Source organism: Mesorhizobium sp. WSM4820 (assembly GCF_055811075.1).
Genome location: NZ_JBVVQN010000011.1, coordinates 1 through 109,446, shown reverse-complemented (window position 1 = coordinate 109,446; position 109,446 = coordinate 1). Strand labels below are relative to the sequence as shown.

Genomic DNA, 109,446 nt, shown 5'->3' with positions numbered 1-109,446 from the left:
TCTTCCACAATCCCACGGGCGATCTCGCGCTCACCCATGATGACCGTGTCGGCTCCGAGCCCCTTGAGATGCTCGACCTCGGCATCGGAGTGGGCGCGGGCGATGACGTTGATCTTCGGGTTGGCGGCGCGGGCGCGCAGCACGATCTGTCCCGCCTCGAAGGCGTTGGGGATAGCGAGGATCAGCCGCTTCGCGCCCTCGGGATTGGCTGCGGCGAACACCTCGCTATTCGCGGCGTTGCCTGACACGGTTTCGATGCCGTCGTCCCTGAGCTTCGCCAGCGTCTTGTCGGCATCCTCGATGACGAGGAAGGGCAGGGCGGCCTCCTTCAAGGACGCGCCGACGAGGCTGCCGACACGGCCATAGCCGACCAGGATGGAGTGGCCGGTAAGCGCTGTCCTGGGCGGCGGGCCATCCTCTTTCACCGGTGCCGCAACCGAAGCCAACTGGCCTGGCTCCGTGGCGGGGCCGATCGGCTTTGCCCCGTCGAGCGACGCCGCCTTGCCGGCGCGCCTCTCCAGCCATGGTTTCATCCAGTCGACGGCAAGGAACATCAGCGGGTTGAGGACGATCGACAGGATAGCACCGGCGAGGATGAGGTCGCGTCCTTGTTCGGGCAGCAGCTTCAGCCCGACGCCGAGCTCGGCCAGAATGAAGGAGAATTCGCCGATCTGGGCCAGGCTTGCCGAAATCATCAACGCGGTCGCGATCGGATAACGGAAGGCGACGACGATGACGAAGGCCGCCAGCGATTTGCCGATGACGATGATGGCTAGCGTCGCCAAGATCGGCCAGCCATTGCTGGCCAGGCTGAACGGGTCGAACAGCATGCCGACCGAAACGAAGAACAGCACGGAAAAGGCGTCGCGGAGCGGCAGCGATTCCTCGGCCGCCCGATGGCTGAGCTCGGATTCGCTCATGATCATGCCGGCAAAGAATGCGCCCAGCGCGAGCGAGACGCCGAATAGCTTGGCCGCGCCGAAAGCGACCCCGAGCGCGATGGCCAGGACCGCCAGCCGGAACAATTCACGCGACCCGGTATGGGCGACGTAGTGCAGGACCCAGGGGATGACCCGGCGGCCGACCACCAGCATGACAACGACAAAGGCCGCGACCTTGGCCAGCGTGATGCCGACGACACTCCAGACGCCGTAGCTCGCCGGCAGCGACAGCAGGCCGCTGCTGTGGGCCTCCACAGGCTCCTGACCGCCCAGTACGCCGGCCAGCGCCGGCAGCAATACCAGCGCCAGCACCATGGCCAGATCCTCGACAATCAGCCAGCCGACGGCGATGCGGCCGCGCTCGGTCTCGATCAGCCGCCGCTCCTGCAAGGCACGCAGCAGCACAACGGTCGAGGCGACGGAAAGCGCCAGCCCGAACACCAGCCCCGCGCCCATCGACCAGCCGAGCATCCAGGCAAGGCCGGCGCCGAGCGCCGTCGCGAAGCCGATCTGCACGATGGCGCCGGGCACGGCGATGGCGCGGACCGACAACAAGTCCTTCAGCGAGAAATGCAGGCCGACGCCGAACATCAACAGGATCACGCCGATTTCGGCCAGTTCATTGGCGAGGCCTGTATCGGCGACGAAGCCCGGCGTGTTCGGCCCGACTAGGACGCCGGCGACGAGGTAGCCGACCAGCGGCGGGATGCGGAAGCGATTTGCAATTGCGCCGAAGACGAAAGCCAGCCCCAAACCGGCGACGATGGTGGCGATAAGCGGCGTGTCATGCGGCATTGTCTATGGAGCGCCTTTCAAAATTACGATGTCGGATATGCACCGCCCGAAGCAGCCGCACCTGCAATATGGCGGCCCGGATGGCCGCGAGGCAACCGCAAATGCCATGGATCGACGACAAGGGTGGCAGAAGGCGGGCCGCCTCGGGCTGGCAATGGTTGCTGCTAAAAAGAAACCGCCTGCGCCTGATGCCCGATCAGGTGGCCTGCAGCAGGTTTTCGATGTCGACGATGGTGTGGTTGGTCAGCGTCTTGGGAATTTCCACTGTGATTTTCTCGGCGACTTCCTTGTGAAGTTTTCGACGCATGTCGCCCAGCACCTGCGGCGGTGCAATCAGCACCATCTCCTTGAAGGCGCCGCGGTGCGCGAGCTTGTACAGCCGCTCGGCAATTTCGTCTCCTTGCCGAGGCGATGCCAGTCAGTGTCCTCGACTGCGCTGCGGTGGACGGATGGGCCGTCGCTGTAGCGACCCGGGCGGTCCGAACCTTGCTCTCGCGTCGCCGGATTTGCCTGTTCCATCTCCTGCACGACCTGAAGGTCGGGATACTGGGTGTCGCCACGGTTCTCGAGGAACAGTGCCTTCTCGCCGTCGGCGACCACGACCCACAGTCCGCGTTTCAGCTTGAGGTTGTTCACCGGAGCGCTCCTTTTTCTGTTTTTCATGGTTTTCCGGGCCCGTCTCTGGAGCCATTGCCGCAGCTGGACAGCCAGGCTCGGATTCGCAGAGGAGCAAACGCGCGCCGAGGCAGGAATGTTCCGGTGACGACAAGCACGGCGAGCAAGCCAACCAACGGGGATGACGGTGCTCAGCGCATGTCGGCTTTAATCTACTAGATTGGTAGAATTTAGAAAAGAGTTTTGTAATATACTTCGCTTGTCGCTAGAACGGCCGCAGATCAAGGCTCGCAACAGCGGCTTGGATCCGCTCCACTCGTGGGTGTGGAATTTTTTTCTCCTGCCTCTGGTGCTTGCGGAAAAGCGATTGCTTCGCACGAAGCGATGCGCGAGTGCGTTCCTTCTGTTTTTTCGCGCCCGCGCGTAAAACCGACAGCGTATTCAGGATTCCGCTCGTATGCCGCAGGCCCCCGCCAAGCTCAACGCCTTTCCCGTCTTTATGCGGGTCGCTGGCGAAGCCGTGGCCATCGTCGGCGGCGGCGAGGAGGCTCTGGCCAAGGCGCGGCTGATCGGCCAGTCAAGCGCCGTCTTGCGCATCATAGCTGATGCCCCCGAGCATGATTTGCTGGCCTTCATCGCCGCGAATGGCGCCGTCCACATCGCTGCCGCCTATGAGGCCGCGCATCTCGAAGGCGCGGTGATGGTGTTTGCTGCCAGCGGCAACGAGGCGCTTGACCGCCGCGTTGCCGAGGATGCGCGCCGGCTGGGCATTCCGGTCAATGCCGTCGACCGGCCTGAGCTATGCGATTTCTTCACCCCGGCGCTGGTCAACCGCGCGCCGGTCGCCATTGCCATCGGCACGGAAGGGGCCGGACCGGTGCTTGCCCAGATGCTGCGCAGCCGCATCGACCGCATGCTGTCGCCGTCGCTCGGGCCGCTTGCTTCGCTTGCGGCCTCGTTGCGCGGCACTGCTGAGAGATTGCTGCCGAAAGGCAATGCCCGCCGCCGTTTCTGGAGCGAGTTTTTCGGTGGCGCGCCGGCCCGCGCCATGGAGGCTGGCCAGCTTTCGCAGGCGCACGGCTCGGCCGTCGACCTGTTGCTTTCGAATGCGCCGGCCTCGGGCCACATTGCCCTGGTTGGCGCGGGTCCCGGCGCCGAAGACCTGCTGACGCTGCGCGCCCACCGGCTGCTGATGGAAGCCGATGTCATCGTCCATGATGCGCTGGTGCCGGAGGCGATCGTCGCCATGGGCCGTCGCGACGCCGAGCGTCTGCCGGTGGGCAAACGCAAGGGCTGCCACACCAAGAGCCAGGCCGAGATCAATGCGCTGCTGATCGAGCTCGGCCGCGACGGCAAGCGCGTCGTGCGGCTGAAATCCGGCGATCCGCTGGTGTTCGGCCGGGCGGGCGAGGAAATGGCAGCGCTGCGCGATGCCTGCATCGCCTATGAGGTGGTTCCGGGCGTCACCGCGGCCTTCGCCGCCGCCGCCGATTTCGAGCTGCCGCTGACGCTGCGCGGCGTGTCGTCGTCGATGGTGTTCACCACCGGCCACGACCTCAAGGGAAATTCGCTGCCCGACTGGGCAAAGCTCGCCATTTCCGGCGCCACGGTCGCCGTCTATATGGGCCGCTCGGTCGCGGCCGAGGTTGCCGGCCGGCTGATCGAGGCCGGCCTGTCGCCGGATACGGCGGTCGCCGGGGTCGAGAATGCCAGCCTTGCCAACCGGCGCCGTTTCCACGGCACGCTCGCCGACCTGCCGTCGCTGGAGGTTCGCGCCGACCTTACCGGCCCGGTCATGACCATCATCGGCGATGCGGTCGCCGGCGCCAATTTTGAACGTTCCGAGCCGCTGGCGGCACACAGGCATGAAGGCGCGGCCCAAACAGCCGCCGAAGGAGCTGAACGATGAAAGTCCTGACTGCAAACCGCCTCGCCGACGGCGAAGCCGTCTGGTACGCCAATGGCGGCTGGGCCGAGACCATCGACAATGCCGATGTCGCCCATGACAAGGCGGCTGAAGACCGGCTGGAGGCGATCGGCGCCACGGCCTCTGCCAACAATGAAGTGGTCGACGTCAATATGATCGACGTGACCGTCGCCAATGGTGTCGTCGAGCCGGTCCGGCTGCGCGAAAAGATCCGCGCCGCCGGCCCGACCAACCGCAACGACCTGGGCAAGCAGGCCCGCCCGGTAGCCGCCCGGGCGGCGTAAACGACGACATTGAAGACAACGGGCGGACGCGCCCGGAAAGACCAGACATGTACCGTTACGATGAGTTCGATCACGATTTCGTCCAGGCCCGCGTCGCCGAGTTCAGCGATCAGGTCGCGCGGCGGCTTGCCGGCGAGATCACCGAGGATCAATTCCGGCCGCTGCGGCTGATGAATGGCGTCTACCTGCAGTTGCACGCCTACATGCTGCGCATCGCGGTGCCTTACGGCACGCTGAACAGCAAGCAGCTGCGCATGCTCGGCCACATCGCCCGCAAATACGACAAGGGCTACGGCCATTTCACGACCCGCCAGAACATCCAGTTCAACTGGCCGGCGCTGTCGGACATTCCGGCGATCCTGGCCGATCTGGCTGGTGTCGAGATGCACGCCATCCAGACCAGCGGCAACTGCATCCGCAACGTCACCGCCGACCACTTTGCCGGTGCCGCCGCCGACGAGGTGGCCGATCCGCGTCCCTATGCGGAAATCCTGCGCCAATGGTCGTCGGTGCATCCGGAATTCTCGTTCCTGCCGAGAAAATTCAAGATTGCGGTGACCGGCGCCGAGCGCGACCGCGCCGCCATCCAGACGCATGACATCGGCCTGCATTTGAAGAAGAACGCTGCCGGCGAACTCGGTTTCGCCGTCTATGTCGGCGGCGGCCAGGGCCGTACGCCGATGATCGCCAAGAAGATCCGCGACTTCCTGCCCGAGGCCGACCTTCTGTCCTATTGCACGGCGATCCTGCGCGTTTACAACCTCTACGGCCGCCGCGACAACAAATACAAGGCGCGCATCAAGATTCTCGTCCACGAGACCGGCGTCGAGGAGATCACCCGCCAGGTCGAGGCCGAATGGCAGGAGCTGAAGGATGCGGATCTAAAGCTGCCGGAAGCCGACATCCGCGCCATCGATGCCTATTTCGCACCACCGGCGCTGGTCGAACGGCCGGAAGGCGACGAGGCCGTCAAGCTCGCTCGCCTCGATTCGAAGAGCTTTTCGGAATGGCTCGACCAGAACGTGGTGACCCACCGTCACCCGGATTATGCCGCCGTGACCATCTCGCTCAAGGGCATTGGCGAAGCGCCGGGCGATGCCTCCGACAGCCAGATGGAAGCGGTCGCCGACCTTGCCGAAAAATATGCTTTCGACGAGCTGCGCGTCAGCCATGAGCAGAACCTGATCCTGCCGCATGTCGCGCGGGCCGACCTCAAGGCGGTCTATGACGCGCTGGTCGACATCGGACTGGCGACCGCCAATTCCAACCTGATATCAGACATCATCTCGTGCCCGGGCCTCGACTATTGCGCGCTGGCCACGGCGCGCTCGATTCCGGTGGCGCAGGAAATCTCGCGTCGTTTCGCTTCGCTCGAGCGGCAGCGCGAGATCGGCGAACTGAAGCTGAAGATTTCCGGCTGCATCAATGCCTGCGGCCATCACCATGTCGGCCATATCGGCATCCTCGGCGTCGAGAAGAAGGGCGCCGAACTCTACCAGGTCACGCTCGGCGGCTCGGCCGACGAGAACACCTCGGTCGGCGAGATCATCGGCCGCGGCTTCAGCTCGGCAGAGATCACCGACGCCATCGAGCAGATCGTCGAGACCTATCTCGGCCTCCGGCTCGACAGAAACGAAAAATTCATCGACGCCTACCGCCGTGTCGGTCCCGCGCCGTTCAAGGAGGCGCTCTATGCTGGCGAAGCCAAGGCCGCTTGATCGTATCGTCGACGTCGAGGCCGGCATCGCCGCCGAAGCGGCGGGACTCGATGCGCTTTATGGTCATCTGAAGCCGCTGGAGATCATCGAGCGGTCGGCCCGGGAATTCTTTCACGGTGAAATCGCCGCAGTTTCGTCGTTCGGGGCGGATTCTGCAGTGCTTCTGCACATGATCGCCAAGATCGACCGGACGCTGCCGGTCATCTTCCTCGACACCGGCAAGCACTTCGAGGAGACGCTCGGCTATCGCGACGCGCTGGTTGCCGATTTCGGGCTGACCGATATCAGGGTGATCACGCCCGAAGAAGCGGCGCTCGAACGGATCGATCCGGCCGGTAATCTGAACGAAACCGACACCGACGCCTGCTGCGGTGTTCGCAAGGTCGAGCCGCTGGCGCGCGGCGTCGAGCCGTTCCGCGCCTGGTTCACCGGCCGCAAGCGTTTTCAGGCGACGACGCGGGCATCCCTGCCGGTGTTCGAGGCGGTCGGCTCACGCATTCGCATCAATCCGCTGGCGCATTGGACGACATCAGACCAGGCCAACTATATGCGCGCGCATGCACTGCGTGAGAATCCACTGGTCGCCTATGGCTATCTATCGATAGGCTGCTTCCCGTGCACGCAGCCGGTGCAGCCGGGCGAGGATGCACGCAGCGGCCGCTGGGTGGGGCACGCCAAGACAGAGTGCGGCATCCATTTGTCGGGGCTGGAGAAGTCGCTGACCGACGCATCGCTTTAGGGTATGTCGATATTCAGGTGAGGCTGGCCTGCGAATGGCGGCACGTACCCAAAGTACGCTCCGCTCCGGTTCTCGGAAGCCACCATTCTCGGCTCGGCCTTACCTGAATCTCACACACCCTCGAGCGTTTTCAACTTTGGAATTTTGTGGACTTGGGAATTTCTCGATGAGTGAATCGATAGCGGAAAACGCCACCCGCCTCTGGACCCCGACAGGTTTTAGCGAGGACGAGTGGAGCCATGCCGAGAGCGCCGACGCATTGTCCGGCAATGGCCGCTTCATCCTGCCGCTGCAGGCGTTTCTCGGCCTCGATCCGGCGGTGCGCCGGTCGGCGAAGGAGCGCCTCGGCGTACTGCTTCAGCCCGGCGATCAGCTCGAAAAGATCGCGGACCTGCTCGACCAGATATCGCTGGTGGCGCTGGCCTTCCCGGCTTTCAGTGACGGCCGCTCCTTCTCCAAGGGCGAACTGCTGCGCAGCCGCTACCGTTTCGAGGGCGCGGTCCGCGCCACCGGACAGGTTCTGGTCGACCAGCTTCCGCATATGCTGCGCCTCGGCTTCGACGAGTTCGAAGTATCAAATCCAGTGTTGCTGAAACGGCTCGAGGAAGGCCGCACCGGCGGTCTGCCGCTCTCCTACCAGCCGACCGTGAAGCCGGAGGCGAAGGGCCCCAAATATTCCTGGCGGCGGGTGCGCGCCGGCTGATCTTCCCGACGAAGCAGGTCGCATCTGGTCGGACCACTCTGCCGATTCAATCTTTTATTTTCGGCATCCGCCCCTTAAGATATGGCCTATTATTTCGCGATCCGAAATAAATTCGCCACCAAGGGAGGAACCGGGAATGGCTGGTAAGAAGATATTGATGCTCGTTGGCGAGTTCAGCGAGGAATACGAGATTTTCGTCTTTGAACAGGCCATGCATGCGGTCGGCCACACCGTGCATGTCGTGTGTCCCGACAAGAAGGCAGGCGATATCCTGAAGACGTCGCTGCACGACTTCGAGGGTCACCAGACCTATACGGAAAAGCTCGGCCACGACTACATCCTCAACAAGACGTTTTCCGAGGTCAATCCGGCTGAATACGATGCCGTCTATGCGGCAGGCGGGCGCGGGCCGGAATATATCCGCATCGACAAGCGCGTGCAGGCGCTGGTGCGGCATTCCACGAGACCGGCAAGCCGATCTTCACCATTTGCCACGGCGCCCAGATCCTGATGGCGGTCGACGGCGTGCTGCGCGGCAGGGAGGTCGCGGCGCTGCAGTATTGCGAGGCGGAAGTCACGCTCGCCGGCGGCACCTATATCGATGTCGCGCCGACCGGCGCCCATGTCGACGGCAATCTGGTGTCGGCCAAGGGCTGGCCGGGGCTGGCCGCCTTCATGCGCGAATGCCTGAAAGTGCTCGGCACCGAGATTCGCCACGGCGAGATCCTGATGCGCGACGAACGCCAGGCGGCTTGAGCCACACGTTATAAAAGCCGCCGCACCTCTGGTGCGGCGGCTTTACAGCGCCGCGCGTTCGTTTTTGGGATGTGCTTTATGCAGTCATCCGCGCTTCGCGAAACGATACCAGCTTGCTGCGGCTCTCATCCCACAGCGCCAGCTTGACGCAGCGCAGGCTGTCGAGAAGCGTGACGCGGCCAATTTTGCGCAGTTCCGGATAGTCCCTCAGGACCTCCTGCAGACGATAGCACGGCACCTTGGCGGAGAGGTGGTGCACGTGATGGACGCCGATATTGCCGGTGAACCAGTTCAGTACCGGCGGCAGGTCGTAATAGGACGAGCCGTGCAGGGCCGCATGCTGGAACTCCCATTCGGAGTCCTTTGCCCACTCTGTCTCTTCGAACTGGTGCTGGACATAGAACAGCCAGATGCCGGCGGACCCGGCGAGAACGACGATGGGCAAATGGACGACCAGGAACGCTTCGAGGCCGACGAACCAGACAAGGGCGGCGGCGGCGACCGCGATGGCCGCGTTGGTGGCCATCGACGACACCCAGGGCGTGAGGCCGCCTCGCATCATGCCGACCGGCAGTCTCTGCTCAAAGATGAAAAGCCAAATGGGGCCGAGGCCGAACATGACGAGCGGATGGCGATAGAGGCGATAGGCAAGGCGGCCCCGCCAGGACATTTGCCGATATTCGGCAACAGTCAGCGTCTTGATGTCGCCCGTGCCGCGCTCATCGAGATTGCCGGCGCTGGCATGATGGGTTGCGTGGGCACGTCGCCAGCAATCGTAAGGCGTCAAAGTCAGGATGCCCAGGCCGCGGCCGATCCAGTCGTCGGCGGTGCGGTTGGCGAAGAAGGAACCGTGGCCGCAATCGTGCTGGATCATGAAGATCCGCACCAGAAAGCCGGCGGCCGGAAGGATGAGGATCAGACCCCACCAATGGCCATAGGCATAGGCAGCCGAGGACAGTGCCCACAGCGTGGCAAAGGGGATGAGGGTGATGGCAAGTTCGACGGCGCTGCGCCGCCTGTCAGGTTTCTTGTAGCGCGCCAGGATCTTCAACCAGGCACGCTTGCTGTTCGCTACAGCTTCGGGGGAAATCATGTTCATCAGGAAGCATAGACGGACCATTTCGTCGCCGCAAGCCAAGCATCACGCAAAGTTACTGCGGGTAATTGTCGCGCGACGCGCAAGCTGCGGCAAAAGGCATGCCAATGGCGCGCAGCGACAGGCGTGTGTGTTGTCTATCGCCGGTTGCCACCGGCGGCTACGCTGCTTTCGATGCCGTCCAGGCGGTCAAGCAATTCCCTGAAACGATCGGGAATGTCGTTCTCCGTCCGGAACGCCGGCAACGCGCGCAGAAAGTGCATCGTTGCCTCGGTGCCGAACTGGCGCCTGATGCCGGCCGCCAGCCTTTTACGTCTTTCGTCATCGTTGGGGGCGCCATTCTTGCGGTCGCCGTCGTTGCGGGTCGCCATCTCAAAATCCTGTGTCGGTTTCGAAACTCTTCCAGCAGACGAATGGTTCCCCTATCGCAGCATCTTGGCAAGCAAAGCCGGTGGTTACAGTAAAATTTGAATTAATATCGAAAGGTCTCCATGATGCGTCGTCAAAAGCGCGAGCGGCCTGTCCAGTATCGCTTGCCCCTTGATTTTTGGCCGCCAAACCTCGATATCGGGCACAAAATCCACATCATTTGAAATGACGGGAAACGGCGATGAGCGACCAGGCAAAAGACGAACGCGCGCCCGATGAAGCCGAGACGGCCGGGGCTGCCACCGAACACACGCAAGGCAGCGCCGACGGCGACTATGAAGCGCTTGTGCGGCTGCTGAAGGAAAACGACGAGTTGAAGGACCGCGCGCTCCGCGTCGCAGCCGAGATGGAGAATCTGCGCCGCCGTACCGCCCGTGACGTGCACGATGCACGCGCCTATGCGGTTGCCAATTTCGCCCGTGACATGCTGTCGGTATCGGACAATCTGCGCCGCGCACTGGATGCGATCCCGGCTGAGTCCAAGGCGTCGGGTGATGCCGGTTTGAAGTCACTGATCGAGGGCGTCGAGCTCACCGAGCGCGCCATGCTATCGGCGCTCGAGCGGCACGGAGTGAAGAAGCTCGAGCCGGAAGGCGAGAAATTCGACCCGAATTTCCATCAGGCGATGTTCGAGGTGCCCAATCCGGAGGTGCCGGCCAACACGGTGGTCCAGGTCGTGCAGCCCGGCTATTCGATCGGCGAGCGGGTGCTGCGGCCGGCCATGGTCGGCGTTGCCAAGGGCGGTCCCAAGCATGTGGCTGGTGAAGCGCCGGTCGAGCCAGGGCCGGTGAACGAGCAAGCTGAGAAGGATGCGTAAGTTAAGGGAATAGGGCAGTAGGAGCAGTAGGGGCAGTAGGGTAAAGGAGCCGTACCAATCGTCCGGCTTCGTGCTATTCATACATCCCTATTCACCCGCTCTCCTACTCCGCTATGCCCTTGAACCCGATCGAGCTTCTCGACTATGCCGGTGTCGCCGTCTTCGCGGCGACCGGTGCGCTGGCCGCTTCGCGCAAGCAGCTCGACATCATCGGCTTTTTGTTCCTGGCCAGCGTCACCGGCATCGGCGGTGGCACGTTTCGTGACGTCATCCTCAATCTGCCGGTCTTCTGGGTTACCAACTCTGGCTATGTGCTGATCTGCGCGGTGGTGGCGATGCTTGTCTTTTTCGGGGCGCACCGTCTCGAATCCCGCTGGAAATTACTGCTCTGGCTCGACGCCGTCGGCCTCGCCGCGTTTTCGGTGATGGGTGCCGCCAAGGGCCTGGCCATCACCGGCTCGCCGGTCGTGTCCGTTGTTACCGGCGTGCTCACCGCCACGTTCGGCGGGATCTTGCGCGACCTGCTGGCCGGTGAGGCTTCGGTGCTCTTGAGACCAGAAATCTATGTCACCGCCGCCCTTGCGGGCGCCATCCTGTTTACAACAGGCGATCTCGCCGGACTGCCGCCGCTCGCCTCGGGCCTGGTGGGCTTCATAGCCGCTTTCTGCGTGCGTGGCGGCGCGCTTAAGTTCGGCTGGGCCTTTCCGTCCTACAAGAGCCGGCCCGGCCGGCGGCCGGAAGATATTCCGTGAAATGAGGGCGAGTAGCGAATAGGCACAACGATCCGCAGCGAATTGGCGGAACTCCCGCTACTCGCTACTCCCTATTCGCTACTCATTGGAATCTCAGGCGGCGAAGCGCTGGGCTTCCCCGCCATAATAGCTGACGTAGCGGGCGCCGATCTCCTTGACCGGCATCACCACGAACACATCGACCGTCGAGAATTCGCGGTCGATGACGCAGCCGTCGCCGATGCGCGCGCCGACGCGCAGATAGCCCTTGACCAGCGGTGGCATCGCCGCGATCGCGGCCTTGGCGTTGACCGCCTCGATCGGCATCAAATCCATGGAGCAGTAGCGGCCGGCAACGGCGCGCACGTCCCAGGCCGAATTCGTCCGGCAGTGATGGGCGAGATAGGTCAGCGCTTCGGCGTGTGCCGCCGGCACGGTGCCGGGGAAAGAGGCGCAACCGGTCATCACGCCGATCCCATAATGGTTGATATAGGCCCAGATACCTTGCCAGAGCGCCTCGATGGTGCGCTTCGAGCGGTATTCCGGCAAGACGCAGGAGCGGCCGAGCTCGAGGAAACGCTGGCCGGGATGGCGGGCGATAAGATTGGTCAGCTCAAACTCGCCCTCGGAATAGAAGCCGCCGGCCGCTGCTGCGATCTCCTGCCGCAACAGGCGGTAGGTGCCGACAATGCGGCGATGCTCGGGACCGGACAGCGAGGTGTCGAAGACGAGCAGATGATCACAGAGCGGATCAAAATGGTCGGCGTCGCGGCGGTCCTGCACCTGAAACAGGGTTTTCCTGGCGCCGAGCTCGTCATAGAACACCCGGTAGCGCACTTCCTGCGCGGCGGCGATCTCGGCCTCGTTGCGTGCGAGCCGCACTTCGAGGTTGCCGATACGGCCAAGCGCTTCGCCTTTTATGACAGCATCGACGTTGCGCCCGGTGAGCAAAGCACCCCTGGCGTTCGGCCGAGCGTCACATTCCGGCATAACTGTATGCACGAGTGATTCTCCTTCGAGCCATCCCTCTTGGCACGGGGATACGGCGTAGGTGCAACAGGATTGTGACAGTACCGTGATACGGCCCTGCCGGCAATACTTCGTCGGCTGGTCAACCCTTCAACCGGCTATGTTCTGCAGGTAAGCCAGGCAAGGACAGCCGGCGGATCAAGCGGCCACGTGACCCTCGACCGCATGGACAAGCGCGTCGGGGTCGAGCGGCTTGGTGACGAAGCCGCTGGCGCCATGGGCGAGCACTGCGTGGCGGGTCGTTTCCTGACTGTCCGCCGACAGCACCATGATCGGAACCGGCGACACGGCGGTTTCCTCCTCGTGCCGGCGGATGGCGGCGATCGCGTCCAGCCCGTCCATGACAGGCATGTGCAGGTCCATCAGCACCACGTCGAAGCGGTACTTGTGGTCGGTGCCGGTGATGGCCTCGACGGCGGCCTTGCCGTTGCCGACCAGTTTCACGCGATGCCCGGCCTTTAGCAGCGTGGCACGGGCAAGCATGGCGTTGATGTCGTTATCCTCGGCGATCAGCACGGACAGGCCCCGCCGCCGGCCGCCAATGGCGCGGGCGGTTGGTGCGCCGCGCTTTTCCGGCTGCGGCTGGGTGAGGGCAGGCACGCTGCTGGTCAAAAGCACGCGAAGCAACGTTTCGCCACGCACCGGCCTTGCCAGAAAGGTGGCGTAGCCGCTGGCGCGGAACTCGCCCAGCATGCCGCGGTCGGTTGGCGCGATCAGTGTGATCGCCTCGCAATCGGCAAAGCCGCTCTGGCGAAGGCGCTTGAGCAACCTGCCGTCGCCTTCCTCCATGGCCGCATCGACCAAAAGCACGTCGCAGCCTTCGGCCAAGGACGCTGCCTGGGCGGCCGTCGCGGCGAGATCGACCTTGCCGCCATTGGCGCGGATGGTGCGGGCGATGGCGTCGGCCTCGACGGCGTTCTTCGACAGGATCACGGCGCGCCGCCCTGACAGCGCATCCCGACGGCTCTGCGGCGGCTCGGTGGCCGATATTGCGGGGATTTCGAAGACGAATTCCGAACCCTGGCCGAGCTGGCTCGACACCGAGATCGTGCCGCCCATGGCGATCACCAGGCGCCTGGAGATGGCAAGACCGAGCCCGGCGCCGCCATGCGCGCGGGTCGACGTGCCGTCAGCCTGTTCGAATTCCTCGAAGATGCGCTCCAAGTCGTCCTCGTGCAGGCCGGGACCGGTGTCGGTGACGGTGAAGCCTATGCGGTCGGTGGTTTCGGTGCGGGCACGAGCGATGCTCACCAACACGCCGCCGCTGTCGGTGAACTTGATGGCGTTGCCGATGAGGTTGAGCAGCACCTGCCTGACTCTTCCAGGATCGGCTGATATCATCTGCGGCACGTCGGGTTCGACATGGCAGCCAAGGCCGATGTTCTTGGCGAAGGCACGCGCTGCCAGGAGTTCCACGATGTTGTCGGCGATCTCGCGCACCGACATTGGCTGCGGTTCGGGATCGAAGCGGCCAGCCTCGATCTTGGAATAGTCGAGCAGATCCTCGATCAGCGCCAGCAGGGCGCTGGCCGAGGTCGAGATGGCGCCGACGTAGGTCCGTTGTTGCGGCGAGAGCCCGGTGTCCGCCAGCAGCTTGGCCATGCCCATGATGCCGTTCATCGGAGTGCGGATCTCGTGGCTGACGGTGGCGAGGAAGCGCGATTTGGCCTGGCTTGCATATTCGGCTCGCTCGCGGGCGGTGATCAGCGACGTTTCGGCGTGCTTGCGTGCGGTAATGTCGCGGGCGATTGCGCGATGCGAGACGGAACCGCTCTCCTTGTCGCGCACGGACAGTTCGATCCATGAGAACCAGCGCGGGCCGCTCGGTGTGCTAATGGCGACGTCGGTGGAGCTCAGGCATTCATGGTCGGAAAAAGCGGCATCGGGAACGATGCCGACGTCGATGCCGAGGTCGGCCAGGGCCCTGCCGGCAAGGTCGCGCTGGTCGGCTCCGACAAGCTCGGCGAAAACCTTGTTGGCATAGACGATGTGGCCGTCACGGTCGCGATGGACGACGAGATCGCCAAGCGCGTCGATCAGCCCGCGAAAGCGTTCCTCGCTCTCCTGCATCTCCCACACGCGGTCGGCCAGGCTCTCAACCTCGGCGCGGCTGCGCGCTGCGGTCGCGCCAAGCAGCGCAACCGTGCGGCGCGCCGTGCGCCTGGCACGCAGATGCACGGCAAGGCCTGCCATGCCAGTCGCCAAAAGCCCGAAGGTGATGAAGATCGGCGCGCCGGTCAGATGCGACAGGCCCGCCAGCACGACGATGGCGACGAGCATAAGGAACGGCAGGCCTTCGCGATTGGCGGCGGGCAATTCAGGCGCCAGTGGCGGCGCCGCGATATGCTGCCGGCTTGGCGCCTCCGGGCCGATCCCGTCGACGTTTTCGGCGCTCTCTGTTTCTCTGATGCCGGATTCCGTGACCATGCGGAAACCCTTGCCAGACAGAGATTATGGAAAATTGCCGCGGATCGTTCGAATTTTAGCGGTCGCGCGGTTTTTGCCTCTCCGCTCCTGAAGCGCGTCGCGTTTGGCCGGCCTCATGCGAGGCGCTTCACCGCTGCACACCCTGGGTCAGGCTTTTGCTAATGCATTAAAAACCGGAGAAGGAAGAGCTCACATGTCCACCACCACGCGACCGCGGACCTCGCCCTCGATGATATCGTGCGCGGCGTCGATGATGCCATCGAAGCCAATGGTCGTGGACAGTTTGGCGAGCTTCTGGAGGTCGAGGTCCGTGCCGATGCGGCGCCACGCCTCCATGCGGACCGTTTTTGGCGCCATCACCGAATCGATGCCGAGCAGACAAACGCCGCGCAGGATGAACGGGGCGACGCTCGTCGGCAGATCCATGCCGCCGGCCAGGCCGCAGGCGGCGACGGCGCCGCCATAGGAGGTCATCGAAAGGACGTTGGCCAGGGTGTGACTGCCGACCGCGTCGACGCCGCCGGCCCAGCGTTCCTTGGCGAGCGGCTTTGCCGGCTGGGCAAGCTCGTCGCGCGAAATCACCTCCGAAGCACCCAGGTCGGTCAGGTAGGAACTTTCAGCGCTGCGGCCGGTCGAGGCGACGACGTGATAGCCGAGGCTGGACAGAATCGAAACCGCGACCGAGCCGACGCCGCCGGCCGCGCCCGTCACCACGACGGGGCCGCGTTCCGGCACGATGCCGTGCCGTTCCAGCGCGATAACGCAAAGCATGGCGGTGTAACCTGCCGTGCCGACCGCCATCGCATCATGCGGGCTCATGCCCTGAGGCAGCGGCACCAGCCAGTCGCCCTTGACACGGGCGCGCTCGGCATAGGCGCCAAAATGCGTCTCGCCGACACCCCAGCCGTTCAATATGACCTTGTCCCCCGTGCGCCAGTCGGCATGGGAGGACGAGATGACGGTGCCGGCGAAATCAATGCCCGGCACCAGCGGCCAGCGGCGGATCACCGGCGCCTTGCCGGATATGGCGAGGCCGTCCTTGTAGTTCACCGTCGTCGCCTCGACGGCGACGGTGACATCGCCTTCCATCAGGTCGGCTTCGGTAAGGTCGGTGATCGCGACCGACTGCTTCTTCTCGGCGTCGCGCGAAACGAGGATGGCTTTGAAGTTTTCGGGCATGTCTTCTCCTCGGGCTTCTTGAATGGGACACTGTATGGCGGCAGAAGGCCAGGTCAATCGCTTGAGGGCTTGGCCTCACGCCGCCAACCAATGAGTTCGTCGAGGACGACCACCACCGCGCCGACTGCGATGAAGGCGTCGGCGAGGTTGAAGATGGCGAAGGACCATATTGGGGTGTGAAACAGGATGTAGTCGATCACGTGACCATAGGTAACGCGGTCGAACAGATTGCCGAGCGCGCCGCCGACGATCAGCGCAAAGCCGATGCGGGTAAGCACGTGGCCGGGCGGAGTGCGGGCCGCGAGATAGAGCACGAAAGCGACGACAAAAGCGGCGATGACCACCAGGCCGGTGTCACCGAAGGACGAAAACATCGAGAAGGCGATGCCGGTGTTGTAGGTGCGATACAATGCCAGGAACGGGACAAGATCGACCTTTTCCTGAAAAGGGAGGCCGGTCTCGACCAGATATTTCACCCACTGGTCGAGCGTCACCGCGGCGGCGACCAGCACGACGTAGGGCAACCAGGATTTTGCCGTTGGGGCTTTCACCGTTCGGGATGTCACGGTCAGGCGCCCTCCGGGGCAAGTTTCAGCGCGCGGCGCCGGACCTCGAACAGCATGATGCCGGTGGCCACCGCGAGATTGAGCGAATCGGCCCGACCAGACTGTGGAATCCGCAGCAATCTGTCGCAGCTTTCGGCCAGGCTTTCGGGCAGGCCCTGCTGTTCGTTGCCCATCATCAGCAGCACCGGGCCTTTGGAAAAGTCGACCGAACGGTAATCGACCGCACCCTTCAGGTGTGTGCCGGCAACCAGGCCAGGAAAGCTTTTTCGCCACGCAAGGAAGGCTTCCGGCGTCGCCTTGGCGACCGGCACGGCGAAGATCGAGCCCATCGTGGCGCGCACGGTCTCGACGGAAAAAGGATCGGTGGTCTCGCCGACCAGGATGATGCCCTTGGCGCCAACGGCATCGACGGTGCGGATGACGGTACCGAGATTGCCGGGATCGCGCACGCGGTCGAGCGCCACCCAGACATCGCCGTCTTGAGCGCGGATGTCCTTCAGCGGCAGGAACTTTTGCGAAAAGACGCCGACCACCATTTGCGGGTTGTCGCGGCGCGTGATGGCGACGAGCACTTTTTCCGAAACTTCGAGCACGGTGCCGCCGGCGGCAACCGTGCGTGCCGCGACCTTTTCGACCGCCGCGTTGCCGCGTCCGGCTTTGGCGAAGACCAGCGTCCGGATCGACCAGCCGAGGTCGAGCGCGTCGATGACCAGCTTCAGCCCCTCGGCCATGAATGCGTTCTGCTGGTCGCGGTATTTCTTCAGCGAGAGCGCCTTGATGTCCTTGATCAACGGATTGGCAAGGCTGGTGACTTCCTTCACCTGCCCTGGCGCGCCGGCGTGCCGCTCGCTCATTCAGGCCACCCAGCGCGAAAACAGCGAGGTGGACAGCGCCCGGCCGGCGGATTTCTCGCGGATAATCAGTTCGCCGGATTCGACCGTGCCGCCCATGCCGGCAAAAGTGTCGCGCATCAAGGCATGGATGGCGAAGAAGGAAGCGCGGATCGAATAGGCGGTCAGCACGACAGCGAGCGGCTTCGGCGTCAGGACCGAGCGGCAGAGGTCGGTCAGAGCCGGCAGATCCTCGAACAATTGCCAGACCTCGCCCCTGGGGCCACGGCCATAGGCGGGCGGATCGAACAGGACGATGTCGTAACGGCTGCCTCGGCGCTCCTCGCGCTCGGCGAATTTTAGGGCGTCGTCGACGATCCAACGGATCGGCTTTTGCGACAGGCCCGCCATCTCCTGGTTCTCCCTGGCCCAGCCGATCGCCTTCTTGGAAGCATCGACATGGGTGACCTCGGCGCCGGCGCGCGCCGCCACCAGCGAGGCAAGGCCGGTATAGCCGAACAGATTCAGCACTTTGACCGGCCGCTTCGCCGCCGCGATCAGCCCGGCCATGTGATCCCAGTGCGAGGCCTGCTCGGGGAACACGCCGACATGGCGAAACGAGGTGAAGCGGCCGAGATAATCGATGCCGTCATGCTTCATTGGCCAGGTTTCGCCGAGCGGCGTCCTGGGGAAACGCCAGCGGCCGATGCCTTCCTCGTCGGTGTCGCCGGTGAAAATGGCGTCGGCGCGGTCCCAGTCTTTGGCCGGCAACGCTTTTTGCCAGATCGCCTGGCCTTCAGGCCGAACGATGCGATAGGGGCCGTACTGCTCGAGCTTCTGTCCGGCACCGCTGTCGAGCAACGCGTAGTCGGCGTTGGGCGCGACTTCGAGGATCAGCGGCAGGTGTTCGGCGGGCAGGGCGCCGTCGCGGCGGGAAAGGACGCGCGGCGCGGCTATCGGCTCGGTGCGGTTGCCCGATGCGCCGGTTGCGCGCGGTTCCGCCCCGCCCTTTGCGAGCTGATGCGAGCGGCTGTCGCGGCGTTTGTCGCGAAAAGGTTTCAAGGAAGAGCATCTCCTGGGGCGACGTGGCCCGCTTCTGCCACAGCACATTCGCCGGCGCAACAAACGCAGTCGCCGGACATTTCCGAACCGGTCAGCCGCGCTTGATGAAGAGCAGGGCGGCAACCAGCGATACGAAACCGACGGCCTTGAAGCCGGCGACGATCATATGGCCTGTTTCCCAGCGCAGCCGGATCGCTTCGAAATTCTCCGGAATCGGGCCAGGCACCCAAGTGGCCAGAATATCGTTCGCCGGCTTGACGAGAGCAAACCACATCGCAAGAGACACCGCATAGATCACGGCAGCGGCCAACGCATACCAGAACGCTGGACGGTCATTGCGCAGCATCCAAGCGAGCAGTCCCGGACAGCCGATCGCGGCCAGGTCCAGTGGCGCGCCAATGACGGCAAACAGCTGGAACTGGGCGTTGAAGACAGTCGTCTCGCGCCAGAGAGAAGGCGACCATTTCGTCAGCCGAGGAGCTGATTCCAGGACATGGGCGAAGGATGGTCCAAGGCTGAGCGCCGCGACAACGGCGGCCAAGATGGACCAGAACAACAGGAACCCGCGTATCTCCATAACGCCCGAACAACGGGGTGACGCCGGAGACGTTCCGAAGGGAAGGGAGTAAGGCAGTAGGTGAGTAAGTGAATAGGGAAAGCATGGCTTGCACGAAGCCGCTCGATTTGTACGGCTCCCCTACTGCCTACTGCCTACTGCCTACTGCCTACTGCCTACTACCCTACTCCGCGCCTTGTACACCGCAATGCCGGCGGCGAGGTCTTCGAGGGCTGCGCCGACCGATTTGAACAGCGTGATCTCACCGGGGCTCTGCCGGCCCTTCTTCTGGTCGCGTGCCAATTCATGCAGGTCGGCGACGATGGCTTGCGCCTCCAGCACGCCCGAGGCCAGCGGCTGGACGATGTCGCCCGCTTCCTTGGTGGCGCCGGCCCGGGTGTCGACGTAGACGCGGGCGCGCGCAATCGCATCGTCGTCGCTTTCGCGCATGGCCGGCGTGAAGCCGCCGACCAGATCGACATGGGTCCCCGGCTTCAACAGCGCGCCCTTGATCAGCGGCGTGGTCGTGATCGTCGCCGACGAAACGATGTCGGCCTGGCCGAGTTCGGCGTCGAGATCGCTCGCGGCGGTGGCCGCAAAGCCCTCGGCGCGCAATTCCGCCGCAACCTTTTCGGCATTGGCCGGCGTGCGGTTCCAGATGCGGATGACGGTGATCGGCCGCACCGCGCAATGCGCCCTGGCGAGGAACGGCGACAGCGCGCCGGCGCCGACCACCAGCAGCCGCGAAGCGTCCTCGCGGGCCAGATAGGAGGCTGCCAGCGCCGAGGCGCAGGCCGTGCGCCACTGCGTCAGCCGCTGGCCGTCGATCATGGCTTCAGGCTCGCCGGTCGCACCGTCGAGCAGGAGGTAAAGCCCCATCACAGCGGGTTTGCCCACGGCGTTGTTGTCGGGCGACACGGTGACGATCTTGACGCCGATATGGCCGCCTGCCGACGAGCCGGCGGCATTGAAGTCGGTCCAGGCCGGCATCAGGAGCAGGGTCGAGGCCGCGCCGTCGGGCCGTTCGACCGTATGGTGGTGCCTGACCGGCTGTACCGCGCCATCGCGAAAAGCCGCGCGCAGCGTTTCGACCAGGCCGGGAAAGGTCAGCGCCTGATCGACCTCGGCCGCCGAAATGCTCAACATAGGAAACTCCGTCGAGAGAAATACGCCTGACGCATGACCGCGAAATCAGAAGCGATTTTCTGCAAAGATCATGCGCAATCAAAAATGGTACAGCGTCCTTTGCGCGCCCAAAAAGGACGCGCGGCGGTTCCGGCTCAGCCCGTCGGCTTCGGCAAGGAGGGGCCTTGTTGCGCGGCCGGTGCCCGGCTGACCGCCTGGCGCAAGTTCTCGGCCTCGACGCCGCGCTGGCGCGCCAGCTTGCGATAGCGGCCCTGCTTGATCCAGGTCGCCAGGCTGCCGACGATCATGCCTATGGCGATGGCCACGAACAGGAAGATGAAAAGCGGCAGCGTCATCGTCAGCGCCGGATTGCCGGGGTTGAATGGGTCCAGGGTGAAGGCAACCGGATCGCGGTTGGCCACCGCCAGCGCAATCAGAATGACGGCCAGCGGCACGAAGACCACGATGAGCATGAAACGATTGAACATAGAATTTCCTGTCGAAGGCGGGCTCTACCAAAGGCCGGGCCTCCTGAAAAGGCCGGCATGGCGCATGAGCCCGCGCGGCGCTTATTTGCCGCTGTTCAGCCTTTCACGCAATTCCTTGCCGGTCTTGAAGAACGGCACCCATTTCTCCTCGACCTCGACGGATTCGCCGGTACGCGGATTGCGGCCGGTGCGGGCGGGGCGGTTTTTCACCGAGAAAGCGCCGAAACCGCGCAGCTCGACCCGGTTGCCTTCGGCGAGCGCGTCGGTGATCTCGTCGAAAATCGCGCCGACAATGTTTTCGACGTCACGCAGGAAAAGGTGCGGGTTGCGTGTGGCGATGATCTGCACAAGTTCGGATTTGATCATGAGAAGGCTCCCCGTGAAAACACTGCGGTCAAATTATGAGGATGATTTTATTTGCTTTTTTCACTCGTCTCAAGGGTGCCAGACGGAAACCAGACCGTCAAGAAACAAGCGATCGGCACCAAGTTCGTGAATGATGTCGCCGCCATAGTCGGGCAGGCCGAGCGCACTGCCGATGGTTCGTGCCATTGCCTTCGAGAACAGGAAGCCGCCGCTTTCCGCGTGTTTCCACTCCACCACCTTGAGCTTGGCGTCGATGCCCTTGGTTGCGAGCCAGTCGATCGCTTCGGTCTCGCCGCCGACCGCGTCGACCAATTTGTTGGCAACGGCCTGCCGGCCGGTGAAGATCGATCCGTCGGCCAGCGCCAGCGCCTCCGGTTTGGTCATCTTGCGGCGTTCGGCGACGATGCCGACGAACCAGTCGTAGCTGTCGAGGATGAGCTTGCGGACCATGGTGCGCTCGTCGTCATTGGTCGGCTTGAAAGGCGATGGCGAAGCTTTCAACGGCGAGGATTTCACTTCCTCGAGCTTGACGCCGAGTTTGTTCATAAGGCCGCTGACGTCCGGATACTGGATCAGCACGCCTATCGAGCCGACAATCGACGATTTGCGCGCGACGATATGATCGGTCGCGGTAGCGATCATATAGCCCGCCGATGCGGCCAGCGTGCCGACCTGGGCCACCACCGGCTTTTCGGCGGCCAGCTTGCGCACTGCCTCGTAGATCGATTCGCCGCCGACGGTGGTGCCGCCAGGTGAATCGATCGACAGGATTACAGCTTTCACCCTCGAGGATTGACGGATGGCATCCAGTTGCTTGATCAGGTCGTCGTCTTCGGTGATGGTGCCCTCGATCTTGACCTTGGCGATATGGTCGATCGCCGCGCCAGTGAAGTCATCGCCGTAAATCCAGGTCGAAAAGGCAATCAGCCCGGCTGCTGCGACAACAAGCGCTGCAACGCGCCAGAATGTCAGCTTGCGGCGCAAGCGGCGGCGGTCGATCAGGTCGTCGGCTCTCAATACCATGGTCAGCCTCATAGTCGGTGGGAGCAGATGCTTTTAAAGCAACCGCCCGCGCCCGGCTACCGATTCCTGACGAGCTTGCGCCAAAGACAAGGTCTCGACGTTGGCGAGACGGCGTTTCGAGAGAACATAAAAGACCAATCCACAGCCCCTAACGCTGTCGGCCCGTATCTGGTATGACGTGCAAGTTGTGCCGGTTTCATTTTCGTTTGTGCAACAGCAACCGTCACACTTTTGCGGTTTTCCTCCGCTTGTGCTTGCTTGAGGGCGCCGGCATCCCACCTATAGGGGTGCTTGGCGGCAGGGGTTTAGAAGAAAGCAGTTATGTTAGCGCGACCGATCGAACCGACCAACACCGAGACGGAGTTGGCTTCCCCGGACGTAGGCCCGGCGCGAGTCGACGCCTTCGGCATCGCCCAGCGCCATTCGCGCCGCGTGCGTATCTTGAAGCTGGCGGTGCCGCTGGCCGCTGCCGCGATCGCGGTCGCCGTCCCGGTCTATTCCTATCTCGTGGCACCTGGCTCAATCCAGGTCCAGGCCGACGCCAGCGCGTTCGCCAATGGCAAGCTGGTGATGGCCAACCCCAAGCTCAACGGGTTCACCAAGCAGAAACTGCCCTATTCCATGACGGCTTTGCGCGCCATACAGGACGTGAGCCAGCAAGGCATCATCAATCTGGAAAGCATCGACGCCAAGCTGCCGATATCAACCGACAATGTGGCGGCCATCAATGCCCCGCACGGTAGCTTCAATCGCGATGGCAACACCATGAGCCTGACCAGCGATGTCACCATAACCACCACAGATGGCCTGGCGGCAAAGTTCAAATCGGTCTTCCTCGACATGGGCAAAGGCACTATGAAGACGAACGATCCGGTCGACGTCAGCCGTGGCGGGTCGCGGATTACCGCGGATTCAATGTCTGTCCAGGACAACGGCAAGATCGTGGTTTTCGAGAACAGAGTGCGTGTCAACATCGATCCCGCCAGCTTGAAGGCGGCAGAGGCAATGAGCGGAGAATCCAATGCGGTTCAGTAGTTCGACACGGCTCGTGGCCGCGGCTTCGGCGTTGCCGGCCGTAGGGCTGGCCGCCCTGGGGCTGGCTTTGGCGGCGGCGCCGGCTCTGGCGCAGTCCAGGACCACCAGCCAGCTGTCGGGCCTCAAACTGTCCGGCGACAAGCCCATCCAGATCGAAAGCGACAAGCTCGAGGTCCGCCAGGCGGACAGCGTCGCGGTGTTCACAGGCAATGTAAACGTCGTCCAGGGTCCGACCTTGCTCAAGGCCGGCAAGATGACGGTCTATTACGTCAAGGACCCGGACGCTGCCGCCAAGGGTGAGCAGGCCTCGGGTGCCGCGATGACCGGCTCGGCCGACATCGACCGTCTGGAGGTCGCCAACAAGGTCTATATCAAATCGGACGACCAGGTCGCCACGGGCGACAGCGGCACCTTCGACATGAAGACGGAAGTGCTGGTGCTTTCAGGCAGCAAAGTCGTGCTCTCGCAAGGCGACAATGTACTGGTCGGCTGCAAGCTGACCGTGCAGATGAAGAGCGGTCTGGCCCAGGTCGACCCCTGCGGCGGTGGACGCGTCATGATGTCGATCACGCCGCCGAAGTCGGGAGCGGCGAACCCCTGATGGTCGACGTAGCATCGCTGTTGGCGCGTCTTCCAGGACGCGCCGCCAGCAAACTTGCGGCACCGGCCGCAATTAGCCTCGATCAGGTAAAATTCAAGGGAACCCTGATCGCCAAAGGGCTGACCAAAAGCTACAAGGGCCGCAAAGTCGTCAGTGGCGTGACGATCGGCGTGCGCGCCGGTGAGGCGGTCGGGCTGCTCGGCCCCAACGGCGCCGGCAAGACCACCTGCTTCTACATGGTCACCGGCCTGGTGCCGGTCGACGAAGGCACGATCGAAATCGACGGCTTCGATGTCACCTCTATGCCGATGTACCGCCGCGCCCGCCTTGGCATCGGCTACCTTCCGCAGGAGGCGTCGATCTTTCGCGGCTTGAGCGTCGAGCAAAACATCCGTGCCGTGCTCGAAGTGGTCGAGAAGAGCCGCAAGGAGCGCGAACGCATTCTCGACGAACTGCTCGAGGAGTTTCACATCAGCCATCTGCGCAAGGCCCCGTCGCTGTCGCTTTCCGGCGGCGAGCGGCGGCGCCTTGAAATCGCGCGCGCCCTGGCGACCCGCCCCGCATACATGCTGCTCGACGAGCCTTTCGCCGGCATCGATCCGATCGCCGTCGCCGACATCCAGCAACTCGTGCGCCATCTGACGGCGCGCGGCATCGGCGTGCTCATCACCGATCACAATGTCCGCGAGACGCTCGGCCTGATCGACCGCGCCTACATCATCCATGCCGGCCAGGTGTTGACCCATGGCCGGGCCGACGAAGTGGTTGCAAACCCGGATGTGCGGCGGCTTTATCTCGGTGAGGGGTTTACACTCTAAGCGTGAAAATTTCTGTCCGGACGCGGTTTTTGACGCGAGACAGAGCTTTTTCTTCGATTTCTCGTCGGAATACGCACGGACAGGCGAGTTTTGTTCGCCGTCGCCTTGACAAGCAAAAGCCGGGCCAGTTTCTATGCCGAACTCCTTCCGGCAGTCCGATGCGTAGACAGGGCGTTTGAACCGAACCATGGCGTTGGCGGCAAAACTACAGCTACGACAGTCCCAGTCGCTGGTGATGACGCCGCAACTCATGCAGTCGATACGGCTGCTGCAGTTCACCCACATCGAGCTGGAACGCTTCATCGACGACGAGATCGAGCGCAATCCTTTGCTCGAGCGCGCCGAGCCGCAAGACGATGCCGTCAGCGACCAGGCGCAGAAGATCGATGCCGCGCCGGAAACGGCCACCGCCGGCGACTGGTTCGAGAAGGAAACGGCGTGGAGCGCCGAAGCGATCTCGGAAAAGCTCGATACTTCGCTGGAAAACCTGTTTCCCGACGACCCCGGCACCAGCGAGCGGCTCGGTCCCGACCTGACGGCCCAGTGGAAATCGGCATCCGGCAACGGTTCTGCATCCTCTTCCGACGGTTTTGACGTCGGAGACATGGCGGCCGGAGCCATCACGCTGCGCGAGCATGTCGCCGAGCAGGTCGCGCTTGCTTTCGCCGACCCGGCAGCACGCCTGATCGCCAGCGAACTGGCCGATGGCCTCGACGAGGCCGGCTACATGCGCGCCGACATGGCTGAGATCGCCACCCGTCTCGGCACCGACAGAGCGGCGGTGGCAAATGCGCTCGCGGTCTGCCAGACATTCGAGCCCACCGGCCTCTTTGCCCGCGACCTTGCCGAATGCCTGTCGCTGCAGCTTGCGGTCCGCGACCGTCTCGACCCTGCGATGAAGGCTTTGATTGCCAATCTCGAACTCCTGGCCCGGCGCGATTTCCAGACCCTGAAACGGATTTGTGGGGTCGATGAGGAGGATCTGCTCGACATGCTGGCCGAGATACGTGCGCTCGATCCGCGCCCGGGGATGGCGTTTTCGGGCGGCGCCAGCGACGCGATCATCGCCGATGTCGAAGTGCGTGCGGCCAATGACGGGAGCTGGGTGATCGAACTCAACCCCGAAACGCTGCCGCGCGTGCTGGTCGACCATATCTATTTCGCTCGGGTTTCGCCGCATGCGAAAAATCAGACGGAAAAGGATTTCCTGGCGGAGTGCCTGCAAAACGCCAATTGGCTGACGCGCAGCCTCGATCAGCGGGCGAAGACTATCCTCAAGGTTGCCTCAGAAATCGTGCGCCAGCAGGACGCCTTCCTCGTCCATGGCGTGCGTCACCTGAGGCCGCTCAACCTGCGCACGGTGGCCGACGCCATCGGCATGCACGAATCGACCGTCAGCCGGGTCACCGCCAACAAATACATGCTGACGCCGCGCGGCGTGTTCGAACTGCGCTATTTCTTCACCGCCTCGATCGCTTCGTCGGGTGGCGGTGACGCGCATTCGTCTGAAGCGGTGCGCGACCGCATCAAGCAGTTGATCGACGAGGAGAAACCTGCCGACGTGCTTTCCGACGACGCGATTGTGGATATGTTGCGGGAAAGCGGCGTCGATATCGCCAGGCGCACGGTCGCCAAGTATCGGGAGGGCATGAATATTCCCTCGTCGGTGCAGCGGCGGCGTGAAAAACGCGCTTTGGCCAGCGCCGGACGTTGATCTCCGACTGAATTTTCGACAGCTTTCGCACTTCATTGACAAGCCGCAATGAAGTGGCTAGAAGCCCGCCCGCATGGGACGGGCTACTGCCCGCATGCGGATGGTCCGTCACGACGTTGGCCACGGGACGGTCAAGAAGGCGGCTTGTGATCAATCGGAAAAGTTCGGATTTAAAATCGGCGCAAGTGACGCCGCAAAGCTTGTGCGCTCAGACCACGGGTATAAACTCGGGACAGTTTGAAGCCTGAGCAAGGAAGGTCAGTATTCAGATGACGCTGCGCATATCAGGAAAACACATGGATATCGGCGATGCGTTCCGTACGCGCATCAACGACCGTGTCGGAGAGGTGATCGGGAAATATTTCGATCGGGGCTTTTCAGGGCAAATTGTAGTCGTCAAATCGGGATCGCGCTACACGGCCGATTGCATGATCCGGCTGGATTCCGGCGCTTCGCTGCAGGCGACCGGTGAAGCGCAGGACCCGACGCTCGCTTTCGAGGCGGCGGCGGATCGCTTCGAGACCCGGCTTCGCCGCTACAAGCGTCGGCTGAAGTCGCATAATTCAGGCAACGCCAATGGCGAACCCACCGACGTCGCCTATACGGTGATGGCGCCGCTTGCCGACGATGACGAGGAAATGCCGGAGAATTTCGCGCCAGCCATCGTCGCCGAATCAACCATGACGCTACGGACCATGTCGGTGGCGTCAGCGGTGATCGAACTCGACACCAAGGACAGCCCGGTCCTCGTCTTCCGCAACGCCGGAAACGAGCATCTCAATATCGTCTATCGTCGGCCGGACGGAAACATCGGCTGGATCGACCCGTCTACGACCAAGGTCGCGCAGGGCTAACGGCCAAGGCCGCACTGGGCTGACGGCCAAGGCCGCAGCGGGCTGACGGCCAAGGCCGCACTGGGATAAGGCACCAGCCGCACGCGAGAGTGAGGGCTGGCGACGGCAGGCGAACAAGGGATTTCAAGTATGGACCTGAGCGATCTTATCAACGTTCCGGCAATCTTGCCGGCGTTGAAGGCGAACTCCAAGAAGCAACTGCTGCAAATGCTGTCCGAAAGGGCGGCGGCAATTGCCGGCATTCCGGAACGGGAGGTGTTCGACACCATCCTGCAGCGTGAACGGCTGGGCTCGACCGGTGTCGGCAACGGCATTGCCATTCCGCATGGCAAGCTGGCCGGGGTGAAGCGGATCGCCGGGGTTTTCGCCCGGCTGGAGACGCCGGTCGATTTCGAGGCGCTGGACGACCAGCCGGTCGATCTGGTGTTCCTGCTTTTGGCGCCCGAAGGCGCCGGCGCCGACCATCTCAAGGCGCTGTCGCGCATTGCGCGGGTGCTGCGCGACGCCGACACGGTGGCCAAGATCAGGGGCACCCGCGACGCCGCCGCGATCCATGCGCTTTTATCGGATACACAAGCCTCGCATGCGGCCTGAGTTTTTTCGATCAGTTCGGTTAAAGGGCCGCCGCGAGCGGCCCTGTCCGTTCTAACCAGATCGCTGCGCCGTCTTGTTAGTGGATGGCGACTTAGTGGATCGCGACGGGGGTCAGGTCGTTTTCCAGGGCGCCGGCCAGCGCCCGCTCGCGAGCGTCGGAAAGCAGGATCGGCTGGCCGTTGGCGGCAAACAGGGCCCACAGTTCCAGCCCGGGCGCGATTTCGCCGAGGCCCGGGAAACGGCCGCGAAGATCGTCGCTCGAGATTTTCCTGAGATAGGCGACCGAGCCTTCGCCGAGATGGGCGAACTCGCCGCTGGTCATGATAAGGTTTTCGTCAGTTCTGGTCATTTAAGCCTCCGTGCAGCGAGGACCCCGTTCAAGGCCGCCTCGCATGAGAGCAATCGGTAAAAATCAGTCTTTCACCGATATGTTTATTTTCCGTACCAGCCGTTCGGACTCGGGCCGATCGAGATCGATCGACAAAAGACCGTTCTTCAGCTCCGCCGCGATCACCCGCATGCCGTCGGCCAGCACGAAACAGCGCTGGAACTGGCGCGCGGCAATGCCGCGGTGCAGAAATTCGCGCTCGGTGTCATCGTTCTGACGGCCGCGCACGACCAACTGGTTCTCCTCCGTGGTCACATCGAGATCGTTTTCGGCGAAACCGGCGACAGCGAGTGTGATACGCAGCCTTTCGGCCTTGCCGTCGGCACCGCTGAGGCGCTCGATGTTGTAGGGAGGGTAGCTGTCACCCGACTTCGCCAGACGCTCCAGGGTCTTTTCCATGGCGTCGAAACCCAGGAGAAGCGGGCTGGAAAAAGGCGTCATTCGGCTCATGTTACACTGTCCTCTCAAGAGCGACATAAACTGGAAAAACCCGTATGGCATTTTTCCCGATGGTCTTGATATGGTCCGCCCGGCGGTCGAGTTCAAGCCGTCAAAATCCCCGCCCAAAAAGACTCCCTAAAAAGGAATTGAAATGCCCCAATCCCGCAAGATCATCATCGACACGGATCCCGGCCAGGATGATGCCGTCGCCATATTGCTGGCGCTCGGCAGCGCCGAGCTGGAGATCGTCGGCATGACCGCCGTCGCCGGCAACGTGCCGCTGAGGCTCACCGAAAAGAATGCACGCAAGATCTGCGAACTGGCCGGCCGGCCTGACATCAAGGTCTATGCCGGCGCCATCCGGCCGCTGGCGCGCGAACTGGTCACCGCCGAGGAGGTGCATGGCGAGACCGGTCTCAACGGTCCGCAATTGCCCGAACCGACCATGGAGCTGCAGGCCCAGTACGCGGTCGATTTCATCGTCGAGACGCTGATGAAGGAAGAGAGCGGCACGATCACCCTGTGCGCACTCGGCCCGCTCACCAACATAGCGCTGGCGCTGATCCGCGAGCCGAAGATCGCGCCGCGCATCAAGGAAATCGTGCTGATGGGCGGCGGCTTCTTCGAAGGCGGCAACGTCACCCCGACCTCCGAATTCAACATCTATGTCGACCCGCATGCCGCCGATGTCGTATTCAAATCCGGCATTCCGATCGTCATGATGCCGCTCGACGTCACCCACAAGGCGCTGACCACGGCCAAGCGCACCCAAGCCTACCGCAAGCTCGGCACCAGGGTCGGCACGGCCACGGCGGAGATGCTGGAATTCTTCGAACGATTCGACGAAGCGAAATACGGCACCGACGGCGGTCCGCTGCATGACCCTTGCGTCATCGCCTATCTGTTGAAACCCGAGCTGTTCAGGGGCCGCAACTGCAACGTCGCTGTGGAAACCGCCTCGGAACTCACCATGGGCATGACCGTGATCGACTGGTGGGGCGTGACCAAACGGCCGAGCAACGCCATGGTGATGCGCGACATCGACCACGATGCGTTGTTCGCGCTGCTGCTGGAAAGGCTGGGCCGGCTTTAGGGCTGCTTCCCTCTCCCCTTGTGGGGCCTTGTGGCCCGAAGGGCGGGCGAGGCCCGTGACTCGCCCCGGGCGGGGGACCTGCGTGCAGCGCCGAGACGGTTGAGGGTGTTGGCCGGAGCGCTGTTGGTGCCAAGCTGGAACACCCCTCATCCGGCCGCGGAGCCTGTCCTCGGGCTTGCCGGAGGCAAGACCCGTGGGCGGCCACCTTCTCCCACGAGGGGAGAAGGAAAAGAGTGCCGCTCACTTCGCTTTTGAAAATGCCAGCCACAGGCCGCCGCCGACCAGAAAGCTGCCGCTTATCCGCGACAGCAGCTTGACGCGGCCGGCCGAAAGCAGGCGTCCGGCGCGGCCGGCGGCCAGCGCGTAGGTCGAATCCGATACGGCGGCAAAGATCATGGCGGTGAGACCCATCACCCCGATCTGCAACCCATGGTTGCCGTCAGGGGCGATGAACTGCGGAAAGAAGGCGCCGAAGAACACCAGCGTCTTGGGATTGCTGATCGCCACCAGCAGGCCCTGCAGGAAGAAGCCGCCGCGCGGTGTCTTTGCCGATCCGTCGGCGTTCAGCTTGCCCTTGGAGCGGAACATCTGCACACCCATCCAGATCAGATAGGCGGCACCGATCAGCCTGACCCATTCGAACCAATGGCCCATTCCCGCGATCAGCGAGGTCAATCCGATGCCGACAATGGCGATCATGATCGCCAGTCCGGCCTGTGTGCCGGCGACGTTGGCGAGGCCGGCGCGAGAGCCATGGCGGATGCTGTTGGCGATGATCAGCGTGACCGTCGGTCCGGGTACCAGGATGATGACAAGGCAGGCGACGAGATAGGTGGCATAGAGTTCCAGCGACATGGTTTCCTCAACAGTATGCGGCTTTGCAACACGGCTGACCGCGATCAATGCATGACAGTAACGCGGGTGCAAGCCGGCAAGAGATGTCGCTGGCAACCTTGACCTGGATTTAGGCTCCAGCCAGCCACGGCAGCGTCGTCTCGTAGGCTGCCGCCGCTTTCAGCACGGCCATGTCGCCGCGCGGCCGCCCGATCAATTGCATGCCCATCGGCCTGCCGCTGCCATCGAAGCCGGCCGGCACGTTGACCGCCGGGCAGCCGCCCAGCGTGGCGAGCGCTGACACCTGCATCCAGCGGTGATAGCTGTCCATGGCACGCCCGGCCACTTGGGTCGGCCAGTGGGTGAGCACATCGAAGGGAAAAACCTGGGCGGTTGGCAGCGCGATCAGGTCGAAGCGGTCGAAGTGTGACAGCAACGTTCGATGCCACGACGAGCGCCTCACCGTGGCGGCGTGGATCTGCGGCGCCGTGAGTTGCAGCGCCTGTTCCACCTCCCACACGGCCTCCGGCTTCAGAAGAGCGCGTTTCAAGGGATCGTCGTAATGCGCCTTGAGCGCACAACCGCTGCTCGCCTGGCGCAGCGTCACGAAGGCCTGCCACAGCGCTTCGAAATCGACATCCGGCACCAGCGCTTCGGTCTGAAAGGATGCCGCGGCGAACCGGCCGAGAGCGGCCTCGCAAAGACTAAGGATGCCGGGTTCGACCGGCAGATGACCACCGAGATCGCCGAGCCAGGCGATGCGGCCGCCGGCCGCCGGCGTTTGCAGCCCCTGCAGGAAGCAGCCCTGTTTGTGATGCGAGAGCGGCGCGCGAGGGTCGTAGCCAGCCTGCTCGTCGAGCAGCAACGCCATGTCGCGCACGCTGCGGCCCATCGGTCCTTCGACGCCCATCTGTGCGTGGAAGACGTCAAGCTCGGGGCCGGCCGGGACAAGCCCCTGCGACGGACGGAAGCCATAGACGTTGTTGTAGGCGGCCGGGTTGCGCAGCGAGCCGCCGAAGTCGCTGCCGTCGGCGACAGGCACCATGTCGAGCGCCAGTGCGACCGCCGCGCCGCCGCTCGAGCCGCCGGCGGTCAAGGCCGGGTCGAAAGCATTGAGTGTCGGGCCGAACACCGTGTTGTAGGTATTGGAGCCCAGGCCGAATTCGGGAACGTTAGTCTTGCCGATGATGATGGCGCCGGCCTTGCGGATGCGCTCGACGAAATAATCGTCTTCCTGCGGCACGAAATCGGCAAAGATCGGCGAGCCGAAGCTGGTCCTGAGGCCCTTGGTCTGCGCGAGATCCTTGATGGCGATCGGCAGGCCGAACAGCGGTCCGGCATGCCCAGCATGCGCCAGATGGGCGTCCGCCCTGTCGGCCTCGCGCAAGATGTCGGCACGGTCGCGCAGCGAGACGATGGCATTGACCAGCGGGTTTACGGCGTCGATCCGGTCGAGGAATGCCGTCACCACCTCGCGCACCGACAACCGCCTGCGCCGGATCGCCTCGGCAAGATCCATGGCGGACAGGCGGCAGATATCGCCGGCAGGCGGCACGGCGTGTTTTGTGGCCGGACGCATGGCTCTCACCTAGCTGGCGTGTCTTGGAGCGCCGCCTCGACGTCCTTCGCCAGCGGGATTGCCGGCTGGGCGCCGGGCTTCAGGCAAGCGAGCGAACCAGCGGCTGCAGCACGGGCGAGCGCCTGGTCGAGCGGCAGGCCCGATGACAGCCCGGCGGCGAAATAGCCGCAGAACGTGTCGCCGGCGCCGACCGTATCGACCGGAGTGACGTTCAACGCCGGAACCATCAGGAGATCGGCTGGCGTGGCGGCCAGAACGCCCTCACCGCCGAGCGTGACGACGATTGTGCGACCGGTCGTCCCCGCGAAATCGCGCATCCGCGCCGGGCGATCGCGGCCGCTCAGCGACAGCGCCTCGCCATAGAGGTCGAATTCGGTTTCGTTGGCGACGACATAGTCGGCCTTGCCGAGGAAGGCGGCCGCCTCTGCGCGGAACGGTGCCGTGTTGAGCACGGTAACCGCGCCTGCCGCCCGTGCTGCGTCCAGTGCTGCATCGACAGTCTGCAGCGGGATTTCCTGCTGCAGGAGCACGACATCGCCCTTCTTCATGAAAGCCTTGGAGAGGTCGCCTGTGACGACCGAATCATTGGCGCCCGGCACCACGGCAATGACATTCTCGCCGTCGTCGGCGACCATGATCAAGGCCGTGCCGGTCGAGGCGAAGGTTTCACCGACACCGGACAGGTCGATCTTGCCGTCCCGCAACAGCGCCAGCGCTTCGGTGGCGAAATTGTCCTTGCCGACCGCGCCGACCATGCGCACCTTGGCGCCGGCACGCGCGGCGGCCAGCGCCTGGTTGGCGCCCTTGCCGCCGGGTGCGGTGGCGAAACCGGAGCCACGGACCGTCTCGCCCGGTGCGGGCAAGCGGTCGACATTGGCGATAAGGTCGAGGTTGATCGAGCCGACAACGATTATCAAGTGGTGCCTCCCTGCTGACTGCGGGAAGCTACTCCGTAAGGCCGCCGCTTGCCAGACCGCGCGATCCAATCGCGTCAGGTTTGAACGCGCTTCTCAGCGCAACTCCAGGCGTCGGCGGTGCCGACATCGACAATTGGCGCGCGATTTCAGGATCCGACCTGTCCCGCTTCCCAGCCAAGGATGGCGCGTTTGCGCGTCAGGCCCCAGTGGTAGCCTGTGAGCGCGCCGGACTTGCCGAGAGCCCGGTGGCACGGCACCACGAAGGACATCGGATTGGCGCCAACCGCGGCACCCACCGCCCGGCTGGCGCTCGGTGCGCCGATGCCGGCGGCGATCGAGGAATAGGTGCAGGCCTTGCCCATCGGGATGCGCAGCAGGGCCTCCCAGACGCGGACCTGGAAGTCGGTGCCGATCAAGACGACGCGCAGCGGCTGGTCGGCGCGCCACAGTGCCGGGTCGAAGATGCGCGCCGCATAGGGCGCCGTCGCGGCCATGTCCTCGATATAGTTTGCGTTCGGCCAGCGGCCGGACATGTCGGCAAAGGCTGCGCGCTCGTCGCCGGCATCGCTGAAGGCGAGGCCGGCAAGCCCACGATCTGTGACCATGATCAGGGCGATGCCGAAAGGCGAGATATGATAGCCGTAGCGGATCGTCAGCCCGGCGCCGCGCGTCTTGTAGTCGCCCGGCGACATCGCTTCATGGGTGACGAAAAGGTCGTGCAACCGGCCGGGGCCCGACATGCCGACCTCGAAAGAAGCCTCGAGCAGCGGCATGCCGGAATCGAGCAGTTTGCGCGCGTGGTCGAGCGTGACCGCCTGCAGAAACGCCTTGGGCGACAGGCCGGCCCAGCGGGTGAAGAGCTTCTGCAACCCGGTCGGCGTCTCGCCGACCTCCTCCGCCAATATCTCGAGCGACGGCTGGTCACGATAGTCAAGGCTGATCTTCTCGATCGCGCGCCGAACAACTTCGTAGTCACCGCCTTCGGGTGTGATGTCTTTCTTCAGAATAGCTGTCTGTGCGTTCATCGGGCCATCTCCTTGATCGTGAATATCGTCCTTCGCGGCTCCGATCACCACCCGAAACTTGCCTTCTCGTCATGTGCATCCAGATAGATCTGGCTTCGGAGGAAGGAGCCGACGAGGGCTGACAAAAAGGTGCATTCCAGCAGGGAGAAGTAGACGCTGCCGATTACCGTTCTTCGCCGATTGCCGGTTTATGAGGCACTGCAGAACCGGTTCGCGAACGAGGCGGTTCGCTCACATTCAGCGCGCTTTCGCGGTCGCCAGGGCGCGCGAAAAGGCTGACGCAAAGCTCTCGCGGTCATCGGGATTGAGGAAGCCGCCGATCGGCACATTCTGGCCTTGTGCTTCCACCGCCATCCTGGTGATGCCGATTTCGGCGTGGCGGGCGACCGAAAAACGCGCCCAGAACGGATTGAAGCGATGGGCTTCCGATTTGCCCGATGGCGCGGTCTTGCGGATGTCGAGGCTGGTGCGCGAGACCGACACCTCCTCACGGGCGCGGGCGGCACGATAATTGGCGCGAAAGGCGATGTAGACGGCGATGACGTCGAGACCCAGGAAGCCGAACACCGGCCAGGCGCCGCGCGACAGGAAAAACGCTCCGGTGACCAACGAGCCGAACAGCAGAGCGCCCATCAGGATGGCAAAGCCGGTTTTGCCCAGCGACCGATGCGGTATCAGCAACGCCTGGAAGAATGGCTCGTCGGCCTGATATGAGGCGTTTGTGTCGCTCATGCCGGGATATTATAGGAAGGGGATGACGAGCCCCAAGTCCAAAAAATCCTCTACACCCAAAAATGAATTGCTCCCCGGCCGACGCGACGGCGCGAACGCCAAACCGCGTGCCCGGCCGGTGCGGTCCGATTCGCGCTACAGCCCGGCCGAAGTGCACGAGATTTTCCGACGCTTTTCCGTTCAGCGGCCCGAGCCGAAGGGCGAACTCGAACACATCAACGCCTTCACGCTGCTGGTGGCGGTGGTGCTTTCGGCACAGGCGACCGATGTCGGCGTTAACAAGGCAACGCGGGCGCTGTTCAAGGTCGCCGACACGCCGCAAAAGATGCTGGCTCTCGGCGAAGCCAAGGTCGGCGACTATATCCGCACCGTTGGGCTCTGGCGCAACAAGGCCAAGAACGTCATCGCGCTGTCGGAGGCGCTGATCCGCGATCATGGTGGCGAAGTGCCCGACGACCGCGATCAATTGGTCAAGCTGCCGGGCGTCGGGCGCAAGACCGCCAATGTCGTGCTCAACATGGCCTTCGGCCAGCACACCATGGCGGTCGACACGCATATCTTTCGCATCGGCAACCGGCTGCGGCTGGCGCCCGGCAAGACGCCGGAACAGGTCGAGCAGGGGCTGTTGAGGATCATTCCGGACGAATACATGCGCCATGCGCATCACTGGCTGATCCTGCATGGCCGCTATGTCTGCAAGGCGCGCAAACCGGATTGCCCGGTCTGTGTCATCGCCGACATCTGCAAGGCCGAGGAGAAGACGAATGATGTTCCGGCGCCGCTGATCGAAATTGCGCCGCTCGAACCCGTAGGTGAAATTCAGTAGCCGTAGCCGCGCGCCATCGCCGCGGCGAAGACCGGGATCAGCAGGAAGATCAAGGCTTCGGCGCGGACATAAGTTCGAACGGATGCAAGTTGTGCCGCCGGCACTTGAAAGCCGGGGCTGGCCGAGGCCTGCCTGCTCCAGGACGCAAAGCGGACAGTCGGGATGATCGACAGCAGCCCGACGGTGACGAAGGCCACCATCTTTGCCCAGAATACCCAGTTGTAGACGTAGAATTCCCAACCTTTCAGGCCGTAGATGACGCGTCCGATACCGACAACGATGATCAGCATGGCGATGATGCCGTAATGGCGATCGATGCCGACTAGCCGCCGAAGCGTCGCCGCGGGCAGATCGCCGCGGATCAGGACAAATTCGGCGCCGATGATGCCGGCCAGTGAAAACACCAGCAGATGATGAAAGATGGCAAGCAGAAGATCGGTGGTATCCATGCCCTTTTCCCTCCGTCGGACGGCACAGCGACGCTGAATCAGTTCATGCGAAGGGTAGCATCGTTCGGCAAGATTCCCATGCCGGAGCTGGAGTTCGCGACTACGTTGACGCCAAATCCTGACAGCCTAAATTTTGACCATGACCAGACTGAAACGCGCCTTGAACCCAATGCCGGACGACATCCGAACCGCTTTGACAAAGCAGGGTTTGATGGCGGCCTATGATGACAGACCGGATTATCAGAAGAACGACTATCTCGGCTGGATCGCTCGTGCCAAACGCCCCGAGACAAGACACAAGCGGCTCGACCAGATGCTGGACGAATTGAAGCGTGGCGGCGTCTACATGAACATGCCGTGGCGCGGCTGAAATCGCGCTTGTCAGGTCACAGTTTCCCGCGGTCGAAGCGCCTCGACCTCGTTTCTCGCGCTGGAAGATGATCTGCGCTGTCCTGGCTCTTGTTGGACATTTGGGCGACATGCATGAGGCACCGGCAAAGAAACACTTCGAATTTGCGCATGATCGTTTCGGAGGCGGTTTTTCGGCGATCATGCGTGGCGAGGCAGAGTTATGGGAAATCCAGGAGCAGCCAGTGCACCGGTCATCGAGACGAAGCGAACCATCTTGCGGCCACACCAGCTCGATGATTTCGATGCCTATGTCGCCATGTGGGCCGATCCGGACGTCACCCGCTTCATCGGCGGCAAGCCGCGCACGCGCGAGGAAAGCTGGATGCGCTTCCTGCGTCATGCCGGCCTGTGGTCGCTGCTGGGCTACGGCTTCTGGGCGATCGAGGACAAGGCATCCGGCCGCTTCATCGGCGAGGCCGGTTTCCACGATCTGAAGCGCGACATGGTGCCGTCGATCGAAGGCGTTCCGGAAGCCGGTTGGGCGCTGGCCCCGGGCGCACATGGCCAAGGGTTCGCCAGCGAAGTCGTCGGACGGGCTCTCGCCTGGGGCGACGAGGCATTCGGGCGTGCAAGGACTGTCTGCATCATCGATCCGGAAAACTCCGCTTCGCTGAGCGTCGCGGCCAAATGCGGCTACAGCGAAGTGTTGCGGACCACCTATCACGACAATGCGACGATCCTGCTGGAACGGCAGCCCTAGCGGTTGCGGCCTGGCATCCTGTGGTTCTGGTCGAATCGAGGCTTTCTACGCCTGCCGCTTCAGCACCGGGCCTTCCGCTTCGGCCTTTAGGGCCGCCTGTTCGAGCATCGAGGCGTCTTCGCCGAAAGCGCGGGTGGCGCGCGCGGCCGCCTCGATCAGCGGATTTTTCATGCGCTGCAGAAAGGCCGCGTCGACGCGCGTGCTCGGGCCGGACAGCGTCAACGCACCGAGCAGGATTTGCCCCGGCCCGAACACTGGTGCCGAGACGCCCGCCGTCTCGGGGTCGCGATCGCCGACCGACAAACAATGGTAGGTTTTGCGGATCGTCTCGTATGGTTCGCCCTGCTGACCGGAAAACGCCGCAAGCACGCGGCCGCCTGTGCCGGCCAGCAGGGGCAGCACGTCGCCTTCCCGGATGGTGTAGCGGATGGGATGCTTGGACTCGACGCGGTAAAGACAGGTGCGCACGTCGCCCGAACGGACATAGAAGGCGACGCTTTCCCAGCTTCGCTCGGCTAGATCGCGCATGATCGGTAGCAGGATGTCGATCGCCACCACCGAACGCTGGTATAGGGCGCCCAGCCGAAAGGTGGCAGGGCCGACACGGTAGCGGCCGTCGTCGAGACGCTCCAGCAATTGCCCGCGCAGCAACGAGTTCGCCAGCCTCAGGATCGTGCTCTTGTAGAGGCCGGTGCGCGCCGCGATTTCGGCCAGGCTGAGCGACTGCTCGGCAGCAGCGAAAGCGTCGAGGATGGCGATCGCACGATCGAGCGCGGCAACGCCGTTGGTCGACGCAGGCTTGGATTGTGTTACGGTTGTCCGCTTGACCACGTCGTTCCGTTCCCAGTTGGACAGAAGGGCCGATCGGAACAATTGTGCCGCATCCGGACAGTTCTGTCCAGCAGAATGCCATTCCGGTTGACAGAACGATGCAAAGACTGCATGAATTTTTGTCGAGCGGGTCTGAATTCAGGCTACGTTGCTGGCAGGCACCGGAGGAGGTGTCGTGATTGGAGGAACCCCATGCTGAACAGACGCAGATTTTTAACGAGCACCGCCGCTGCCGGCGCCGCCGGTTTCGCAGCGTTGCATCTCTCGCCCGCTTTCGCGCAGGACGCACCGCAGATCCAGATCTTTGTGCCGGCAGCGCCGGGCGGCGGCTGGGACCAGACGGCGCGCACGATGGACCAGGTGCTGCGCAGTGAGAAGCTGATCTCCGGTTCGCAGATCACCAATGTCGGCGGCGCCGGCGGCACAGTCGGCCTGCCGCAATTCATCAGCCAGTGGAACGGCAAGGGCAATTCGCTGATGGTTGCCGGCATGGTCATGGTTGGCGCCATCATCGCCAACAAATCGGCCAATAATCTCACCGAGGTCACGCCGATCGCCCGCCTCACCGGCGAATTCGAGGCGCTGGTGGTGCCGGCGGCTTCGCCGTTCAAGACAGCAGCGGATTTCGTCGCCGCCCTCAAGGCCGATCCGACCAAAGTGCCGGTGGCTGGCGGTTCGGCCGGCGGCTCGGACCACATATTGTTCGGCCTTATCGCCAAGACGGCCGGTGTTCCGGCAGCCAACCTCTCCTACGTGCCGTTCGCCGGCGGCGGCGAGGCATTGTCGGCGCTTCTCGGCAACCAGGTCGCGGCCGGCATCTCCGGCTACGGCGAGTTCTCCGAACAGGTCAAGGCAGGCGCGCTTCGGCTGCTTGCCATTTCCGCGGACAAGCGCCAGGAAGGCATCGACGCACCGACGATGAAGGAAGCCGGCATCGATGTTGAACTGTTCAACTGGCGCGGCGTCTTCGCACCGCCGGGCGTTTCCGACGCCGACAAGGCGGCGATGATCACGCTGGTCGAGACGATGGCCAAAAGCGAAGCCTGGGCCACCGAATGCAAAAACCGCAACTGGACGCAGATCCTGCTCACCGGCGACGACTACGCGAAATTTCTCACCGAAGACACGGCTCGGATCGCAGCCATCCTCAAGGACCTCGGCCTTGCCTGATGTTCCCGGAGAGGGGCGGTCCGCACTGCCCCTTTCCGATGTTCGCCAGCCGCATGGACATACGATCCGGCGCGAGTGAAACTGCGATGAGGTCGGCCGTGGGAGACCGGCTATCCAGGGAGGACGATCATGAGCACCAGCGACCAGCAGGCGGCGCGGCCGCGCCTTGCCGTGCCCGAATTGCTGATCGGCATCGGGCTTCTTGCCTGCGCCTGCGCAGTGGCCTGGCAGACGCTGTCGATTCCGGTGTCGCCGCTCTACTCCAAGGTCGGCCCGACCGTCTTCCCCTACATCACCATGGTCGGCATGACGGTCCTTTCCCTGCTGCTGATCGTCGCCGCTCTGCGGGGCGGCTGGCAGCCGGAGGAAGAAAAGGAAACCCCGACCGACTGGAAGGCGATGGGCATCGTCGCCGTCGGACTGGTCGCGAATCTTGTTCTGATCCAGCCGCTTGGCTTCACCGCAGCCTCGGTGATCATGTTCGTTCTCATCTGCCACGGATTCGGCAGCAGACATCCGCTGCGTGACGTGCTGCTTGGCCTGATCCTGGCGCTTGCCGCCTATTTCGGCTTCGCCAGGGCGCTCGGCGTCAACATCGGCGCCGGCTTCATCGAGAACCAGCTGAACACGGGCCTCGATTCCATTATCCGTATGTTGAGAGGCTGAAGCCATGGAAACGCTTGGCCATCTCGCGCACGGATTTTCGGTCGCCTTTACGCCGGTCAATCTCATGTGGTGCCTGCTCGGCACGACACTGGGGACAGCGATCGGCGTGCTGCCAGGCCTCGGACCTGCGCTGACCATCGCCCTGCTTTTGCCGATCACCTACCAGGTGGCGCCGGAAGCGTCCTTCATCCTGTTTGCCGGCATCTATTACGGCGCCATGTATGGCGGTTCGACGACATCGATCCTGCTCAACACGCCGGGTGAAAGCGCGACCATCGTCACTGCGTTGGAAGGCAACAGGATGGCCCGTTCCGGCCGCGGCGGCGCGGCACTTGCCACTTCGGCGATCGGCTCCTTTGTCGCCGGCACGCTAGGCACGCTGGGGGTCGCCTTCCTGGCCCCGGTCGTCGTCAAATTCGCGCTGTCCTTCGGCCCGGCCGAATATTTCTCGCTGATGGTGCTGGCCTTCATCACGGTTTCGGCGGTGCTCGGCTCGTCGTCGGTTCGTGGCCTGACCAGCCTGTTCATCGGCTTCGTCATCGGCATGATCGGCGTCGACCTGCAGACCGGGCAACCGCGCTTCACCTTCGGCATGAGCCAATTGCTCGATGGCGTCGACGTGATCGTCGTCGCCGTCGGCCTCTTTGCGGTCGGCGAGACGTTCTACATGGCCTCGCGCCGCTATGCCGGCAAGGACGAGATCGTGCCGCTGAAGGGCTCGCTCTACATGACGGCGGCCGAATGGGCACGCTCGTGGAAGGCTTGGCTGCGCGGCGCCCTGCTCGGCTTCCCGATCGGCGCGCTGCCGGCCGGCGGCGCCGAAATCCCGACCTTTCTGTCCTATGCAATCGAGAAAAAGCTCTCCAAACACAAGGAGGAGTTCGGCACGGTCGGCGCCATCGAAGGCGTTGCCGGGCCGGAAGCCGCCAACAACGCATCGGCCGCCGGCGTGCTGGTGCCGATGCTGACGCTTGGGTTGCCGACCTCGGCGACGGCCGCGATCATGCTGTCGGCCTTCCAAAGCTATGGCATCAATCCCGGGCCGATGCTGTTCATGACGCAGGCCAATCTGGTCTGGGGGCTGATCGCCAGCCTGTTCATCGCCAACATCATTCTCGTCATCCTCAACCTGCCGCTGATCGGATTGTGGGTGCGGCTGCTGAAAATCCCGGCGCCGCAGCTCTATGCCGGCATCCTGGTGTTCGCCACGGTCGGCACCTACGGTATTTCTCAGTCGCCGACCGACCTCGTCATCCTCTATCTGCTCGGCGGGGCCGGGTTCCTGATGCGGCGCTTCGATTTCCCAACGGCGCCGGTCATCATCGGCATGATCCTCTGGCCGCTCGCCGAAACGCAGTTCCGCCGCGCGATGACCATCTCGAACGGCGACTGGTCGGTGTTCTACAAACATCCGCTATCGCTGACACTGCTGACGCTGGCGTTCATCGGGCTGATCGGGCCGCATGTCTACGCTTACATCGAACGCCGCCGCATGCGTGGACCGGAACACGTGCCGGGCGATGCCTAACCTGTTTGTGACATCATGACCGATCTGCTGTCCGGCATCCGCGTCCTCGACCTGACCAATGTTCTGGCTGGCCCCTACTGTGCCTATCAGCTGGCGCTGCTCGGGGCCGATGTGATCAAGGTCGAGGCGCCGCAAGGCGGCGATCTGGCGCGCCAGCTCGGCGGCTCGCCGGAACTCAACAGCACCGGCATGGGCGCTTCATTCCTGGCGCAGAACGCCGGCAAACGATCGGTGGTGCTCGATCTCAAGAAAGAGGCCGATCGCGAACGCTTCCTCGATCTGGTCGCCTCCGCCGACGCGCTGGTCGAGAATTTCCGCCCCGGCGTGATGGATCGGCTGGGGCTCGGCTATGCCAGGCTGAAAGAGGTCCGCCCCAGTCTTGTCTATTGCGCGATTTCGGGCTTCGGCCAGACCGGGCCGATGCGCGACAATCCGGCCTACGACCAGATCATCCAGGGTCTTTCGGGCATCATGAGCATCACCGGCACAGCGCAGACCGCGCCGCTGCGTGTCGGATACCCCGTCGCCGACACGCTGGGTGGGCTGGTCGGGGCGTTCGCCATCACGGCGGCACTTGTGAAGCAGAAGACGACAGGCGAGGGCGCTTTCCTCGACGTGTCGATGCTAGAATGCACGCTTTCCGCGCTGGGCTGGCCGGTCTCCAACTATCTGACGGCAGGCGTCGAGCCGCAGCCGATGGGCAACGAGAACATGACGGCGGCACCTTCCGGCACGTTTCGCACCGGCGACGGTCTGCTCAACATCGCCGCCAACAAGCAGGAGCAGTTCGTCACGCTCTGCCGGCTGGTCGGGCTGCCGGAGCTGGCGTCGGACCCGCGCTTTGCCGAGCGCGAGACGCGCAAGCGCAATCGCATCGCCTTGAAGGCACTGATCGAGGATGCCCTGGCGAACAGCTCGGCCGCGGCCTGGGAGGAGACGCTCAATCGCGCAGGCGTGCCGGCGGGCAGGGTGCTGACGATCCCGCAGGTGCTGGCCGAGCAGCAAGTGATCGAGCGCGAGATGACCGCCCGTTTCGATAGCATGCCGAACATCGACCGGCCGCTGACCGTCGTGCGCGGCGGGTTCATGGTCGATGGCGAAGCACCGTTGCCGACCAAGCCGCCGCCGGCGCTGGGCGAGCACATGGACGAGGTGTTTGCCAGTCTGCCGCCGCGCGTCAAGAAAAGGGCGCAGGCATGAGCGACGCGAGAACATGAGCAACGTTGAGAAAAAAACCGGCCGCGAGCGCGGTGAGGAATGGTGGCAGACCGATATCATCGAAATGCGCCCTGGCGTGATCCGGCTGCGTGGCTATGAGATCCAGGACCTGATCGGCCGCGTCAGCTTTCCGGCGATGATCTGGCTGATGCTGCGCGGCGAACTGCCTGGCGAGGAGCAGGCGGCGCTGCTCGGTATCGCGCTGGGGGCGGCCGTCGACCACGGGCCGCAGGCGCCGTCGATCGCCATTGCCCGCATGGCGGCCACCTGCGGCGTCGGCATCAACAGCGCCATGGCTTCAGCCATCAATGTGCTTGGCGACGTGCATGGCGGCGCCGGCGAGCAGACGCTTGCCTTCTACGGCGACATCGCCGCGGCACTGGACGCAGGCGTGACGCTTGCCGATGCCGTCGCGTCGCGGCTCGATCGCTTCTTCGCCGAGGAAAAATCCTATGTGCCGGGGCTCGGCCATCGCTTCCACCCGGTCGATCCGCGGGCGCCGCGTCTCATTGAGCTGACCCGCGATTTTGCCGCGCGCGGCGTCGTCAGCGGACGTTTCGCCGACATCGCCGAGGCTGTCGAGGCCGAGGTCGCGCGGCGCAAGGGCAAGAAGATCCCGCTCAACATCGACGGCGCCACCGCCGTCATCTATGGCGAGCTCGGCTTTCCGCCGCCGCTGACACGTGGCCTTTTCGTGCTGTCGCGCTCGGTCGGCATCTTGGCGCATGCGTGGGAACAGTCGCAACAGAGCGACCGCAACAAAGGACCACTGCCGCGCGAATGGTTGTGGGCCTATACCGGCACGCCGGTGCGGTCTTTCCCTCAGGGAGAGGACGACGCCAAATGAGACCTTGGTTCAAGTTCGCCAGCGGGCGCTGGCTGGGGAATTTTCAAGTTCTTCAGCAGCGTTGAAAGTTCGGGCTCGTCGATAAGCACGGCTGCGTCTGCCGGCGCCAGCCATGCCCGCTGCCGCCTTTTGGCTTCCTGCCAGTTGGCCAGTTCCTCCGTCACCGCCAGCAGGTAGACGGTGACGTCGACGCGGACGAAGCGGTTCGTCAGCCGCTTCCAGTAGGAATAGGTGCCGGCCGGCTGCTTCAGCGTCTTGCCGAGGACGCCGGCTTCCTCCCGCGCTTCGATGGTGGCTGCCTTGCGCCCACTCTTGCCCTTCATCGGCCAGCCCTTGGGCACGATAAAGCGCCTTGTCGATATCGAGGTGACCAGCATCACCTCGACGCCGCCATGCCTGCCCAGCCGAAAGGGAATTGCCGCGACCTGGCGGATCCGCTCGCCCTTCCTCGCCTTGCGCACGACCTTCTTCTTGGTGGCTGCCATTGCCGACGATCCAATCAGGGCAGTGCCCAAGCGCAAAGGCACGTTGCGAAAATCAAAACTGCCTTTGATGCTACTTAAAGTAGAGCGGCGTTCAAGCATATCAGCTAAATAAATGAAAACGCCGGGCCATCAGCGGCAGACGCTGATGAAGCGGCTGCCCGATCGCCGCAACTGGCAAGTAGGCGCCATCTGCGGCACATCTGGCCGTTGCGGCACGACCACGCGATCCTGGGCACGGAACTGCTGTTGCTGCTGCTGAAATTGCTGCCGTCGCACCCTATTCTCCAGCATCTGCAATTCGCCTTGCAGGACCACCGTATTGCGATTGGCGGGAACGACGTTCTGCGCGGAGACAGACGCGCCCGACAGCATCGCTGTTGCCAGGGTTGCCGACATCAAGATCGTCGAAAGGCGAAGCGGCGACATCCATCCATTCCCTTACGAAATACATCTTGGGCCCGCACGAAACAGAACCCTGCGATTATATAGGGCGCTTGTCTTGATGATGCCATGGCTAAAGCCACGCCGGAGCGGAATTGGCGGGCTAGCCAGTCAGGGCGCAAAGCCCGTCGACCGATGTGTGCTGGCGAAGGGCACCAATACGAGGCCGACGACAAGAAGCTGGAGAGCACCCTGCGGTTCCATACCTTTCAGGCCTGGCTTAGATAATTTGAACCGCAACATCACACAGTTGAAAAGCTCGGCATGGCCGGGCTGCGTTCCCCGGAGCCGTGGCCACGGCACGGCGATAGGCCAGCCGCGCGACTATTCGCGGAATGCGCGGCTGATCTGGTCGGTCAATGGCTTCATCAGAAACGAGATGACGGTGCGATCGGTCGTGCGCATGAACGCCTCCACCGGCATGCCTGGCTTGAGGCTTTCCGGATCCAACGAGCCAAGCTTGCCTTCGTCAAGCCTGATCCGCACGCTGTAGTAGGATAGTCCGTTCCGCTCGTCTTCGACGAGGTCGGGAGAAACCGTTGCTACATGTCCTTCGATTTCCGGCGTGACCTGCTGGCTGAACGCCGACAGCCGCAGATGGACAAGCTGGCCGGGCTGGACCTGATCGATGTCTTGAGGCGCGATGCGTGCGTCCACAGTCAATTCGTCAGCGGTCGGGACAATCATCATAATTGGCTCGCCGGTCGTGACGACGCCGCCGACTGTATGGATCGCAAGCTGATGCACCCGTCCGTTCTGGGGTGAACGAATATCGGTCTGTCTAAGCAATTCCTCCGCAGCGATCTTTCGCTCTGCCAATTCTGTGGTTCGAGCCTCCGTTTCGCGTAATTCTTTCGCGACCTCGCTGCGCCAATCCTGCTGGATCTGGATGATGGCCATTTCTGTTTCGCTGATTCTGCCGTTCGCTTCGGCTATCGCAGCGACGAGTTGGCCGCGCCCTCCCTCGATCTGAGCCTCGCCCCGCTCCAGGTCCAGGAGTCGCGACCGCTGGACGAGTTTCTTTTCCCAAAGGCCCCTGACGCCCTTGATCTCGTCGCGGACCAACGCAATCTCGTGCTCCTTGGCCGCCCTTTGTGCCTCGAGGCCCGCTATCTCCTCCTTGAGCTGGCTCACCCGTTGCCTGCGTTGCTCGATTTGGGCACGGTAAGCTCCCCGGCGCAAAGCGAAAAGTTTCTGCTCCCCGCCGATCACACGCGCCACATGTCCAACAGAGGAGCGGCTGGTGAGATCTTCGGAAAAGGCTATCGCCTCGGCACCCTCACGCTCCGCTGTGAGGCGTGCCTCCCGCGCCGAGAGTTCGTCCAGGGTATTGGTTATGACGGCGAGATTGGCGCGTGTAAGCGTGTCGTCGAGACGGAGCAAAATATCGCCTGCTCTGACTTCATCGCCGTTGCGCACGTTGATCTCACCCACAACGCCGCCGCTTGGATGCTGAACCGCCTTGACGTTGGATTCCACTGCGATATGGCCGGTAGCGATGACGGCGCCTGACAATTCCGTCGTTGCGGCCCATGCACCAAGGCCGCCGACAAGCAGCGCCACGGTTGCGGCGCCAAGAAGCATATACCGGCGAAGGGATAAGTCGTTCTGCGTCGGCTGCGATCGCACATCGGTAGGGAGGTTAGCCCGAACGAACGGCAGCCCGCCGATTTTGCCCTTGACGCCGGCCAGATGGCTCGCTCCGGCACGAATATGCGGAATCATCCCCCTCACGCCGTTACGCGCGCCAAAGAACGATCGATCATGAAATAACGTCATCCTGATGCCTTTTCCTCCGGGGCAACTGCTTGAAGCGTTCCCACGGAGGCACTCCGCGTCGTGCCCCGGACGACCAGATCCCTCGCCCCAAATGCGTGCTGACGGCCGGAGTCGAGAACAAGTATAAGGTCCACTGCCGCCAGGGCGCTTGGACGATGGGCGATTACGACAACCACTCCGTGCCGCTGTTTGACTGCAAGGATCGCCTGGGTCAAAGCCTGCTCGCCTCCAGCGTCCAGATTCGAGTTCGGTTCATCCAAAACAACGAGGAAAGGATCACCATAAAGCGCGCGGGCCAGTCCGATGCGCTGCCGCTGTCCTGCTGAAAGCGATGCGCCGCCCTCGCCGATCTCGGTCTGATATCCGCGAGGCAAGCGCAGGATCATTTCGTGCATGCCCGCGGTCTTGGCCGCCGCGATAATGGTTGCCGGATCCGGAGAAGGATCAAAACGGGCAATGTTTTGAGCAATGGTGCCCGCGAAAAGTTCGACATCTTGCGGCAGATACCCGATGTGCCGCCCCAGTGCCTCAGCCGGCCACTGTTCGATGGCGGCGCCGTCCAGGCGGATTTTGCCGCGCGCTGCCGGCCAGACGCCGACGAGCGCCCGGGCCAGTGACGATTTGCCCGATGCACTCGGACCGATGACACCGAGCGCGGAGCCGGCACTCAGCGAAAACGCAACATCCTGTACGACAAAACGGCGTTCGCCTGGCGGAACGACGCTGATCTCTTCAACCGAGAGTTGTGTCCGCGGCGGCGGCAGCTGCAAGCGATCCTCTGTGGCAGGGAACTGCGTGAAAAGTTCGTTCAGCCGGTGCCAGCCTTGTCTGGCGGCAAGAAAGTTCTTCCAGTGCGCAATTGCGAGTTCGACTGGCGCCAGCGCTCGCGCGGTGAGAATAGAACTTGCGATGATGATGCCAGGCGTGGCTTCCTGGCCGATCACCAAATACGCTCCGATCGCGAGAACGACTGATTGCAGCAGCATCCTAAAGCCGCGGGAGAGCGCGCCGAATGAACCCGTGACATCGCTGGCGCGCATCTGCGCCTGCCTGTATTTGCCGTTTGCTTCCGCCCAGCGCGAGGCCATAGTGGATCTCATGCCCATCGCTTCGAGCACCTCGGCATTGCGAATGCTTGCCAGTGCGATACTGCTGCGCGCTCCGGCATATCCAGACATTTCAGTTGCTGGACGGCGGACCGTTTTCTCCGTGAGCACGGTCAATGCCAAAAGCAGGATCGCCCCAATCAGCGCAGCCAGGCCGAGCCAAGGATGGAAGGCAAAACAGAGCGCGAGATAAAGCGGCATCCACGGCAGGTCGAAAAGAGTGGCGGGACCACCGCTGGCCAGGAAACCGCCGATTTGATCGAGATCGCGCACCGGCTGCATGCCTTCGCCCGAACGGCCTCTGGCCAAGGGCAGTTGCGACATCACGCGGTAGGTCCGCTCACTCAGGCGCTCGTCGAGTCCGCTGCCGATACGCGCCAGCACCCGGCCGCGGATCGCGTCGAGTGCACTTTGAAAAACATATAGAATCGAAATCAGCAGGACCAGAGCCACCAGCGTCGGCACGCTACGGCTGGGCAGGACCCTGTCGTAGACCTGCAGCATAAACACCGAGCCGGACAACATCAGCACGTTGATAAGGCCGCTGAAACCCGCCACCGCCAAAAAGGCGCGCCGGAAATGCGCCAGGCAGGCAGCCAATTCGGACTTCGCCCTCGGCGGGCGGAGCTTCTCTGAACCAGATTGTGACATTGATGTCCCCTCGATCAACCGCATGCGTCAGCAGGCGATGCGGGCCCATAACTGCAGGCCCGCATCGTCCGGCATTGGCTACGCGGCCTGATCGGCGATCACGCTGTTGTTATGCGCAGACAGTTGCTCGATGAGTTTCGCAGCCAGCGCGTCGGCATCGCCCGCTTGCGTATGTGCATACTCTGCCCAATCAAAAGCCGGTCTCGGATCGCCCGCATTTGCTAGCGCGGTCGATACAGCGTCCCGGACCTGCTCGATAGCGTCGTCGAGTTGGCCCCGAGCGTTCCCGAGTTGTGGAAACACGATGTTATCGCCCTCAAGCGCCACCTGTGCGCCACTCTCCTTAGCCGTGCCAGGCGTTGCTTCGGCCTCCTCATGTTCGGCCAGGGTCTGCTCAGACCGGAAGTTTGCGCCCTGTTTGCCGAAGAAGTTTGCAAGCCACTGGGAGCCAGAAACCGGCTGGCCAGAGTCCGGCTGGCCAGAAACCGGCTGCCCAGAAGCCGGCGGCGTTGTCGGGGCCGGTTCAGCTGGCGCGGTTGGCGTCGGGGCCTGCTGCGGCGCCGGATCGGAAGCCGCAGGTTCATCCTGAACGGCAGCGACCGATCCCTGCTTCGGATCGACGAGATCGAGTTTGACGTTCTTGCTCCCGACAGAGACGGTGCGCGTCGAAGCTTCGATGCCCGCCCCCGAGAAGGTTACTGTGTAGGTGCCCGGCTTGAGGGCGAGGTCGTAGCCGCCGGCGCCCGTGGTCTTCGCCGTAAACGTCGTGCCCGTCGAACTCTTTGCCGTGATGGTGAGACCGGATAGACCTTCACCGGGATCGTAGAACCTGTCCCCGTCCTTGTCGTCGATCGCCACACCGGTCAGGAACAGGTCTGATCCTGTCTTGCCGAAATTCTCCGTCACGAAACCGCTGGAGCGCCCCCGGTAATCGCCAACCTCGAATCCAAGCCCTACCTCGCGGAAGTTGCCGTTGAGGATGTTGGCACGATGACCCGGGGAGTTCATCAGGTTGTTGTGCAGGAGCAGAATCTCGTCATTATAGCCTGTCGGTGACCTGGTCGTAGCCCACGCGATGTTCTCCCCTGTCGCCCAGGAGCCGGCGAGGGTGTAGCCAGCCGCCTTCATGCGCTGGGTGGGCGAGGAGCCTCCCGACCCCGTGTGAGAAAAGGTGTCGGTTGCAAGCATCCATCTGCTGTGCCCCTCAGCCGACTCGCTGAGATCATTGTCAAAGGCCAGCGGCTGCACGCCGGCCTTAGCCCTCTCCGCGTTGATAAGTTCAAGTAGATATTGTTCTTGTGCGCTATGTTGCGGCATTAGGTCGTCGCTCCACTGTTTCGTTTTTGGACGGTCCCGCCAAGTTGTAGAATTTCCCCAATCACGCTTGGTAAAAGCCGACTGTGGCTAACCTGCGGCAAGCAGCTGTTAACCATGATTTTGTTAAAGAGAATTTGTGGGGGTACGATAACACAAAATTTCATATTGTAATGCAACCAGCAAGTGTGACATTCAATTATGCGCGTTCTCGCGATGCGCGACGTGCGCGCCAGGCCGTGACAGTGGCGGCCGCGGCTATGCCGCCGGCAAGAGGTCGGGCTCTCGTCCTTTACCCCGCATGCCGCCGGCATCCAGATCGGGACGGCGCCCGGTCCGGTCCCGAACGCCTCGCGTCGACCTCTCCCATCAACCGATGGTTAATCGCCGATCCTAGACATCAGGGACCGTGTGGCCGAAGCCATCTCGATCGCTGTCAAGATCGTTAAAGGAAAAGCTGATCAAGTCGGCTTCGCCGTGCAAGCGGGACGCTTGGTTGTGGAGCGCTGGATCAGCCGCAACAGGCGGCTGATGGTAGGACGCCAGCCCCGCAGCGGGGTTAGACGGGCTCGCCCGCGGCCCTCGCTTCAGTCAACTTCGCGCAGGCGGTATCCGACGCCGGTTTCGGTGGTGATGTAACGCGGCTGGTCGGGCGTTTTCTCGATCTTTTGCCTGAGCTGCCGCACATAGACCCTGAGATACTGCACGTCGGTCGAATCGCCCCAGACCTGCTTCAAAAGAAACTGGTGGGTGAGAACCTTGCCGGCGTGCTGCACGAGGATGCGCAGGATGTCGTACTCCTTCGGCGAGAGCTTTATCTCCCTGTCCTCGATCATGACGATGCGCTTCACCAGATCGACCGTGAGATCGCCGGTGTGGAAGACCGGCTTCTCGCCTTGCTGCTGGAACTTGTGGCGGAGCGCCACGCGGATGCGCGCGACAAGCTCGTTCATGCCGAACGGCTTGGTGATATAGTCGTCGGCGCCGAAATCAAGTGCCGAGACGATGCCGGCCTCGTCGGTGCGGCTGGAAAGGATGACGACGGGAACATCCAGGCTGTCGTCCCGCCATTTGCGCAGCAATTCGTGGCCGCCCATGCCGGGCAGGCCGAGATCGAGCAGGATCAGGTCCGGCTTTTCCGTCTCCACGAGTTCGATCGCCGTCTTAGCGTTCGGCGCCTCGCTGATCGCATAGCCCTGGCTGCCAAGGCCGACGCGGAGCAGCTTGCGGATCGGCGGTTCGTCATCGACGACCAATATCCTGACGTCCAGATTCGTCATGCCAATTTAGCCACGTCGGGGTCGCCCACATTTCGGTCATCGCCGTTGGGGTCGTCGTCCACCGCGGGCAGTTCCGTCGGCACCGGCATTCTGATGGTAAAAACCGAACCCGAGCGGTCGGTTCTGTTGGCCGCCGAAATCGTCCCGCCCATCGCCTCGATGAAGCCACGGCAGATCGAGAGCCCAAGCCCGGTGCCGGCACGGACCTGATCGCCCTTGCGCACCCGGTGGAACGTGTCGAAAATGCGCTCCAGATCCGCCGGCGGAATGCCTGGCCCCTCGTCCATGATCTGCAGGATGACGGAACCATTGTCCGCCCAGCCCTGCAGGCGGATCGTCGAACCAGGCGGGGCAAATTTAGCGGCATTGTCGAGGAGATTGAACAGCGCCTGCTCGAACAGGACGGGGTCGACCCTCAGCATCGGCAGATCCGTGGGAATGTCGACTTCGGTCTTGTGTTCGCCAATGATTTTTCTGGCTCGATGCAAGGCGGTGCCGACAATGTCGCCGACATAGTGGAACGCGTAGTTCGGCTCCATCGCGCCGGATTCGATCTTGGTCATGTCAAGCAGATTGGCGATGAAGCGGTTCAGCCGTTCCGATTCGTCGAGCACGGTCGACAGCAGTTCCGCCCGGTCCGTTTCGGGAAGCGCCGGTGCAAATTCCCGCAATGTGCCGGCGGCGCCCATGATGGCGGCAAGCGGCGTCTTCAGGTCGTGGGAAATCGAGGTCAGCAGCGCCGAGCGCAGGCGGTCCGCCTCGGCCTCGAGCTTGGCCCGGTCGACGTCGGCAACAAGCTGGATGCGTTCGATGGCGACTGCCGCCTGGTCGGCGAGCGCGTCCAGCAGGCGCTGCTGCTCGGGCGTCAACAGCGGACCTTGCTTGTCGTTGTCGAGGCCGACGACGCCGACAGCGGTGCGCCCGGTCCGCAACGGCAGATACAGGCGTCTTGCTCCGGGAAGTGTGTCAGCGCCGCGGCCCGCGGGACGATCGTGCTCCCAGGCCCAACGGGCGGCCGCGATGTCGGCCTCGGCCAGCGTGTCGTCGGGTGGGTAACCGGCCTTGACGGTGATCGTGCCGTTTTCCGGCAGCAGCAGCACCACGCGCAACTTCAGCATCGAAGCTATCTGGAAGGCAGTCGCCCAGAGCACGTCGTCAAGCGTGCCGGCGCCGGCGAGCTTCTTCGAGAAGAGATAGATATCTTCCGTGGCGCGTGCCCGCGAGCGGGCAGCGACCGCCTGTCGCTGCACGCGCACTGTCAGATTGCTGGCAATGACCGCAACAACCACGAAGGCAGCCAGCGCCACGATGCTCTCCGGATCCTGGATCGTCAGCGTGTAACGTGGTTCCAGGAAGAAATAGTTGAAGGCAATGGCGCTGACGACGCAGGCATACAAAGCCGGCCAGAGACCCCCGGTCACCGCCGATGTCAGAACCCCGATGAGAAAGATGATCGCCAGATTGCGGACGTCGAGAAACTGGTGGAGAAGGACGGCGAAGGCGAGCGAGCCTACAACGTAGGCCGTGGCCTTGAGATAGGGCCAGATCTCGAATTGCCACTGCTCGTCCGCCGTCTTGACAGCCCTCGACGTCGCCTCGGCGTTGCGTTCGTTTCCCGAAATGACATGGACGCTGATGTCGCCGGCATGGCGGATGAGATCATAAGTGAGTGAGCCTTCGATCAATTCCCGCCAGCGCGATCGGGTCGGCCTGCCGATCACGATATGGGTGAAGTTGTTGGCGGTCGCATGGCGAACGATGTCCTGCGCGACGTTCTGACCTGGAATGGTCGTTACCTCGGCGCCGAGTTGCTCGGCAAGGCGCAGCAGCGTCGCCAGCCGATCCTTGGCCTCCTCGGACGTGGCGGCTGAACGAGGGGTATCGACGTGAAGCGCCGTCCAGGGGGCGCGGAGCCGGTCGGCCAATCTCCGCGCATAGCGGACGCGGGCCGCCCCGCCCGGACGCGCGTCGACGCAGACGAGAACCCTTTCCCCCGCCGCCCAGGGTCCGGGTATGGCGTGGGCCTGCATGTGGGTCAGCAACTGCTCGTCGACGCGCTGGGCGGTGCGGCGCAGCGCAAGTTCCCTGAGCGCCGTCAGATTGCCCGGCGAGAAATAATTCTCGATCGCGCGCCGGGCGGTGCTGGGGATGTAGACCTTGCCTTCCTCGAGTCGCTTGATCAGGTCGTCGGGCGTGAGATCGATGATCTCGATGTCGTCGGCCTGATCGATGATGGAGTCTGGAACCGTCTCGCGCACCCTGACGCGCGTGATCTGCGCCACGACATCGTTCAGGCTTTCGACATGCTGGATGTTGAGCGTGGTGTAGACGTCGATGCCGTGCGTCAGGATTTCCTGAACGTCGAGATAGCGCTTGGGATGGCGGCTGCCCGGCGCGTTGGTATGGGCCAGTTCGTCGACGAGGACCAGCGCCGGCCGCCGGGCAAGGATGGCATCGAGGTCCATCTCCTCGAGGGCGCGCCCCTTGTAGTCGACCCGACGACGCGGAATCACCTCATAGCCGTCGACCAGCACCTGGGTTTCCTTGCGGCCGTGCGTCTCGACGACGCCGATCACCACGTCCACTCCGTCGGCCAATCTTGCACGGCCCGACATCAGCATTTCATAGGTCTTGCCGACACCGGGTGCTGCACCCAGAAAAATCCGCAGACGACCGCGCCCCTCCCGCTCCGCACGGTCAAGCAGGGCGTCGGGTGAGGGTCTGGTTTCGTTGCTTCTGTCGTCCGGCATCACAATCGATCATGAATGGCGCCGGGGATGGTGTCGATCCCCAGCCCACCACTCATTGCTTCCCACCATTCATTGCCTGGTGGCCTCGTCCAGCGCCAGGTTGAGCGCCAGCACATTGACCACAGGCTCTCCCATCAAACCGAGTTCGCGGTCCTCGAGGTGGCTGTCGACAAGGGATTTGACCCTGGCTTCATCGACGCCCCTGGCCCTGGCCACCCTGGCGACCTGGAAATAGGCGGCCTCGGGGCTGATATGCGGATCGAGGCCGCTGCCTGAAGTCGTGACCAGATCGATCGGCACCGGCTGGTTCGGATTTTCCCCTTTCAGCCTGTCGGCATCGCTCTTGACGCGGTCGATCAGCTTGGCGTTGGTCGGCCCGAGATTCGAGCCGCTCGAAGCGGCGGCGTCGTAGCCGTCGCCGGCAGCCGACGGCCGGCCATGAAAATAGCGCTCGCTGGCAAAAGCCTGGCCGATCAGCTCGGAGCCGACGAGCTTGCCGTCCCTCTCGATCAGGCTGCCATTGGCCTGGCGCGGGAACAAGGCCTGGGCGATGCCGGTCATGCCGATCGGATAGATCAGGCCGGTCAGGATGGTGAAGAAAACGATCATGGTGATCGCGGGTCTGATTTGCTTGAGCATGGACTTGATTCCCTATGCGAGGCCTAGCGCGGTGATGGCCATGTCGATCGCCTTGATGCCGACGAAGGGGGCGACGAGGCCGCCGAGGCCGTAGACAAGAAGGTTGCGGCCGAGCAGCGCGCCGGCGCCGACGGCGCGATATCTGACGCCTCTTAGCGACAGCGGGATCAGCGCGACGATGATCAGTGCGTTGAAGATGATGGCCGAGAGAATGGCGCTCTGCGGCGTTGCCAGATGCATGATGTTGAGCGCCTGCAGCGGACCTGACGTCTGCCCCGGCGCGATGTAGAAGACGGCGAATATGGCCGGGATGATGGCAAAATACTTGGCCACGTCGTTGGCGATCGAGAAGGTCGTCAGCGAGCCGCGCGTCATCAGCAGCGCCTTGCCGATTTCCACGATCTCGATCAGCTTGGTCGGATCGCTGTCGAGATCGACCATATTGCCGGCTTCGCGTGCGGCGACGGTGCCGGTGTTCATGGCGACGCCGACATCGGCCTGCGCAAGGGCCGGCGCATCATTGGTGCCGTCGCCACACATGGCGACGAGCTTGCCCTTGGCCTGTTCGTCGCGGATGAGCTTCAGCTTGTCCTCGGGCGTCGCCTGGGCAAGGAAATCGTCGACGCCGGCCTCCGCCGCGATCGCCGCCGCCGTCATCGGGTTGTCGCCGGTGATCATGACCGTGCGGATACCCATCTTGCGCAGTTCGGCGAAGCGTTCCCGGATGCCGCCCTTGACGATATCCTTGAGATGGACGACGCCGAGCAGGCGTCCGTCGCGCTCGACCGCAAGCGGCGTGCCGCCGGATTTGGCGACGTCGTCGGCGATCGCCTGCAGATCGCGGACGGTGTCGCTGCCGGGGCGCGTGCCATGCGTAGCGACCGTCGACTGATTGACGAACGCGAGCACCGAATCGACCGCGCCCTTGCGAACCGAAGAGCCATCGATGTCGACGCCGCTCATGCGGGTTTGCGCGGTGAAGGGCACGAAAGCGGCATGCAGTGCTGCCATGTCGCGGGCACGGATGGCGTATTTCTCCTTCGCCAGCACGACGATCGAGCGGCCTTCCGGCGTTTCGTCGGCAAGCGAGGCCAACTGCGCCGCGTCGGCCAACTCCTGCTCGGTGACGCCCTTGACCGGGCGGAATGCCGTCGCCTGGCGATTGCCGAGCGTGATCGTGCCGGTCTTGTCGAGCAGCAGCGTGTCGACGTCACCCGCCGCCTCGACCGCGCGGCCCGACATCGCCAGCACGTTGAACCGCACCAGGCGATCCATGCCGGCGATGCCGATGGCCGAAAGCAGCGCGCCGATCGTCGTCGGGATCAAGGTGACGAACAGGGCGACGAGGACGGTCACCGAAATGGTGCCGCCCGAATAGGCGGCGAAACTCGGGATCGTTGCCGTGGCCAGCACGAAGATCAGCGTGATGCCGACGAGCAGGATGTTGAGCGCGATCTCGTTGGGCGTCTTCTGGCGCGCAGCGCCTTCGACCAGCGAGATCATGCGGTCGAGGAAGGTGTGGCCGGAGGCCGCGGTGATGCGCACGCGGATCCAGTCGGACAGAACCTGCGTGCCGCCGGTCACCGCCGAACGGTCGCCGCCGGATTCTCGGATCACCGGAGCCGATTCGCCGGTGATCGCCGCCTCGTTGACCGAAGCGACGCCTTCGATCACCTCGCCGTCCGACGGAATGATGTCGCCGGCCTCGACGAGCACCACGTCGCCGACCTTCAGGCTGGTGCCTGGCACCAGCTTGAACCTGGTGCGGTCGTCGCCGCTCAACAGCTTGGCCTGGGTCTCGGTGCGAGCCTTGCGCAGCGAATCGGCTTGGGCCTTGCCGCGGCCTTCGGCGACCGCTTCGGCGAAGTTGGCGAAAAGCACGGTGAACCACAGCCAGATGATGATCTGCAGCGAGAAGCCGAGATCGCCGCCGCCGGTGACGAGATCCTTGACGAACAGGACTGAGGTGAGCGCCGAGACGACGGCGACGACGAACATCACCGGATTGCGCATCAAGGTGCGCGGGTTGAGTTTCCTGAAGGCGCCGTCGACGGCGGGCAGCAGGATACGGGCATCCATGATGACAGCGGATTTGGACTGGCTCATTTGGTGGCTCCAGTATCGATATTATTGGACGGCACCGATCGATCGGATGCCGAAAGCAGATGCGGAAGCGCGGAGGCCAGCAGCCAGACCACGATCATGACTGCCGCAATGCCGAAGAACGTGGACAAGGTCGGAAAAGCCGGCGGGGTCGGGAAAGGAGGCGGGGTTGCCCCTTTCCGATCGTCTCGATGCCGAATCTTGCGACGTATGGATTTGAGCCAGGACATGACATTCATCCAAGGTGGGACGGTTCAGAAAGTCTGCCCGTGGATGCCGGCCAGGTGCTCCACGATCGGCCCGACTGCCAGCGCCGGGAAGAAGGTGAGGCCGCCGACGATCAGAATGACGCCGACCAGCAGCCCGACGAACAGCGGCCCGTCGGTCGGAAAGGTGCCGGCGGAGGCGGGCACCGTCTTCTTGGCGACCAGCGAGCCGGCGATCGCCAGAGCCGGGATGATGACCAGGAAGCGGCCCATCAGCATGCCGATGGCAAGCGTGACGTTGTACCAGGGCGTGTTGCCGGTCAGGCCGCCAAAGGCCGAGCCGTTGTTGGCGGCAGCCGAGGTGTAGGCATAGAGAACTTCGGAGAAGCCGTGCGGGCCGGCATTGGCCATCGAAGCGACGCCTGTCGGCAGCACCACCGCGATGGCGGTGAAGATCAGCATCGCCAGCGGCAGGCAGAGAATGGCGAGCATCGCCATCTTGACCTCCTTGGCCTCGATCTTCTTGCCGAGATATTCGGGCGTGCGTCCGACCATCAGTCCGGCGACGAAGACGGCGATCACGATATACATCAGGATGCCGTAGAGACCGGCGCCGACACCGCCGACAATGACCTCGCCGAGCTGCATGTTGATGATCGGGATCATGCCGCCAAGCGCTGTGAAGCTGTCATGCATGGCGTTGACGGCGCCGCAGGACGCGGCGGTGGTGATCACCGCAAACAGCGCCGACAAAGCGATGCCGAAGCGCGTTTCCTTGCCTTCCATGTTGCCGCCGTCGATGCCCAGCGCATGGACCAGCGGATTGCCTGATGCTTCCGCCCAGTAGCAGACGGCAACGCCGGCGATGAACAGGACGCCCATTGCAGTCAAGATCGCCCAACCCTGGCGCTGGTCGCCGTTCATGCGGCCGAAGACGTTGGTCAGCGCCGCACCGATGGCGAAGATCGAAACCATCTGGATCAGATTCGAGATCGCATCGGGATTTTCGAAGGGATGCGCGGCATTGGCGTTGAAGAAGCCGCCACCATTGGTGCCGAGCATCTTGATGGCGATCTGCGAGGCAACCGGCCCGACCGCGATCGTCTGCCGCGCGCCCTCCAGGGTTGTGGCGTCGAGATAGGCGCTGAGCGTCTGCGGTATGCCGAGATAGACATAGACCAGCGTCAGCACCATGCAGAGCGGCAACAGCAGGTAAAGGGTGCACCGGGTCATATCGACCCAGAAATTGCCGATCGATTTGCCGGAAGCCTTGGTGAAGCCGCGGATCAGCGCGATTGCGATGGCGATGCCGGTCGCTGCGGACAGGAAGTTCTGCACGGTGAGGCCGGCCATCTGCACGAGATAGGACATCGTGCTTTCACCGCCGTAGTTCTGCCAGTTGGTGTTGGTCATGAAGCTGGCGGCGGTGTTGAAGGCGAGCCCGGGTTCGACGGAGCTCATGCCGGCCGGATTGTAAGGCAGGCTGCCTTGCAGCCGTTGCAGGGCGTAGAGCACCAGGAAGCCGGCGAGGTTGAAGAACAGCACGGCCGCCGCGTAGGTGGTCCAGTGCTGGTCCTCACGCTCGCTGGTCCCCGAGATGCGATAAAGGCTGCGCTCGACAGGACCCAAAATCGGCGAGAGGAATGTGCGGTCGCCGCTGAAAACGCGATACATGTAGCCGCCGAGCGGCTTCACCAGCAAAACGACGATCCCGCAATAGACGAGGATCTGCATCCATCCGTTGAAAGTCATTGAAATAGCCTTCCGTGCCTGCGCCAGTTGCCGTTAGAAACGTTCTGGGCGAATGAGGGCGTATGTCAGGTAGACGAGAAGGAACAGGGTCACAGCGCCACCGAGGATATAGTCGACAAGCATGTTGCGGTCCTTCCGCCTAAAGACTGTCGCAGGCTTTGACGAAGGCGAAGAACAGGGCGAAAAACAAAAACCCTATCCCGAGAACGATGATGTCCATCGGAGCTGTTCCTTATTTTCGTTTTTGCACTGGCTTGCCTGCAGCCGGGCAGCGTTGAAGTCATGTGAAGACACTCTGTCGCGATGATAATGGCGACCGAGATGTGTCCTTCCCGACGGAATATGGATCCAAACCCCATAAAGGTTCGAGACGTGGCGAAGAGGAAAGAAATAGGAATCCTATAAAGGATTTGCCGTCGCGGTTCTCTGCGCGGCGCTCGAAGACAAGTCGTGCACCGGCGCGGAGCCACTGAAAATCAACGATTTCGGCGCATACGCCCGCTTCCCGCCCAGTTCATCGAAGAACGGAATGCGGCTGTCGTCCGGCGAGCGAATGGCTGGCGCGTGCGAAGCTGATGCGGGAACGAGGGCGGACTCGCGCCGCCAAATCGGCTGCTCAGCCTTCGGCCTTGAAGTTCTTGGCTTCCTTCTCGACCTTGGCGCTGTCCTTGCCGTGCTTGCGCATCAGATCCTTCGCCTGGTTGGGCGAAACGTCAGTTGTCTCGGCCAGGCGCAGGGCCTCCTTGTCGTCCGGTTCGCGTTTCTTCCGATCTGCCATTGCGGTCCGTTTGTCAGCCATCACAATGCCTTTATGCTCTTGGCGATTTCGTTCAGCACTTTGCGGTCGGTGCCGTGGCGCTTGATCAGCGTGCGAGCCTGGTCGGGAGTGATGCCGGCTTCCTCGGCGAGATGCCTCACCTCATAGTCTTCGTCGCCGGCTACTTGTGAGCGATCGCGGTTGTCGGTCTTGGTCTTGTCGTCTGGCATGGCAGTTCTCTCCTCACTTAGAGGCTGTTTGGAAAGTCTACTCCGGCGGCCATCTGATGGCGTTTTCTGCGCTTCCGGTGCTCACGGACCCGAACGTCCGCTGCGCTCCGTTCTCGAAACCACCACCATATGACTCGCCGGAGCGACTTTCGAAACAGTCTCTTGGACCTGGAGCATAACGGCGGAGATTTCGTGAGGTTCCTTAATGCATGTCGCCCAAAAGTGCGCAGCGGTTTTGGGACAACGACATGGTCTTGGGCAACGACATCCCTAAAAACAAGAACCAAAAGCACGTCGCATCGCGCTCTTCAGACGTGGCGCGCCTTAATGCCGGCCTTCGCGCACAAACACATGGGCTTCCTTGGCTGCCGCCGTGAATGCCCGCCGCGCAGTGCCAACCGCCCGCCGCTGCTCCATCGCATCCATCATGGCTTTCAAGGCCGCGCGATATTTCGGCCCGCGCTTTTCGTCTGGCCATTTGTCGACCAGAAGCGAGGCCGCCTGGACCGTCCTCGTCACAGAAAGCCGGCGTCCGGTGCGTTCGCTCTCGATCGTCACCGGAACGTCGAATTGTTCATCACGCATTGCCGTCAATCCTCGACTCCAAGGACAGCAACGGCGCAGCCGGATTATTCGTTCCGACAGCGAATGGCGCGATCAATCCCGATCACAATTCATGGTTACTGAGTGGCTTATGTCGCCAGTCTCATTTTAGACAGTGCGCAAGCCAATTGCGGGCCGGGCGATGTGCATCAGCGGCACCGATGGTCGAACACGATCCCCATGGTCCTACCAATTGCGGTCATGACGATAAGCTCGACCAGTTGGTCGTCGCTGTCCGTACAAGCTGGGCCTGCCCGGCGGATGGTATCTATTGCGGCTCTGGTCGATATGGTGTCGCCGGCGCGGAATTTTGAAAGCGCAGATGAAACGAGTTCATGGGCCGGCAAGTCAACGACAGGCGCTCTCGAAACGATGTCCATTGGCCTCCTCCGCCATGAACTCTCTGCCACGAGAATAATACGCCGAATGGAGGTTTTCGCCAGCGAAATTGTGGTCCGACCAGAGGCCGATCGGACACCAATTGGACTGGGACAGCTAGCTTTTTGCAGGGCTCAGCGCGATGCTGCCGACCTCGATTTCTCTCTGCCCTTCGCAGCTGGCTTGACTCTTATACGCATCGCTCCACCCTCGGGATGATCGATCTCAAAGGCATTGGTCTTGCGCACGAGATCGCTCAGCTTGCGAAAGCCGAAGGTCCTGGGATCGAAGTCCGATGCCAGATTGGCGAGTTGATTGCCGACAATGCCGAGCGGCACCCAGCCGTCCTCGGTTCCCATCTGTGAAATGACCCTGGTGATGATCGGCGTCGCGGCGCTGGGCGGCTGCAAGGACTTCGTCGGCGCCGCATCGTTCGCGTTGGCTGGCGCAGTCGGCAGCAGGTTCTCGGTGTATACGAACCGGCGGCAAGCCTGCCGGAAACTCTCCGGCGTCTTCTGCTCGCCAAACCCATAAACGTCGATCCCGTGCTCCCTGATGCGAGCGGCAAGGCGGGTGAAATCGCTGTCGGACGACACCAGGCAGAAGCCTTCGAACCGCCCGCTGTGGAGAAGGTCCATGGCGTCGATGACGAGCGTGATGTCGGATGCGTTCTTGCCGGTGGTGTAGGCGAATTGCTGCTGCGGGATGATCGCATGCTTCGACAGCACATCCGCCCATGCCTTTGAGCGGGTGCTAGAGAAATCGCCGTAGATGCGACGGACGCTTGCCTCGCCGATCTTCGCGATTTCCTCGAACAAACCGTCGGCAATCTTGGCCGAGGTATTGTCCGCGTCGATCAGCACTGCAAGACGTGGAGAACGTGGTTCGGTTGGCAAGGTGAGCCCCTGTTTTTGGCTGCGCACCAGAGACATATGGTGCAGCGGCGCCATGCGAAATCTTTTTATCGAAATACGAACGTCATCTACTTCTCCCGATACAAGATCATGCCGGCGTGGTGCAGCACGCCGTCGATGAACGTTCCGTCAGCGGTAAAGCCGGTGTCGTCCCAGTAGTCGATGTGATTTCCCCGGATCTCATAGCGCCCCTGGTATGCGCTGTCACGGTTCCCGCGCGCTTCGTCATAGCGACCATTTGGAAGCAAGTTGTGGCGGATATGGCCATCCGCCGTGACCCACATCCCGACATAGGAGTGGCTTGCCGAAGCTGGGGTAACGGAATTCTGCGCGATATTCATTTGGGCAAAACCTTTCTGTGCGGATAAGCCGGCCGCGCCGGCAACAAGCACGGCAGCGGCAAGTATGGAAATCTGTTTCATAGGACTACTTGCTGGCTGTCGGCCGGATGACGATCTCGTTCACGTCGACATCGTCCGGCTGTTCGATGGCAAAGCGCACGGCACGGCCGATCGCGTCGGGCTGCAGCGCAATGGCGCGATAGGTCTTCATCGCTTCCACTGCGATCGGATCGGTGATCGTGCCGGCGAGCTCGCTCTCGACCACGCCGGGATGAATGCAGGTGACGCGGATGTTGTCGTGCTCCTGCCGCAAGCCATCGGAGATGGCGCGGACCGCGTATTTGCTTGCGCAATAGACAGCGGCTGTCGGCGATACCGAAAGCGCGCCGATGGAGGCGATGTTGACGACATGGCCGGAGCCTCGGGCCGTCATCTGCGGCAGCACCGCAGCGATGCCGTAGAGCACGCCCTTGATGTTGACGTCGACCATTCGCTCCCATTCGTCGACCTTCATCGAGGCCATCAGCGACAACGGCATGACGCCGGCATTGTTGACGATCACATCGACGCGCCCCCAGGCCTGGCGCGCCGCTTCGGCAAAGGCGGCGACATCGGCGCGGTCGGTCACGTCCAGGCGGCGTGTCAGTGCCTCCCCGCCCTTTGCCCTGATCTCTTCTGCGAGGGCGTCCAGCCGACCGGTGCGGCGCGCACCCAGCATGACCTTTGCCCCGGCGGCACCGAGCTCCCGGCCGATGGCGGCGCCAATGCCGCTCGAAGCCCCGGTGATGAGCACGACTTTGTTGGGGGACAAGTTTGGGTTGAGGGACATGTTCGGTCTCCGTCTGGTTGATCCTTGAACCGCGATGCAGCGGTTGCCACGAAGATGGATCTGTTTCACTGTAGCGATAAGACGACCATTCGTTTACAGCGTCGAAAGCACAGCTAACCAATGCAGCCGGATCTCAATGCGCTTGCCGTCTTCGCCCTCGTCGCCGAGGAGCGGAGCTTTCGCGCGGCTGCGGACCGGATGGGCGTCACCCGCTCGGCGGTCAGCCAGACGATGAAGCGGCTGGAAGAGACGCTCGGTATCGGGCTGGTCCAGCGCACGACGCGAAGCGTCAGCCTGACCGAGGCTGGCGAACGCCTCTACGCCGAGATAGCGCCCGCCATCGCCGACATGCGCGCCGCAATGGAGAGCACAGGGGACCTGCGCGGGCGTCCGCGCGGGCAGTTGCGGCTCGCCGTCTCGTCGATCGCCGAGCGCTTTCTTTCAGGGCCGTTCCTGGCGACCTTTGCCGAAGCCAATCCGGAGGTCCGGATGGACATCACGGTGACGGACGAGGAATTCGATATCGTCGCCGAGGGATACGATGCCGGCGTCAGGCTCGGCGAGGTGATCGAGCAGGACATGATCGCGGTGCCTGTCGCCGGTGAGGAGCGGCAGCTGGCCGCCTGCGCGCCGGCCTATCGTGATCGGTTTGGCGAGCCGTCGCATCCGCAGGAACTCGCGGGCCATCGCTGCATTGGCTGGCGTCGCGCCCCGAAGGTCGCGCCCTATCGCTGGGAATTCGCCGAGGACGGCAAGGAGTTCAGCGTCGCGGTTGCGCCGGAGATCACGACCAACGACATGGCGTTGATGATAAAGCTCGCCATCGCCGGAGCCGGCATCACTTTCGGCATGGAGGAAAGCTTTCGCCCGTGGATCGCTCGGGGCGAACTGGTGCCGGTTCTCGTCGACTATTGCCCGCGCTTTGCCGGCTTCTACCTTTATTATCCGAGCCGTCGCAACGTCGCGCCGAAGCTGCGCGCGCTTGTCGAACACCTGCGGCGTCCTGGCTAGCGTTTTCCACGCGGACGATTGAACCGAAATCGCTTTCCGGCCGCCCGCTTTGGGACGGGAGTCCAGATCGTCAAACTCCGCTGTGCGCACCCGGTATCTCGATGTTGCATTTATATTAGGGTGAGCGCATGTTTTCATCAGCCGGCGCAAGCCGGTTAGGCCCGGTGGCCAGCCGGTCACCCCCAACAGGCTGCCGGGCCGCCTGCAACGGCTTGGGAGGACATGACATGCCGAAAATCTCGGAACTCTTTTTCAAGACAGCGATCGTCTTTCTTATTCTGGGAATTGCAGCCGGCCTGCAAATGGCAATTTCAGGCAATCACGGCGCCTACCCGGCTCACGCACACATCAATCTCCTGGGATGGGTAACAAGTGCAATATTCGGTGGGTACTACGCCCTGAACCCGACAAAAGCCGCCCGCACTATCGCAATGGTCCATTATGGCGTCTATAATTTTGGCTTGGTGGTGATGTTGCCGGCCCTCTACTTGATGCTGCATGGAAATCCGGCGCTTGAGCCGATCGTCGCCACCGGCTCGATGATCGTCGCTGCCAGCGTGCTCATCTTTGCCTTCGTGGTTTTCTCCGCCGAAACGGCGCGCTCAGTCTCGGGAATGCCTGCGGTTCCACGCTAAACGATGTCAGGATATTGCTGAGCCAACAAAAAGGCTCGCGGCACCTCTGAGAGTTTGGTCATCATTGTGCCGGCAATGCCTTCGCGGCGGCGGTCAGGGTTGCCCGATCGTTGCCGTGCTTGCGGATCAGCTCGCGCACCTGCTCCGGCGTGATGTTATTCTGCAGAGCGAAGAAGTTCACTTCATAATCATCGTCCGCCGATATCTTGTTGCGGTCGCGAAAGTCGCGTTTGCTTTTGTCGTCTGCCATATCGCACGTCCTTTTAGAATTTTATCATATTCACTATGGCTAATATACGCCGATGACCTAGACTGGGTTCCATGCGCAGGCGGGCAGATGCCGGCACCGGCCGGCTAGAGTTCATTCCCCCGATGGAGCCCAAGCTGGTGGCCATGCCGCCCGAGGGTGACAACTGGATTCATGAGATCAAGCTGGATGGCTACCGCGCCCAGATCATTATCAACGGCCCCGAGGATATCCGCGTCTATACCGAAACCGGTAAGGACTGGACGCGTCAGTACCTGGGCATTTTGGAAGCCGCGGCGGAGCTTGAGGTGAAAAACGCCATCATCGACGGCGAGGCGGTCGTCACCGACAAGGCCGGCATGCCCGACTTCAACGCGCTCCAGAACGCCGTCCACGACAATCCCTACGGCATGTACCTGTGCGCATTCGACATTCTGCACCTGAACGGCCATGATCTGCGCGACGTCGGCTGCAAGGCGCGCCGCGAAATTCTCAGCGGTATCATCAAGCCGCACAGCCGGATTCGGTTCAGCGAGGCCCTGCCAGGTGACGCGCGGTCGCTCTTCCACCTCGTCGAGGAGGTCGAGCTTGAGGGAATTGTCTCGAAGCGCGCCGACAGCAAATATCGCAGCGGCCTGACCTCGAACTGGCTGACGACCAAGAGCTTCACGGTCGATGAATTCGAACTGCTGGGCGTCGAGCGCCAGCCCGGCGAGGCAGCCTTCGCCCTTTTGGCACAGCCCGGCACCGGGAAATATGTCGGTTCCGCCCTGATCAGCCTCGGCCGCGACATGAAGGAGCGGCTGTTCAAGCGGGTTCGGGAGCACGCCGGGCCGCCGCCAGAGGCCATGAAGAAACGGCCGGGGACACAATGGCTCAGGCCCGGGGTGAAGCTGCGCATCAGGCATCTTCGCGGCGACCACAGCCACATACGCAATGCGTCGCTGCTGGGTTTCGGTGACGAGAGCTAGTGCGCTTTGTCTGCCCCCTTTGAGCGACGGGCGCTTCGGCGCCGCAGCCAGAAGCACGTCGTGACCTGGGAGTGGTTCACGCGGCTGGCCAACGACTGGCTGCCCAAACCTTCATCCTTGGCCGCACCAGCGCTTCGCCGTCAATTAGCCGAAGCAGGAGCCGTATGCCCCTTGCCTTGATTGGGCTCGTCGGATCTGTGTGGGGCGCTCGGCAATGGGCGTGCCCACCGCTGTATTATGCGATTATGCGACGATTGAGCCCGCTACGGACATGCCCGGCTGGGCGGCAACCAGGCCGCGAATTGGCCGCAACGTCCCGGTTCAACTGTCTGCCGTGGCTCATGCTATCCCTGAGGTGCGTGAAGTATGAAGTATCTGTTGTCTCTGGGCATTGTGCTCTTTTCGGTACCTTTATCGGCATCGGAGATCATCCTGGAGCAGGTCACATTGCGCCGAGGGATGGAAGGCGACACCAGGCAGTCGGGAGCCTTGGACGATCCAAAAACCTACAGCAAAAACAAGGTGTACCGTGAGGAGAAGGAGCTCGCAGCGAAAGCTGGCGTCGAGATAGACCAATTCCTGGATGACTACTATGCGAAAGGATTTCGGAAAGAAACTGGAGCCAACAGAGCGGTACACTACCTGATATTCTACAATTCAATCTCGGCACCGCAGTGCAAGAGGGAATATTTGATCCAGCGGGTAAGGCATACCAAAATATACTACCGAGGGAATAGAAAGATTGCCGATAAAGAGGTCAAGTACCTTGTGGAGGTTTTCAAGCTGAACAGCTACGGGCACACCAAACGCGCCGACGGTCACGTTCAGCTCCATTTTCTGGGAGACGTCCAATCGAAAAAGACCGTCGTCGACATCGAGGTCGGTTGCGGCGAGGTGCGCAGCGTGGCCGATGGATCGGCTTGGCCTCTCGAGCAGAAAATCCTGTTTAAAGAGTTGCAGGATTATTCCAGCAAACCCGGCCTCTACGACAAGGTCAGCTTCGAGTTCTCCAGCTCCTACAGCTTTACCTCGGAATTCGACCGGAATGGACACAAGATAACGCTGCCGGATTTTCTTAGGTAAGCTTCCTCGAGGCGACCTTGCTGCCTTCCCGGCTGAAGCAGCTGATCTGAGCCGTGCCCGACTTTCCTTTCAGCCGCCGCCGGCACAAGATTTCTTACGGTGACAGTGCACCTTTTTTGTCTTCTTCTGTTTCCGCAACCCGTTGCCCGCTGCCTCACGGTGGCGGGGCCTTTTGATGGGCACACGGGAACCAGAGCTTGGCGATCCGGTTAACTGGATATGCCAAACAAGATCAAAGACCCGCCACCGAAGCCCGCCCCGAAAGAAGACACCTGTCCGTCGTGCCGACAAGGAAGCATCGCCGGAGCCTGAACATGTGGACCCGCCGCCACGAGACGTGCGCGAGGCTCCGGCACCAAATCCAAACGGCGACAGGACGGGCCCAACCGGCCAGCAGTAGGCGAGGCAAGCAACTGCGGGAACGGATACATTTTTGTCAGCAGACAACGCTGCCCCATTCCATAGCGCCTCTCCGAACTGTTGTTTCGGTGCTATGGTGTTCCTGCATGATCAGACTGCAAGGATATGAGGCATGCCCGAAATCACCCGCCGTACACTTCTTGCGTTCACCGCCGTAGCCTCGGTCGTTGAACCGACGTTTGCTGAAGGGGAAGGTGCCTCGCGCGAATTGCAGGCGCTGATTGGAGCCCATGAGGCGGCCTATGTCGCGCTCCACAGGGTTGTTCATCGAACGGACAGCAGCAGCCACGACCGCAAGAGGGCAGACCGGATTGAAGAGGAAGCATTGCTGGCCATCTGCTCCTATCCTGCGATCAGTCGAGGCGACCGCCGAGCCAAGGCCGAGTACCTGTTAGCCACTGAGGCACGGGGCGAACTTGACCTGGAAGAGCACATGCAGGCCATCCTGCACTCGATGATGCGTGGCTGATACCATTGTCACCGGCAGCCACCGCAATTCGACGGCTCCGGCGAGTTCAATGGAAAGCGGATGGTTCTGCGGCTCTCTTGGACTGCTCGGCCCGACGATGTGGGTGCCCGTACACGTGGGAGAGCATCACATCGAGCCCTTGAGACCGGTACGAGGTGCAGCCGCCCGGTATCTACCTACGCGGCGCGTCGTTGAGCGAGGTGGAAACCCGAACGGGCTCGACGAGGCTCGACGGCGGTCACGATGCTGTGGTGGTGATCGCAGTACACGCGGTCAGGCGAAGTTGGCCCAGCACAAAAGCGGTGACCGCCGGGCACTGACCGATCTTCGCGAACCGGGAAGCGGCATTGACAACTGCCCAGCTTGATGAGGGGGACGTCGCTCGTTGGCAGTCTGGTATTTTCTGGCATGATGTCTTTCTGGTTCCTAAAGGTTGGCCGTACGTCATCGCCATGATCCAATAGTCTGGTTTCCACCGTGGAGGGCAGCGACTGCGTCGGGCGAGTTCATCTCGCTTGGCTGGCTATGGAACATCATGTGGTGTCGGGAACTGCTTCAAGCAATTGCTTGCGGCTAGAAGCCACACCGCTGCTGATGGGTGTCTCAGCGTCAAACCGTGAAGGCGAGAGCCCTGATCCATCAAAGTTTAACGACTGGGAAAGCGCACTGGAAAGCAAGTGCGGTAACAGTTGATTCAACCGTTGCTGGTAATTCTAGAGGAGTGTGGAAGCGGCTCCGACAGTGAGGCGGGGGAGCTGGATTGCCGGAGCCGCCTGCGCAATCCCGGGTTGGGGTTTGACCGCGCCGTCCTATTCTGGGACAGCGCGGTCAACGATTCGTTAAAATTGGAACTAATTAAGCGCATGCTAATTGAAATCGCGGTTTTGCGAGTCAATGCATGACCAGTGTCGCCGTGGGAAATGATTAGCTCGTTGTGTCGATAGCTGCGCTCGTGCCACCGTTTGGTCAGCGCGGCGAGGTCGGCATCGCAAAGTCTTGAGATGAAGGCCGGAGAGCCTGTCACAACAGCCTCTTGTTCAATCAGGTGTACTTCATCTTACTCCCTATCCAAGGAAATTTGATGGCCGCAGGCCCCGCTTTCCGGAAAGCAAAACTGGGAGCGGAGTTTTCCAATGTTTTCCCCGGTGTGGGAATTCCCACAGCCGAGCCTGGTTCGACTGGCATATCCTTGTTTGCAACATCCAGGCCCGCCGGCTCGTGTTCAAGCCGGCGAAGGGAAAGGGAACGGTCATGAAATTCTTGGCTCCCGTCACAAAATTTGCTGCGGCGTTTCGCAAATTCGCCGCGCGGCGCTACCGGCCGGAGCTTTATTATATGCGTGGCCCGGGGCCAGCCACCGCCCGCCGTATGGGCACGCACGCCGAGCGAAAGGCTCTGTTATCGGCAACGGACCAGTTGAGCCGTTTACCCGATGGCGTCCTTGGCGACATCGGCATCTCTCGTGACGAAATCATGTGCGCTTTGCGAAGCCGCGCCACCCGCCCTGCGGAGGCCTTTGCCCACGCCCGCTCTCCCCGAAGAGAGAATGACGCCATTCCGGGCGAGAGCCCAGAAGCTGCGGTAGTGGGTCATTTTGAAATTGCGGAGCAGGGCCATCATTGGCGGAATGAACTCAAGCCGGCCGAGTCCGGCACGCACTGGTTTACGCACGGGGCCACAATCACAGAGCCAGGCTGTCACCCCTTACGCCCCGCAATGGGTCAATAAGTCTGGCACCGTACTTGCCTGGTAAGATATGGGGTGGGGTGGAGGCCCGTCGCTTCGCAAATGTAGCGGCGGGTCTTCTGCATACGGGTCGCGCCCCGCCTAAAACCACAGAGATGGGCCGAGCTTGGAAAATTCCATCACAAACGCCTGAAACGAGTCGCCCAAAGCACAGCGTACCCAAGGACCGGTACCAGGCTCGCAAATTGGGGCAGCTTCGTGCGCGCTAACGAAGCAACATATGTCCATCTCGGCCTGAATTTCTGCAACTTCATGTCGTACCTAAATTCGTACGCAAGAAGAAAGGAAAAACCATTTGCGCAAGTAAATCAATGGCATCTGGCGGAGAGAGCGGGATTCGAACCCGCGTTACGGTCTCCCGTAAACACACTTTCCAGGCGTGCGCCTTCAACCACTCGGCCACCTCTCCGTCCTGGCATTTTCACCGCGGCCGGTTTCGCCGCGCGGGTTGGGGAGATGCCGTCTCCTTAGGGATTCCCGGTCCGGAACTCCGCACCGTAGGCGCCGTCAACCAGCGGACACCTTTTCCCCGCACCTGAGCCGTCAAAGCAACAGGCGCGGGGCTCATCTAGTCGATCCGGTGCCGAATGCCAAGACGCTCTATTCGCTTTGTCGGATAGAGCTGCTCTGTTCCTAGCCGACCGACGCCTCTCCGACGCGAACCGGCGGCGTCGGTTCAACTTCGCGTGTCGCAATTGCGGATAAAGCGCGCAGATCCTATTTATCAGTCCGATACAGATATTTCTGAAAAGCTTGCGGGGAGGTAAGGTCTGGGTGTTCCGCTTCGTCTTCCGTCTTGCCGCAATGGTTGCGCTTTCGGTTTCTGTCATCATGGCGGTGGTCGACGCGACGCGCTCGGTGGCGGCCTCCACCCTGGTCATGACTCCGCTCAACACCAGTTGGCTCGCCGTCTCGCCGGATACGCGAAGCGCCTTCGAAAGCTTCGTCCGCGACAGGCTTGGTCCGCTGCTGTGGGACGGCGCCATCGCCTGGGTGCTCAACCAGCCCGGCTTCGCGGTGTTCGCGGTGCTTGCCTTCGTTCTCTACATGATCGGCTACCGGCGCGAGCGGCCGACCGGGCGGTTCGCCTAGACTTGATAATTCTCCAGCGTCCCCAAACAAAGAGAAAGCCCCCAACAAAGAGAAAGGGAGACTGCACATGTTCCTCAGCGACATGCTGAACAAGAAGCTCAACCTGCCAAAACCTGCCGAGGCGCTGCCGGGTCGCGCCAATCCTATCCCGACGGCATCCAATCATTTTGTCTCGAAGCGACCGCTGAAGGGCCCCTATCCAGACGGGCTGGAGAAGGCGATGTTCGGGCTGGGCTGCTTCTGGGGCGCGGAACGCATGTTCTGGCAGGTCGAGGGCGTCTGGGTCACGGCCGTCGGCTATGCCGGTGGCGTCACCCCCAATCCGACCTACCAGGAAACCTGCACCGGTTTGACCGGCCATGCCGAAGTCGTGCTGGTCGTCTACGACCCGAAGATCGTTTCGTATGCACAGCTTCTGAAGCTGTTTTGGGAAAGCCATGATCCGACGCAAGGCATGCGCCAGGGCAACGACGTCGGCACCACATACCGCTCGACGATCTACACGTTCGGCGATGCGCAAAACCAGGCGGCGATCGCCTCGCGCGACGCCTACGAGGCCTCGTTGCACGGCGCCGGCCGCGGCAAGATCACCACCGAGATCGCTCCGGCACCGGAATTCTACTTCGCCGAGGAAGACCACCAGCAATATCTGGCGAAGAATCCCTACGGCTATTGCAATCTGCAGGGCACCGGCGTCACCTGCGCCATCCCGGCTGCCGTCTCCGCCTGAGGCCTTGGCGGGACGATGATCCCGGCTTTTCCAACAGGTCAAAATTCCGCGTGAATTTTGCTTCGGGCCGTGCCAGATTGGCCCGAAGCGGGAGGGAGACACTCCTGTCTGATGTCGCATGCCTGCCGGAGAACCGGGCAGGCAGGCGGTGCATAACGGAAAAATAACCGACAGGGTGTGGATCACATGAAACGTATCGTTCTCGGCCTCCTGGCCGCAACTGCGATGGTTCTTCCGGCCTTCGCCGCGGACATCCAGCCAGCACTTCTCTACGATCTCGGCGGCAAGTTCGACAAGTCATTCAACGAAGCGTCCTACAACGGCGCCGAAAAGTTCAAGGCCGAAACCGGCATCGCCTATGTGGAATTCGAGGTCTCAAACGCCACCCAGCGCGAGCAGGCGCTGCGCCGTTTCGCCGAGGATGGCCGCAATCCAATCGCCATGGCGGGCTTCTCCTGGGCAGATGCGCTGGAGAAGATCGCCGTCGAGTTTCCCGAGACCAAATTCGCCATCATCGACATGGTCGTCGACAAGCCCAACGTCCGATCCGTCGTCTACAAGGAGCAGGAAGGCTCCTATCTCGTCGGCGTGATGGCGGCGATGGCCTCGAAGACCAAAAAGGTCGGCTTCATCGGCGGCATGGACATTCCGCTGATCCGCCGATTCGGCTGCGGTTATGTCGGTGGCGCCAAGGCGGCCGGCGCGACCGATGTCATCCAGAACATGACCGGCGACACGCCGGCGGCCTGGAACGATCCGGCCAAGGGCGGCGAGATCGCCAAGACCCAGATCGACCAGGGCGCCGACGTGATCTACGCAGCGGCAGGCGGCACCGGTGTCGGCGTGCTGCAGGCAGCAGCCGACGGCGGCAAGCTCGGCATCGGCGTCGATTCCAACCAGAATGGACTGCAGCCCGGCAAGGTGCTGACCTCGATGGTCAAGCGCGTCGATGTTGCCGTGTACAACACCTTCATGGATGCCAAGAACGACAAGTTCACCGGCGGCATCAACGATCTCGGCCTCAAGGAAGGCGGCGTCGACTACGCCATGGACGACAACAACAAGGCGCTTGTCGACGACGCGATGAAGGCGGCGGTTGAAAAGGCCAAGGCCGACATCATCGCCGGTACCATCAAGGTGCATGATTACATGTCGGACAATTCCTGCCCTTATTGATCGCAGGGCAATCGCATTCGGTGTCTTGCGAAGGTGGACCGGATTCTTGCGAAGAGGACCCCCACCCTAACCCTCCCCACAAGGGGGAGGGAACGCTGCCGCGAGCCAATTTGCCGAGGTCAGCGCCAACGGAAGTCTCCCTCCCCCCTGTGGGGAGGGGTTAGGGGTGGGGGTACATCGTAGAGCGAAAGCGTCGGCTTTCCACAGCGTAGCCCAGCTATTGATCGCGACCTTGCCGATCCGCTCGAAGCCGCCGGTGAAAACCCGGCGGTTTCTTGCTTATCCGCAAGCTCACCAGTGCGGCGGCTTGGTCACCGGCACGTCGGGCGCGGCCTGTTCCTCCAGCGCCAAGAAGCGGTCGGCCAGCGCATCGAGTTTGCGCTGCATGCGCTCGATCACCTTCCACTGCTCGGCGATCTGGCCGGACAGTTCCTCGATGGTCTTCTCCTGCTCGGCGGCGCGGATTTCCAGCGTCGTCAGCCGGTCGTCGGGCATGGTCATTTGAAATCCTCGATCCAGGCGATTGTGCAGGCTGCGGCCACGTTCGAAATTGACAAGCGCGCGGGGATTTGTCGAGAGTGAACGCTGCTCCGGCAATTGGCACAGGCGGGGCGTCATGCTAGGCGTTTTGACCAAGCGATAAAAATACGATGGGAAAGGCTGCATGGCGCAAGCCGCAATCGAGCTGATCGGCATCAACAAGAGTTTTGGCGCCGTGCGCGCCAATCGCGACATCAATCTGGAGATCGTGCGCGGCACCATCCACGGCATCGTCGGCGAGAACGGCGCCGGCAAGTCGACGCTGATGTCGATCCTTTATGGGTTCTATCAGGCCGACAGTGGCGAGATCCGCGTCGGCGGCCAGCCGGCGTCGATCAAATCGCCCAACGACGCCATCGCGCTCGGCATCGGCATGGTGCATCAGCATTTCATGCTGGTCGACAATTTCACGGTGCTGGAAAACGTCATTCTCGGCGCCGAAAGCGATGCGCTGCTGAAGAAGAGCATCGCCAAGGCGCGGTCCGAGCTGGAACGGCTCGAGCGCGAATATGGGCTGGAGGTCGATCCCGATGCGATCATCGAGGAGTTGCCGGTCGGACTGCAGCAGCGTGTCGAAATCCTCAAGGCGCTGTATCGCGGCGCCGAGATCCTGATTCTCGACGAGCCGACGGGCGTGCTGACGCCCGCAGAAGCCGACCATCTGTTCCGCATCCTCAGGCAGTTGAAGGAGCAGGGTAAAACGATCGTGCTGATCACCCATAAGCTGCGCGAGATCATGGCGATCACCGACACGGTTTCGGTCATGCGCCAGGGCACGATGGTGGCGACCAGGCAGACCACGAAGACCACGGTCGGGGAACTGGCCGAACTGATGGTCGGGCGCCGCGTGCTGCTCAGGGTCGAGAAGGGCGAGGCGGAAGCCGGCGGGGTCAAGCTCGCGGTGAAGAACCTGACGGTGAAGGATTCGCGTGGCGTCACCATGGTCGACGACGTCTCCTTCGATGTGTGCGCCGGCGAGATCGTTGGCATCGCCGGCGTCGCCGGCAACGGGCAATCCGAAATGCTCGAGGCGATTTCCGGCATCAGGCGCGCCGTCTCGGGCTCCGTCATGCTCGACGGCAGGCCGATCGACCTGACCGGGGCCGCCGATCCCGGCGAATTGCGCGACCGCGGCCTCGCCCATGTCCCGGAGGACCGTCATCATGTCGGGCTGGTGCTGGCCTTCGAGGAGAACGAGAATTCGATCCTCGGCTATCACGACGATCCGCGATACCTGAAGGGACCGTTCCTCGACATCGACGCGATCCGCGACGACGCGAGGGACAAGATCGCCAAATACGACATCCGCCCGGCGGACTGCCGTCTCAAGACCGCGAATTTCTCCGGCGGCAACCAGCAGAAGATCGTGCTGGCGCGGGAAATGGAACAGGACCCGGGCGTGCTGATCGTCGGCCAGCCGACGCGCGGCGTCGATGTCGGCGCCATCGAATTCATCCACAAGCGGCTCATCGCCATGCGCGACCAGGGCAAGGCGGTGCTGGTGGTGTCGGTCGAGCTCGACGAGATCCGTTCGCTCTCCGACCGCATCCTGGTGATGTTTGCCGGCCGCATCGTCGGCGAGCGCGGCCCCGAGGCGAGCGAAGGCGAGCTTGGACTGCTGATGGCCGGCGTCGAGCACCGGGAGGCGGCGGAATGAGCACGCCTTACGCCAAGCTGCCGGCCTGGGCGGATTACGGGCTGATCCCGGTGATCAATCTCGCCGTTGCCTTCGTCGTCGCCGGCCTCGTCGTGCTTCTGGTCGGCGAAAATCCGTTTCGCGCTGCCGCCGTCCTGGTCGAGGGCGCCTTCGGCCGTGGGCAAGGCATTGCGTTCACGCTGTTCTACGCCACCACCTTCATCTTCAGCGGGCTGTCGGTGGCGGTTGCGGCGCATTGCGGCCTGTTCAACATCGGTGGCGAGGGACAGGGCTATATCGCCGGTCTCGGCATCGGCATCGTCTGCCTGGCCTTCGACAGCGTGCTGCCATGGTGGCTCACCTTTCCGCTGGCGATCATTGCCGCTGCGGCGATGGGGGCGCTGTGGGCACTGATCCCGGCCTATCTGCAGGCCAGGCGCGGCTCGCACACCGTCATCACCACCATCATGTTCAATTTCATCGCCGCCAGCGTCATGGTCTACGCGCTGGTCGGATTCTTGAAGCCGGCCAATTCGATGGCGCCGCAGACACGCACCTTCCTCGACGGGGCGCAACTGCCGAAGCTCAACTGGGTCATCGAATTGTTCGGCGCCAAGATCCGCTCGGCGCCGTTCAACATCAGCTTCCTGCTGGCGCTGGCCATGGCGTTTCTGGTCTGGGTGCTGATCTGGCGCACCAGGCTCGGTTACGAGATGCGCACCTACGGCCACAGCGCGAAAGCGGCGCGCTATGCCGGCATTTCGGAAACCCGCATCATCATCGTCGCCATGATGATTTCGGGCGCGCTGGCCGGCATGATGGCGCTCAACCCGACGATGGGCGACCAGCACAATGTCGCGCTCGAATTCGTTTCGGGCGCCGGTTTCGTCGGCATCGCAGTAGCGCTGATGGGGCGCCTGCACCCGGTCGGCATCGTGCTCGCCGCAATATTGTTCGGCATGCTCTACCAGGGCGGCGCCGAGCTCGCCTTCGAAATGCCGGCGATCAGCCGCGACATGATCGTCATCATCCAGGGCCTGGTCATCCTGTTCGCCGGCGCGCTCGAGCATATGTTCCGGCCCTATGTCCAGGCGCTGTTCGCCTCGCTCAGCCCGAGATCTGTCGGCATCGAAGCGATCAAGGGGAAGGGTGCCTGAGATGGATCTGTTCAACGCCATCATCCAGGTTCTGGACTCGACCATCCGCCTGTCGGTGCCGCTGCTGCTCGCCTGCCTCGCCGGTCTCTATTCGGAGCGGGCCGGCATTTTCGACATCGGGCTCGAGGGCAAGATGCTGGTCGGCGCCTTCGCCGGTGCCGCCTCCGCCTCCGTCTTCCATTCCGCCTATATCGGCCTCGGCATGGCCATCCTCATCTCGGTCGCTTTTGCGCTGGTCCACGGCTTTGCCTCGATCACCCATCGCGGCAACCAAATCGTCTCCGGCGTGGCGATCAATTTCATCGCCGCCGGATCAACGATCATGCTCGGCCAGGCCTGGTTCCAGCAAGGTGGACGCACGCCAGCTCTGGCATCGGACGAGCGGTTCGGGGCGATCGTCTGGCCCGGCGCGGACGCGCTCAGGGGCGTGCCGATCCTCGGACCGATATATTCGGAACTGATCTCCGGCCATTCCGTGCTGGTCTATGTCGCGTTCCTCGCCGTGCCGTTCACCTGGTGGGTGCTGTTCCGCACCCGTTTCGGCTTGCGCATGCGCGCGGTCGGCGAGAACCCGGCCGCGGTCGACACCGCCGGTATCTCGGTCGCCTGGCTGCGCTACCGGGCGCTGATCTGCACCGGCGTGCTCACCGGTATTGCCGGCGCCTATCTGTCGATGGTGCAGAATGGCGGCTTCGTCAAGGACATGACTGCCGGCAAGGGCTACATCGCCCTGGCCGCGCTGATCTTCGCCAAGTGGAAGCCGGTCAACGCCATGTTCGCCTGCCTGTTGTTCGGCTTCCTCGACGCGCTGTCGATCCGCCTGCAGGGCACGCCGCTGCCGCTGATCGGCAAGGTGCCGGTGCAACTCATGCAGGCGCTGCCCTATATCCTCACCGTCATCCTGCTCGCCGGCTTCATCGGCAAGGCAATTCCGCCGCGCGCCGGCGGCGTGCCCTATGTCAAGGAACGCTAAGCGTGAGTTCGAACCGCGGACCAGCGTCAGCGAAAAGTGGAAGCCGGTTTTCGGACAAGATCATGCAATGGAAAAACAATGTCGCATGATCTGTTCGAAGCGGCCAAGGCCGCCATGGCCAAGGCCTATGCGCCGTATTCGAAATTCCCGGTCGGGGCGGCACTGCGCACCGAGGACGGCCGCGTCTTTACCGGCGCCAACGTCGAGGTCGCGTCCTATCCGGAAGGTTGGTGCGCCGAAACCACCGCGCTCGGCCACTTCATCATGGCCGGCGGCGGCAGGATAACGGAGATCGCTGTCATCGCAGAGCGCATGGCTAAATGCTCGCCCTGCGGCGGCTGCCGGCAGCGGCTGGCCGAATTCTGCCGGCCGGACACCAAACTCTATCTTTGCGACAATGCCGGCGTGGTCGAAACCGTGACCATGGGCGAGATGCTGCCCTACGGCTTTCAGGGCGAAATGTTGAAATGAAGAGCTTGGTTGAAATGAAGAGCTGGTTGACATGAAGGAAGCGCTTGATCGTCTGGTCGAAAGGCTGGACGGGCTGGCGCCCGCCACCGCGCTGGTGCTGGGTTCGGGCCTTGGCGGGCTTGTCGACCAGGTCGAGGATCCTGTCCGCATTTCCTATGGCGAATTGCCGGGCTTTCCCAGAAGCGGCGTCACCGGCCATGCCGGAGAGGTGGTGGCGGGACATTTTGCCGGCGCGCCTGTGCTGATGCTGTCCGGCCGCGCTCACTACTACGAACACGGCAACGCGGCGGCGATGCGGCCGGCGCTTGAAGTGCTTGCCGGCCTCGGCATCTCGCAACTGATCCTCACCAATGCCGCCGGCTCGGTCGATCCGGGCATGGGGCCGGGATCGGTGATGCTGATCACCGACCACATCAATTTCTCGGGTTCCAATCCGCTGATCGGCGAGCCGAGCGACCGCCGCTTCGTCGGCCTGACCGAAGCCTATGATGCCGGTCTTCGCTCAGCGATCGAGACGGCCGCGATGGCGACGGACACCGCGCTGCACAAGGGCGTCTATATGTGGTTTTCCGGGCCGTGCTTCGAGACGCCCGCCGAGATCCGCATGGCGCGCGTCATGGGCGCCAATGCCGTCGGCATGTCGACCGTGCCGGAGGTCATTCTCGCCCGTTTCCTCGGCCTGCGCGTCGCCGCCTGCTCGGTCATCACCAATCTCGCCGCAGGGATGACAGGGGCGGAGCTTTCGCACCAGGAGACCAAGGACATGGCGCCGATTGGCGGCGCGCGGCTGGCGACGATCCTCCAGCGTGTGTTCCAGGATGGGTTGCCGGAGCGTAAGGTCCCGGCCTGATGCTTCCCCAGGAAATCATCCGCAGCAAGCGCGACGGCCACAAGCTGTCGACGCAGGAGATCGCCAGCTTCATCGAAGGCGTCACCGCCGGCACCGTCTCGGACGGGCAGGTCGGGGCCTTCGCCATGGCGGTGTTCTTCAACGGCATGAGCCGCGACGAGGCGGTGGCGCTGACCCTGGCGATGCGCGATTCCGGCGACGTGCTCGATTGGTCGGACCTGCCGGGCCCGGTCACCGACAAGCATTCGACAGGCGGCGTCGGCGACAATGTCTCGCTGTTGGTGGCGCCGATCGTCGCTGCCTGCGGCGCTTATGTGCCGATGATTTCCGGCCGCGGCCTCGGCCATACCGGCGGCACTCTGGACAAGATGGACGCCATCCCGGGCTATACCAGCCAGCCGGATGTCGCGGGATTCCGCAAGGCAGTGCTCGAAGCCGGCTGCGCCATCATCGGCCAGACCGCCGATCTCGCGCCCGCCGACCGCCGGCTCTATGCGATCCGCGACGTGACGGGAACCGTCGAATCGGTGCCGCTGATCACCGCCTCGATCCTGTCGAAGAAGCTGGCCGCCGGCCTGCAGTCGCTGGTGCTCGACGTAAAGGTCGGCAACGGCGCCTTCATGGAAAAGTCGCGCGACGCAACGACACTGGCGAACAGCCTGGTCGAAGTTGCCAATGGCGCCGGCCTGAAGACCTCGGCGCTGGTCACCGGCATGAACGAGCCGCTGGCCTCAGCAGCCGGCAACGCGGTCGAGGTGCGCAATGCCGTCGATTTCCTCACCGGCCGCTTCCGCGACCGGCGCCTGGAGAATGTGACGCTGGCATTGGCCGCAGACATGCTGCAGTCGGCCGGGCTGGTCTCGTCCAACCAGGACGGCATGCGGCGCGCCGCCGAGACGCTTGCCGGCGGCGGTGCCGCGGCCGTCTTCGCGCGCATGGTGGCGGCGCTCGGCGGTCCGGCCGACTTCGTCGAGAACCCGGAAAAACACCTGCCGAGGGCGGCGACGGAATTTGCGGTCAAGGCCGCCGAAAACGGCTTCGTTACCGGTATCTCCACCCGCGACATCGGGCTTGCCGTCGTCGGGCTTGGCGGCGGGCGCATCCGGCCGGACGACAGGATCGACCATGCCGTCGGCATCACCCGGCTGCTGCCTGTCGGCGCGGAGGTGCGGGCCGGCGAGGCGCTGGCGCTGGTCCATGCCCGCAATGCCGGGGATGCCGAGGCGGCCGCCGCCGCCGTGCTTTCGGCCTATACGATCGGCGCTTCGAAGCCGCCCGCGGAAAAAACCGTCATCCGGCGGATCCTGCCGCGCGGATGAAGTTTTTTTAATTGGACCATGATCTTTCCGAAAACCGGTTTCCACTTTTCGGGATCATGGTTCACTGGACGAGCAGCAGCGAGCCGTTCTCGACCTGGTATTTTTCCAGCCGCTGGAGAAAGCTCAGACCGATCAAATTGGTGCGCAGCGCCTTGTCGTCGAGCACCACCGCCTGGACACCGTCGAGCGTGATCTTGCCGATCTGCAGCCGATCGACGGTCACCAAGGCAGCCTTGATCGCGCCGTTGGCGGTGTTGACCTGGTGCTTGAAATCCGACGCGTTCAGCGAAACGCCGATCCTGCGCGCCGTCGAACTGTTGATGGCGACCAGCGTTGCGCCGGTGTCGATCATGCCGTCGACCGTTCGACCGTTAAGCTTGAACGCCGACGTGAAATGCCCGCGCGCGTCAGCCGGGATCACGACCTTGCGGCCGAGCGGCTGCGCCGGCCTGTCGGGAACCGTGGCCAGATTCAGGTCCGTTTCGACCGCCGGCCTGGCCCCGACCGCCGATTTCAGCAGGCCTTCGAACATCTGTGGATTCGACTGGTAGAGCATCGGGAACGACGCCGATGCTACGGCGAGCACGCCAAGGATGAGAAGATTGCGCAGCATGGACCGGCCTTCGTGAAGACCCATGCTTATCGCGGCATGGTGTTTGCCGCTTTAACAGATGCAGAAAGCGGTCGTTTGCGTAAACGATCGGTAAACGAGCGGCGCCACGGTCATTTGGTCCCGTACATGCGGTCGCCAGCATCGCCGAGGCCGGGCATGATGTAGCCCTTCTCGTTGAGCTGGCGGTCGATGGAAGCGGTGAAGACCGGGACATCGGGATGCGCCTTGATGAAGCGATCGAGGCCTTCTGGCGCCGCCAGCAGGCAGAGGAAGCGAATGTTGGTGGCGCCGCGCCCCTTCAACTTGTCGATCGCGGCGATCGCCGAATTGGCGGTCGCCAGCATCGGATCGACGACGATCACCAGCCGGTCGGCGAGATCGCTCGGCGCCTTGAAGAAATATTCGACCGCTTCCAGCGTTTCGTGGTCGCGGTAGAGACCGATATGTGCGACGCGCGCCGCCGGCACCAGGTCGAGCAGGCCTTCGAGCAGGCCGTTGCCGGCGCGCAGTACTGAGGCGAAAACCAGCTTCTTGCCCTCCAGCGTCGGCGCTTCCATCGTCTCGATCGGCGTTTCGATCGTCGTCGTCGTCAGTTCGAGGTTGCGGGTGACCTCGTAGCCGAGCAGCAGCGAGATCTCGCGCAGCAGCCGCCGGAAGCCGGCCGTCGAGGTTTCCTTCTTGCGCATGATGGTCAGCTTGTGCTGGACAAGCGGGTGGTCGACGACGGTGACGCCCTGCATGGTGGTCTCCTAGCTGCGCAGGTGAAAGTGAGTAGTGAATGGTGAATAGTGAATAGTGAACAGGTTTGCGAGTCCTTGGTTCAGCGGAAAACTCGCGGTTGACGGACCGAAGCGCCGCGTGGACCATTCACCATTCACCATTCACCATTCACCATTCACCATTCACCATTCACCATTCACCATTCACCATTCAATCACCTGCCCTTGACGTCGAGCCGGCCCAGCAGCATTGCCTTGGTCTTCCTGTCGACGAAGGCGGCGTCGATGGCGGTTCTGGTGACGGCGGCGAGCGCCTTGTCGTTCATCGAAAAATGCTCGGCGGCAATGTCGTATTCGCGCTTCAGCGACGTCCGGAAATAGGGCGGATCATCGGAATTTAGCGTCACCTTGCAGCCAGCCGCCAACAGGGCCGGAAAAGGGTGATCGGCGAAACTGTCGAACACCCTCAGCGCGATGTTGGAACTCGGACAGCATTCGAGCACGACGCCTTCCTCGGCGATGCGCCGGATAAGGTCGGGGTTTTCGATGGCACGCACGCCATGGCCGATGCGGGCGGGGCGAATGTGGTCGAGCGCGGCCTTGACGCTCTCCCAGCCCATCAGTTCGCCGGCATGGACGGTGATGCCAAGGCCGGCCTCTCGCGCGATTTCGAAGGCCCTGACATAGTCCTCCAGATCGCCCATCCGCTCGTCGCCGGCGACGCCGAAGCCGGTGACCAGCGGATGCCCGCAGCGGGCGGCGAAGCGCGCCGCCTGCTCGATCGATTCGACGCCGGCATTGCGCACGCCGGTGACGATCATGCGGCCTTCGATGCCGGTCTTGGCCTTGGCGCGCGCCATGCCTTCGCCGAGCGCGTCCGTATAGGCCTTGGGCGACAGGCCGGCCTTCCCGGCGTGGTCCGTCGAGGTGAAGATCTCGGAATAGATCGCGCCGTCGCGGGCGAGGCTGGTCAGATAATGATCGGCCAGCCGCGCATAGTCCTCTTCTGTGCGGAACAGGTCGGAGGAGAAGTCATAGGCGGCGAGGAAGGAGCTGAAATCGTGCCAGACGAAGGAGCCGTCCTGAATGTAGGGTGAGGTGTCCTTGCCGTATTTCTGCGCCTGGCGGATGACGAGTTCGGGCGCCGCTGCCCCTTCGATATGGCAGTGCAGTTCTGCTTTCAAAGGCATGCAATCATCCCGTCAGGTCAGTCCAGGACATGGAGCCATAAGCGTGATCCCACGACCGGGAAGCGCGGCCGAACACCGCGCCTTAAACAATAGCGTCGGCATCATCGATCGGCTATGGTCCCGCCGGTTTTATGGCGGATCAAAAATAATGTCGGTTGAGAGAACCACGGCCGTTGGCGGCATGGAAACCTCCTATGGTTTCAAGCGCGTAGGGGCAGGCGAGAAGCAGTCCTTGGTCAACGACGTTTTCCACAAGGTGGCGAACCGCTACGATCTGATGAACGACCTGATGTCGGGCGGCCTGCATCGGCTGTGGAAGGACGCAATGGTCACATGGCTCAATCCACCGAAACGACCGGGCTGGAGCGTTCTCGACGTTGCCGGCGGCACTGGCGACATCGCCTTCCGCATCGTCGAGGCGAGCGGCAGGAACGCTCATGCCACGGTTCTCGACATCAACGGCTCGATGCTCGCCGTCGGCCGCGACCGGGCCGAGAAAAAGGGCCTCACGGCAAATACCGATTTCGTCGAGGCCAATGCCGAGGAGCTGCCTTTCGCTGAGGCCAGTTTCGACGCCTACACGATCGCTTTCGGCATTCGCAACGTGCCGCGCATCGATGTGGCGCTTGCCGAAGCCTTTCGCGTGCTGAAGCCTGGCGGGCGTTTTCTCTGCCTTGAATTTTCCGAGGTCGACATGCCGCTGCTCGACAAGGTCTACGAGGCGTGGTCGTTCAACGCCATCCCCAGGATTGGCAAGGCGGTGACCGGCGAAAACGAACCCTATTCCTATCTGGTCGAATCGATCCGCAAATTTCCCAATCAGCAGAATTTTGCCGCGATGATTTCCCGCGCCGGTTTTGACCGCGTGTCGTTTCGCAATTATGCCGGCGGCATAGCTGCGCTTCATTCGGGCTGGAAGCTTTGAGGCAGGCCCGTATTTTTTATACGCGACCTGCCCTTCGCCGGTCTAGAAAACCGGCAGGACAAGCGCAGTCATGAGCAATGTCGGCGCTGGTTTCAGGCTCGTACGGGCCGGCTGGGTGCTGGTCCGCGAAGGCGTCGTCGCGGCGTTGCCGGGCGATGAGCTGTTCGGCCTGCCGAAATTCGGCTGGCGGGTGGCACGGCTGTTCACCCGCCGCCGCGCGCTTGCCTATGAACGTGGCGATCGGCTGGCCAAGGCCGTCGTCCGGCTCGGCCCATCCTATGTCAAGCTCGGCCAGTTCCTGGCGACACGGCCCGATGTCGTCGGCAACGACATAGCGCTCGATCTCGCCATGCTGCAGGACAAGATGCAGACATTTCCGCAGGCCGAGGCCATTGCGGCGATAGAGGCCTCGCTCGGGCGCAAGGTCGGCGAGCTCTACGCCAGTTTCGGCGAGGCGGTCGCCGCGGCCTCGATCGCTCAGGTCCATACCGCCGAAACCTTGCAGAACGGCGTCGGCTCGCGGGTGGCGGTGAAGGTGATCCGGCCGGGCGTGCGGCGCCGTTTCTTCCGCGATCTCGAAAGCTATTTCCTCGCCGCCCGTCTCCAGGAAAAATACATCCCGTCGTCGCGCCGGTTGCGGCCGGTCGAGGTGACCCAGACGCTGGCGCAGACCACCAAGATCGAGATGGATCTGAGGCTTGAGGCGGCAGCGCTTTCGGAGCTCGGCGAAAACACCAGGGACGATCCCGGCTTTCGCGTGCCGACGGTCGATTGGGAACGCACCGGCCGCGACGTGCTGACCATGGAATGGGTCGACGGCATCAAGATGAACGACATTGCCGGCCTCACTGCCGCCGGCCACGATCTGAAGGCGATCGCCGCCAATCTGGTCCAGTCGTTCCTGCGCCATACGCTGCGCGACGGTTTCTTCCACGCCGACATGCATCCGGGAAACCTGTTCGTCGAGCCCGATGGCACCATCGTCGCTGTCGATCTCGGCATTGCCGGCCGGCTCGGCAAGAAGGAGCGCCGGTTCCTCGCCGAAATTCTCTACGGCTTCATCACCCGTGACTATCTGCGCGTCGCCGAAGTGCATTTCGAGGCCGGCTACGTGCCGCGCCTGCATAACGTCGCGGCATTCGCCCAGGCGATCCGCGCCATCGGCGAGCCGATCCACGGCCAGCCGGCCGAAACCATCTCGATGGCCAAGCTCTTGGCGCTTCTGTTCGAAGTCACCGACCTCTTCGACATGGCGACGCGGTCCGAACTGGTGCTGCTGCAAAAGACCATGGTGGTGGTCGAGGGCGTTGCCCGCACGCTCGACCCGGCATTCAACATGTGGAAGACGTCAGAACCGGTGGTCGGAGGCTGGATATCAGGCAATCTCGGCCCGCGTGCCCTGCTGGCCGACGCACGCGACGGCGCCAGCGCGTTGCTGGCGCTGGCCCGCCAGGCGCCGGACCTCGCCGCCCGCACCGAGCGGCTGTCGCGCGAGATCGATCTGATGGCCGAACACGGGCTGCGTTTCGACGAAAGGACGGCGCACGCCATCGGCAAGGCCGAGGCGCGCTATAGCAGATCCGGCCGGATGGCGCTGTGGGTGATCGCGCTGACGCTGGTCTTTATCGCCTGGAAGCTGCTCTGACTGCAAGCAGTGACAGCAGTGCTGTCATTGCAGTCATGCTCCGGTGTCGCTATATTAGGTCGCGGGAGCGCGATCATGGCCCGGATTACTGTTCGCAATGTGGATGAGAGTGTCATGCGGCGACTGCGGGAGCGTGGGGCCGCGCGTGGCGTTTCCATGGAGCAGGAGGCGCGGGACGTGCTCGCCGCATCCGTAGGGCTTCCGACCACCAAAGGTTTCGACTCGGCGGCCATTGCAGCCGAGGACGAAGCCGAGTTCAGACCGACGACACGGGGGCAAGGGTAGTTATGGGCACCCTGACCATTCGCAATCTCGACGACGATCTGAAGCAAAAGCTGCGCGAGCGGGCTGCCAGACATGGCGTGTCAATGGAGCAGGAGGCAAGAAATCTCTTGCTGAAGGATGTGGCAGTCACCAAAGAACGTGACGGGGATTTTGTTACGGCGGAGGAAATCCTCGAATTCGGCCGACGACTGCAACAAGCGGATTTCGATCAGAAGAAATTCACTGATGACCTCTGGTCCTTCATCGAGGAGGAATGACCGTGGTGGTCGACACTTCAGCGATCGTGGCCATCCTGAAGCAGGAGCCCGATGCTCCGGCGTTCGCCCAGCGCCTCGCCGGAAATCAGCGGATATTGATGAGCGCCGCAACTCTGATGGAATGCGGCACAGTAATTGTCCGCCGCTATGGCGCGGCTGGCACGGCCGAGTTGACGGGCCTTCTTGCTAGACTCAAAGTCACGATCGTCGCGCTCTCCGCTGAACATGCGCAAGCCGGAATTGAAGCCTATGCACTGTATGGTCGAGGTACTGGCCATCGCGCCAATCTCAACATGGGCGACTGCTTCGCCTACGCCTTGGCCAAGACGCGAAACCTGCCGCTGCTTTTCAAGGGCGACGATTTCATCCATACCGACATCGAACCGGCGCTGAAGCCGGCATGACATCGGACAAGAACTGGGCATGACCCTCTCCGGCAAGCGCATCCTGCTCATCATCGGCGGCGGTATCGCCGCCTACAAGGCACTCGACCTGATCCGCCGGCTGCGCGAGCGGGGTGTTGTGGTGCGCGTGGTGATGACCGCCGCGGCGCAGGAATTCGTCACCACGCTGTCAGCTGGAGCGCTCTCCGCCGACCACGTCTTCACCGATTTGTTCGACAGTAGTGACGAGCACGATGTCGGCCACATCCGCCTGTCGCGCGAGGCCGATCTTGTCGTCGTGGCGCCGGCTACCGCCGACCTGATGGCGAAGCTCGCCAACGGCCATGCCAGTGACCTTGCCTCGACCGTGCTCATTGCCACCGACAAGCCGGTGCTGATGGCGCCCGCCATGAACCCGAGAATGTGGTCGCATCCCGCGACCCGGCGAAACCGCGCGACGTTGCGGAAGGACGGCGTCGGATTCATCGGCCCGGCAAAGGGCGAGATGGCCGAGAGCAACGAGGCGGGCGAGGGCCGCATGGCCGAGCCGCTGGAAATCGTTGCCGCGATCGAGGCGCTGCTCGATATCAGTCCGAAGCCGCTGGCAGGCAGAAAGATCATCGTCACCTCAGGGCCGACGCATGAGCCGATCGACCCGGTGCGCTACATCGCCAACCGTTCGTCCGGCAAGCAGGGCCATGCCATCGCGGCGGCGCTGGCAAGGCTGGGCGCCGATGTGCGCCTCGTCTCCGGTCCGGTCGGCATTGCCGATCCGGCTGACGTCACCACGCTGCATGTCGAAACCGCAAACCAGATGAAGGACGCGGTCGAACAGCTTTTGCCGGCGGACGCGGCGGTGTTCGTCGCGGCGGTTGCGGACTGGCGCAGCGAGACTTCGGCCGGCGAGAAGATCAAGAAGGTGGCGGGCGAGGGGCCGCCGGCGCTGCAGATGATCGAAAACCCTGACATTCTTGCCGGCGTCGGCCATCACAGGAAGCGACCCAGCCTGGTCGTCGGTTTCGCCGCCGAAACGCAGGATCTGGTCAGGAACGCCGAGGCCAAGCTCAGGAAAAAGGGCGCCGATTTCATCGTCGTCAACGATGTATCCCACGAAAGCGGGGTGATGGGCGGCGACCGCAACACTGTGCGGATCGTCTCGAAGGCCGGCGTCGACGAATGGCCCGAGATGAGCAAGGACGAGGTGGCAACGCGGCTCGCCGCCTTGATCGCCGAACGGCTGAAGACGATTACTGTCTAGCCGGTCGCTTCCTGCGGCCGGATTGCCGGCCCCGAGATCCTCAGCGCGGCAAGGCATCCCAGCATCCCGAGTGGCACGAAGGCGAGGAACAGCCAGGTGGCGACATTCGCCGCCGCCTCGCGGTTCAGGCCTTCGGAGAAACCGCTGGCGTTGGCGACGATGCCGGTCAACGCGGCACCGACCGCATAGCCGATGCGCTGCATGGTCGGCACGGCGGCGGAAGCGATCGTTTGTTCGCCGTCCCTGGCCGATGCGACGATCACGCGTGTGACGAAGGGCCAGGCAATGCCGAAGCCGCCGCCTTGCAGCAAGGCGCAAAACAGGATCAGCGAAATCGAACCGGCCGGCACGGCATAGGCGAAACCGGCGATGCCCGTCGCGATCATCAGCGCGCCGCCGGTGATGATCAGTCTCTCCCGCTCCGGCGGCGCATTGGCGACGAGGATCGACAGGATCGACCAGGCGATCGATTCGGCGGCGATGATATAACCGGTGGTCAGGATCGGAATGCCATGCAGGCTGGTCAGAAGCAGCGGCCCGTAGACGGCGAAGGAGCAGGTTGCCACCGAAAACGCGGCGACCATGGTCATGCCTGCGCCGACCGGCGAGCGCCATGAGAACAGCCGCGACGGGAACAGCCGCGAGCCCGGCTTCAGCGCGTCGATGCGGACGAACAGCGCGAGCCCGATCAGGCCGAGGATGAGCAGCAGGGACGAGCGCAGCAGGGCAATGTCGACACCGGCCGTGGCGATCAGCACGACGCTGACGGCAAGGCAGCCGAGCGCGGCAAAGGGGAAGGGCGGCGCGGTTCCAGTGATCGCCCGCGGCCGGGTCGCCTCGGGCGTGTCGAGCACGATGAAGCTCGCGAACGCCATGGCGGTGCCGCCAAGGGTGAAGACGCCGAAAGCCCAGCGCCAGGAGAGCAATTCGGTCATCAACGCACCGAGCACCGGCCCGCTGAAGGCGGCGACGCCCCAGATCGCCGACATAACGCCGAAAAGCTGCGGCCAGATGGCGCGTGGAAACAGCCGCTCGACCGAGACAAAGGCCAGCGACACCAGCGCGCCGCCGCCAAAACCCTCGATCAGGCGCCCGGCCAGGAACAGCGGCATGGAGGGCGCGATGGCGCAGACCAGGGCGCCGGCCGCGTAGAGCAGGGCGGCGACCATCATGTTGGTGCGCAACGCGACATAGCTCACCAGCCGTCCGGCGGCAGCGCCGGCGACGATGGCGCCGAGCTCGTAGATCGCCAGCGACCAGCCGACCAGCTGAACCCCGGCGAGTTCGCCGACCATCGCCGGCATCACCGTTGCCACCATGGTTTCGTTGGTGGCGTGCAGCAGGATGCCGAGGCTGATGAAGCAGAAGCGCGCCAGATCGCCGCTCGCCCACAGCGCCCGCCAGTCGACCCTGTTTGTGCTGGTTTCGATCACCCCGCCCTCCCGAACTTCTTATACGCCGATTAAAGAAATGGTGGAGCGCTCTTCGTCTCCAAATGGCACTTCGGGGATGGGTTGTAAAACCTCAACCGCAGTTGAGCTCAAGCGGTTTTTTTGCGGGTGCGCTGAGGGTGCTGATGAAGGCGGGATGTCAAGATTGGCGATCATGGCGTCAGCGATGATCTTCCCTGGCACGGCGGTTCCCAAAGTCGTGCGGCGCGGAACAGTCCTATCCTGTTCCGCGCCGCATGCAGAGCTACGCTATGGCATTCATTTGAAAGAGTGGATCAGTTGCAGTGAGGTGACGGCGACTGCCAGGTTGACGCCGGTCTGCGCCTGTACGTTTAGAGGCTGCAGCGAGAAGGCGCTGTTCAGCCCGCCGACCAGAAGGTTGGCGCCGCCGCCGGTTACCACGCTGGCCTCGGCGTTGACGCCATAATAGCTGCCGGCAAGATCGCCGGCATCACGGTCGCGGGTGGCCGCCAGAACCGCCCAAATCAATTCGCCCTGGTGGGTCCTGCCGACGTCGACGCCAAGCTTGGAAATGACCCCGGTATAGGCTTCCGGGGGACCGCCATGATGAGGGCGAAAGGTGCAGGCCACGCCCTTGTTGGATGTCACGATATAGCCGGTGCCGCCGTCGATGGTGCAGTCGAGCACGCCGAGCTGCAGCCTCCCTGCGCTGGCAGGGGCGGCTAGAACCGTAGCGGCGAGGGCGGCGGCACAGGCGAGTTTCTTGATCATGGGAGGGGTCCTTTTCGCGAATAGCCCTTGAACAACGGCTAAGCGTCCCGAGCGTTCCGCCGAGAACTTGGCGCGATCAAGGCGTCAGTCGTTGAAGGTTTCGAAGCCATGCCAAACGGCAGGCCTGCCATGTCAGGCCGAAACGCCGCCGTCGGTCAGACGGCGCTGGTGCGCGCCAGGCCGTCCTTGGCCGGCTGGTAGGTGGGGCTGAGGCGCACGGCCTCGCGGTAGGCTTTTGCCGCCTTGGCCTTGTCGCCGCGCCGCTCGTAGATCAGCGCCTGGTTGGACCAGGCCTCGGCATTCTTGCCGTCGAGCTTGATCGCCATGTTGATGTCGGCGAAGGCATTGTCCTCGTCGTTCATGGCGAGATAGGAGAGGCCGCGGCCATTGTAGGGATCGGCGGCGTCCGGCGCCAGCGAGATGGCTGTCGAGAAATCCTCGATGGCGAAAGCGTGCTGGCCCTGGCTCTGATAGATCAGGCCGCGATTGTGATAGGCGCGCGCGTCTGTCGTGTCGAGCTGGATCGCCTTCTGGAAATCGTTGAACGCCTCCTGGATGCGGTTGGCTTTGCGGTAGAGATTGCCGCGGCCGATATAGGCGGCGTCATAGTCGGGATTGATCTGGATCGAGCGGTTGTAGTCGGCAAGCGCGGCCGCCTGATCGCCGAGGAAACGCTGGATGAGAGCGCGGTTCGAATAGGCCTGGTAGAAATTCGGATTGAGCTGGATGGCGGTGTTGAAATCCTTGAGCGCCGCCTGATACTGGCCGCCGCGGCCATAGGCCGAGCCACGCACATTGTAGCCTTCCGGATCCTGGGGACTGCGCTGGATGACAGCCGACAGCGAGGAGATGTTCTCGGCCGACCCTTGTGCCTTGTCGATGTTGGTGAATTCGCCGGTCGGGGCTGTCTGGCAGCCGGCGAGCGCCAAGCCAGAAAGCAGGGCTGCCGTCAGGGCGAAGCCGCGCATTGCGGTTCTGCGCTCCACGCTAATTGCGTTCATGTCTGCTCTGTCCTCACTGCCCGCCCGCGCCGTCAGGTCTGTTCCCTCTCCGAACCGGCCCTCTGCGAGCTGGTCGAATTCAAAACAAAAAGGTGGCGGCGATTTCGCATCGCGCCACCTTGGGTATCCTTCGAAAAGGACGAAAAATTGGCGTCAGAACCGCGGCGGACGCGGAGCGCCGGCACCAGCGGCACCAGCCGCCACCGGGCGCGGCGTCATCGGCAGCAGGCCTTCGCGCTGGGCGCGCTTGCGGGCCAGCTTGCGGGCGCGGCGAACGGCTTCCGCCTTTTCGCGGGCGCGCTTCTCAGAGGGCTTCTCATAATGTCCGCGCATCTTCATTTCGCGGAAGATGCCTTCGCGCTGCATCTTTTTCTTGAGCGCGCGAAGCGCCTGATCAACATTGTTGTCGCGGACGAGTACCTGCACGGGCAATCCTGTCTTTCGGGTTTTGTTAACAACAGGCAAGTGGCCATAGTCGCTTGCCTCCGCGGCGGTCTACACCACGAATTGTGGCGGCTGATAGCAGAATCATGCCGCTCTGTCCACTGCCGAAACGAAAAACCCGCCTCAGCGGCGGGTCGTCGGCGCAAATCACACGATGCGCAAGCCAATAGCATAACTGCCGTCACAATGCAAGGAATTACGACCTCTGGTAGCATATTCGTCTGCTCGGGCGGGCTCTCCGCGCCGATGAGCAATCGTTGGCGTTTTCTCCGACACCGATAAATTCTTGCTGCCCCAATCCCGGCAAAACGCTCCGCCCGGCTCTATCAACGAAGGAACCAACCTCGTTCCCCAATGGTTGTTGCGGCGAAGCAAGCACAGGGGAAAACCGATGTCAGGCACCCGTGAATGGCTCGTCCAATGGCTCAAGGATGCGCATGCGATGGAGGAGCAGGCCGAAACCATGCTGAACGGCCAGCTCAATCGGCTGGAGAGTTATCCCGAGCTCAGAGAGCGCATCAGGCTGCACCTCGATGAGACGAAGGGACACGCCGCGCGCCTCGGAACCTGCCTGGAAAAACTGGGCGAAGATACATCCGCGCTGAAGGACGCCGGCGGCAAGCTGCTGGCGATGGCGCAGTCGCTAAGCGGCGTCTTCGCCGGCGACGAGGTGATGAAAGGCTCACTGGCGAGCTACACCTTCGAGCACATGGAGATCGCATCCTACACGATCCTGATCGCAACCGCCGAGTCCCTCGGCGAAACGGAGATCGTCCGGGCCTGCGAACAAAATCTGCGTGAAGAGGAGGCGATGGCCGAGTGGCTGCACAACAAGCTGCCCGCGACTACGGAGCAGTTCCTGGCTCGCTCGGCGTCGGACAGCGACAATGCCAAGCGATGACGACAGCAGGCCGGCGAGCAACGTGAAGCGACCTTCGGTCTGGCGGGCTTACAGCTATGCCTGGATTACCCTCGGCTTCTTCATCATCTCGCTTGTCGGCCACTGGGTTTTCGGCTGGTTCGCCTATCTCGACGAGCAGCGAGCGCTTGGCCAACCGCCCGAATTCGGCGGCTATCTGATCGAGATGAGCCGCGACACGCTTGAGAACTGGCAGTCGGAATTCCTGCAGCTGCTCTGGCAGGTCGGTGGCCTGGCGTTCCTGCTCTTCGTCGGATCGCCGCAATCGAAGGAGAGTACCGACCGTATGGAGGCCAAGATCGACGCGCTTCTCAGGCTTGTCGATCCGGAGAAGGGCAAGGAGGCGATTCGCGAGCTGGACCTGCAGTATGAAGGCCGCCACACCGACCAGCCGCACGCCCACCGGAACTGATCCGATCATAACTTCGGCTCAGGCTGGCGGGCTTCCTCTATGCCGTGGCCAAATGAAGCCGCTCGAAGTCCTCGAAGAACTCGCCATAGTCGCAGGTTATTTCCTCCCCCACTGCTATGTCGCGGATCGCGGTTGCCCCACCATGCCGAGAAAAATCCGTGTTCGGCCTTTCGGAATGGTTCATGAAGCGGCCATTGTCGACCTCATAGACGATGAATCCGGGCCGGTCCGGGCTTGGATAGGCATATCTGTCGAGCAATTCCCTGAGTTGCGGCGGCGCCGTCCTATATTTTTCGAGCGGGATCAGCCGGTCGAAATCCGGATCGAGCCGCCAGATCGACGCTCCCCTCCTGATCGGCTCGGCGGCGAACACACCAACGCCCTCGATTGCGCTAGCAGCGATGTAGGTCCTGATCAGCAGCATGTTTTAGGCCCGTCTTCGAACAAGTGTCCGAAGAAATCGCCAAATCGCACTGGAAAGCAAGACCGCTTTTGCGACATTGCCTCACGTCCGATTGATCGAGACCCCGCCATCGGCAAACAGCGCGGTTCCGGTGGTGAAGCTCGATGCGTCGGAAGCCAGATAGAGCGCCGAATGGGCGATCTCCTCAGGCTCGGCGACGCGCTTCAAGGCATGCAGGTTTTCGACGAAGGCTCGCGATTCAGGTGTCTTGAACGTTGCCGAAGGCGTGTCGGTGCCGCCCGGCAGCAGCGCGTTGACCCGCACGCCTTTGGCGCCATACTCGGCGGCAAGCACCTGCGTCAATCCGATCAGCCCGGCCTTGCTTGCGGCATAGCTGGTCATGCCGGGCATGCCGACGGTATGGCCGACAAAGGTAGAGGTGAAGATCAGCGATCCGCCGCCACGATCGACCATCGCAGGCACCTGGTATTTCGCGCCGAGGAAGGCGCTGGTCAGGTTGGTGTCGAGCGTCTCTCGCCAGCCTTCCAGCGACAGCTCCGAGATTGGACCCATCTTGCCGGTCGAGCCGGCGTTGTTGAAGGCGATATCCAGCCCGCCGAATTTCTCGACCGCCAGGTCGACAAGGGCTTTGGCATAAGCTTCGTCGCGGACGTCGCCAGCAAGCGCAATGGCGGTGCCGTCGGCGTCCTCGATTTCGGCGACGAGCACGTCCAGCTCCGCCTGGCGGCGGGCAGCAACGAACAGCTTGGCGCCAGCCTCGGCAAAGAGTTTTGCGGTGGCGCGGCCGATGCCGGAACTGGCGCCGGTGACGATGGCGATCTTGTTGGCGAGTGCGAGCATTTTTTGCATCCTTCTTTCGCGCCAGCTTTCGCCGGCAATCGGATGCTTGGTCGCAGATCGAGGCGGCACGAGCCACCCGATACCTGAAGGCGTCCGGATGCGTCGTTCGGCTCGTTCTTCGACAGGTCTTTTTGGCCGTGGCGCAAAACGGCAAGCGCCGTCGCAAACAGCGCAAGGGTGGCAGCGCTGTTTCGCTAGTGATACACCTCGCGCGCCGGGGCTCGATTGGATGCCCGGCCGCTATCTGCGAGGCTGGAACGTTGAAGAAATACTCGGTATTCGCCATCGCCCGCGAGGCCATGCGCGGCCACAAGGGCTGGGAGGAACAGTGGTCCTCGCCAGAGCCGAAGAAGGAGTACGACGTCATCATCGTCGGCGCCGGCGGCCATGGCCTGGCCACCGCCTATTATCTCGCCACGGTGCACGGCATCACCAATGTCGCGGTGCTGGAAAAGGGCTGGCTCGGCGGCGGCAATACCGGCCGCAACACCACCATCATCCGCTCCAACTATCTCTATGACGAGAGCGCCGGCATCTACGACCACGCGCTGAAGCTGTGGGACGGGCTCAGCCAGGAGCTCAACTACAACGTCATGTATTCGCCGCGCGGCGTCATGATGCTGGCCCACAATGTGCACGACATCCAGGTCTTGAAACGCCACGTCCATGCCAACCGTCTGAACGGCATCGACAATGAATGGCTGACGCCGGAAGCCGCCAAGGAATTCTGCCCGCCGCTCAACATTTCGCGCGATGCCCGCTATCCGGTGATGGGCGCGACCCTGCAGCGTCGCGGCGGCACTGCCCGCCACGATGCGGTCGCCTGGGGCTATGCGCGCGGTGCCTCGGCGCGCGGCGTCCACATCATCCAGAATTGCGAGGTCACCGGCGTCAAGCGGGCGCCGAACGGCGCGGTCATGGGCGTCGAGACGACGCGCGGCTTCATCGGCGCCAAAAAAGTCGGCGTCGTTGCCGCCGGCCATTCGTCGGTCATCATGAACATGGCCGGCGTGCGGATGCCGCTGGAAAGCTATCCGCTGCAGGCGCTGGTTTCCGAGCCGGTCAAGCCGGTCTTCCCCTGCGTGGTGATGTCGAACACGGTGCACGCCTATATCTCGCAGTCCGACAAGGGCGAACTGGTCATCGGCGCCGGTACCGACCAGTATATCTCCTATTCGCAGACCGGCGGCCTGCACATTCTGCAGCACACGCTCGACGCCATCTGCGAGATGTTCCCGATGTTCACGCGCATGAAGATGCTGCGCTCGTGGGGCGGCATCGTCGACGTGACGCCCGACCGCTCGCCGATCCTGGCCAAGACGCCGGTGCCCGGCCTCTATGTCAATTGCGGCTGGGGCACGGGCGGCTTCAAGGCGACGCCGGGCTCGGGCCATGTCTTTGCCCACACCATCGCCAGGGACGATCCGCACCCGATCAACGCGCCCTTCACCATCGAGCGCTTCCGCACCGGCCGCCTGATCGACGAGGCGGCGGCGGCGGCGGTGGCGCACTGATGATGGCCCGCTTTGTGATGTTGGGCCAGAGGCTTTGCGATCAACCCGCCGGCGCCTGCGTCGGCCACGGCGAATTGTAGGAACAACCATGCTTCTCATCCGCTGCCCCTGTTGCGAGGAAGAGCGTCCGGAACTCGAATTCCGCAACGCCGGCGAGGCACATATCGCGCGTTCGGCGGATATGGCCGCGACAAGCGACGACGATTTCGAAAAGTTCTTCTTCATCCGCTCGAATCCCAAAGGCATCATCTATGAGCGCTGGCGGCACATGCATGGCTGCGCGCGGTTCTTCAATGCCGTGCGCGACACCGTCAGCGACAGGTTCCTGATGACCTACAAGGCCGGCGAGCCGAAGCCGGCGAAGCTGCCGGGAGCCTCCGAATGATCGCGACGTTCCGCATTCCCGGCGCCGGGCGCCTCAAGCAGGCAGAGACCGCGCGGTTCAGCTTCGACGGCCAGTCCTATGCCGGCGTCGAAGGCGAAACGCTGGCCTCGGCGCTGCTCGCCAACGGCGTCCATCTGGTCGGCCGTTCGTTCAAATATCACCGGCCGCGCGGCTTCCTGTCCGCCGGGGCGGAAGAGCCCAACGCGCTGGTTGAGATCAAGCGCGACGCGGCGCGCAAGACGCCAAATGTCCGCGCCACCGTGCAGGAGCTCTATGACGGGCTGACGGCACAGTCGCAGAACCGCTGGCCGTCGCTGGCCTTCGACGTCAGCGCGCTCGGCGACGTCGCCTCGCCGCTGCTTTCGGCGGGCTTTTACTACAAGACCTTCATGTGGCCGAAGTCCGCCTGGAAAAACTTTTACGAGCCCAGGATCAGGGCTGCGGCAGGGCTTGGCGTCGCTCCCGACCAGCCGGATCCCGACCACTATTCGGCGCGTTTCGCACATTGCGACGTGCTGGTGCTGGGCGGCGGTGCTGCCGGCATCGCCGCGGCACTTGCCGCGGCCGAAACCGGCGTGCGCGTCGTCCTTGCCGACGAGCAGCCGGATTTTGGCGGCAGCCTGCGCTTCGAAAGCGGCGCCAGGATCGACGGCCAGGACGGTTTTGCCTGGGCGCAAGGCGCAGCCGCGACGCTCAGGGCCATGGACAATGTCCGCGTGCTGTCGCGCACCACGGCCTTCGGCTATTACGCGCAGAATTTCGTCGGGCTGGTCGAGCGCGTCAGCGACCATCTACAGAATGCCGGCCGCGAGCTGCCGCGCGAGCGGCTGTGGCAGGTCCGCGCCAAACGCGTCGTGCTGGCGACCGGTGCCATCGAGCGGCACATGGTGTTTGCCGACAACGACCGGCCAGGGGTCATGCTGGCGTCGGCGGCGCGCACCTACCTCAACCATTTTGGCGTCGCGGTCGGCAGGAATGTCGGCGTCTATACCGCCAATGACTCCGCCTATGCGGCAGCGATCGACCTGAAGAAGGCCGGCATCGGCGTGGCGGCGATAGTCGACCTGCGCGACAACCCGACCGGGTCGGTAATCGACGAGGCGAGGGCGCTCGGCATCGAGGTCAATTTCGGCCGCGCGGTGATCCGCGCCGGCGGCAAATTGCGCGTCTCGTCGATGACCGTGCAGCCGAAGAATGGCGGCGGCGAGCGCACCATCCCGGTCGACGCCATCCTGATGTCGGCCGGCTGGACGCCGTCGGTGCATCTGTTCTCGCAATCGCGCGGCAAGGTCGCCTTCGACGACGAGACCAAGCGTTTCGTGCCCGGCACCTACGCCCAGGATTGCGTCTCGGTCGGCGCCTGCAACGGCACTGACGGGCTGTCGGCGACGATCGACGAAGCCTATGCGGCGGGCGCCAAGGCGGCGAAGGATGCCGGCGTCAAGAATGCCGTCGCCAACACCGTCAAGGGCACCAAGCCGAAGGTCGACGCCAGCGAGAACTGGTCGCGCGGCATGCTGGGTGCGGCGCCCGGCGCCGGGCCGGACACGACGGTAAAAGCCTTCGTCGACTTCCAGAACGACGTCACCGCCAAGGACATCCGCCAGGCGGTGCATGAAGGCATGCGCTCGATCGAGCACGTCAAGCGCTTCACCACCAACGGCATGGCGACCGACCAGGGCAAGACCTCGAACATGCACGGCCTGGCGATCGCCGCCGAGACGCTGGGCAAGCCGATCCCGCAGGTCGGCCTGACGACGTTCCGGGCGCCTTACACGCCGGTGACCTTCGGTTCGATCGTCGGACACGCGCGGGGTCCGCTCTTCGACCCGACCCGCAAGACGGCGATCCATCCGTGGGCCGAGCGCCAAGGTGCGGTGTTCGAGGATGTCGGCCAATGGAAGCGCGCCTGGTATTTTCCCAAAGCAGGCGAGGACATGCACGCCGCGGTCGATCGCGAGTGTGTTACGGTGCGCAAGACGGCCGGCCTGTTCGACGCCTCGACGCTGGGCAAGATCGAGGTGGTCGGGCCGGATGCAGCGAAGTTCATGGAACTGCTCTACACCAATCCGTGGGAGAAACTGGAGCCCGGCCGCTGCCGCTATGGCATCATGCTGCGCGAGGATGGTTTCATCTATGACGACGGTGTCGTTGGCAGGCTTGCAGCCGACCGTTTCCACGTGACGACGACGACGGGCGGTGCGCCGCGCGTCATGAACCATATGGAGGACTATCTCCAGACCGAGTTTCCGCATCTCAACGTATGGTTGACCTCGACCACCGAGCAGTGGGCGGTGATCGCCGTGCAGGGCCCGAAGTCGCGAGAGATCATCGCGCCGCTGGTCGAGGGCATCGACATGTCGGACGGGGCGCTGCCGCATATGTCGGTGCGCGAGGGCAGGATTTGCGGCGTGCCGACAAGGCTGTTCCGGATGTCGTTCACCGGCGAGCGTGGCTTCGAGGTCAATGTGCCGGCCGACTACGGCCAGGCCGTCTGGGAAGCGCTGTGGGCCGAGGGCCAGAAGCACGGCGCCTGTGCCTACGGTACCGAAGCGATGCACGTGCTGCGTGCCGAAAAGGGTTACATCATCGTCGGCCAGGACACCGACGGTACGGTGACGCCCGGCGATGCCGGGCTCGAATGGGCGGTCGGCAAGAAGAAGACCGATTTCGTCGGTATCAGGGGCATGGCTCGGCCCGACCTGGTCGCCAAGGGCCGCAAGCAGCTTGTCGGCCTGAAGACCAAAGACCCAAAAGTGGTGCTAGAAGAAGGCGCGCAGATCGTCGGCGATCCGAAGCAGGCGATCCCGATGACGATGATTGGCCATGTCACCTCGAGCTACTGGTCGGAAAATTGCGGCCGCTCGATTGCGCTGGCCCTGGTTGCCGGCGGCCGCGACCGGATGGGCGAGACGCTCTACGTGCCGATGCCCAATGCGACGATCGAGGTGGAGGTCACCGGCATGGTGTTCTTTGACGACAAGGGGGAGCGCCTCAATGGCTAAGGCTGCCGCGAAGGAATCTGCCGCCGCTGCACCGTCGGTCGAACGCCGGCCGGCTCTTGCCAGTCAGGAGCTTTCCGTAACCGGCGTTACGCTTGCTGTGTTGCCGCCGGCGCAGCGTATTTCGCTGCGCGCGCCGGACGCCTCGGTCGCGGCGCTTTCGAAGGCGCTTGGCGTGGAGTTGCCGCGGAAGCCCAAAACCTCGGCGGCAAAGGCCGGGCGCACGGCATTGTGGCTTGGGCCGGACGAATGGCTGGTCATCGACGAGGTGGGAAAAGACCCGCTCGCCCATTGCGCCGAGGTCACAGTGCTGCATTCGGCGGTCGGCATCTCGCATCGCAACGTCGCCATCTCGGTTATCGGTCCAGCGGCGGCGGCGACGATCAATTCAGGCTGTCCGCAGGATCTGTCGCTGGACGTCTTTCCGGTGGGCGCGGCCTCGCGCACCATCCTGGGCAAGGCCGAGATCGTGCTATTGCGCATCGCAGCCGACGCATTCCGGGTTGAATGCTGGCGCTCTTTTTCCGATTATGTCTTTACTTTCCTGTCGGAGGCGGCCGGCGACGCAGCGGCTTAGGAATGTTCGCTGGGCTCGACCGTTTGCCGGAGCAAGTCGGGGAGAATGTCGATGCCGTCGAAATCCGCGCCGAATCCAGCGGCTCAGAAGACGCCGGCCGTGCGCTCGTTCGAACACGAGCAGCACAAAGAACCAAACATTGAAGAGGAACTCGAGGAAGGGCTCGAGGACACGTTTCCGGCCAGCGATCCGGTGTCGATCACCGGGACTTCGATTCCCGGCGCACCTGCAAGACCTGGCAAGGCCAAGATCGTGGCCGGAATGAAGAAGCGCAGGAAATAACATCCATCAGGCTCCAGCGAGCCGGGTCGCCGGCCACGAGAGCAGGCGGTCAGGATTTCCTGTCGTCGCTTTTGTTTCGAACGTCAGAACGTGCTGGGCACGATCCACGGGTCGATGTCGATGCCGAGCCGCGGGTCCTTGCTTTCCGTTGAGCCCTTGTGGGTGGCCGCGCCTGCCTTCTCGACCGATCCGGTCGCGCCGCAATCGAGCTTGATGCCGGTGTCGGCGCAGGCCGCGGCCGGCGCCTGTTTGCCGGGCTGACTCTGGTCGGCGAAGGCAGCGCCCGAGAATGCAAGCACTGCTGCGACGGTGAGGATTGTCTTTTTCATGGTCTGTCTCCGGGCTGGATGACTGAATTTGTACATGTACGACATAGCGTACATATACGACCGGCGAATATGAAGTTCAAGTCGGAAATTGTACATGTACGAAATTTTGACGGCGAGCGTGGCGCTAGCCCGCCGGGTCGCGATCCCAGCCACCAGGGTCCTACACGCATAGATTGATTCCCCAGGCCTTCGCCCTGTTTCGCTTGCCTGTCAGCTATCCGAAACCGAACAAAAACCCTTCAGCAGTTGACCGGCGTCTCGGTCAGCGGCGGCACGTCCTGCGTGGCCAGAGCGGCAAGCGTGAAGTCGCACATCCGCTTGACGAAAGCCTGCTGGTCGCCGAACGGATAGAAGGGAAAGGTGATCAGCAGCGAGATCGTGCCGTGGCCGACCGCCCACAGCATGGTGGCGATGGCGCGCGGATCGCCCCTCAGCCTGCCGGCGGCCACGCAGGCTTCGACCCTCTTGATCAGCACCTTCATCAACGGGTTGCCCTCCTGCATCTCAGCGAAGGTCCTGCCTTCCGGGGGCTTGACCTTCTCGGTCATGAATATCGTGCGATACTCGTTGGGGTTGCCAAGGCCGAAGGCCGCATATTCGGTCATCACCACTTGCAGCGCCTCGATCGGATCGTTGGCCGGGTGATCCTCGATACGCTTTGCCAGAGTCTTGAACGCGTCCTCGGCCAACGCGAACAAGATGTCCTGCTTGTCGGCAAAATAGGAATAGACCGACATCGGCGCATAGCCGACACGCTTGGCCAGCTTGCGGATGGTGAGGCCTTCATAGCCTTCTTCCTGGACGAGCTTGTGCGCGGCGTCGACAAGTTCGGAGCGCAGTTCGGCCTTTTGTTTCTCGCGGCGTGTCTGGACGCTAAGCGGCAATTTTCGCCTGCCTTCTGTTTGTGGCTGGCTAAACTATATACGCTGTACGGAATCGGACAAGGCTGTCAAAAATCGGCGTCCTTCTCAGCCATTTTCGCCTAAACATCGATCACAAATGTTACCCGGGCAGAACGACGCGACATCGGACTGTTACAACCAGAGGTTAGCTGCGGCCCGGCCAAGAGATTTTGTTGCTAGGGCGAGATGACCATGACCGAGCTTTCTTCCGTTGCGCCAAACGCAGATCCACTTTCTCACGATGCCATGCTGGCCCTCAGGCGGGTGGTCATGGTTGCATGGTTGGCGATCGCGCTCGGATTCGCCATGGAGGCGCTTACTCTGGCTGTCAGGCTTGCAGCGGGTTCTCACCCGGCTACCACCCTGATACTGATCGAATTGGCGCAAGGCGTGACGTGGGCGTTCTTCGTCTGCGCCGGTCTCAGCCTCGGCACGGCGATCGCCAAGGTACGAGCCTCGCTCGGCGGCCTGATCGCTGCAATCTCGGCACCACTGGCGATGGCCATCGCCAAGGGGTCGCAAAAGGTCATGGTAACTGCTCTTGATGCGGCCACAAAACCGGCCACCCTCTCGCTCACCACGCTGGGCGTGCTGCGGGCGATCGAATATGGCCTGCTCGGCTGGATCCTGGCCTCGCTGGCGTCGAAGGAAAAACCCCGTCCGCTCCATTTTGCGCTGGCAGGCACCGCGATAGGCGCGGTGTTCGGCGGCGGAATCACGGTGCTGACGATTGAGACGGCCGCGGCGAACGGCGTCGCGCTTGAATTGCCGCGGGCGATCACAACCGGCCTCAACGAGATCGTGTTTCCGATCGGTTGCGCACTGGTCGTCTACATTGCCCTGCAGGTCGGCCGGCACATGAAGATGATCTCTGGCGAGGTTCGTTGAGCCGTTCAGGCCGCTTCTGGCTCGCGCTCGATCAATGTCAGCGTCAGCCAGCGCGCGGTCAGCGCCGGCTTTTTCGAGCCCTCGATCTCGATCGTCACGTCATGCGCGGTCTGCACCCACCCCGACGGCCTGACCTTGACGTCGGCCAGCACGAAACGGGTGCGGATGCGCGCGCCGGTCTTCACCGGCGCCAGGAAGCGCAGCGAGTCAAAACCATGGTTGACGCCCATCTTGCTGTTTTCGAGCGGCGGCATGGTCTCGAAGGTCATCGCCGATAAAAGCGAAAGCGACAGAAAACCATGCGCGATGGTGCCGCCGAACGGCGTCTCGCGCTTGGCGCGCTCCGGGTCGCAATGGATGAACTGGTGGTCGTCGGTGGCGTCGGCGAACTGGTCGATCATGCGCTGCGAGACCACCCGCCACGGCGACACGCCGACCTCCTTGCCGACGCTGGCCAGAAGCACATCGAGACTGATCGGTTCCACGCTGATGTCCTCCATTTCAACCGTCCGGAGCGCGAGCGGCTTCATTCCTTGAACAGTGTCAGCCCATGCTGCACCGACTGTCCGCCATCGATCGGCAGGATGGCGCCGGTGATATAGCTGCCGGCACGGCTGCACAAATAGAGCGTTGCGCCGGCAATGTCATCTGGCGCGCCGATGCGGCCGATCGGTACATGGCCGCCGATATGCTTGGCCTGGTCCTCGCTCGCGGTCGCGAAGGCAGTCATCCGGCTCTGGAAGGGACCGGGGGCGAAGGCATTGACGGTGATACGGCGGGCGGCGAACTCGATCGCCAAGATGCGCGTCAGATGATGAACAGCAGCCTTCGAGGCAGAGTAGGAGTAAGCGTCGTCGGCCAGCGGCTGCGTGCCCATCACCGAACCCAGATTGATCACCCGGGCCGGATCGGCATCGCTGGCGGCGGCGTCGAGCAGCGGCAGAAGCTCGCGCGTCAGGTGGAAGACCGCAGTGACGTTGACGCCGAACACCCTGGCCCAGGCATGGTAGGGAAAACTTTCCAGCGGCGCGCCCCAGGAGACGCCGGCATTGTTGACCAGGATGTTCAGCCGCTCGGTCCGCGCCTTGACCTCGTCGACCAGCGCCGCGATGCCAGCCTCGCTGGAGACATCGCCGGCAAAGCCCTCGGCCCGGCCGGTGCCGCCGAGGCCGTTCAGTTCATCGGCAACCCTGATGCAGTCCTCACCCTTGCGCGAGGCGATCATCACGGTGGCGCCGGCCCTGACCAAAGCGGTCGCCGCAATGCGGCCGATGCCGGTCGCAGCCCCGGTCACCAGCGCGGTCTTGCCGGCCACCGAAAACAGCTCGTCCAGATAGGTCATTGCAATTCCCCTGGGCTATTCTTCGGTGCTCTTGCTTTGCGCTCTCGGCAAAAGGCTCGCGTTGACAAAGCTATCCGAACTACGATCATCCTTGCCGCGGGTAAAGTGCCAAAGCCGAGGCGATGGAGCGCGTGCTGGCTGACTTGGCCAGTACCGGCGGTACAGTGTGCATCGGGATGTAGCTGCTGAATGATTGCGAAACGCCCACTGCTGTATACCGACCATGCCGAGACTGTCATTCGTGAACGGTCTCTCGACAAACGCTGGATCGAACGTGCTGTGTGGGAACCGGATTGGCAAGCGGCTGATGTGAAAGACACCTCGGTGATACGTCTGTACAAGCAGGTGCCCGAAAATGGCGGCCGCATCCTGCGTGTCGTCTGTGTGGAAACGCCTGAGGAAATCCGTATACTGTCTGCTTACTTCGATCGCGGGGCGAGAAGGCCGAAATGACGCTCAAACTCGAATATGATCCGGAAGCTAATGCTGCCTACATCCGTTTTTCCTCGGAGGCGATCCAGGAAAGCGAGGAAGTTTCCGCAGGCATAGTCCTCGACTATGATGCTGACGGTCACATCGTCGGGATGGAGGTGCTGGATGCCCGAGAACACCTTCCCGCCGCGATCCTGAAGGCAGCCTGACCTACTCGGCCGGCTCGACATTGGTGTAGGCGGCTTGCTCGAGTTCGCGCTTCAGCCGTGACGCCTCTTCCACCTTCGGCGTGACGAAGCGGCCGAGCAGGAGATAGGCGACCGGAGTCAGGAACAGCGTCGAGACGGTGGCCAGACCCAGGCCGCCGACGATCACCCAGCCGAGCGCGATCCGCGCCTCGGCGCCGGCGCCGCTCGCCAGCACCAGCGGCACGCCGCCGAGCACGGTGCAGATCATCGTCATCATCACCGGCCGCAGCCGGATGGTGGAGGCCTGCTCGATCGCCTCGCGCACGCCGAGCCCGCGGTCTCGCAACTGATTGGCGAACTCGACGATCAGGATGCCGTTCTTGGCCATCACGCCGACCAGCAGCACCAGGCCGATCTGGCTGTAGGCGTTGAGGCTGGTGCCGCTGAGCAAAAGGGCAAAGATCGCGCAGGCAAGGCCGAGCGGCACCGTCGCCATGATGATGACCGCGCTGACGAAGCTCTCGAACTGAGCGGCGAGCACCAAAAGGATGATGACTAGCGAGAAGCCGAAGATGGTGATCATGGCGCTGTTGGTCTCGCCCAGCGTCGCCGCCTCGGCCAAGGGGACGATGCGGCTGCCCGGCGGCAGAAGCGGCGTGGCGATTGCCTCGGCGCGGGTGAGCGCCTGGCCGAGCGCGAAATCGCCGCTGAGGTTGGAGGTGATCGCCACCGACGGCTGCTGCTGCTCGCGGGTCAGCGAGGGCGGTACGGCGCGCTCGGTCAAAGTGGCGATGGTCGACATCGGCACGAAGCGGCCGTCGGCCGTCTTCAGGAAGATGTTCTCCAAATCGGTCGGATCGTTGATCGGGTTGGTCGTCGAGACGAGCTTCACGCCGTAGCTGCGATCGGCGATATAGACGTCGACGACATCATTGCCGTCGAGCATGGCCTGGAAGGAATCGGCCAGCCTGGTGATGTCGATGCCGAGGTCGGAAGCGCGCTCGCGGTCGATGGCGACGGAAAGCTGGGGCTGCGTCGGGTCGACGGAGAGCCGGGGCGACTGGAAGCGGGCGTCCTTCTGCATCTCGGCGATGATCTTCACCGCAGCGTCGCCGAGCGCCGCACGGTTGTTGCCGACCAGCGCGAACTGCAGGCCGTTGCCGGCGCCGCGAATCCCGAGGCTGTTGGGCTGCATCGGAAAGACGCGCACGCTCGGCACCTGCCGGGTGAGCCGTCTGATGTCGGCCATGATCTGCTGCTGGCTGCGGGTGCGCTCGTCCCATGGCGCCAGTGTCATCACCATGAAGCCGGCGTTGTAGGCGCCGTTGCGGCCGGCGCTCTCGAAGGTGTTGCGGATTTCGCCGGAATCGCGCAGCGGCTGGATCAGTTTTTCGATCTTCTGCATCTGCTGCGTCGTGTAGTCGAGGCTGACGCCTTGCGGCGCGTCGACGCGCATGAGCACGATGGCACGGTCCTCGGTCGGCGTCAGTTCCTGGCGGATAGTGCCAAACAGCGTGAAGGCGGTGGCTGCAAACAGCAGCGCGACCAGGAGCACGATCCACGGCGCATCGAGGCAGGTGCGCAGGCAGCGCCGGTAGAGCCTGTTCAGCGCGCCGCCGATGCGGGCGCCGATGCCGCTGCCGCCTTCGTGATGAAGCGGCGCGACCGACAGCATGCGCGAGGCAAGCATCGGACAAAGGGTCAGCGCCACGACGGCGGACAGAAGCACCGATATGGCGAGAACGAAGCCGAATTCGCGAAACAGGCCGCCGGTCTGGCCGGGTAGGAAGGAGATCGGCACGAAGACGGCGACCAGCGTCAGCGTCGTGGCGATGACGGCGAAGAACACTTCCTGGGCGCCAAGCACGGCCGCGGCGCGTGGCCCCATGCCTTCGTTGCGTCGTCGCACGATATTTTCCAGAACAACGATGGCGTCGTCGACGACCAGGCCCGTCGCCAGCACCAGGGCCAGCAGCGTCAATATGTTGACCGAGAAGCCGGCAAGATAGATGGCGGCGATCGTCCCGATCATGGCGACCGGCATCGCAAGCCCAGGAATGAGCGTCGCGCGCCAGTCGAGGAGAAACACATAGATGACGATCAGCACGATGGAGACGGACAGGCCGAGTGCGATCTCGACCTCATGCACCGCGCCGTTGACGAAGACCGCATCGTCGCTGGTGACCTTGATCGACATGCCCTGAGGCAGATCCGCCTGCAGCGCGGCGACGGCGGCCCTGACGCCGGTCGAAATATCCAGCGTGTTCGATTCCGCCTGGCGGATGATGCCAAGACCGATGCCAGTCTTGCCGTTCGAACGCAATGTGGTCTGACCGATGTCGGGGCCGAGCGTGACGGTGGCGACGTCGCGGATGCGGGTCGTGCCGCCGATGATGATGTTTTCGAACTCCTCCGGCGTGGTCACGTCCGCCGTCGGACGCACGATCAGATCCTGGTTGGTCGTGGTGATCGAGCCGGCAGGCGAATCGAAAGCGACCGAGGCCAGCGCTGTCCTCAGGTCGGCGACGGTGAAGCCCAGGCCGGCGAGCTTGTTCTGATCGACATCGATGCGAAATATCTTGTCGCGGTCGCCATAGACCTGGACGTCGGCTACGCCAGGCACCGCGGCAAGCTCGTCCTCGATCTGGTCCTGGACCAGCACCGTCATGTCCTGCACCGACATGGTGTCGGAGGTGACAGCCAGCCGCATCACCGGCTCGGAATTGGCATCGGCCTTGACGATGCGAGGCGCATCCGCCGTATCCGGCATTTGGTCGGCGACGCGGCCGACGCCATCGCGCACATCGGAGGCGGCGACGTCGAGGTCGACGCCGTCGTTGAATTCGATGGTGACGCGGCTTGTGCCGAAGGACGAGGTGGACGAGATCGACTTCACACCAGAGACGCGGGCGACCGCGCCCTCAATCACGTCGGTCAATTCGCGGTCGACGGTTTCGGCTGCAGCGCCTTCAAAGGTCGTGTTGACGGTGACGACGGCGCGATCGACATCCGGCAGTTCGCGGATTTCGACACCGTAAAAGGCAGCAAGGCCGGCGACCGCGATCAGCGTGTTCAAAACGAAGGCCATCACCGGCCTGCGGATGAACAGCGCGGTGAATCCTGTGTCGCTGGCTGCGTTGTTGGTTGCGGTCATCAGCCGTCGGCGTCCGCGGCGCGCAGTTGTTCGCCGGCGATGCGGACCTCGCCGCCTTCGCTGACACTCTGGGTGCCCTCGGTCACCACCATGTCGCCGCTGACGATCGGGGCATCGATCAGCACGGTCTCAGTGTTGCGCTGGATGATGCGCACCGCAACCCGCTTGGCCTTGCCGTCCACGATGGTCCAGATATAGGCGCCGTCCGAACCCCATTGTATCGCCAGCGGACTGACCGCAGGATAGCTGTCGCCGGGGAACTTCATGGTGATCTGGAAGGACATGCCGGCACGCAGCGAATCGGCCGGATTGGCGATCTTTGCCTTGACCAGAAGGGTACGGCTGGCTTCATCGATGTGGTTGTCGATGGCGGAGACCGTGCCGGTATAGGCTTTGTTTGGGTTGGCGATTGGCGTCGCCGACAATTGCGCGCCGACTTTGACGACGGCGGCGAAGCGCTCCGGCACCCAGAATTCGACCAGTATGCTGGAGCGGTCGTCAAGGGTGGCGACCGCCGACTGGCTGGTCACATAGTTGCCGGCTGATATCGGCAGGATGCCGACGACGCCGGCGATCGGCGCGACGATCGAGCGGCGCTGCAAGGCCAGTTCCGCATCGCGAAGCGCCAGCTTGGCATTGGCCAGCACCACCTCGGCATCGGCAACGGAGACCGCCGTCGCAGCGTTGGAAGCCCGCAACGATTTGACCCGGTCGAGCTTGGCCTGCGCGTCCTGCAAGGCAACCTTTGCGCGGTCCTGTGCGATCACCTCGGTGTCGGAATCGAGGGTGGCAATGATCTGTCCTTTTTCGACATGGGCGCCGGACTCGACCAGAAATTCGACCAGGCGGCCTGAACTGTAGGGATTGACCGTCACCGAGGCGTAGGCTCGGCCGGTGCCGATTGCCCGCAGGCGATCATTGATGACGGCCGTGGCCGCCGGCAATGCGACGATAGTCGCCAGTTGGCCGGCGTCGCTGCGGCGGCCCGCTTGCCCGGCGTTGTCGACGGCGCTCGTCGCTGTCGGAGGCGTCGCGGCATCAGCCCATTCGATGCCCCAGCGCGCCAGCACATCCGGCGCGCCTGGAAAAAAGCGAACCCAGGCGGCCGCGGCCGCGACGAGGATCACAAGTGAAAAAACGATCTGTTTCCAGGCGGCCATCGGCACTCCGGTTGGCAAGATCCCGTCTACGCTTCCCAAGCTGAAGTAGACGCGACAGCACCCTCCGACACAGGGGATGGCCCGTCGATATCAAAGCTTTATGGCAATTCTCCCGCTCGCTTGCACATTAAATCGGTGTAACGTTGATAGGGCCTACGCTTGAGTCAAACTGGCTCAGCCGGCTGAGCCAATGGGGTAGTGGTCAGTTTGAAACAATCGTTGCGGTGGAAGAAGCGCATGGTAGGCAGGATCGACTTCAGATGCTCGCTTTGCTGTCAATCCTCTTCAAATCGAGCCGCGGAATGAGAAAGTCCAAAAATGCTTTAACTTTGGGGGGCTGAACGCCGCCTCCAGGCCGGATCGCATAGAGGGTTGGTTCGGGCCCTGCCCACTCGGGTAAGACACGAACCAGTCTCCCAGCGGCAACGTCCGACTTGACGCGCACATGGTTGGTCATGAACAGACCAACTCCCTCCAGCAGGAACCCGTGAAGAGCCTCTGGATCGCTGGCAACGGCCACTGCTCGTACTTTGAACTGGGACCGCTCGCCGCCACTCGATAGGGGCCATTCTACTGCCGGACGATTGAAATAGAACTCTGTCAACAGGCAGGCATGTTCCGTCAGCTCCGATGGATGCTGTGGCGTCCCCGCACGTTCCAGGTAGGTCGGGGCCCCATAGATACCCATCGGCAATGCGCCGAGCCGCCGAGCCGTGAGCGTGGAATCGGACAGGGTGCCTTCCTGGAGCCGGAAAGCGATGTCTATGTCCTTGGCGACAAGGTCGACGACCTCGTGCCCAAGAAGCAGTTGCGGGAACACCTCTGGATAGAAGCGGCGAAACTCGGTGAGCAGCGGAGCGAGGACGCGAGTTGCCAGCCAGTACGAGGCGGCAATCCGAAGCCATCCGCGCGGATGTTGCTGCAACTCCGCCACTGCGTTCTCCGCATCCTCCAGATTCTTCACCACTCGTTCGCAGTGCTGGAAATATACCGCTCCCGCTTCAGTCAGCTTCAGGCTGCGGGTTGTCCGATTCAGCAGTTGTGTCCGCAGTCTGGATTCCAGCTCCTGCACCTTCCGGCTGACCCGTGTCTTCGGCACCTTGAGCACGTGCGCTGCCGCTGTGAAGCTCCCTTCCTGCACCACCTTTACGAAAGCGACCGTATCGCTGAAGTCGCGCAGCATATGAGTCCTCCAGCAAGTTCGGATTGTCTCTCATTTTGAGACATTGATGTCCTAATCCGCTCGGTAATCAAGTCAGGTCCGTCAGGGTAGATCATGATTGTCCTATCAACAGCAAAACCAACTGGAGAACTGCCATGATCAAATCCCTAGCGATCGCCGTCGGTGCGCTGACGCTTTCGGTAACTGCTGCCGACGCACAAAGCGCGCCGCTCCGCAACGTCGTTCTCGTCCACGGCGCCTTTGCCGACGGAGCTGGATGGCGAGGCGTCTACGACCAACTAACAAGTCGTGGCTACAAAGTCTCGATCGTCCAGAACCCGCTCACGTCGTTCGAAGACGATGTCGCCGCAACGCGTCGCGTGCTCGCCCGGCAGGATGGGCCCGCCATCCTCGTCGGTCATTCCTACGGTGGCACGGTAATTACAGAAGCTGGCAACGCTGCCAATGTTGCGGGCCTCGTCTATGTCGCTGCCTTCGCTCCAGATGTCGGTCAATCCACGCTGGACCAATATGCCGAAATTCCTCCGCCGCCGAACTTTCAGCCTGACGTGCAGCCCGATGGCTTCGCGTTCCTGAAGATTGAGACGTTTAAGGCCGGCTTTGCTGGGGATACCAAGGATGCCGATGCCGCATTCCTGCGCGACTCCCAAGTGCCGATCGCTATGAAGGCGCTTGAGGCCAAGGTGACGACGGCGGCGTGGAAGACCAAGCCAAGCTGGTACGTTGTCGCGACTGAGGACGGCGCTATTGCGCCCGAACTGCTTCGGAGCACCGCCGATCGTATCGGGGCGGTCACCACCGAGGTCAAAGGCAGCCATGTGGTATTCCTTACCCAGCCACAGGCCGTAGCCGACGTCATCGAACAGGCTGCCAAGGGTGTGGTGCCGGGCGATACCGCGGTGGCACCGAACTGACATCGCCCAAACGTAGCTCTGAGCCACGGCCAAGAGCGCAAGTGGGAACGTGCAAAGATACTGGAGCAGCCGGGAGCGTCATCGACGTCCCCGGCACTATGACAGGAAGGCCTGATTTACGGCTCGGTAGCGCCGTCGCTTTGAGACGCGACAGCGCTAATGCGCCGCTGAACTCAGTTTGACCACGCAGCCGGGCAGAGCGCTTTACGTCGCGTGTGCGCCGCCGGGTACGACGACACCGGACATCGCGATTCCGGCGGTTGCCGGATCTTCCTTCAGCACCGCGTCCGCGAGCGAGACCACGCCCACCAGGCGCTTGTCGCGATTGAGGACAGGCAACCGCCTGACCTGGATGTCACCCATATTCTGGGCGACGTGCTCGATATCTTCGTCCTCGAAGCAGTATTTGACATCCTTGGTCATCACGTCGCGGACCGTGGCATTGCCGTCCTTGCCCTCGGCGACCGCACGCACGACGATGTCACGATCGGTGATCGTTCCGACGAGTCGGTCGTTTTCTCCGACTGGCAGGAATCCGACATCGTCAACCGCCATGCGTTTCGCGATTTTCTGCAACGACTCGCCAGGACTGGCGAGATGAACGTTGGGGGTCATTATCTCAGCGACTTTCATGGTGAATCTCCCTGTTCGCGCCCAGAACGGCATCAACGCCGGCAGTCGTCGAGCGAGATTGGTCTGGAAGACGTATTGAGGGCCTCAGGCCTGTCGCGCTGCGACGCTCGCTCGGCGGCCTCGTTCTTCGCTGATGGAACTAACAGCCGGGCCGAATGGTTCCAGCCGTTTGGCCGCGCCGGCATAGATATTCGCCGGAACCATCGGGCTCCGGTCCCGTTTGCCGTAAATACCGCCTTGCAGACCGGACATGGGCGGCGTGACCCTTGAAGCTTCCCGTTTTGTTCCCATATAGGGTGAGAGGACGGGAGACGGTTCGTCCGCCGGGTCCCGGGCGGAGACATAGGTAACAAATCGCACCTAAGACATGGTGTAGTGCGCCCCTGAACTGAGACGCCAAAAGCGTAACAGTTCTCCGCAAAAAAGATTGAAATCGTTGTTGACACTTTGGCTGGGCGCCGACTATATACGCCTCACCAACGAGGGCGGCGCGCCGCTGGCGACGA

At 62.9% G+C, this 109,446-nt stretch carries 115 protein-coding genes, 1 tRNA gene and 3 pseudogenes (1 of these 119 only partly in view); 56 read left to right on the top strand and 63 right to left on the bottom strand.

The genetic code is table 11. The features are described 5' to 3' along the window. A protein-coding gene (ybaL, locus tag AC0L2R_RS18970; protein WP_473510770.1) for a YbaL family putative K(+) efflux transporter crosses the window boundary here: on the bottom strand, positions 1-1,736 show its 5' portion. 37 nt of this gene lie to the left of the window's left edge; the window shows 1,736 of its 1,773 coding nt (coding positions 1-1,736); it begins with the start codon at positions 1,734-1,736; the stop codon falls past the left edge of the window. A gap of 196 nt (positions 1,737-1,932) precedes the next feature. Then, a pseudogene (locus tag AC0L2R_RS18965) lies at positions 1,933-2,372 on the bottom strand (baeRF12 domain-containing protein). A 436-nt stretch (positions 2,373-2,808) separates the two neighbouring features. Between AC0L2R_RS18965 and cysG the strand changes: the two are divergent. The 6 genes and pseudogenes from cysG to AC0L2R_RS18935 all read left to right on the top strand — a co-directional run bounded on the left by cysG (position 2,809) and on the right by AC0L2R_RS18935 (position 8,478). Next, on the top strand, positions 2,809-4,260 hold the full coding sequence (cysG, locus tag AC0L2R_RS18960) for a siroheme synthase CysG (RefSeq protein ID WP_473510769.1): 1,452 nt from the start codon (positions 2,809-2,811) through the stop codon (positions 4,258-4,260). Then, positions 4,257-4,562, top strand: a complete 306-nt coding sequence (locus tag AC0L2R_RS18955; protein ID WP_473510767.1) for a DUF2849 domain-containing protein — start codon at positions 4,257-4,259, stop codon at positions 4,560-4,562. The genes cysG and AC0L2R_RS18955 overlap by 4 nt, the downstream gene beginning before the upstream one ends. Before the next feature lie 47 nt (positions 4,563-4,609). Continuing rightward, positions 4,610-6,280, top strand: coding sequence for a nitrite/sulfite reductase (locus AC0L2R_RS18950; protein ID WP_473510766.1), 1,671 nt, complete (start codon positions 4,610-4,612; stop codon positions 6,278-6,280). Continuing rightward, on the top strand, positions 6,255-7,019 hold the full coding sequence (locus tag AC0L2R_RS18945; RefSeq protein ID WP_128171072.1) for a phosphoadenylyl-sulfate reductase: 765 nt from the start codon (positions 6,255-6,257) through the stop codon (positions 7,017-7,019). Before AC0L2R_RS18950 ends, AC0L2R_RS18945 begins: the two co-directional genes overlap by 26 nt. 166 nt (positions 7,020-7,185) lie before the next feature. Next, positions 7,186-7,722, top strand: coding sequence for a DUF934 domain-containing protein (locus AC0L2R_RS18940; protein WP_473510764.1), 537 nt, complete (start codon positions 7,186-7,188; stop codon positions 7,720-7,722). Positions 7,723-7,858: 136 nt separating this feature from the next. After that, positions 7,859-8,478, top strand: a pseudogene (locus AC0L2R_RS18935) (DJ-1/PfpI family protein). A gap of 76 nt (positions 8,479-8,554) precedes the next feature. Here AC0L2R_RS18935 and AC0L2R_RS18930 read toward each other — a convergent pair. Both AC0L2R_RS18930 and AC0L2R_RS18925 read right to left on the bottom strand, forming a co-directional pair. After that, positions 8,555-9,577, bottom strand: coding sequence for a fatty acid desaturase (locus AC0L2R_RS18930; RefSeq protein ID WP_473510763.1), 1,023 nt, complete (start codon positions 9,575-9,577; stop codon positions 8,555-8,557). Between the two features lie 134 nt (positions 9,578-9,711). Then, positions 9,712-9,945, bottom strand: coding sequence for a hypothetical protein (locus AC0L2R_RS18925; RefSeq protein ID WP_473510761.1), 234 nt, complete (start codon positions 9,943-9,945; stop codon positions 9,712-9,714). Between the two features lie 239 nt (positions 9,946-10,184). Here AC0L2R_RS18925 and grpE point away from each other — a divergent pair, with 239 nt between their 5' ends. Together grpE and AC0L2R_RS18915 are read left to right on the top strand one after the other, a co-directional pair. After that, positions 10,185-10,820 (top strand): nucleotide exchange factor GrpE, encoded by a 636-nt coding sequence (gene grpE, locus AC0L2R_RS18920; RefSeq protein WP_027153072.1) that lies wholly within the window; start codon positions 10,185-10,187, stop codon positions 10,818-10,820. A 119-nt stretch (positions 10,821-10,939) separates the two neighbouring features. Then, positions 10,940-11,572 (top strand): trimeric intracellular cation channel family protein, encoded by a 633-nt coding sequence (locus AC0L2R_RS18915; RefSeq protein WP_023797432.1) that lies wholly within the window; start codon positions 10,940-10,942, stop codon positions 11,570-11,572. A 93-nt stretch (positions 11,573-11,665) separates the two neighbouring features. Here the strand turns inward: AC0L2R_RS18915 and olsB are convergent, their stop codons facing one another. The 11 genes from olsB to sppA all read right to left on the bottom strand — a co-directional run bounded on the left by olsB (position 11,666) and on the right by sppA (position 22,202). After that, a complete protein-coding gene (olsB, locus tag AC0L2R_RS18910; RefSeq protein ID WP_167366477.1) occupies positions 11,666-12,541 on the bottom strand; it encodes a l-ornithine N(alpha)-acyltransferase in 876 nt (291 codons plus the stop codon). 177 nt (positions 12,542-12,718) lie between these two features. Then, positions 12,719-15,007: a response regulator gene (locus AC0L2R_RS18905; RefSeq protein WP_473510760.1), complete on the bottom strand. Its 2,289-nt coding sequence runs from the start codon at positions 15,005-15,007 to the stop codon at positions 12,719-12,721. 189 nt (positions 15,008-15,196) lie between these two features. Next, positions 15,197-16,186, bottom strand: a complete 990-nt coding sequence (gene acuI, locus AC0L2R_RS18900) for an acrylyl-CoA reductase (NADPH) (RefSeq protein ID WP_473510759.1) — start codon at positions 16,184-16,186, stop codon at positions 15,197-15,199. Positions 16,187-16,239: 53 nt separating this feature from the next. After that, the gene (lspA, locus tag AC0L2R_RS18895) at positions 16,240-16,752 is read right to left on the bottom strand and encodes a signal peptidase II (protein WP_473510758.1); all 513 of its coding nucleotides are present in this window, start codon (positions 16,750-16,752) and stop codon (positions 16,240-16,242) included. Positions 16,753-16,754: 2 nt separating this feature from the next. Then, the gene (locus AC0L2R_RS18890) at positions 16,755-17,606 is read right to left on the bottom strand and encodes a TrmH family RNA methyltransferase (protein ID WP_473510756.1); all 852 of its coding nucleotides are present in this window, start codon (positions 17,604-17,606) and stop codon (positions 16,755-16,757) included. Next, complete coding sequence (locus AC0L2R_RS18885) at positions 17,607-18,644, bottom strand: RsmD family RNA methyltransferase (RefSeq protein ID WP_473510755.1); 1,038 nt, start codon at positions 18,642-18,644, stop codon at positions 17,607-17,609. It abuts the gene before it with no gap. A gap of 91 nt (positions 18,645-18,735) precedes the next feature. After that, positions 18,736-19,221: a DUF1772 domain-containing protein gene (locus tag AC0L2R_RS18880; RefSeq protein ID WP_473510754.1), complete on the bottom strand. Its 486-nt coding sequence runs from the start codon at positions 19,219-19,221 to the stop codon at positions 18,736-18,738. A 141-nt stretch (positions 19,222-19,362) separates the two neighbouring features. Then, complete coding sequence (gene lhpI / locus AC0L2R_RS18875; RefSeq protein WP_473510753.1) at positions 19,363-20,346, bottom strand: bifunctional Delta(1)-pyrroline-2-carboxylate/Delta(1)-piperideine-2-carboxylate reductase; 984 nt, start codon at positions 20,344-20,346, stop codon at positions 19,363-19,365. A gap of 134 nt (positions 20,347-20,480) precedes the next feature. Beyond that, entirely contained in the window at positions 20,481-20,813 is a 333-nt protein-coding gene (locus AC0L2R_RS18870; RefSeq protein WP_473510752.1) for a DUF1049 domain-containing protein, read from the bottom strand. Between the two features lie 81 nt (positions 20,814-20,894). Further along, on the bottom strand, positions 20,895-21,179 hold the full coding sequence (locus AC0L2R_RS18865; protein WP_023797441.1) for an integration host factor subunit beta: 285 nt from the start codon (positions 21,177-21,179) through the stop codon (positions 20,895-20,897). Between the two features lie 69 nt (positions 21,180-21,248). Continuing rightward, on the bottom strand, positions 21,249-22,202 hold the full coding sequence (gene sppA / locus AC0L2R_RS18860; protein ID WP_473510750.1) for a signal peptide peptidase SppA: 954 nt from the start codon (positions 22,200-22,202) through the stop codon (positions 21,249-21,251). A 321-nt stretch (positions 22,203-22,523) separates the two neighbouring features. On the opposite strand from sppA, the gene lptC reads away from it, so the two are divergent. From lptC to ptsN, 6 genes are all read left to right on the top strand, one after another. Then, entirely contained in the window at positions 22,524-23,237 is a 714-nt protein-coding gene (lptC, locus tag AC0L2R_RS18855; protein WP_473510749.1) for an LPS export ABC transporter periplasmic protein LptC, read from the top strand. After that, positions 23,224-23,838, top strand: a complete 615-nt coding sequence (locus AC0L2R_RS18850) for an LptA/OstA family protein (protein ID WP_023797444.1) — start codon at positions 23,224-23,226, stop codon at positions 23,836-23,838. Before lptC ends, AC0L2R_RS18850 begins: the two co-directional genes overlap by 14 nt. Next, a complete protein-coding gene (lptB, locus tag AC0L2R_RS18845) occupies positions 23,838-24,656 on the top strand; it encodes an LPS export ABC transporter ATP-binding protein (protein WP_287230420.1) in 819 nt (272 codons plus the stop codon). The genes AC0L2R_RS18850 and lptB overlap by 1 nt, the downstream gene beginning before the upstream one ends. A gap of 187 nt (positions 24,657-24,843) precedes the next feature. Continuing rightward, entirely contained in the window at positions 24,844-26,370 is a 1,527-nt protein-coding gene (gene rpoN / locus AC0L2R_RS18840; protein WP_023797446.1) for an RNA polymerase factor sigma-54, read from the top strand. A 269-nt stretch (positions 26,371-26,639) separates the two neighbouring features. Beyond that, on the top strand, positions 26,640-27,224 hold the full coding sequence (gene hpf / locus AC0L2R_RS18835) for a ribosome hibernation-promoting factor, HPF/YfiA family (RefSeq protein WP_287141153.1): 585 nt from the start codon (positions 26,640-26,642) through the stop codon (positions 27,222-27,224). Between the two features lie 129 nt (positions 27,225-27,353). Next, positions 27,354-27,818: a PTS IIA-like nitrogen regulatory protein PtsN gene (ptsN, locus tag AC0L2R_RS18830; RefSeq protein ID WP_023797448.1), complete on the top strand. Its 465-nt coding sequence runs from the start codon at positions 27,354-27,356 to the stop codon at positions 27,816-27,818. A gap of 91 nt (positions 27,819-27,909) precedes the next feature. Here ptsN and AC0L2R_RS18825 read toward each other — a convergent pair whose 3' ends face one another. Then, positions 27,910-28,167: a BQ00720 family protein gene (locus AC0L2R_RS18825; protein ID WP_023797449.1), complete on the bottom strand. Its 258-nt coding sequence runs from the start codon at positions 28,165-28,167 to the stop codon at positions 27,910-27,912. A 63-nt stretch (positions 28,168-28,230) separates the two neighbouring features. Continuing rightward, positions 28,231-28,656 carry an Hsp20 family protein gene (locus tag AC0L2R_RS18820; protein ID WP_023797450.1) on the bottom strand — a complete coding sequence of 142 codons (426 nt, stop codon included), beginning with the start codon at positions 28,654-28,656 and terminating at the stop codon, positions 28,231-28,233. Between the two features lie 142 nt (positions 28,657-28,798). Between AC0L2R_RS18820 and AC0L2R_RS18815 the strand changes: the two genes are divergently transcribed. Continuing rightward, on the top strand, positions 28,799-29,740 hold the full coding sequence (locus AC0L2R_RS18815; protein WP_091595580.1) for a nucleoside hydrolase: 942 nt from the start codon (positions 28,799-28,801) through the stop codon (positions 29,738-29,740). Between the two features lie 240 nt (positions 29,741-29,980). On the opposite strand, the gene AC0L2R_RS18810 is transcribed toward AC0L2R_RS18815, so the two are convergent. The 5 genes from AC0L2R_RS18810 to AC0L2R_RS18790 form a co-directional block, all read right to left on the bottom strand. Next, a complete protein-coding gene (locus AC0L2R_RS18810) occupies positions 29,981-30,595 on the bottom strand; it encodes a LysE family translocator (protein ID WP_023797453.1) in 615 nt (204 codons plus the stop codon). Positions 30,596-30,704: 109 nt separating this feature from the next. Then, positions 30,705-32,153: an amidase gene (locus AC0L2R_RS18805; protein ID WP_473510747.1), complete on the bottom strand. Its 1,449-nt coding sequence runs from the start codon at positions 32,151-32,153 to the stop codon at positions 30,705-30,707. A gap of 5 nt (positions 32,154-32,158) precedes the next feature. Continuing rightward, the gene (locus tag AC0L2R_RS18800) at positions 32,159-33,070 is read right to left on the bottom strand and encodes a ribokinase (protein WP_473510746.1); all 912 of its coding nucleotides are present in this window, start codon (positions 33,068-33,070) and stop codon (positions 32,159-32,161) included. Positions 33,071-33,216: 146 nt separating this feature from the next. Beyond that, positions 33,217-34,095 carry a methylated-DNA--[protein]-cysteine S-methyltransferase gene (locus AC0L2R_RS18795; RefSeq protein ID WP_473510744.1) on the bottom strand — a complete coding sequence of 293 codons (879 nt, stop codon included), beginning with the start codon at positions 34,093-34,095 and terminating at the stop codon, positions 33,217-33,219. 237 nt (positions 34,096-34,332) lie between these two features. Further along, positions 34,333-34,827 carry a DUF2244 domain-containing protein gene (locus AC0L2R_RS18790; RefSeq protein ID WP_023797457.1) on the bottom strand — a complete coding sequence of 165 codons (495 nt, stop codon included), beginning with the start codon at positions 34,825-34,827 and terminating at the stop codon, positions 34,333-34,335. Between the two features lie 22 nt (positions 34,828-34,849). On the opposite strand from AC0L2R_RS18790, the gene nth reads away from it, so the two are divergent. Next, the gene (gene nth / locus AC0L2R_RS18785; protein WP_473510743.1) at positions 34,850-35,653 is read left to right on the top strand and encodes an endonuclease III; all 804 of its coding nucleotides are present in this window, start codon (positions 34,850-34,852) and stop codon (positions 35,651-35,653) included. On the opposite strand, the gene AC0L2R_RS18780 is transcribed toward nth, so the two are convergent. Beyond that, entirely contained in the window at positions 35,647-36,102 is a 456-nt protein-coding gene (locus AC0L2R_RS18780; RefSeq protein ID WP_473510742.1) for a DUF2214 family protein, read from the bottom strand. The two genes, nth and AC0L2R_RS18780, sit on opposite strands and share 7 nt — an antisense overlap. 139 nt (positions 36,103-36,241) lie before the next feature. Between AC0L2R_RS18780 and AC0L2R_RS18775 the strand changes: the two genes are divergently transcribed. Together AC0L2R_RS18775 and AC0L2R_RS18770 are read left to right on the top strand one after the other, a co-directional pair. Continuing rightward, complete coding sequence (locus AC0L2R_RS18775) at positions 36,242-36,472, top strand: YdeI/OmpD-associated family protein (RefSeq protein WP_128247363.1); 231 nt, start codon at positions 36,242-36,244, stop codon at positions 36,470-36,472. A 201-nt stretch (positions 36,473-36,673) separates the two neighbouring features. Continuing rightward, positions 36,674-37,213, top strand: a complete 540-nt coding sequence (locus AC0L2R_RS18770) for a GNAT family N-acetyltransferase (RefSeq protein ID WP_287222289.1) — start codon at positions 36,674-36,676, stop codon at positions 37,211-37,213. A 45-nt stretch (positions 37,214-37,258) separates the two neighbouring features. Here AC0L2R_RS18770 and AC0L2R_RS18765 read toward each other — a convergent pair whose 3' ends face one another. Then, complete coding sequence (locus AC0L2R_RS18765; RefSeq protein WP_473510741.1) at positions 37,259-38,044, bottom strand: IclR family transcriptional regulator; 786 nt, start codon at positions 38,042-38,044, stop codon at positions 37,259-37,261. Positions 38,045-38,236: 192 nt separating this feature from the next. On the opposite strand from AC0L2R_RS18765, the gene AC0L2R_RS18760 reads away from it, so the two are divergent. The 5 genes from AC0L2R_RS18760 (at position 38,237) to AC0L2R_RS18740 (ending at position 43,473) form a co-directional block, all read left to right on the top strand. After that, entirely contained in the window at positions 38,237-39,214 is a 978-nt protein-coding gene (locus AC0L2R_RS18760) for a Bug family tripartite tricarboxylate transporter substrate binding protein (RefSeq protein ID WP_091595596.1), read from the top strand. A 129-nt stretch (positions 39,215-39,343) separates the two neighbouring features. Beyond that, on the top strand, positions 39,344-39,880 hold the full coding sequence (locus AC0L2R_RS18755; RefSeq protein ID WP_473510740.1) for a tripartite tricarboxylate transporter TctB family protein: 537 nt from the start codon (positions 39,344-39,346) through the stop codon (positions 39,878-39,880). A gap of 4 nt (positions 39,881-39,884) precedes the next feature. Then, the gene (locus AC0L2R_RS18750) at positions 39,885-41,408 is read left to right on the top strand and encodes a tripartite tricarboxylate transporter permease (RefSeq protein WP_091595598.1); all 1,524 of its coding nucleotides are present in this window, start codon (positions 39,885-39,887) and stop codon (positions 41,406-41,408) included. A gap of 15 nt (positions 41,409-41,423) precedes the next feature. Next, positions 41,424-42,608, top strand: a complete 1,185-nt coding sequence (locus AC0L2R_RS18745) for a CaiB/BaiF CoA transferase family protein (RefSeq protein ID WP_473510738.1) — start codon at positions 41,424-41,426, stop codon at positions 42,606-42,608. A gap of 13 nt (positions 42,609-42,621) precedes the next feature. After that, positions 42,622-43,473, top strand: coding sequence for a citryl-CoA lyase (locus AC0L2R_RS18740; protein ID WP_473510736.1), 852 nt, complete (start codon positions 42,622-42,624; stop codon positions 43,471-43,473). Here the strand turns inward: AC0L2R_RS18740 and AC0L2R_RS18735 are convergent. The 5 genes from AC0L2R_RS18735 to AC0L2R_RS18715 form a co-directional block, all read right to left on the bottom strand. Continuing rightward, positions 43,449-43,958, bottom strand: coding sequence for an NUDIX hydrolase (locus tag AC0L2R_RS18735; RefSeq protein ID WP_128247369.1), 510 nt, complete (start codon positions 43,956-43,958; stop codon positions 43,449-43,451). The genes AC0L2R_RS18740 and AC0L2R_RS18735 overlap by 25 nt on opposite strands. A gap of 129 nt (positions 43,959-44,087) precedes the next feature. After that, on the bottom strand, positions 44,088-44,354 hold the full coding sequence (locus AC0L2R_RS18730; RefSeq protein WP_473510735.1) for a hypothetical protein: 267 nt from the start codon (positions 44,352-44,354) through the stop codon (positions 44,088-44,090). Positions 44,355-44,723: 369 nt separating this feature from the next. After that, entirely contained in the window at positions 44,724-46,178 is a 1,455-nt protein-coding gene (locus AC0L2R_RS18725) for an HlyD family type I secretion periplasmic adaptor subunit (protein WP_473494321.1), read from the bottom strand. After that, entirely contained in the window at positions 46,175-47,935 is a 1,761-nt protein-coding gene (locus tag AC0L2R_RS18720) for a type I secretion system permease/ATPase (RefSeq protein WP_473510926.1), read from the bottom strand. The genes AC0L2R_RS18725 and AC0L2R_RS18720 overlap by 4 nt, the downstream gene beginning before the upstream one ends. Positions 47,936-48,013: 78 nt before the next feature. Further along, positions 48,014-49,252 (bottom strand): CAP domain-containing protein, encoded by a 1,239-nt coding sequence (locus AC0L2R_RS18715; protein ID WP_473510734.1) that lies wholly within the window; start codon positions 49,250-49,252, stop codon positions 48,014-48,016. A 254-nt stretch (positions 49,253-49,506) separates the two neighbouring features. Here AC0L2R_RS18715 and AC0L2R_RS18710 point away from each other — a divergent pair. Then, positions 49,507-49,780, top strand: a pseudogene (locus AC0L2R_RS18710) (IS5/IS1182 family transposase); the annotation flags it as partial. 56 nt (positions 49,781-49,836) lie between these two features. Here the strand turns inward: AC0L2R_RS18710 and AC0L2R_RS18705 are convergent. From AC0L2R_RS18705 to AC0L2R_RS18640, 14 genes are all read right to left on the bottom strand, one after another. Then, on the bottom strand, positions 49,837-50,529 hold the full coding sequence (locus AC0L2R_RS18705; RefSeq protein WP_473510733.1) for a response regulator transcription factor: 693 nt from the start codon (positions 50,527-50,529) through the stop codon (positions 49,837-49,839). After that, a complete protein-coding gene (locus AC0L2R_RS18700) occupies positions 50,526-53,279 on the bottom strand; it encodes a DUF4118 domain-containing protein (RefSeq protein WP_473510732.1) in 2,754 nt (917 codons plus the stop codon). Before AC0L2R_RS18700 ends, AC0L2R_RS18705 begins: the two co-directional genes overlap by 4 nt. Before the next feature lie 69 nt (positions 53,280-53,348). Continuing rightward, positions 53,349-53,918: a potassium-transporting ATPase subunit KdpC gene (gene kdpC / locus AC0L2R_RS18695; protein WP_473494316.1), complete on the bottom strand. Its 570-nt coding sequence runs from the start codon at positions 53,916-53,918 to the stop codon at positions 53,349-53,351. A gap of 12 nt (positions 53,919-53,930) precedes the next feature. Continuing rightward, the gene (gene kdpB, locus AC0L2R_RS18690) at positions 53,931-56,024 is read right to left on the bottom strand and encodes a potassium-transporting ATPase subunit KdpB (protein ID WP_473510731.1); all 2,094 of its coding nucleotides are present in this window, start codon (positions 56,022-56,024) and stop codon (positions 53,931-53,933) included. Continuing rightward, positions 56,021-56,251, bottom strand: a complete 231-nt coding sequence (locus AC0L2R_RS18685) for a hypothetical protein (protein WP_473510730.1) — start codon at positions 56,249-56,251, stop codon at positions 56,021-56,023. Before AC0L2R_RS18685 ends, kdpB begins: the two co-directional genes overlap by 4 nt. A gap of 24 nt (positions 56,252-56,275) precedes the next feature. After that, positions 56,276-57,979 carry a potassium-transporting ATPase subunit KdpA gene (gene kdpA / locus AC0L2R_RS18680; RefSeq protein ID WP_473510729.1) on the bottom strand — a complete coding sequence of 568 codons (1,704 nt, stop codon included), beginning with the start codon at positions 57,977-57,979 and terminating at the stop codon, positions 56,276-56,278. 33 nt (positions 57,980-58,012) lie between these two features. After that, positions 58,013-58,102: a K(+)-transporting ATPase subunit F gene (locus tag AC0L2R_RS18675; protein WP_023797479.1), complete on the bottom strand. Its 90-nt coding sequence runs from the start codon at positions 58,100-58,102 to the stop codon at positions 58,013-58,015. A 493-nt stretch (positions 58,103-58,595) separates the two neighbouring features. Continuing rightward, positions 58,596-58,778, bottom strand: coding sequence for a hypothetical protein (locus tag AC0L2R_RS18670; RefSeq protein WP_036262205.1), 183 nt, complete (start codon positions 58,776-58,778; stop codon positions 58,596-58,598). Further along, positions 58,778-58,966: a DUF3606 domain-containing protein gene (locus AC0L2R_RS18665; RefSeq protein ID WP_023797481.1), complete on the bottom strand. Its 189-nt coding sequence runs from the start codon at positions 58,964-58,966 to the stop codon at positions 58,778-58,780. Before AC0L2R_RS18665 ends, AC0L2R_RS18670 begins: the two co-directional genes overlap by 1 nt. Positions 58,967-59,290: 324 nt before the next feature. After that, the gene (locus AC0L2R_RS18660; RefSeq protein ID WP_167366476.1) at positions 59,291-59,551 is read right to left on the bottom strand and encodes a DUF982 domain-containing protein; all 261 of its coding nucleotides are present in this window, start codon (positions 59,549-59,551) and stop codon (positions 59,291-59,293) included. Between the two features lie 167 nt (positions 59,552-59,718). Then, entirely contained in the window at positions 59,719-59,949 is a 231-nt protein-coding gene (locus AC0L2R_RS18655) for a hypothetical protein (RefSeq protein ID WP_027153036.1), read from the bottom strand. A 132-nt stretch (positions 59,950-60,081) separates the two neighbouring features. Continuing rightward, on the bottom strand, positions 60,082-60,843 hold the full coding sequence (locus AC0L2R_RS18650) for an NYN domain-containing protein (protein WP_091595693.1): 762 nt from the start codon (positions 60,841-60,843) through the stop codon (positions 60,082-60,084). A gap of 86 nt (positions 60,844-60,929) precedes the next feature. Then, entirely contained in the window at positions 60,930-61,202 is a 273-nt protein-coding gene (locus AC0L2R_RS18645; RefSeq protein WP_287196196.1) for an Atu4866 domain-containing protein, read from the bottom strand. A gap of 85 nt (positions 61,203-61,287) precedes the next feature. Beyond that, positions 61,288-62,013 (bottom strand): SDR family oxidoreductase, encoded by a 726-nt coding sequence (locus AC0L2R_RS18640; protein WP_473510924.1) that lies wholly within the window; start codon positions 62,011-62,013, stop codon positions 61,288-61,290. A gap of 138 nt (positions 62,014-62,151) precedes the next feature. On the opposite strand from AC0L2R_RS18640, the gene AC0L2R_RS18635 reads away from it, so the two are divergent. Together AC0L2R_RS18635 and AC0L2R_RS18630 are read left to right on the top strand one after the other, a co-directional pair. Continuing rightward, positions 62,152-63,042: a LysR family transcriptional regulator gene (locus AC0L2R_RS18635; protein WP_473510728.1), complete on the top strand. Its 891-nt coding sequence runs from the start codon at positions 62,152-62,154 to the stop codon at positions 63,040-63,042. A gap of 227 nt (positions 63,043-63,269) precedes the next feature. After that, a complete protein-coding gene (locus AC0L2R_RS18630; protein ID WP_091595630.1) occupies positions 63,270-63,677 on the top strand; it encodes a hypothetical protein in 408 nt (135 codons plus the stop codon). Positions 63,678-63,738: 61 nt separating this feature from the next. On the opposite strand, the gene AC0L2R_RS18625 is transcribed toward AC0L2R_RS18630, so the two are convergent. Beyond that, positions 63,739-63,927, bottom strand: coding sequence for a DUF3606 domain-containing protein (locus tag AC0L2R_RS18625; protein WP_254021160.1), 189 nt, complete (start codon positions 63,925-63,927; stop codon positions 63,739-63,741). Between the two features lie 71 nt (positions 63,928-63,998). Between AC0L2R_RS18625 and AC0L2R_RS18620 the strand changes: the two genes are divergently transcribed. From AC0L2R_RS18620 to AC0L2R_RS18605, 4 genes are all read left to right on the top strand, one after another. Beyond that, positions 63,999-64,895, top strand: coding sequence for an ATP-dependent DNA ligase (locus tag AC0L2R_RS18620; protein WP_473510727.1), 897 nt, complete (start codon positions 63,999-64,001; stop codon positions 64,893-64,895). A 366-nt stretch (positions 64,896-65,261) separates the two neighbouring features. Then, positions 65,262-65,978, top strand: coding sequence for a hypothetical protein (locus AC0L2R_RS18615; protein WP_473510726.1), 717 nt, complete (start codon positions 65,262-65,264; stop codon positions 65,976-65,978). Between the two features lie 532 nt (positions 65,979-66,510). Beyond that, positions 66,511-66,867, top strand: coding sequence for a hypothetical protein (locus tag AC0L2R_RS18610; protein WP_473494306.1), 357 nt, complete (start codon positions 66,511-66,513; stop codon positions 66,865-66,867). Positions 66,868-68,118: 1,251 nt separating this feature from the next. Further along, positions 68,119-68,595, top strand: coding sequence for a DUF1127 domain-containing protein (locus AC0L2R_RS18605; protein WP_473510725.1), 477 nt, complete (start codon positions 68,119-68,121; stop codon positions 68,593-68,595). A gap of 337 nt (positions 68,596-68,932) precedes the next feature. Here the strand turns inward: AC0L2R_RS18605 and AC0L2R_RS18600 are convergent. Continuing rightward, positions 68,933-69,022 (bottom strand) — tRNA-Ser (locus AC0L2R_RS18600). A 365-nt stretch (positions 69,023-69,387) separates the two neighbouring features. Between AC0L2R_RS18600 and AC0L2R_RS18595 the strand changes: the two genes are divergently transcribed. The 3 genes from AC0L2R_RS18595 (at position 69,388) to AC0L2R_RS18585 (ending at position 71,611) form a co-directional block, all read left to right on the top strand. Next, positions 69,388-69,705, top strand: a complete 318-nt coding sequence (locus AC0L2R_RS18595; RefSeq protein ID WP_473510724.1) for a hypothetical protein — start codon at positions 69,388-69,390, stop codon at positions 69,703-69,705. 67 nt (positions 69,706-69,772) lie between these two features. Next, positions 69,773-70,435 (top strand): peptide-methionine (S)-S-oxide reductase MsrA, encoded by a 663-nt coding sequence (msrA, locus tag AC0L2R_RS18590; protein WP_473510723.1) that lies wholly within the window; start codon positions 69,773-69,775, stop codon positions 70,433-70,435. A 186-nt stretch (positions 70,436-70,621) separates the two neighbouring features. Beyond that, positions 70,622-71,611, top strand: a complete 990-nt coding sequence (locus AC0L2R_RS18585; protein ID WP_023797496.1) for a BMP family lipoprotein — start codon at positions 70,622-70,624, stop codon at positions 71,609-71,611. Positions 71,612-71,902: 291 nt separating this feature from the next. Here AC0L2R_RS18585 and AC0L2R_RS18580 read toward each other — a convergent pair whose 3' ends face one another. Beyond that, the gene (locus tag AC0L2R_RS18580) at positions 71,903-72,112 is read right to left on the bottom strand and encodes a SlyX family protein (RefSeq protein ID WP_091600472.1); all 210 of its coding nucleotides are present in this window, start codon (positions 72,110-72,112) and stop codon (positions 71,903-71,905) included. A gap of 163 nt (positions 72,113-72,275) precedes the next feature. Here AC0L2R_RS18580 and AC0L2R_RS18575 point away from each other — a divergent pair, with 163 nt between their 5' ends. From AC0L2R_RS18575 to deoA, 6 genes are all read left to right on the top strand, one after another. Beyond that, complete coding sequence (locus AC0L2R_RS18575) at positions 72,276-73,808, top strand: ABC transporter ATP-binding protein (RefSeq protein WP_473510722.1); 1,533 nt, start codon at positions 72,276-72,278, stop codon at positions 73,806-73,808. After that, on the top strand, positions 73,805-74,944 hold the full coding sequence (locus AC0L2R_RS18570; protein WP_473510721.1) for an ABC transporter permease: 1,140 nt from the start codon (positions 73,805-73,807) through the stop codon (positions 74,942-74,944). The genes AC0L2R_RS18575 and AC0L2R_RS18570 overlap by 4 nt, the downstream gene beginning before the upstream one ends. Position 74,945: 1 nt before the next feature. Then, positions 74,946-75,917: an ABC transporter permease gene (locus AC0L2R_RS18565; RefSeq protein WP_023797500.1), complete on the top strand. Its 972-nt coding sequence runs from the start codon at positions 74,946-74,948 to the stop codon at positions 75,915-75,917. Positions 75,918-75,995: 78 nt separating this feature from the next. Next, positions 75,996-76,388, top strand: a complete 393-nt coding sequence (cdd, locus tag AC0L2R_RS18560) for a cytidine deaminase (RefSeq protein ID WP_473510720.1) — start codon at positions 75,996-75,998, stop codon at positions 76,386-76,388. 31 nt (positions 76,389-76,419) lie between these two features. Beyond that, on the top strand, positions 76,420-77,238 hold the full coding sequence (locus AC0L2R_RS18555; RefSeq protein WP_473510719.1) for a purine-nucleoside phosphorylase: 819 nt from the start codon (positions 76,420-76,422) through the stop codon (positions 77,236-77,238). Further along, positions 77,238-78,557, top strand: coding sequence for a thymidine phosphorylase (gene deoA / locus AC0L2R_RS18550; RefSeq protein ID WP_473510718.1), 1,320 nt, complete (start codon positions 77,238-77,240; stop codon positions 78,555-78,557). The genes AC0L2R_RS18555 and deoA overlap by 1 nt, the downstream gene beginning before the upstream one ends. A gap of 61 nt (positions 78,558-78,618) precedes the next feature. Here deoA and AC0L2R_RS18545 read toward each other — a convergent pair whose 3' ends face one another. The 3 genes from AC0L2R_RS18545 to AC0L2R_RS18535 all read right to left on the bottom strand — a co-directional run bounded on the left by AC0L2R_RS18545 (position 78,619) and on the right by AC0L2R_RS18535 (position 81,079). Beyond that, positions 78,619-79,170 (bottom strand): TIGR02281 family clan AA aspartic protease, encoded by a 552-nt coding sequence (locus tag AC0L2R_RS18545; RefSeq protein WP_473510716.1) that lies wholly within the window; start codon positions 79,168-79,170, stop codon positions 78,619-78,621. 110 nt (positions 79,171-79,280) lie between these two features. After that, positions 79,281-79,910: a uracil phosphoribosyltransferase gene (gene upp, locus AC0L2R_RS18540; protein WP_023797505.1), complete on the bottom strand. Its 630-nt coding sequence runs from the start codon at positions 79,908-79,910 to the stop codon at positions 79,281-79,283. Positions 79,911-80,104: 194 nt separating this feature from the next. Next, a complete protein-coding gene (locus tag AC0L2R_RS18535; RefSeq protein ID WP_473510715.1) occupies positions 80,105-81,079 on the bottom strand; it encodes an adenosine deaminase in 975 nt (324 codons plus the stop codon). A 148-nt stretch (positions 81,080-81,227) separates the two neighbouring features. On the opposite strand from AC0L2R_RS18535, the gene ubiE reads away from it, so the two are divergent. The 6 genes from ubiE (at position 81,228) to coaBC (ending at position 85,832) form a co-directional block, all read left to right on the top strand. After that, on the top strand, positions 81,228-82,004 hold the full coding sequence (gene ubiE / locus AC0L2R_RS18530; RefSeq protein WP_091600456.1) for a bifunctional demethylmenaquinone methyltransferase/2-methoxy-6-polyprenyl-1,4-benzoquinol methylase UbiE: 777 nt from the start codon (positions 81,228-81,230) through the stop codon (positions 82,002-82,004). A gap of 70 nt (positions 82,005-82,074) precedes the next feature. Beyond that, a complete protein-coding gene (gene ubiB, locus AC0L2R_RS18525) occupies positions 82,075-83,649 on the top strand; it encodes a 2-polyprenylphenol 6-hydroxylase (RefSeq protein ID WP_473510713.1) in 1,575 nt (524 codons plus the stop codon). Between the two features lie 75 nt (positions 83,650-83,724). Beyond that, a complete protein-coding gene (locus AC0L2R_RS18520; protein ID WP_473510711.1) occupies positions 83,725-83,934 on the top strand; it encodes a FitA-like ribbon-helix-helix domain-containing protein in 210 nt (69 codons plus the stop codon). Positions 83,935-83,936: 2 nt separating this feature from the next. Continuing rightward, on the top strand, positions 83,937-84,191 hold the full coding sequence (locus tag AC0L2R_RS18515) for a FitA-like ribbon-helix-helix domain-containing protein (protein ID WP_023797510.1): 255 nt from the start codon (positions 83,937-83,939) through the stop codon (positions 84,189-84,191). Further along, positions 84,188-84,595: a type II toxin-antitoxin system VapC family toxin gene (locus AC0L2R_RS18510; protein ID WP_353825807.1), complete on the top strand. Its 408-nt coding sequence runs from the start codon at positions 84,188-84,190 to the stop codon at positions 84,593-84,595. The genes AC0L2R_RS18515 and AC0L2R_RS18510 overlap by 4 nt, the downstream gene beginning before the upstream one ends. A 19-nt stretch (positions 84,596-84,614) precedes the next feature. Beyond that, complete coding sequence (gene coaBC, locus AC0L2R_RS18505; protein WP_473510710.1) at positions 84,615-85,832, top strand: bifunctional phosphopantothenoylcysteine decarboxylase/phosphopantothenate--cysteine ligase CoaBC; 1,218 nt, start codon at positions 84,615-84,617, stop codon at positions 85,830-85,832. Here coaBC and AC0L2R_RS18500 read toward each other — a convergent pair. From AC0L2R_RS18500 to rpsU, 4 genes are all read right to left on the bottom strand, one after another. After that, complete coding sequence (locus tag AC0L2R_RS18500) at positions 85,829-87,265, bottom strand: MFS transporter (RefSeq protein WP_473510709.1); 1,437 nt, start codon at positions 87,263-87,265, stop codon at positions 85,829-85,831. The genes coaBC and AC0L2R_RS18500 overlap by 4 nt on opposite strands. 276 nt (positions 87,266-87,541) lie before the next feature. Then, a complete protein-coding gene (locus AC0L2R_RS18495; RefSeq protein WP_287077006.1) occupies positions 87,542-88,015 on the bottom strand; it encodes a DUF992 domain-containing protein in 474 nt (157 codons plus the stop codon). A 155-nt stretch (positions 88,016-88,170) separates the two neighbouring features. Beyond that, positions 88,171-89,016, bottom strand: coding sequence for a tetratricopeptide repeat protein (locus AC0L2R_RS18490; protein ID WP_473494290.1), 846 nt, complete (start codon positions 89,014-89,016; stop codon positions 88,171-88,173). A 153-nt stretch (positions 89,017-89,169) separates the two neighbouring features. Continuing rightward, the gene (rpsU, locus tag AC0L2R_RS18485; protein ID WP_023675331.1) at positions 89,170-89,442 is read right to left on the bottom strand and encodes a 30S ribosomal protein S21; all 273 of its coding nucleotides are present in this window, start codon (positions 89,440-89,442) and stop codon (positions 89,170-89,172) included. 409 nt (positions 89,443-89,851) lie between these two features. On the opposite strand from rpsU, the gene AC0L2R_RS18480 reads away from it, so the two are divergent. After that, positions 89,852-90,361, top strand: a complete 510-nt coding sequence (locus tag AC0L2R_RS18480; protein ID WP_473510923.1) for a YciE/YciF ferroxidase family protein — start codon at positions 89,852-89,854, stop codon at positions 90,359-90,361. Next, positions 90,348-90,791, top strand: a complete 444-nt coding sequence (locus AC0L2R_RS18475) for a DUF6766 family protein (protein WP_051505608.1) — start codon at positions 90,348-90,350, stop codon at positions 90,789-90,791. Before AC0L2R_RS18480 ends, AC0L2R_RS18475 begins: the two co-directional genes overlap by 14 nt. 37 nt (positions 90,792-90,828) lie before the next feature. On the opposite strand, the gene AC0L2R_RS18470 is transcribed toward AC0L2R_RS18475, so the two are convergent. Beyond that, complete coding sequence (locus tag AC0L2R_RS18470; RefSeq protein WP_473510707.1) at positions 90,829-91,215, bottom strand: SET domain-containing protein; 387 nt, start codon at positions 91,213-91,215, stop codon at positions 90,829-90,831. 81 nt (positions 91,216-91,296) lie between these two features. Further along, on the bottom strand, positions 91,297-92,055 hold the full coding sequence (locus AC0L2R_RS18465) for an SDR family oxidoreductase (RefSeq protein WP_473510706.1): 759 nt from the start codon (positions 92,053-92,055) through the stop codon (positions 91,297-91,299). A gap of 260 nt (positions 92,056-92,315) precedes the next feature. On the opposite strand from AC0L2R_RS18465, the gene AC0L2R_RS18460 reads away from it, so the two are divergent. From AC0L2R_RS18460 to AC0L2R_RS18440, 5 genes are all read left to right on the top strand, one after another. Continuing rightward, positions 92,316-93,569 carry a sarcosine oxidase subunit beta gene (locus AC0L2R_RS18460; RefSeq protein WP_287246021.1) on the top strand — a complete coding sequence of 418 codons (1,254 nt, stop codon included), beginning with the start codon at positions 92,316-92,318 and terminating at the stop codon, positions 93,567-93,569. Positions 93,570-93,657: 88 nt separating this feature from the next. Continuing rightward, positions 93,658-93,954: a sarcosine oxidase subunit delta gene (locus AC0L2R_RS18455; protein ID WP_473510704.1), complete on the top strand. Its 297-nt coding sequence runs from the start codon at positions 93,658-93,660 to the stop codon at positions 93,952-93,954. Beyond that, positions 93,951-96,959 (top strand): sarcosine oxidase subunit alpha, encoded by a 3,009-nt coding sequence (locus AC0L2R_RS18450; RefSeq protein ID WP_473510703.1) that lies wholly within the window; start codon positions 93,951-93,953, stop codon positions 96,957-96,959. The genes AC0L2R_RS18455 and AC0L2R_RS18450 overlap by 4 nt, the downstream gene beginning before the upstream one ends. Then, the gene (locus AC0L2R_RS18445) at positions 96,952-97,533 is read left to right on the top strand and encodes a sarcosine oxidase subunit gamma (protein ID WP_473510701.1); all 582 of its coding nucleotides are present in this window, start codon (positions 96,952-96,954) and stop codon (positions 97,531-97,533) included. The genes AC0L2R_RS18450 and AC0L2R_RS18445 overlap by 8 nt, the downstream gene beginning before the upstream one ends. Before the next feature lie 51 nt (positions 97,534-97,584). Continuing rightward, positions 97,585-97,815, top strand: a complete 231-nt coding sequence (locus AC0L2R_RS18440) for a hypothetical protein (protein ID WP_023797528.1) — start codon at positions 97,585-97,587, stop codon at positions 97,813-97,815. A gap of 83 nt (positions 97,816-97,898) precedes the next feature. Here the strand turns inward: AC0L2R_RS18440 and AC0L2R_RS18435 are convergent, their stop codons facing one another. Together AC0L2R_RS18435 and AC0L2R_RS18430 are read right to left on the bottom strand one after the other, a co-directional pair. After that, a complete protein-coding gene (locus AC0L2R_RS18435; protein WP_128169934.1) occupies positions 97,899-98,144 on the bottom strand; it encodes a DUF680 domain-containing protein in 246 nt (81 codons plus the stop codon). Positions 98,145-98,383: 239 nt separating this feature from the next. After that, positions 98,384-99,028 carry a TetR/AcrR family transcriptional regulator gene (locus tag AC0L2R_RS18430; protein WP_473510700.1) on the bottom strand — a complete coding sequence of 215 codons (645 nt, stop codon included), beginning with the start codon at positions 99,026-99,028 and terminating at the stop codon, positions 98,384-98,386. A gap of 210 nt (positions 99,029-99,238) precedes the next feature. On the opposite strand from AC0L2R_RS18430, the gene AC0L2R_RS18425 reads away from it, so the two are divergent. Next, a complete protein-coding gene (locus tag AC0L2R_RS18425) occupies positions 99,239-99,934 on the top strand; it encodes a hypothetical protein (protein WP_473510699.1) in 696 nt (231 codons plus the stop codon). Positions 99,935-99,939: 5 nt separating this feature from the next. On the opposite strand, the gene AC0L2R_RS18420 is transcribed toward AC0L2R_RS18425, so the two are convergent. Next, positions 99,940-100,434, bottom strand: a complete 495-nt coding sequence (locus AC0L2R_RS18420; RefSeq protein WP_268929563.1) for a MaoC family dehydratase — start codon at positions 100,432-100,434, stop codon at positions 99,940-99,942. A gap of 26 nt (positions 100,435-100,460) precedes the next feature. Further along, the gene (locus AC0L2R_RS18415; RefSeq protein WP_473510698.1) at positions 100,461-101,276 is read right to left on the bottom strand and encodes an SDR family oxidoreductase; all 816 of its coding nucleotides are present in this window, start codon (positions 101,274-101,276) and stop codon (positions 100,461-100,463) included. 189 nt (positions 101,277-101,465) lie between these two features. Here AC0L2R_RS18415 and AC0L2R_RS18410 point away from each other — a divergent pair, with 189 nt between their 5' ends. Beyond that, on the top strand, positions 101,466-101,729 hold the full coding sequence (locus AC0L2R_RS18410) for a DUF4258 domain-containing protein (protein WP_473510697.1): 264 nt from the start codon (positions 101,466-101,468) through the stop codon (positions 101,727-101,729). Continuing rightward, a complete protein-coding gene (locus tag AC0L2R_RS18405) occupies positions 101,726-101,917 on the top strand; it encodes a DUF2283 domain-containing protein (protein ID WP_473510696.1) in 192 nt (63 codons plus the stop codon). The genes AC0L2R_RS18410 and AC0L2R_RS18405 overlap by 4 nt, the downstream gene beginning before the upstream one ends. Before the next feature lies 1 nt (position 101,918). On the opposite strand, the gene AC0L2R_RS18400 is transcribed toward AC0L2R_RS18405, so the two are convergent. The 3 genes from AC0L2R_RS18400 to AC0L2R_RS18390 all read right to left on the bottom strand — a co-directional run bounded on the left by AC0L2R_RS18400 (position 101,919) and on the right by AC0L2R_RS18390 (position 107,393). Continuing rightward, positions 101,919-105,050: an efflux RND transporter permease subunit gene (locus AC0L2R_RS18400; RefSeq protein ID WP_473510694.1), complete on the bottom strand. Its 3,132-nt coding sequence runs from the start codon at positions 105,048-105,050 to the stop codon at positions 101,919-101,921. After that, positions 105,050-106,210, bottom strand: coding sequence for an efflux RND transporter periplasmic adaptor subunit (locus AC0L2R_RS18395; protein ID WP_473510693.1), 1,161 nt, complete (start codon positions 106,208-106,210; stop codon positions 105,050-105,052). Before AC0L2R_RS18395 ends, AC0L2R_RS18400 begins: the two co-directional genes overlap by 1 nt. 256 nt (positions 106,211-106,466) lie before the next feature. Next, positions 106,467-107,393, bottom strand: coding sequence for a LysR family transcriptional regulator (locus tag AC0L2R_RS18390; RefSeq protein WP_473510692.1), 927 nt, complete (start codon positions 107,391-107,393; stop codon positions 106,467-106,469). A gap of 134 nt (positions 107,394-107,527) precedes the next feature. Between AC0L2R_RS18390 and AC0L2R_RS18385 the strand changes: the two genes are divergently transcribed. Further along, on the top strand, positions 107,528-108,307 hold the full coding sequence (locus tag AC0L2R_RS18385; RefSeq protein ID WP_091600430.1) for an alpha/beta fold hydrolase: 780 nt from the start codon (positions 107,528-107,530) through the stop codon (positions 108,305-108,307). Between the two features lie 204 nt (positions 108,308-108,511). Here AC0L2R_RS18385 and AC0L2R_RS18380 read toward each other — a convergent pair whose 3' ends face one another. After that, positions 108,512-108,940, bottom strand: coding sequence for a CBS domain-containing protein (locus tag AC0L2R_RS18380; protein ID WP_091600429.1), 429 nt, complete (start codon positions 108,938-108,940; stop codon positions 108,512-108,514). Positions 108,941-109,446 lie beyond the last annotated feature (506 nt).

Excerpts from the sequence above, each read along its gene's own strand:
- AC0L2R_RS18410 (WP_473510697.1), top strand. The coding sequence starts at position 101,466 with ATGATTGCGAAACGCCCACTGCTGTATACCGACCATGCCGAGACTGTC.
- deoA (WP_473510718.1), top strand. The coding sequence starts at position 77,238 with ATGCTTCCCCAGGAAATCATCCGCAGCAAGCGCGACGGCCACAAGCTG.
- cysG (WP_473510769.1), top strand. The coding sequence starts at position 2,809 with ATGCCGCAGGCCCCCGCCAAGCTCAACGCCTTTCCCGTCTTTATGCGG.
- AC0L2R_RS18665 (WP_023797481.1), bottom strand. The coding sequence starts at position 58,966 with ATGCCAGACGACAAGACCAAGACCGACAACCGCGATCGCTCACAAGTA.
- AC0L2R_RS18480 (WP_473510923.1), top strand. The coding sequence starts at position 89,852 with ATGTCAGGCACCCGTGAATGGCTCGTCCAATGGCTCAAGGATGCGCAT.
- AC0L2R_RS18585 (WP_023797496.1), top strand. The coding sequence starts at position 70,622 with ATGAAACGTATCGTTCTCGGCCTCCTGGCCGCAACTGCGATGGTTCTT.
- lhpI (WP_473510753.1), bottom strand. The coding sequence starts at position 20,346 with ATGTTGAGCATTTCGGCGGCCGAGGTCGATCAGGCGCTGACCTTTCCC.
- cdd (WP_473510720.1), top strand. The coding sequence starts at position 75,996 with ATGTCGCATGATCTGTTCGAAGCGGCCAAGGCCGCCATGGCCAAGGCC.
- AC0L2R_RS18700 (WP_473510732.1), bottom strand. The coding sequence starts at position 53,279 with ATGCCGGACGACAGAAGCAACGAAACCAGACCCTCACCCGACGCCCTG.
- AC0L2R_RS18380 (WP_091600429.1), bottom strand. The coding sequence starts at position 108,940 with ATGAAAGTCGCTGAGATAATGACCCCCAACGTTCATCTCGCCAGTCCT.
- AC0L2R_RS18625 (WP_254021160.1), bottom strand. The coding sequence starts at position 63,927 with ATGGCAGACGACAAAAGCAAACGCGACTTTCGCGACCGCAACAAGATA.
- AC0L2R_RS18420 (WP_268929563.1), bottom strand. The coding sequence starts at position 100,434 with ATGGAGGACATCAGCGTGGAACCGATCAGTCTCGATGTGCTTCTGGCC.
- AC0L2R_RS18820 (WP_023797450.1), bottom strand. The coding sequence starts at position 28,656 with ATGAGCCGAATGACGCCTTTTTCCAGCCCGCTTCTCCTGGGTTTCGAC.
- kdpC (WP_473494316.1), bottom strand. The coding sequence starts at position 53,918 with ATGCTCAAGCAAATCAGACCCGCGATCACCATGATCGTTTTCTTCACC.
- AC0L2R_RS18930 (WP_473510763.1), bottom strand. The coding sequence starts at position 9,577 with ATGAACATGATTTCCCCCGAAGCTGTAGCGAACAGCAAGCGTGCCTGG.
- AC0L2R_RS18730 (WP_473510735.1), bottom strand. The coding sequence starts at position 44,354 with ATGTCGGCAACCCTGGCAACAGCGATGCTGTCGGGCGCGTCTGTCTCC.
- AC0L2R_RS18435 (WP_128169934.1), bottom strand. The coding sequence starts at position 98,144 with ATGAAAAAGACAATCCTCACCGTCGCAGCAGTGCTTGCATTCTCGGGC.
- AC0L2R_RS18805 (WP_473510747.1), bottom strand. The coding sequence starts at position 32,153 with ATGCGTCCGGCCACAAAACACGCCGTGCCGCCTGCCGGCGATATCTGC.
- upp (WP_023797505.1), bottom strand. The coding sequence starts at position 79,910 with ATGCAGGGCGTCACCGTCGTCGACCACCCGCTTGTCCAGCACAAGCTG.
- AC0L2R_RS18465 (WP_473510706.1), bottom strand. The coding sequence starts at position 92,055 with ATGCTCGCACTCGCCAACAAGATCGCCATCGTCACCGGCGCCAGTTCC.
- AC0L2R_RS18400 (WP_473510694.1), bottom strand. The coding sequence starts at position 105,050 with ATGACCGCAACCAACAACGCAGCCAGCGACACAGGATTCACCGCGCTG.
- kdpB (WP_473510731.1), bottom strand. The coding sequence starts at position 56,024 with ATGAGCCAGTCCAAATCCGCTGTCATCATGGATGCCCGTATCCTGCTG.
- lptB (WP_287230420.1), top strand. The coding sequence starts at position 23,838 with ATGGTCGACGTAGCATCGCTGTTGGCGCGTCTTCCAGGACGCGCCGCC.
- AC0L2R_RS18795 (WP_473510744.1), bottom strand. The coding sequence starts at position 34,095 with ATGAACGCACAGACAGCTATTCTGAAGAAAGACATCACACCCGAAGGC.
- coaBC (WP_473510710.1), top strand. The coding sequence starts at position 84,615 with ATGACCCTCTCCGGCAAGCGCATCCTGCTCATCATCGGCGGCGGTATC.
- AC0L2R_RS18555 (WP_473510719.1), top strand. The coding sequence starts at position 76,420 with ATGAAGGAAGCGCTTGATCGTCTGGTCGAAAGGCTGGACGGGCTGGCG.
- AC0L2R_RS18475 (WP_051505608.1), top strand. The coding sequence starts at position 90,348 with ATGCCAAGCGATGACGACAGCAGGCCGGCGAGCAACGTGAAGCGACCT.
- olsB (WP_167366477.1), bottom strand. The coding sequence starts at position 12,541 with ATGCCGGAATGTGACGCTCGGCCGAACGCCAGGGGTGCTTTGCTCACC.
- AC0L2R_RS18575 (WP_473510722.1), top strand. The coding sequence starts at position 72,276 with ATGGCGCAAGCCGCAATCGAGCTGATCGGCATCAACAAGAGTTTTGGC.
- AC0L2R_RS18425 (WP_473510699.1), top strand. The coding sequence starts at position 99,239 with ATGACCGAGCTTTCTTCCGTTGCGCCAAACGCAGATCCACTTTCTCAC.
- AC0L2R_RS18455 (WP_473510704.1), top strand. The coding sequence starts at position 93,658 with ATGCTTCTCATCCGCTGCCCCTGTTGCGAGGAAGAGCGTCCGGAACTC.
- AC0L2R_RS18515 (WP_023797510.1), top strand. The coding sequence starts at position 83,937 with ATGGGCACCCTGACCATTCGCAATCTCGACGACGATCTGAAGCAAAAG.
- AC0L2R_RS18815 (WP_091595580.1), top strand. The coding sequence starts at position 28,799 with ATGCCCCAATCCCGCAAGATCATCATCGACACGGATCCCGGCCAGGAT.
- AC0L2R_RS18750 (WP_091595598.1), top strand. The coding sequence starts at position 39,885 with ATGGAAACGCTTGGCCATCTCGCGCACGGATTTTCGGTCGCCTTTACG.
- kdpA (WP_473510729.1), bottom strand. The coding sequence starts at position 57,979 with ATGACTTTCAACGGATGGATGCAGATCCTCGTCTATTGCGGGATCGTC.
- AC0L2R_RS18545 (WP_473510716.1), bottom strand. The coding sequence starts at position 79,170 with ATGCTGCGCAATCTTCTCATCCTTGGCGTGCTCGCCGTAGCATCGGCG.
- nth (WP_473510743.1), top strand. The coding sequence starts at position 34,850 with ATGACGAGCCCCAAGTCCAAAAAATCCTCTACACCCAAAAATGAATTG.
- AC0L2R_RS18535 (WP_473510715.1), bottom strand. The coding sequence starts at position 81,079 with ATGCCTTTGAAAGCAGAACTGCACTGCCATATCGAAGGGGCAGCGGCG.
- AC0L2R_RS18780 (WP_473510742.1), bottom strand. The coding sequence starts at position 36,102 with ATGGATACCACCGATCTTCTGCTTGCCATCTTTCATCATCTGCTGGTG.
- AC0L2R_RS18620 (WP_473510727.1), top strand. The coding sequence starts at position 63,999 with ATGCGCAGGCGGGCAGATGCCGGCACCGGCCGGCTAGAGTTCATTCCC.
- ubiE (WP_091600456.1), top strand. The coding sequence starts at position 81,228 with ATGTCGGTTGAGAGAACCACGGCCGTTGGCGGCATGGAAACCTCCTAT.
- AC0L2R_RS18865 (WP_023797441.1), bottom strand. The coding sequence starts at position 21,179 with ATGATCAAATCCGAACTTGTGCAGATCATCGCCACACGCAACCCGCAC.
- AC0L2R_RS18770 (WP_287222289.1), top strand. The coding sequence starts at position 36,674 with ATGGGAAATCCAGGAGCAGCCAGTGCACCGGTCATCGAGACGAAGCGA.
- AC0L2R_RS18890 (WP_473510756.1), bottom strand. The coding sequence starts at position 17,606 with ATGAGCGAGCGGCACGCCGGCGCGCCAGGGCAGGTGAAGGAAGTCACC.
- AC0L2R_RS18955 (WP_473510767.1), top strand. The coding sequence starts at position 4,257 with ATGAAAGTCCTGACTGCAAACCGCCTCGCCGACGGCGAAGCCGTCTGG.
- AC0L2R_RS18905 (WP_473510760.1), bottom strand. The coding sequence starts at position 15,007 with ATGGTCACGGAATCCGGCATCAGAGAAACAGAGAGCGCCGAAAACGTC.
- AC0L2R_RS18655 (WP_027153036.1), bottom strand. The coding sequence starts at position 59,949 with ATGGACATCGTTTCGAGAGCGCCTGTCGTTGACTTGCCGGCCCATGAA.
- AC0L2R_RS18660 (WP_167366476.1), bottom strand. The coding sequence starts at position 59,551 with ATGCGTGATGAACAATTCGACGTTCCGGTGACGATCGAGAGCGAACGC.
- AC0L2R_RS18520 (WP_473510711.1), top strand. The coding sequence starts at position 83,725 with ATGGCCCGGATTACTGTTCGCAATGTGGATGAGAGTGTCATGCGGCGA.
- AC0L2R_RS18925 (WP_473510761.1), bottom strand. The coding sequence starts at position 9,945 with ATGGCGACCCGCAACGACGGCGACCGCAAGAATGGCGCCCCCAACGAT.
- AC0L2R_RS18445 (WP_473510701.1), top strand. The coding sequence starts at position 96,952 with ATGGCTAAGGCTGCCGCGAAGGAATCTGCCGCCGCTGCACCGTCGGTC.
- AC0L2R_RS18395 (WP_473510693.1), bottom strand. The coding sequence starts at position 106,210 with ATGGCCGCCTGGAAACAGATCGTTTTTTCACTTGTGATCCTCGTCGCG.
- msrA (WP_473510723.1), top strand. The coding sequence starts at position 69,773 with ATGTTCCTCAGCGACATGCTGAACAAGAAGCTCAACCTGCCAAAACCT.
- AC0L2R_RS18720 (WP_473510926.1), bottom strand. The coding sequence starts at position 47,935 with ATGTCACAATCTGGTTCAGAGAAGCTCCGCCCGCCGAGGGCGAAGTCC.
- AC0L2R_RS18950 (WP_473510766.1), top strand. The coding sequence starts at position 4,610 with ATGTACCGTTACGATGAGTTCGATCACGATTTCGTCCAGGCCCGCGTC.
- AC0L2R_RS18735 (WP_128247369.1), bottom strand. The coding sequence starts at position 43,958 with ATGGCAGCCACCAAGAAGAAGGTCGTGCGCAAGGCGAGGAAGGGCGAG.
- AC0L2R_RS18775 (WP_128247363.1), top strand. The coding sequence starts at position 36,242 with ATGACCAGACTGAAACGCGCCTTGAACCCAATGCCGGACGACATCCGA.
- AC0L2R_RS18745 (WP_473510738.1), top strand. The coding sequence starts at position 41,424 with ATGACCGATCTGCTGTCCGGCATCCGCGTCCTCGACCTGACCAATGTT.
- rpoN (WP_023797446.1), top strand. The coding sequence starts at position 24,844 with ATGGCGTTGGCGGCAAAACTACAGCTACGACAGTCCCAGTCGCTGGTG.
- AC0L2R_RS18570 (WP_473510721.1), top strand. The coding sequence starts at position 73,805 with ATGAGCACGCCTTACGCCAAGCTGCCGGCCTGGGCGGATTACGGGCTG.
- AC0L2R_RS18490 (WP_473494290.1), bottom strand. The coding sequence starts at position 89,016 with ATGAACGCAATTAGCGTGGAGCGCAGAACCGCAATGCGCGGCTTCGCC.
- AC0L2R_RS18760 (WP_091595596.1), top strand. The coding sequence starts at position 38,237 with ATGCTGAACAGACGCAGATTTTTAACGAGCACCGCCGCTGCCGGCGCC.
- AC0L2R_RS18810 (WP_023797453.1), bottom strand. The coding sequence starts at position 30,595 with ATGTCGCTGGAACTCTATGCCACCTATCTCGTCGCCTGCCTTGTCATC.
- AC0L2R_RS18450 (WP_473510703.1), top strand. The coding sequence starts at position 93,951 with ATGATCGCGACGTTCCGCATTCCCGGCGCCGGGCGCCTCAAGCAGGCA.
- AC0L2R_RS18870 (WP_473510752.1), bottom strand. The coding sequence starts at position 20,813 with ATGTTCAATCGTTTCATGCTCATCGTGGTCTTCGTGCCGCTGGCCGTC.
- AC0L2R_RS18405 (WP_473510696.1), top strand. The coding sequence starts at position 101,726 with ATGACGCTCAAACTCGAATATGATCCGGAAGCTAATGCTGCCTACATC.
- AC0L2R_RS18675 (WP_023797479.1), bottom strand. The coding sequence starts at position 58,102 with ATGCTTGTCGACTATATCCTCGGTGGCGCTGTGACCCTGTTCCTTCTC.
- ubiB (WP_473510713.1), top strand. The coding sequence starts at position 82,075 with ATGAGCAATGTCGGCGCTGGTTTCAGGCTCGTACGGGCCGGCTGGGTG.
- AC0L2R_RS18685 (WP_473510730.1), bottom strand. The coding sequence starts at position 56,251 with ATGTCCTGGCTCAAATCCATACGTCGCAAGATTCGGCATCGAGACGAT.
- AC0L2R_RS18390 (WP_473510692.1), bottom strand. The coding sequence starts at position 107,393 with ATGCTGCGCGACTTCAGCGATACGGTCGCTTTCGTAAAGGTGGTGCAG.
- AC0L2R_RS18565 (WP_023797500.1), top strand. The coding sequence starts at position 74,946 with ATGGATCTGTTCAACGCCATCATCCAGGTTCTGGACTCGACCATCCGC.
- AC0L2R_RS18440 (WP_023797528.1), top strand. The coding sequence starts at position 97,585 with ATGCCGTCGAAATCCGCGCCGAATCCAGCGGCTCAGAAGACGCCGGCC.
- acuI (WP_473510759.1), bottom strand. The coding sequence starts at position 16,186 with ATGCCCGAAAACTTCAAAGCCATCCTCGTTTCGCGCGACGCCGAGAAG.
- AC0L2R_RS18945 (WP_128171072.1), top strand. The coding sequence starts at position 6,255 with ATGCTGGCGAAGCCAAGGCCGCTTGATCGTATCGTCGACGTCGAGGCC.
- AC0L2R_RS18495 (WP_287077006.1), bottom strand. The coding sequence starts at position 88,015 with ATGATCAAGAAACTCGCCTGTGCCGCCGCCCTCGCCGCTACGGTTCTA.
- AC0L2R_RS18510 (WP_353825807.1), top strand. The coding sequence starts at position 84,188 with ATGACCGTGGTGGTCGACACTTCAGCGATCGTGGCCATCCTGAAGCAG.
- sppA (WP_473510750.1), bottom strand. The coding sequence starts at position 22,202 with ATGGTATTGAGAGCCGACGACCTGATCGACCGCCGCCGCTTGCGCCGC.
- AC0L2R_RS18615 (WP_473510726.1), top strand. The coding sequence starts at position 65,262 with ATGAAGTATCTGTTGTCTCTGGGCATTGTGCTCTTTTCGGTACCTTTA.
- grpE (WP_027153072.1), top strand. The coding sequence starts at position 10,185 with ATGAGCGACCAGGCAAAAGACGAACGCGCGCCCGATGAAGCCGAGACG.
- lptC (WP_473510749.1), top strand. The coding sequence starts at position 22,524 with ATGTTAGCGCGACCGATCGAACCGACCAACACCGAGACGGAGTTGGCT.
- AC0L2R_RS18740 (WP_473510736.1), top strand. The coding sequence starts at position 42,622 with ATGAGCAACGTTGAGAAAAAAACCGGCCGCGAGCGCGGTGAGGAATGG.
- AC0L2R_RS18825 (WP_023797449.1), bottom strand. The coding sequence starts at position 28,167 with ATGACCAGAACTGACGAAAACCTTATCATGACCAGCGGCGAGTTCGCC.
- AC0L2R_RS18470 (WP_473510707.1), bottom strand. The coding sequence starts at position 91,215 with ATGCTGCTGATCAGGACCTACATCGCTGCTAGCGCAATCGAGGGCGTT.
- AC0L2R_RS18880 (WP_473510754.1), bottom strand. The coding sequence starts at position 19,221 with ATGGAGATACGCGGGTTCCTGTTGTTCTGGTCCATCTTGGCCGCCGTT.
- ptsN (WP_023797448.1), top strand. The coding sequence starts at position 27,354 with ATGGACCTGAGCGATCTTATCAACGTTCCGGCAATCTTGCCGGCGTTG.
- AC0L2R_RS18940 (WP_473510764.1), top strand. The coding sequence starts at position 7,186 with ATGAGTGAATCGATAGCGGAAAACGCCACCCGCCTCTGGACCCCGACA.
- AC0L2R_RS18415 (WP_473510698.1), bottom strand. The coding sequence starts at position 101,276 with ATGACCTATCTGGACGAGCTGTTTTCGGTGGCCGGCAAGACCGCGCTG.
- AC0L2R_RS18670 (WP_036262205.1), bottom strand. The coding sequence starts at position 58,778 with ATGGCTGACAAACGGACCGCAATGGCAGATCGGAAGAAACGCGAACCG.
- AC0L2R_RS18605 (WP_473510725.1), top strand. The coding sequence starts at position 68,119 with ATGAAATTCTTGGCTCCCGTCACAAAATTTGCTGCGGCGTTTCGCAAA.
- AC0L2R_RS18635 (WP_473510728.1), top strand. The coding sequence starts at position 62,152 with ATGCAGCCGGATCTCAATGCGCTTGCCGTCTTCGCCCTCGTCGCCGAG.
- AC0L2R_RS18645 (WP_287196196.1), bottom strand. The coding sequence starts at position 61,202 with ATGAATATCGCGCAGAATTCCGTTACCCCAGCTTCGGCAAGCCACTCC.
- AC0L2R_RS18385 (WP_091600430.1), top strand. The coding sequence starts at position 107,528 with ATGATCAAATCCCTAGCGATCGCCGTCGGTGCGCTGACGCTTTCGGTA.
- AC0L2R_RS18850 (WP_023797444.1), top strand. The coding sequence starts at position 23,224 with ATGCGGTTCAGTAGTTCGACACGGCTCGTGGCCGCGGCTTCGGCGTTG.
- AC0L2R_RS18705 (WP_473510733.1), bottom strand. The coding sequence starts at position 50,529 with ATGACGAATCTGGACGTCAGGATATTGGTCGTCGATGACGAACCGCCG.
- AC0L2R_RS18630 (WP_091595630.1), top strand. The coding sequence starts at position 63,270 with ATGCCGAAAATCTCGGAACTCTTTTTCAAGACAGCGATCGTCTTTCTT.
- hpf (WP_287141153.1), top strand. The coding sequence starts at position 26,640 with ATGACGCTGCGCATATCAGGAAAACACATGGATATCGGCGATGCGTTC.
- AC0L2R_RS18715 (WP_473510734.1), bottom strand. The coding sequence starts at position 49,252 with ATGCCGCAACATAGCGCACAAGAACAATATCTACTTGAACTTATCAAC.
- AC0L2R_RS18755 (WP_473510740.1), top strand. The coding sequence starts at position 39,344 with ATGAGCACCAGCGACCAGCAGGCGGCGCGGCCGCGCCTTGCCGTGCCC.
- AC0L2R_RS18725 (WP_473494321.1), bottom strand. The coding sequence starts at position 46,178 with ATGACGTTATTTCATGATCGATCGTTCTTTGGCGCGCGTAACGGCGTG.
- AC0L2R_RS18610 (WP_473494306.1), top strand. The coding sequence starts at position 66,511 with ATGCCCGAAATCACCCGCCGTACACTTCTTGCGTTCACCGCCGTAGCC.
- AC0L2R_RS18790 (WP_023797457.1), bottom strand. The coding sequence starts at position 34,827 with ATGAGCGACACAAACGCCTCATATCAGGCCGACGAGCCATTCTTCCAG.
- AC0L2R_RS18580 (WP_091600472.1), bottom strand. The coding sequence starts at position 72,112 with ATGACCATGCCCGACGACCGGCTGACGACGCTGGAAATCCGCGCCGCC.